Source organism: Variovorax paradoxus, assembly GCA_016806145.1.
Classification (GTDB): domain Bacteria; phylum Pseudomonadota; class Gammaproteobacteria; order Burkholderiales; family Burkholderiaceae_C; genus Variovorax.
In genome coordinates, this window is sequence record CP063166.1 from 55962 (window position 1) to 165901 (window position 109940).

Consider the following 109940-nt stretch of genomic DNA (forward strand, 5'->3'; position numbering starts at 1 on the left):
AGCGCATGGTTGAGCGCCTCGGCCTTCACGCGCTCCTCGGGCACGTTCGGATCGAGCAGGTAGCCGAAGTGGAAGTTGCCGTCGCCCACGTGGCCGACGAGGAAGTAGGGGATGCCGCTGGCATCGGCCTCGGCCACCGAGTCGAGCAGGCAGTCGGCCAGGCGCGAGATCGGCACGCAGGTGTCGGTCGAGATCACGCGGCAGCCCGGGCGCGACTGCACCGCGGCGAAGTAGCTGTTGTGCCGCGCGGTCCACAGGCGCGTGCGTTCTTCCGGCGTGCTGGCCCATTCGAAGGCATTGCCGCCATGGCCGCTCGCGAGTTCCTGCACCGTCTCGGCCTGTTCCTTCACGCCCGCGGGCGAGCCGTGGAACTCCATCAGCAGCATCGGTTCCTCGCGCAGGTTCAGCTTGGCGTAGGCATTCACCATGCGCACCGTGTTCACGTCGATCAGCTCCACGCGCGCGATCGGCACGCCGAGCTGGATGGTCTCGATGGTGGTGCGCACGGCCGCCTCGATGCTCGGGAACGAGCAGATCGCGGCCGACACCGCCTCGGGCAGCGGATAGATGCGCAGCGTGATCTCGGTGACCACGCCCAGCGTGCCTTCGCTGCCCACCATCAGGCGCGTGAGGTCGTAGCCGGCCGAGGACTTCTTCGCGCGCGTGCCGGTGCGGATCGTGTCGCCGGCGGCCGTCACCACCTCGAGCGCCAGCACGTTCTCGCGCATCGTGCCGTAGCGCACCGCGTTCGTGCCGCTCGCGCGCGTGGCCGTCATGCCGCCGATGGAGGCGTCGGCGCCCGGGTCGATCGGGAAGAACAGGCCGGTGCTCTTGATCTCCTCGTTGAGCTGCTTGCGCGTGACACCGGGCTGCACCGTGACCGTGAGGTCGTCGGCATTGACCGACAGCACGCGGTTCATGCGCGACACGTCGATGCTGATGCCGCCCTGCACCGCGAGCAGGTGGCCTTCGAGCGAGGAGCCCACGCCGAAGGGGATGACGGGCACGCTGTGCTCGCTCGCGAGCTTCACGGCATCGGCCACGTCCTGCGTGCTCTCGGCGAACACCACGGCCGAGGGCGGCGGCGCATCGAACGAGGACTCGTCGCGACCGTGCTGCGTGCGCACCGCGAGCGCCGTGGAACAGCGCTCGCCGAAGCGGGCCTTGAGCGCATCGATCAGCACCGGCGGCACCTCGCGCAGATGAAGCTCCGGCAGCAGGTGCGAGGTCGAGGTCGGGGCGTTCATCGGAGGTCTCCTGGCTGTGGAAGAGGGGGAAAGAGGGGCGGGGGCGAACGGACCATTCTACGAAGCGGGACGCGGATCGGCATCGGGCCGATCCCCGTACGGCAGTCGGGCGAGGGGGTTAAGCGGGCGTGACCTGGCGGGCGATGCCGCAGAATCCTCTTTCCGCCTTCTGCGCGGCCCGCGGCTGGATCGAGGCGCGGAGCGCCTCCACCCCTTCGCCACAGGAACGAACACACCATGGGCAACCGACTCTCGCAGATCGCCACGCGCACCGGCGACGACGGCACCACCGGCCTCGGCGACAACACGCGCGTGCCCAAGGACCACCTGCGCGTGCACGCCATGGGCGACGTCGACGAGCTCAACTCGCACATCGGCCTGCTGCTGTGCGAGCCGCTGCCCGAGGCGGTGCGCGAGCTGCTGGTCGACGTGCAGCACCAGCTGTTCAACCTCGGCGGTGAGCTCTCGATGCCCGGCTATGCGCTGCTCAAGCCCGAGGCCCTGCTGCAGCTCGACAACGCGCTGGCCGACCACAACGCCACGCTGCCGCGGCTGGCCGAGTTCATCCTGCCGGCCGGCACCCGCGGCGCCTCGCAGGCCCATGTGTGCCGCACCATCGCGCGCCGCGCGGAACGGGCCGTGGTCGCGCTCGGCGCCACCGCCACGCTCAACGACACGCTGCGCCAGTACCTCAACCGCCTGAGCGACCTGCTGTTCGTGCTCGCGCGCGTGCTCAACCGCGTCGATGGCGGCGACGACGTCTACTGGAAGAGCGAGCGCATGGCGCGCGCCGCCGCAGCGGGCGACGAGCCCGCTGGATCATGAACCCGATGCTTCGAGGAGATCGCCGATGAAACTTCCCTCCCGCCTCCGTCTCGCGGCCGCGTCGTCGCTCGCCGCCTTGCTGCTGCTGCCGGCCGCCGCGGTGCAGGCCCAGAGCGCCGACAACCCGCCGCGCGCGCAGCGCGCCCACACGCTCAAGTCGCCGCCGCGCGACGGCAAGGTGATCGGCGGCGTGCAGCGCGGCACCAATGCCGCGGGCCGTGGCATCGACCGCGCGGACGACGCCACGCGGCGCGGCGTCGACAACGTGTCGCGGCGCGCGAGCCGCCCGGTGCGCAACGTGGGCGAGGCCTTCGGCCGCAAGCTCGCGCCGGGCTCCAGCGGCCGCACCGCGCCGCCGCCGGTCGGCCCGCAGGGCAACGCGCCCTGAGCCCCGGCGCATGGCACGCAACATCGAGATCAAGGCCCGCATCGACAGCGTCGAACGCATCGCGGCCCTGGCCGCGCCGCTGGCCGATTCGGGGCCGGTGGAGATCGCCCAGGACGACACCTTCTTCCGCTGCGCCGAGCCCGGCGACCGCCTCAAGCTGCGCAGCTTCGCGCCCGACCGCGGCGAGCTGATCTTCTACCGCCGCGCCGACGAGGGTGGCCCGAAGGAATCGTTCTACCTGATCACGCCGACCGCCACGCCCGACCTGCTGCGCGAGTCGCTGACCCTGGCCTGGGGGCAGGCCGGCCGCGTGCGCAAGCAGCGCCGGCTCTACCTCGTGGGCCGCACGCGCGTGCACCTCGACCGCGTGGAGGGGCTCGGCGAGTTCCTCGAGCTCGAGGTGGTGCTGCGCGAGCACGAGGCCGCCGAAGCCGGCGTGGCCGAGGCACGGGCGCTGATGGCGCGGCTGGGCATCGAGGCCGCTCAGCTCGAGCGCGGTGCTTACGTCGACCTGCTCGCGGCGCGGCGCTGAGGCGCGCCGTGCAGCGTGGTGTCGCTCAGCGCCAGCCGGCCTTTTGCAACTGCGCTGCGATCTGCTGCGCCACCTTCTCGTAGCCCTGCGCATTCGCATGGATGCGGTCGGAGCGCAGCGCCGGATCGGACAGCACGCTCGCATACACCGCCGGGATCAGCAGCGCCTGCTCGGCCGTCGCGACTTCTTCGTAGAGCGGCGCGTCGCTGAGCGCGCCGATGGTCGCGCGCAGCAGCTCGGGCGCGGGCGTGGCGATCAGCGCCACGCGCGGCGTGTGCGTGCGCGCCTGGCGCACGATCGCCGCGATGTTGTCGCGCGTGGTCTGCAGCGGCACGCCGCGCAGCATGTCGTTGCCGCCGATGCCCACCAGCACCGCGTCGTAGCTGTCGGCCGCGAGCAGCGCGTCGAGCCGCTTCAGGGCGCCGGCCGAGGTGTCGCCGTTGATGCCTTCGTTGACCACCTGCCAGCCCGTGAGCGCCGCAAGCTTCGCGGGCCAGTCCTCGCCGGGCGGCGCGCCGTAGCCGAAGGTCAGGCTGTCGCCCAGCGCGAGCAGCTTGGCATCGGACTTCAACGCCGGCTCCGAGGCCTTGCGCCGGCCGCAGGCCGCGAGCGTGGAGGCGGCGATGCCGCCGGCGAGGAACTGCAGCAGGTGGCGTCGGTTCATGCGTGCGTGGGGTGGGAGTGAAGGCGGGCGCCAGCATAGCGGCGCATTTCGCACGCGCCTGAAAGACCGTACCCGGCCTGGCGGCAAGCGGCAGGGCGGAGGAGGGCGGTCAGCGGCGCAGGTCCACCAGCGCCTCGAGCCGCTTCACTTCCGCCCAGGTCTCGCGCTTGAAGGCCTGGTGATAGCGGTCGATGGCTTCGGTCGATTGCGTCGCGACCTGCCGCGCCTTCTCGTGCGAGGCGGAGCGCATGTAGTAGACGAGGAAGTCGCCTTCGCTGCCGCTGTCGAGGAACACCGATTCGATGGTGACGCCTTCCGCGGCGAGCGTTTGCAGCGCGTCTTCGCGGTGTTCGGCGATATGGCTCGCCCATGCGCGCACGCGCTCGAGCGAGCCCGGGTGCAGGCGCACGCGCGCGCAGACGGCGCTGTCCGCAGGCGGCAGTGCGGCCTCGCTCAATCGTTCGCCTCGTCGCCCGTGCCCACCGCGCGCTCGCGCAGCTGGAACACGTTGCCCTCGGTGTCGTGCCCGTCGCAGTAGCGATGGCCGCCGAAGGCCCATTCGGCCTCGGTCGGCTTCAATGCGCCGCCGTGCTCGGCGGCCGCGCGCCGCGCATCGCCCAGGCTCTCGACCGGAAAGACGAACTTCAGCGCGGTGTTCTCGCGCCGCGCCGGCGGTTGCGATACATGGACCCGGGCCGCGATGTCGCCATGCATCGCGACCACGAACAGCTGCAGCGCGGGCGATTCGAGGGTGTGGAAGCCGCCTTCGGCATGGGCGAGCGACAGGCCGGCGACGCGCGTGTAGAACGTGCTCAGGCGCGTCACGTCCTTGGCATAGACGACGGCTGCCGCGACGGTGTGTTCGGTCATCGGACCCCTCGGTGCTGGTTGCTGCGTTGGGGCGGCATTCTGCCAGCGCTCATGCGCGAGCCTGGTGACCGGAAGTGACGCGCAGGCCCTCAGGCCGCGCGGCCCTCGGCATGCGCGCGGCGCAGTTCCGCCTGCAGCTTCTTCCAGAGCGCGGGCCCGCCCTTCTCGAGCGCGGCGGCGTCGGCCGCGCTGTCCTTCGTGACCGGCGTGTGCCTGCGGCCCCAGATGCCGATCTGTGCCACCACCGGCAGCAGGTCGATGCCCATGGGCGTGAGGCTGTAGAGCGCTTTCTGCCGGTGCGTGGGATCGTCGCTCTTGCGCAGCACGCCCTGCTCGACGAGCTTGCCGAGCCGCTCGGTGAGGATGTTGGTCGAGATGCCCTCGTCGGACTGCAGGAACTCGCGGAAGTGGCGCTTGCCCGCGAACATCATGTCGCGCACGATCAAGAGGCTCCAGCGATCGCCGAAGACCTCCAGCGCGAGGTTGATCGGGCAGGTGGATTTTTCCTGGGATGCCATGGCGCGCGCTCCTACGCTTCTCTTTCGAAACCGCTTGCATTCTTGCACCGGTCGCAAGACACTGCAACCGCGCCGCAAACCGATTGCAATTCACAAGCAGTTGGCGCTTCGATCCCTTGACGACCCACCAGGAGACCGTGCATGAGAAAGCTGATCCTTCAGATGCAGATGTCCGTCGACGGCTACGTGTCGGCGGCCCACGCCGACCTGCGCTGGCAGCTCTGGGGCTGGGGCGATCCCTGGCCCTGGGACGAGCGGCTCAAGCAGGACTTCAACACCGTGTTCGACAGCGTGGGCACCATCCTGCTGAGCCGCAAGATCGCGGAGGAGGGCTACATCGACCACTGGGGCCGCGCCGCGACGCGCTTTCCGGCCGACCGCCACTACGCCTTCGCGCAGAAGATCGTCAATGCCGACAAGGTGGTGCTGTCGAACAAGCTCGAGGCCTCGCGCTGGGAGCGCACCGCGGTGGTCCATGGCGACCTGGCCGAGGCGGTCGAGACGATCAAGCGCCAGGAGGGCGGCGACATCATTTCGGTCGGCGGCGTGGGCTTTGCCTCGGCGCTGGTCGCGGCCGGCGTGGTCGACGAGTTCCAGTTCTTCGTCAACCCGGCCGCCGTGGGCGGCGGCCTCTCGGTGTTCAACGACCGCAGCAAGGGCCACCGGCTCGCTCTGCTGCGCTCCGATGCCTACGAATGCGGCATCGTCGTCAATCGCTACGTGCCCGGCCTGCCCTGAAACGGCACCATAGCGCCGCGCGGCCGTAGGAGCGCAGGAGACGCGGATACCAGCCCTTACCTTCTTTCACTTCGCGCCTACCTGAGCCCTGGCTGACCGACACACGGGCCGCCCACAATGGACTCGTCATCACCAAAAGCGAAGGAGTTCCAGATGTTCATCAACAAGACGAAGGGCATGGCCGTGGCCGCCGCGGCACTCGCCATGTGCATGGCAGCGGGAAGCGCCTTTGCGCAAGGCCGCGGCCATGACGGCCATCGCGACGGCCATCGCGGCGGCCCTCCGGGCCATGAGCGCATGGAGCGCCGCGGCCCGCCGCCCGGCCACTGGGGCAACCAGGATTTCCGCGACGGACGCCAGTTCGATCGCCGCGGCTTCCCGCAGCCGCATGCCGAATGGCGCCGCGGCGGCCGCGTGCCGGTCGAGTACCGTGCGCGCAACTACGTGGTCAACGACTACCGCGCCTATCGCCTGCAGCAGCCGCCGCGCGGCTATCAATGGGTGGGCGTGGGCGGCGACTTCGTGCTGGCCGCGATCGCCACGGGCGTGATCGCGCAGATCATCGCCGGTCAATAACGGCAAGTGCCCACTGCCGCTGGGTTCCGAGAGGAACCCGCGCAAAAGCCGCCGCAGGCTTCACGCCGCGGCGGCTTTTGCATTTGGAGACCTCAGACGAGCGCGGTGGGCGCGAGTTGCGCGCAGACGTTGCGGCCCGTGATCGTGAGCCGCAGCCCGCCGCCGTGCCATTCGAGCCAGTTGAGGTTCACGTAGGCGTCGATGTCGCTGTCGTCGATGCGGTCGGCATGGCGTTGCTGCAGCAGTTCCACCGTGGCGGGCAGCCCTCGTCGCAGGCGTTCGCGCCGTTCGCTGGCTTCGGCGGCCTTGAGGGCCTTGGCCTTCGCTGAGGGGTGCTGCTGCGAAATCGATGCCATTGCTGATCCGTTCCGGAAAGCTGGGATGAATGCGAATGTACGCTCCTTGTGTGAAGCAACTGGCAGCTTTTTCATGCTTTCGTATGGAAGTCGCCCCGCTTTCGTCGACATCGTGGCCAAAGCCGCGCATCCGCCGTGCGAAGTCCACGCGCCAAGCCCTTGTCGGGCCACGCTTTTCAGATTTCGTAGTGCGAAGCGCGGGTCTCGTCGGTCAGTGCCTTTTCCACCACAGCGCGCGTGAGGGTCGGCGCGAAGGACTCGATGAAGGCATAGACGTACTTGCGCAGGTAGTTGCCGCGCCGCACCGCGAGCTTGGTGAGGTTGATGCCGAAGTGGCGTCCGGCGTCGATCGCGCGCAGCTGCGTGTCGCGCTCGGCCTCGTAGGCCACGCCGGCCACGATGCCCACGCCCATGCCGAGCTGCACGTAGGTCTTGATCACGTCGGCGTCCATCGCGGCCAGCACGATGTTGGGCGTGAGACCGCGCTGCGCGAAGGCTTCGTCGATGCGCGAGCGTCCCGTGAAGCCGGTGTCGTAGGTGATCAGCGGATAGCGCGTGAGCGCGTCGAGCGTGAGCGGCGCGTCGAGCAGCGGATGGCCCGGCGGCACGATCACCGAATGGGTCCAGCGGTAGCAGGGCAGGGCGACCAGCTGCGGGTAGTCGCCCAGCGCCTCGGTGGCGATGCCCACGTCGGCCTCGCCGTCGATCAGCATCTGCGCGATCTGCTTGGGCGAGCCCTGGTGCAGGTGCAGCTTCACGTTCGGGAACTGGGCGCGGAATTCCTGCACCGCCACCGGCATCGCATAGCGCGCCTGCGAGTGCGTGGCCGTCACCGACAGCAGGCCGCTCTGCTGCGCGACGAACTCCTGTCCGGCATGCCGCAGGTTGCTGCTCTCGAGCAGCATGCGCTCGATGATCGGCAGCACGTGGCCGCCGGGCTCGGTGAGGCCGGTGAGCCGCTTGCCGGCCCGCACGAAGAGCTCGATGCCGAGCTCCTCCTCGAGTTCGCGGATCTGCCGGCTCACGCCAGGCTGCGAGGTGTGGAGGGTATGGGCGACCTCGGTCAGGTTGAAGCCGCAACGAACGGCCTCGCGTACCGAGCGCAGTTGTTGGAAGTTCATCTGGCGCGGAGGTGTCATGTCCCGGAGCGGGACGGACCGGGAATTCTCTGCACAACGGCTTATGCGGGGAACGATGCGTTTGTTGGTTTCACATGAGCAAATCATCTTTGGAGCTGCTGACAGAGCGGCCTTCGCATTGATTTGCTATTTCGCACGACTGTGCTAAAGTTTGCCGCATGGACGCCAAGACCCAGAAGAGCGAACTGACCCGCACCGCCATCGTCGGCGCGGCGATGGATCTCGCGCTGGCCGAGGGCCTGGAGGCGATCACGCTGCAGGCGATCGCGAGCCGGCTGGCCCTGTCCAAGAGCGGCGTGTTCTCGCGCGTGGGATCGCGCGAGGCGCTGCAGAAGGCCGTCATCGAGGAGTACGGCCGCCGCTTCCTGGCCGACGTGTTCGTGCCCGCGATGCAGAAGCCCAAGGGCCTGGCGCGGCTGACCGACATCGTCGAGCGCTGGATCGCGCGCACGCGCGACGTCGAGAGCGAGACCGGCTGCCTCTACATGGCCGGTGCCTTCGAGTACGACGACCGCGAGGGCGAGCTGCGCGAGCTGCTGCTCGCCGAGATCACCCGCTGGCGTGCCGCGCTGCGCCGCACCGTGCTGCAGGCGGTGGACAGCGGCGAGCTCAAGGCCGGCACCGACGCCGCGCTGCTGGTGAGCGAGCTCAACGGCCTCGTGATGACCCTGCTGCACGACGCGCGCTTCCTGCGCGATCCGCTGGCCGGCGAGCATGCCGCGCGCAGCTGGCGGCGCATCCTTTCCGACTACCGCGCCTGAGGCTGGTCCCCAGCGCACGCCTTTCGTCTTTGCTTATTCAGATTTCGCACAGTCGTGCGATAAAAAGGAGAAACACCATGCTGATCATCGCCCTCTGTCTGGCCGTCTATGCGGTGGCCCTCGGGGTCGAAACCCTGCGCGAAGCCCTGCGTGCGCTGCCCGGCAGCAACCAGGACTGGGTCTGGTACTGAAGGGGCGCACGGCATGACGAGCAGCGCCACGCCTTCGGGCTCCACCCACGCCGCGCGTTCCGGCTACTACGGCGCCAGCCTCCGGCTGCGTGCCGTGCGCTGGACGCTCGGCGCCATCGAGCGCCTCTGGCCCGCGCTCGGCGTGCGCGCGGCCAGCCGCGTGTTCCGCACGCCGCTGCCGCCCAAGTGGCTCTACCGCGGCCAGGGGCCGGGCGCCGAGTGGCGGCGCGAGACCTGGGCCTTCGAACAGGGCAGCCTCGGCCTCTACCACCTCGCGTCGCAGGCGGGCGCGGTGGCCGAGACGCCCGTGGTGCTGCTGATGCATGGCTGGGGCGGCCATGCGGGCCAGATGCTGCCGCTGGCGCAGGCCCTGGCCGCGGCGGGCCTGCGGCCGGTGCTGCTCGAGCTGCCGGCGCATGGGCGCAGCGCGGGCTGGGCCAGCAACCTGCCGCAGTTCGCGCGCGGCATCGAATACGTCGGCGCGCGGCTCGCGGCCGAGGGCCATGCGCTGCGCGCGGCCATCGCGCACTCGATGGGCGCCAACGCGCTGGCCTATGCGGCGGCGCGCGGACTGCCGGCCGATCGGCTGGTGCTGCTGGCACCGCCCGCCTCGCCGCGCGAATACACGCGCTACTTCGCCCACGTGTTCGGCCTGCGCGAGCGCACGCGCGCCGCGATGCAGCGGCGCATCGAATCGCGCGAGGGCATCCTGATGCCGCAGTTCGAGCCGCCCGCCGTGGGCCCACGCATCGCGCGGCCGACCCTGATCGTGCACGACCGCGACGACCGCGTGAACCGCTTCGCCGACAGCGAGGCCTACCGCGATGCGATCGCGGGCGCGCGGCTCGTCGCCACGCAGGGGCTCGGGCACCGCCGCATCCTCAAGGAGGCCGAGGTGATCGAGCGCGTGCTGGGCTTCGTCGCGGGCTAGTTACCAGGCCGGATGCACCGGCACGAACACCGGCCGGAACAGGTGCTGCCGCACGATCTGCCCATAGCCGCGGTAGTAGAAGTGGCCGTTGGCCGCCAGCACCGCCGCGCGGTGGCGCCGGAAGTACACCGGGATCTCGTACCAGGGCATGGTCGGCGCGCGGTGGTGCACGTGGTGCAGGTTGTTGAAGAGGTAGAGCAGGCCGAACACCGCGTTCGATTCGACGATCGCCACGCGCTCGTGCGGCGTGTCGGCCCAGCGGTGCTCGGTGAAGGTGCGCAGCGAGCCCAGCATCATCCCCGGGTAGACGAAGCACAGCAGGTACTCGCCCAGGCTCATGCCGGCCACGCCGAGCACGAAGTACAGCACCGGCGCCGCGCTCAGCGCATGCCAGCCCCAGGTCGGCAGCCGCGAGAAGTCGCCGGCGGCGACCCGGCCGGTCTCGAAGCGCACCAGCTTCCACAGCCGCAGGAAGGGCCCCAGCACGACGCGGAAGGCCACTGTCTGGTTCGCCAGGTAGATCCAGCGCCAGAAGCGTCCGTAGCCGGCCCAGGCCGGTGCCGAGTGATAGGCGCTCTCGGAGTCGCGCTCGGGATGCGTGAGGTGGAAGTTGACGTGGTGCGCGCTGTGGCCGCGGTTGTAGAACGGGTACGGCAGCCACAGGTTGAGCGGCGGCCACACCACGGTCCAGCGCAGCCACTGCGGCAACTGGCGCATCGCGTGGATGCTCTCGTGCTGCAGCGAGAAGTGCAGTTGGGCGAGGTAGCCGCCCGCGACGAACAGCGCCCAGCCCGGCAGCGCCGCATGCCACCAGACCAGCGCGGCCCAGGCCAGGTAGAGCGCGCCCGCGAGCAGCAGGGTGGGCACCTCGTAGTGCCACCACCAGTGGCGGCGGCCGCGCGCGGGGGCCACCGCAACGGCGGGCGTGGGTTGCAGCGGCTGGGTGGAGGTGCGGGCGGCGGTGTTCATGAGGAGGCGGTCCGGCCTGCGATGCTAGGAAGCCTCGGCCGCGCCGCATGCGCCCATTCCGCATAAGCAAGGGTGCGAAACTTCGTTCGCGCCGCCGCCGCCGCGCCCTAGGCTCGCTGGCTTTTTGCGTCGTCCCATGAACACCCTCCCCTCGCGCGGCCTCGCCGCCTTGCTGCTTGCCCTGTCGACCGTGCTGCCGGCCCGGGCCGCCGCGCCCGACGACTATCCGCAGCGCACCGTGCGCGTGGTCGTGCCCTACCCCGCGGGCGGCATCGCCGACAAGATCGGCCGCGAGGTCGCCGAGCAGCTGCAGCAGCGCCTGAAGCAGCCCGTGGTGGTCGAGAACCGCAGCGGCGCTGCCGGCAACATCGGCTTCGACCACGTGGCGCGCCAGCCGGCCGACGGCTACACGCTGCTGCTCGCGCCGGCCTCCAACCTCACGGTGCAGCCCGCGCTGTTCAAGCAGCTGAGCTACGACCTCGCGCGCGACTTCACGCCGGTGTCGCTGCTGGTGCAGACGCCGCAGCTGCTGCTGGTCAATCCCCAGGTGCCGGTCAACAGCCCGCGCGAGCTCATCGACTATTCGAAGAAGAACCCCGGCAAGGTCAACTACGGCATCAGCGTGGGCGCCTATTCGCACCTCGCGGGCGAGCTGCTCAAGTCCCGGACCGGCGCCGACTTCACGCCCATCCCCTACCAGGGCAGCGCGCCCGCCCTCAACGACCTGCTCGCGGGCCAGACCCAGTTCATCTTCAACGAGGTCGTGACCGCGATCCCCTTCGTCAAGGCCGGCACGCTCAAGCCGCTGGCCGTGGCCTACCGCAGCCGCGCGCCCTGGCTGCCCGAGGTGCCCACCGCCGCCGAGGCCGGCCTCGGCGACTTCGAGGTCACCTCGTGGTACGGCGTGGTGGTGCGCAGCGGCACGCCCGCGCCGCTGGTTCAGCGCCTCTCGCGCGAGCTGCGCGAGATCGTGCAGTCGGCCGACTTCCGCAAGCGCTACGACGACATCGGCGCCTTCACCGTCGGCAGCTCGCCCGAGGAGTTCGCGCGCTTCATCCAGACCGAGACCGTCAAGTGGACCGCGGTGGTGAAGCAGGCCGGCATCCAGCCGAACTGAACACATGAGCACGCCCCGCCGCCTCACCCTCGATGCCGCGGCGCTGCATGCGCTGCTGCTGGCCAATGACGGCCCCGAGCTCGCGCTGCTCGACGTGCGCGAGACCCGCCACTACGTCGCGCGGCATCCGAACCTCGCGCGCAATGCGCCGCTGAGCGGCCTCGAGCCGCAGATCGCCACGCTGGTGCCGCGCCGTTCCACGGCGGTCGTGCTCTACGACGACCGCGCGGCGCCCGATGGCCCCGCGCACGAGGCCGCGGCCGTGCTCGAACGGCTGGGCTACACCGATGTGCGCCTGCTGGCCGGCGGCATCGAGGCCTGGGCCGCGCAGGGCCTGCCCGTCATCGACGGCTACGGCACGCTGGTCAAGGCCTTCGGCGACCGCGCGCGGCTGCACTTCGGCACGCCCTCGGTCGGCGTCGAGGCGCTGCGCGAGCGGCTGCGCGACGGCCGACCCACCACGCTGGTCGATGCGCGGCCGCGCGCCGAATTCGAGTTCCTCTCGCTGCCGGGCGCGCGCAATCACCCCGGCACCGAGCTCGCGCTGCGGCGCTTCGATGCGCCCACCGATGCCGACCACCTCTGGGCCGTCAACTGCTTCAGCCGCACGCGCGGCATCGTCGGCGCCACCACCCTGCGGCTGCTGGGCCGCGCGCGCGACGCGGTGTTCGTCGAGGACGGCGTGATGGACTGGGGCCTGCACGGCGGCCCAGTGGTGCAGAACGCCGCGCCGGCCGACCTGCTGCCGGCCGAGTCCCCCGAACGGCTGCGCGAACTGGCCGACGGCCTGATCGCGCGCCACCGCCTGCCGCTGGCCGATGCCGCCCAGCTCGCGCGCTGGCAGGCCGACCCGCGGCGCAGCCTCTACCTGTTCGACGTGCGCCCGCAGCCCGACCCGGCCTTCGCGGGCACGGCCGTGCAGCAGGTGCCGGGCGGGCAGCTCCTGATGCATTTCGAGAACCTCGTGGGCACGCGCGGCGCGCGCATCGTTCTGTTCGATGACCCGGCGCACCGGTTGCGCGCCGCCATCACGAGCTTCTGGCTGACGCAGCTCGGTCAGGCCGAGGTGTTCGTGTTCGACGGCCCGCTGCCCTCCCAAGGCCTGCCGCCGGCCCCGTCCGCCGCGATCGCCGACGCCCCGCCCGCCATCGAGGCCGAGGCGCTCGAAGGCGCCACGGTGGTCGACGTCGGTCCGAGCCTGGACTACGAGCGCGGCCACCTGCCGGGCGCGCTCTACCTGCTGCCGGCCTCGCTGGCGCCGCTCTCTCCATGGATCGTGCCGGGCCGCACGCTGGTCTTCACCTCGCCCGACGGCATCGCGGCGCGCCGCGTGGCACGCGATGCGCAACGCCGCTGGCCCGAGGCCGGCGCGCGCTTCGGCTGGCTCGCGGGCGGCACCCAGGCCTGGAAGGCCTCGGGGCGGCCCTTGTCGACCACGCTCGAGGCGGCGCGCCTCTTGACCCCTTTCGATGACGACTGGGGCTCGGTGATGCGCGTGTTCGGGCCGCAGCGCGACCCGGCCTGGGCCGACTACCTGGCGTGGGAGCGCGCCCTGTCGGCGCGCGTGGTCGCGGACCCGACGGTCCGCTTCCGCTTCTTCGCGCCGGACTGACTCAGCGCGCCGGCGTGGGCGCCGGGTCGGGCAGCTCGATCTTGATGTCGAGCACCTCGAGGTTGTCCTGGGTCTCCAGGTGGACCTTGATGTCCTCGGGATTGATGGCCACGTACTTCGAGATCACCGCCACCAGCTCGCGCTGGAGTTCGGGCAGATAGTCGGGCCGCCTCTTGCCGCTGAGGCTGGAACGCTCGTGGGCGAGGATGATCTGCAGGCGTTCCTTGGCAACGCTGGCAGTCTTCTTCTTTTCGCCAAGGAGGAACGAGAGGAACGACATGCCTTATCTGCCTCCGAAAATCCGCTTGAAGAAGCCCGGCTTCTCGGCCTCGACGAAGCGCATCGGCTTGTCCTCGCCGAGGAAACGCGCGACCACGTCGCTGTAGGCCTGGGCCACGTCCGTGTCCTTGTCGTGGATCGCGGGCACGCCCTGGTTGGAAGCGTGCAGCACGCTCTCCGACTCGGGGATCACGCCGATCAGCGGAATGCGCAGGATGTCCTGGATGTCCTCCAGCGACAGCATCTGGCCGCCCGCCACCCGGTTCGGGTTGTAGCGCGTGATCAGCAGGTGCTCCTTGACCGGGTCGCCGCCGTCCTTGGCGCGCTTGGTCTTGCTGCTGAGCATGCCCAGGATGCGGTCCGAGTCGCGCACCGACGAGACCTCGGGATTGGTCACCACCAGCGCCTCGTCGGCGAAGTGCATGGCCATCATCGCGCCGGTCTCGATGCCCGCGGGCGAGTCGCAGACGATGTAGTCGAAGTCCATCGCCGCCAGGTCGGCCAGCACCTTCTCCACGCCTTCCTGCGTCAGCGCTTCCTTGTCGCGCGTCTGCGAGGCGGCGAGAACGAACAGGTTCTCGCACTGCTTGTCCTTGATCAGGGCCTGGCTCAGGTTGGCCTCGCCCTGGATCACGTTGATCAGGTCGTACACCACGCGGCGTTCGCAACCCATGATCAGGTCGAGGTTGCGCAGGCCCACGTCGAAGTCGATCACGGCCGTCTTCTTGCCCGCGAGCGCGAGGCCCGAGGAGAAGCTGGCGCTCGTGGTCGTCTTGCCGACGCCGCCCTTGCCCGAGGTCACCACCACTATCTTGGCCATGGCCATTCCTTCTTGTTTCGATTCGGTTGTTGCTGGATCGCTGCCGCGTCGTCCCGCCCTGCCGTCAGGCAATGGGCTCGATCACGATTTTCTTGCCGTCGAGCCGGATCTGGGCCGCCTTCGCGAGCACCGTGTCGGGCAGCGGCACTTCCGAGGTCCGGTAGATGCCGGCCACCGCCACCAGCTGGGCTTCGAGGCAGGTCGAGAAGATCCGCGCCTCGGTGTTGCCGCGCGCGCCGGCGATCGCCTTGCCGCGCAGCGGCGCGTACACGTGCACGTTGCCGTCGGCGATGACCTCGGCGCCATGGCTCACCACGGCCGTCACGATCACGTCGCCGCCCCGCGCGTAGACCTGCTGGCCCGAGCGCAGCGGCCGGTCGATCAGCAGCGTGCCGTTGGCCGGCACCGGCACCTCGCGCACGATCTGCGGCGCGGGCGACGGGGTGGCCGGCGGCGGCTCGGCCGGGCGCGGGGCCGGGGCGGCGGGCATGTCGGTCACCACCAGGCCGGCGGCGCGGGCCGCGGCGTGCTGGGCCTCGCTGCCGCCGCGCACCGCGATCGGCTGGGTCTGGTGGCGCGCCAGCAGGCCGCGCAGGGCCTCGAAGTCGAGCGCGTCGCCCGCCCCGCCCTCGGCCGAGGCTTCCGGCAGTTGCGAGAGATCGATGACCACCGGTTCCTGTTCGAAGAAATCGGGGGAATCCGCCAGCTGGGCGTCGAGCGCCTCGGCCAGCACGCCCAGATCGGTCGTCTTGAGGATGACTGCGATCAGCGGCAGCGTGGCGCTCTTGAATTCGAATACCGCCCTGGTGCGCGCGGCGGAAACATCGGCCATTGGAAAACGTCTGGAAAACGTCGGTGCGAAAAGCCTCGGAGTCTAACGGGCGCGGGCCGCGCGGCGGTGAGCCGCCGCGGCCCGGGCCGCCCAGGAAGCACATTTATTGCACGAGGTTTCACTTTGGGGGCTTGTGCGGGCCCCCGGGAGCGCCTCAGTTCTTCGTGCGGCCCAGCAGTGCGTAAAGAATGATGGCCCCGAAGGTCGCGGTGCCGATGCCGCCGAGCGCGAAGTCGCCGAACTTCAGCGTGAAGTCGCCGGTGCCGATGATCAGCGTGATCGCGGCCACGATCAGGTTCTTGTTCTGCGAGAAGTCGACCTTGTTGTCGACCCAGATCTTGGCGCCCGCCACCGCGATCAGGCCGAACACCACGATGCTCACGCCGCCCATCACCGGCAGCGGGATGGCCTGGATCAGCGCGCCGAACTTGGGGCTGAAGCCCAGCACCAGCGCGATCACCGCGGCCACCACGAACACCGCGGTCGAGTAGATGCGGGTGGCGGCCATCACGCCGATGTTCTCGGCATAGGTGGTCACGCCGGTGCCGCCGGCCGCGCCGCTGACCACGGTGGCGATGCCGTCGCCGATGAAGGCGCGGCCCATGTAGCCGTCGAGGTTGCGCCCGGTCATGGCCGTCACCGCCTTCAGGTGGCCCAGGTTCTCGGCCACCAGGATGATCGCCACCGGCGCGATCAGCAGCATCGCGTTGGCCGTGAACACCGGCGCGGTGAAGGCCGGCAGGCCGAACCAGGCCGCGGCGGCGATGCCGCTGAGGTCCACCGGCTTGCCCAGGCCCATGCCGTTGGTCAGCACGGCATAGACGATCGTGGCCAGGATCAGCCCCACCAGGATCAGGAGCCGCTGCACCATGCCGCGCGTGAACACCGCCACCAGGCCCACGCAGAGGAAGGTCAGCGCCTGCATCCAGGCGTCGAAGTTGCCGGCCGCCATGTTCTTGATCGGCACGTTCGCGAGGTTGAGCCCGATCACCGCCACCACCGCGCCGGTCACCACCGGCGGCATGAAGCGCTCGATCCAGCCCGTGCCCACGGCCTGCACGATGGCGCCGATCAGGATGTAGACCACGCCGCAGGCCACGATGCCGCCCAGTGCCACCGCGATGTTGGCGTTGGGCCCCTTGCCGGCGTAGCCGCTGGCCGCGATCACCACGCCGATGAAGGCGAAGCTCGAGCCCAGGTAGCTGGGCACCTTGCCGCCCGTGATCAGGAAGAAGATCAGCGTGCCGATGCCGCTCATCAGGATCGCGATGTTGGGGCTGAAGCCCATCAGGATCGGCGCCAGCACGGTGGCGCCGAACATCGCGATCACGTGCTGCACGCCCATGAATCCGGTCTGGACCCAGGGCAGGCGTTCGTCGGGCGCGACCACGCGCCCCTCGGTGGCGGCGACTTCACGCCAGGTGAATGGACTGCTCATGCTGTGTCTCCTCTTGTCGTGTTCCAGGCTTGTAGGGTGCCGGTCATGCTCAGCCCTTGGGCTGGAGCACCGCCATTGTGATGCGCGAAACGCAGGTCAGCTCGCCCGCCTCGTTGGTCAGGTCGATCTGCCAGACCTGGGTGCTGCGCCCGCGGTGCACCGGGCGGGCGGTGCCGATCACCCAGCCGCTCGAGGCCGAGCGGATGTGGTTGGCGTTGATGTCCAGGCCCACGGCGCGGTCGCCCTCGGGCGCCGAATAGTGGGCGCCGCACGAGCCCAGCGTCTCGGCCAGCACCACCGACACGCCGCCGTGCAGGATGCCGTAGGGCTGGCGCGTGCGGTTGTCAACCGGGCAGCGGGCGCGGATGAAGTCGTCGCCGACCTCGAGGAATTCGATGCCCAGGTGTTCCACGGTGGTGCCGACGTGGCTTTGGGTCAGGGCCTCGACCGAGATGTCTTTCTTCCAGATGCGCATGGCGTGCTCGTCTTTCGTGTTGGTGTGCTTGCAAAAGGGTGGCGGAAACTATAGCGACGGTGGCTGACATCGGCAGTCGCCTAGGCGTGCTACGTTGAGTCCATGAAATCCCCCTCCCGGCGCGTCCGGTTCTGGCTCGCCGGCTCGGCCCTGGTGCTGCTGGCGGGCGCCCTCGCGCTGTGGGGGGCGGCGCGCTGGCTGCTGCCCAGCGACACCGAGGTGTCGCAACGCATCGCCGAGGGCTTCGAGAAGCACTACGGCCTCGGCCTCAGGATCGGCGGCGCCCACTGGTCGCTGCTGCCGATGCCGGTGCTGGTGCTGACCGATGTCGCCACCGACCAGCCGCGCCCGGTCACCGTGCACCGCATCGCGCTGCGGCTGCAGCTCGCGCCGCTGCTGAAGCGCGTGGTCGCGGCCGACACGCTCGAGGTCGAGGGCGCGGTGCTGCCCGGTGAATCGATCCGTGCCTTCCGCGGCCGCGCGCCCGAGACCGTGGAGAAGGGCCGGATCGCCTTGCCCGCGCCCTGGACCCTGGCCGAGACCCCGCTCGAGCGGCTGCGCTGGCGCGACGTGCGCTGGATCGACCGGCGCGACATCGAACTGGCCTACGACGGCCAGATCGACTTCGACCCCGGCTGGCGCCCGCGCCATGCGCTGGCCGAGCGCACGCAGGCCTCGCCGCCGGCCCGGCTGCGGCTGGACCGCGAGGGCAGCAACGACCGCTGGCAGACCCGCATCGACGTGGCGGGCGGCAGCTGGAACGGCGTCAGCCGCTTCGAGACGCTGGACGACGGCCGGCTGCGCGTGTCGGCCGAGCTCGCGCCGCGCGACGTCGACATCGAGGCGCTGGTCCAGACCTTCGGGCGCCGCACCTTCGTCGCCGGCAAGCTCCATGGCCAGACCACGCTGACGGCCGAGGCCGACAAGGTCGGCGCCCTGATGCGCGGCCTGCGCACGCGCACCGTTTTCTCGGTCAGCCCGGCGACCCTGACCAAGCTCGACCTCGCCAAGGCCGTGAGTACCGCCGGCATCAGCCGCGGCGGGCGCACCGCGCTCGACGAGCTCAGCGGCACGCTCGACACCGAGGCCACGCCCGACGGCACCGTACTGCGCTACACCAACCTCAAGGCGCGCTCGGGCGTGCTCACCGCCAGCGGCAACGTGCGGCTGTTCAACCGCCGCATCCAGGGCGATGCCGCGGTCGACCTGATCGACGGCGTGGTCGGCGTGCCGCTGAAGATCGGCGGCACCCTGAGCGATCCCGAGCTCTCGCTGACCGGCGCCGCGCTCGCGGGCGCGGCCGTCGGCAGCGCGGTGCTGCCGGGCGTGGGCACGGCGATCGGCGCGCGCGTGGGACAGCAGGTCGAGCGGCTGTTCGGACTCGACGAGCCGCCCGGCTCGAAGAAGAAGCCCAAGCCCTAGCCGATCGCCTTGAGCACCGCCGGCACCGTCAGCACCGCCGTGTAGTAGCCCATGAACTGCACCCCGGTGTTGAAGCCGATGGCGCGCGACAGCAGCCCGCCGAGCAGCCCCATGGTGAGGATCACGAACAGCCCCAGCAGCTGCCCTTCCCAGACGCTGATCACCACGATCAGGCCGACGAAGGTGGCGATGATCGCCTCGTGGCTGACCTTGCGCGAGACGAACAGCGCCGCGCGGCGCGCGAAGTTCATGGTGAAGGGATAGGCCACCAGCGCCGCGAGGATCACCGCCAGCATGCCGTAGCCCAAAAATTCCCAGTGGCTCAGCAGGTTGTGCAGGTTGTGGGTCTGGCCGGTGGCGGCGTCGATGGTGAACACCGGCGGCGCATTGAACAGCGGCGCGGCCGGGCCCGCGGCCACCGGGCTCAGCGGCAGGCCGATCGCGATCAGCGGGATCAGCGCCTCGGCCACGTAGGTGGCCTCGGTCACGCCGTTGCGCGCGGCCAGCGTGGTGGTGAGCCGGTGGTAGGCATGCTTGATGCGCGAGCCGACCAGCTCGCCGAGCACCACCGTCATCGCGACCGGGCTGAAGACGAAGGTGGCGCTCGAGATGGTGGCGGTGGCCAGCGTCCATTTGACCTGGCCGCGGTCGAGCACCTTGAAGGGGTTCGGGAAGTAGCCGGTCCAGCCCTTCACGTCGGGCGCCAGCGAGAAGGTGCGCACCTTCTCGCGCGCCATGCGCGCCCTCGCCGTCGGCGACAGCACCGAGAACAGGTCGGCCACCAGCGGCCCGATCGCGATGCCGAGGAAGTAGCTGATGCTGAGCTTCACGCCGTACTTGGCGGTCAGCGACTGCAGCGCCACGATCACGATCACGAACGGCACCAGCGTCGCCACCGAGGCCCAGCGCCCGCTCGAGAACCAGGCGATGGCGACGGCCGCCACCACGAAGATCCATGGCGCCGCCTTGGTGATGGCCGCGCCGTAGGGCGCGAGCAGCACCGCGAACAGCACGGCCAGCGGCACCGCGACGAAGGCCGCGATGATCGCGCCCGACACCATCTTGCGCAGCGCGATGTGCGGCACGCCGAGGTTGCGCAGCATGTTGGCGTCCTGCAGCAGCGGCGTGGCCATGGTGTCGCCCGGGATGCCCAGCAGCGCGGTCGGCACCGCGTGCGTCATGTGCTTGGCCACCGCGGCCGCGAGGAAGAAGGTGAACACGCCCGCGGGCGGCACGCCCAGCAGCACCACCAGCAGGGTCAGCGGCGCGAGCGTGGTGGTCTCGTCGGTGCCCGACACGAGGCCGATGGCGGCGAACACCACGGCGCCCACGAGGCCCATGCCGGTGGCGACGAGGATCTGGTTCAGCAGTGCGGCGTCGATCACGAGGCGGCTCCTTCGGCGGCGGCGCGCGTGCGCGGGCGGTGGTTGGCGAACAGGTCGTGCAGGCCCAATTCCTGGAGCTCGCGCAGCGCGGCGGGCGGCAGGTCGCTCATCGCGCCCAGTTCGCCATGCTCGCCGGCCAGTTCGGCCAGCACCTCCTCGCGCCAGCGCGGATCGGCCGCGCCGCCTTCCACCACCTCACGCTTGGGCGCGAACAGCAGCGCGCAGATCAGGCCCGCGATCACGCAGCCCGCGAGGCCCGCTAGCATCGCGTAGGCACGCGCCAGTTCGGGTGAGCGCACGGCGCCCGCGAGCAGGCGGTTCGCCAGCAGGAAGCCGGCCAGGCTCACGGCGATGCCGATCGCGATCGCGCCCGCGAGATGGCGCAGGTCCGCCGTGTCGCCCCAGATTTCCACCAGGCGCCATCGCGCCTGCGTCGTGCCGTTCGGGTTCATTGCTTGTCTCCGTTCTTGCTGGTGTGACGGCACGCGCCCCGCGTGCCGCCGCGGTATCGGCCGCGGTCCGTGGTGCGGGACCTTCCCGCGATCCGTGAGATTCAGTTCCTGGCGCGCAGGGCCTCGAGCAGCGCCACCGCGCGGTCGGTGCGCACGTCGTGCTCGGTGGCCATCTGTTTGGCGACGGCATCGATCTCGTCGCCCGTGGCACCGGCCACCAGCGCGATGTTTCGCGCATGCAGCGCCATATGGCCGCGCTGGATGCCCTCGGTGGCGAGCGCGCGCAGCGCGCCGAGGTTCTGCGCCAGGCCCACGGCCACCGCCACCTCGCCGAGCTCCTGCGCCGACTGCACGCCGAGGATCTTGAGCGCCAGCCGCGCGAGCGGATGGGTCTTGGTGGCGCCGCCGACCAGCCCCACGGGCATCGGCATCTCGATGGTGCCGACCAGCGCGCCGCTGCTGTCCTTCTCCCAGGTGGTGAGCGAGCCGTAGCGGCCGTGGCGGCAGGCATAGGCATGCGCGCCGGCCTCGACCGCGCGCCAGTCGTTGCCGGTGGCGACGATCACCGGGTCGATGCCGTTCATGATCCCCTTGTTGTGGGTGGCCGCGCGGTAGGGGTCGACGGCCGCGAAGGTGTAGGCGTCGAGCACGCCCTCGACGATCTCCTCGCCGCTGCGCTCCGTGGTCTTCAGCACCGCGGGCGTGAGCCGCACGCGGGCGCGCGCCAGCCGCAGATCGGCCAGGTTCGAGAGGATGCGCAGCCGCACCGTGCCGCCCGTGAGCTGCTCGACCAGCGGCGACACCGCCTCGGCCATGGTGTTGACCGTGTTCGCGCCCATCGCGTCGCGCACGTCGACCACCAGGTGCAGCACCACCATCGCGCCGCGCGGCGTGTCCTCGAACACGTGCACCTCGATGTCGCGGCAGCCGCCGCCCAGGCCGATCAGCACCTTGTCGCGGCTGTTCGCCACCTCGAGGATGCGATCGCGCGCGCGCAGCAGCGCCAGCCGCGCGCCGTGCGGATCGCCCAGGCCCAGCAGCTGGACCTGCGCGCGCATCAGCGGCCCGCTGCTCGAGGCCTCGAAGCCGCCGCCCTCGCGCGCCAGCTTGGCCATGAAGGAGGCGGCGGCCACCACCGAGGGCTCCTCCACCGCCATCGGCACCAGGTACTCGCGGCCGTTGACCGTGAAGTTGCCGGCCACGCCCAGCGGCAGCTCGAAGGTGCCGATCACGTTCTCGACCATGCCGTTGGCGCGCTCGACGCCGAGCGCGCCGGGCGCGGCGAGCAGCGCCTTCTCCTCGGGCGTGAGCGCAGCGGCCTGCGCGATGTGATCGAGGCGCTGCGCGGGTGTCAGGGCTCGGAAATTGGGGAGGCGGGCGTCGGCGACCATCGTTCGTGCTTCGGTTCGTGCAAGGGGTGGATTCGGAAGCGTGCGAATCTAGGCCCGCTGTACCAGCCTCGGAAGGCACAGTTTCGCGGGACAGTCGGGACAGTGAGGCGCGTCCAGTGCCCGCCGTGTCACAGTCGCCAGTCATGAGCGCACCCTCCCGAAGCGGCCCGCGCGCCGCCCCCATCGCCGATTCGCTCGCCGAGGCCCTCGCGCGCCAGATCGCCAGCGGCGCCTACAAGGCCGGCGACAAGCTGCCCTCGCTGCGCGAGCTCGCGCAGCTGCACGGCTATGCCAAGAACACCGTGGTGGCGGCCTTCGAGAACCTGGTCTCGCGCGGCCTGGTCGAGCCGCGCCGGGGCTCGGGCTATTTCGTGCGCGCGCAGCCGAAGCCCGCGGGCGCCAGGCCGCCCGAGGACGATGCCGGCAGCCTGGGCCGCGCGATGGACATCGTGTGGCTGATGCGCGAGCAGCTCAAGACCGAGCCCGACGCGGTGGCCGTGGGCGACGGCTTCCCGCCGGTCGAATGGCTGGCCGACGTGCGGCTGGACAAGTACCACCCGAAGGTGGTGCGCACGGGGCTCGGCGCGCTGTTCCGCTACGGCAGCCGCTTCGGCTACGGCCCGCTGCGCGAGCACCTGGTGCGCAAGCTGGCCGACTTCGGCATCGGCGCCGAGCCGCGGCAGATCGTGCTCACGCACGGCGCCAACGAGGCCATGGACATCGTCATCCGCTACTTCGTGCCGCCGGGCGGCAAGGTGCTGGTCGACGATCCCGGCTACTACCCGCTGTTCGGCAAGCTCAAGCTCGCGGGTGCGCAGATGCTCGCGGTGCCGCGGCTGGCCGACGGGCCCGACCTCGAGGTGCTCGAGCAGCTGCTGGTGGCCGAGCGGCCGCGCCTGTTCTTCACGCAATCGCTGGCCCACAACCCCACCGGCTCCGACATCTCGCCGGCCAAGGCCTTTCGCGTGCTGCAACTGGCGCAGAAGCACGACCTGCTGATCGTCGAGAACGACCCGCTGGCCGACTTCAAGCCCACCGCGCTGCCGCGGCTGGCGGCGCTCGACCAGCTCGAGCGCACGATCTACATCGGCAGCTTCTCCAAGTCCTTCTCGGCCGCGCTGCGCGTGGGCTTCGTCGCCTGCGGCGCCGACCTCGCGAGCGATCTCGCCGACCTCAAGGCGCTGATCCACGTGAGCAGCTCGGAGTACGCCGAGCGCACGGTCGACGTGATCCTCAGCGAGGGCCACTACCAGCGCCACCTGAACCGGCTGCAGAACCGCCTGGGCGAGGCCACGCGCGAGGCGCTGCGCTTCTTCGATGCGGTGGGCGCCGAGGTGTTCGCGCGCAGCCCGCAGTCGCTCTACGTCTGGGCCGCGCTGCCGGGCGTGGCCGACTCGCTGGCCTTCGCCAGGGAGCTGCTGCCGCGGCGCATCGTGATGGCGCCGGGCCGCATCTTCAGTGTCGACTCGACCCAGCTGTCGCGCTGGTCGCGCTTCAACGTCGGCGCCATGGCCGACCCGCGCTTCGCGAAGGCGATGCGCGCCACGCTCAAGCGCACGGGCGGCTGAGGGGGCTGAAGAGGCCGAGCAGGCTCAGCGCCCGAACTCGCCGTGCCGGCCCGCGCCGTTTGCGAAGCGCGCGGCGCCCGCCTCGCCCTCGGCCGCGACGATCGGCACGCCGCGCGCGCCCTCGCGGCGCAGCGCCTCGGCCAGCGGCAGGTCCCATTGCTCGAAGGCCGAGCGGCGGTCGGCCAGCATGCATTGCTGCGGAAAGGCGGCGATCTGGCGCGCCAGCTCCCGCGCCGCGGCCAGCGCGCCGCCGGGCGGCACGACGCGGTTCGCGAGGCCCATGGCCAGCGCCTCGGCCGCGCCCACGGGGCGGCCGGTCAGGATCATGTCGAGCGCGCGGCCCATGCCCACCAGCCGCGGCAGCCGCACCGTGCCGCCGTCGATCAGCGGCACGCCCCAGCGGCGGCAGAACACGCCGAACACCGCGTCCTCGTCGGCCACGCGCAGGTCGGCCAGCAGCGCCAGCTCGAGCCCGCCGGCCACCGCGTAGCCGTTGATCGCGGCGATCAGCGGCTTGGACAGCGCCATGCGCGTCGGCCCCATCGGTCCGCTGCCGCCGCCCGCGGGATCGAGTTCGTTGCGCCGCGCGGGGTCGCCGACGGCCGTGAGGTCGGCGCCGGCACAGAAGTGGCCGCCCGCGCCGGTCAGCACCGCCACGCGCAGGGCGTCGTCGGCCTCGAAGCGCTCGAAGGCCGCGCGCAGCCCGGCGGCCACCGCGCCGTCGACCGCGTTGCGCTGAGCAGGCCGGTCGATGGTGATCGTGAAGATGCCGTCGTCGGCCTCGACGCGCACGCCGGGGGTTTGTTCGGATGCCATGGAGGGGCTCCTTCGGACACAAAATTACCGGAGTTGATCGTTCGTGGTCATCGTAGGAAACATTTCTTCATTCCGCAAACATGACCAAGATCTGTCATGTCGAGATCAGCGTGCCGAGCGCGCCCGACCTGATCCTCGACCTGCTGGTGGCCGACGGCGGCACGCTGAGTTCGCAGGCGCTGTGCCGCGCGGGCGCGCTGCTGGGCATCGGCGAGACCACGATGCGCGTGGGCCTCACGCGGCTCGCGGCCGAGGGCAAGATCGCGCGCGGCGAGCGCGGCAACTACCGGCTCGAGCGCGAGGGCCCGGCGCTGTCGCGCGCGGTCGACGGCTGGCTGCACAAGCAGGCGCAGGCCATCGGCTGGCGCGGCGACTGGCTGGCGGTGCACGATGCCGGCGTGGCGCGCGCCGACAAGACCGCCTGGCGCCGCCACGGCCTCGCGCTCTCGCTGCGCGGCTTCGCGCCGCTGCGGCCCGGCCTGCAGATCCGGCCCGACAACCTCGCGGGCGGCCTCGAGGCCGAGCGCCGCAAGCTCAGGGAACTGGGGCTCTCGCCCGATGCGCCGGTGTTCCGGCTCGCCGACCTCGACGAGGCGGCGCAGGCGAGCGCGCGCCGGCTGTGGGACGTGCGCGCGCTGGCCGCGCAATGCCGCCGCCTGCAGGCCGGCCTCGAGCGCAGCGAGCAGCGCCTGCGCACGCGGCCGCTCGAGACGGCCGTGCGCGAATCGCTGCTGCTGGGCCGCGCGGTCATCGCGCACCTGATCCGCGATCCGCTGCTGCCGGCCGAACTGATGCCGCCCGAGCCGCGCGCCGAGCTGCTCGCGGTCACGCGCCGCTACCAGGACACGGCGCGGCAGCTGTGGCGGCAGTGGCTGGCGCTGCCTTCAGCTTGAAAACCCATTCCCGTTCGGGCTGAGCCTGTCGAAGCCTCGCGCAACGCTTCGACAAGCTCAGCGCGAACGGGGTGGGAGACACGACGATTTCTTTCGCGACCTTCGCGAAACCTTCGCGCCCTCTGCGTTCGGCTGTCCGATCCCGTTTCAGCCCAGCCGCACCACCTGCGCATCCTCCGGCGAGCGCGCATGCAGCCGCTGCACGTCGCTCGCGCGCCGCACCAGCACCGCGCGCTGGTTGATGTAGCCCTTGTCGGTGATCTCGCCCGCATCGAGGCTCGGCGGCTCGCTCAGCACCAGCGCGCAGGCCGGGCACTGCGAGGAGCCCGCGCCCTCCGCGCGCAAGGCGCGCAGCACGCCGGCGATGCGCTCGGCCAGCGCCTCGGGCGCGAGCGCCGCGCCCTGCGGGCTCGCGAACACCAGCATGCCGATCTCGTCGCGGTCGTGGCCGGTGAGCACCACGTCCTGCGCATGCGGCGCCAGCAGCGACACCAGCTTCACGCGCAGCGTGCCCACCGACACCCAGGTGCCGGTCGAGAGCTTGAAGTCCTCGGCCACGCGGCCGTTGAAGATCACGCCGCGCACCGGATCGGCGGGGTCGGCCAGGAAGCCCGCGTCGCCGAGCCGGTAGTAGCCCTCTTCGTCGAAGGCCTGCGCGGTCTCGCGCGGCGCGCCGCGATAGCCGGGGAACACCGACACGCCCTTCACGCGCATCTCGAGCTTCTCGCCGTTGGGCACGAACTTCAGTTCCAGCCCCGGCAGCGGCGCGCCGATGCAGCCCGCGCCGTCGAGCTTCCAGTGCGCCGAGGTGATCGCGGGCGAGGTCTCGGTGGCGCCCCAGGAGGTGGTGAGCCACAGCGGCCGGTCGGGCCGCACGCGCCGCGCCACCGCCTCGAGCCGCTGCCAGGTCGAGGGCGCGAGCGCCGCGGCCGCGTAGAAGGCCAGCCGCAGGCGCGAGAACACCTCGGTGGCCAGCGTGTCGTCGGCCTCGAGGAAGGGCAGCAGCATGTCGTAGCCGCGCGGCACGTTGAACAGCAGCGTGGGCTTGACCTCGTGCAGGTTGCGCACCGTCTTCTCGATCAGTCCCGGCGCGGGCCGGCCCTCGTCGATGTAGAGCGCGCCGCCGTTCGCCAGCACCATGTTCAGGTCGTGGTTGGCGCCGAAGGTGTGGCTCCAGGGCAGCCAGTCGACCAGCACCGGCTTCTCGCGCGCGAGGAAGCGCCAGGTCTGGGCCATCATCTGCTGGTTGGCGCACAGCATGCGGTGGGTGTTGATCACCACCTTGGGCTTGCCGGTCGAGCCCGAGGTCAGCAGGTACTTGGCATGGGTGTCGGGCAGCACCGCCTCGAAGGCCTGCATCACGGCGGGCGTCTCGGCGGTGGCGAGCAATTGCGCGAAGGCCAGCGCGCCGGGGTGCGCTTCGGCGTTGCGGCTGAACACCGTGACCGCCTCCACGCCGCTGCCCGCGAGCGCGGCGCCGTAGGCCCTGGCGTCCGAGGCATAGATCAGCCCCGGTCGCAGCGCGCGCAGCATCTCGTGCAGCCGCGAGGGGTCCTTGGCCATGCGCGAATAGGCACTCGACAGCGAGCAGGCCGCACGGCCGATGTGCATCGCGGCCAGCATCAGCACCGCATGGTCGATCGCGTTGTCCGACAGGATCACGACCGGCGCGCCGGCCGGCAGGTCGAGGTCGAGCAGGCCCTGCGCCACAGCGCCGATGGCCTGGCGCAGCGCGCGGTAGTCGAGCCGGCGCCAGTCCGCGCCGCCGTCGTCGCGTTCGGCGAAGGCCAGCGCCCCGGGCGTCTCGCGCGCCCAGCGCTCGATCCATTCGCCGATGCAGCGCGCATAGGGCTTCAGCGCCTGCGGCGAGCGCAGCGCGAAGGAGCCGTCGTCGAAGTCGATGCGCACCGTGCGGGGCGGGGCGATGAGGTTTTCGTCTTGGAGGAAGTCGGTCATCTGGGTGATCTGTTGCGCTGAGGGGCGGCTGCCGAAAGCGGGAGCGGACTTCCGGACGCAGAGGGCGCGAAGGTCTCGCGAAAGACGCAAAAGGAATTCAGAAAAAATCTTTTGGATTTCTCTTTCGCGTTCTTCGCGAGACCTTCGCGACCTCTGCGTCCGGCTGTTGGTGTTCGTTTCAATCCAGTGTGCCGGTGTCGGCCTTGGCGCGAATCAGGTTCAACAGCAGGGTGTCGCGCGCGGCTTCGAGCTCGGCCGAGCGGCGCGTGCCCAGCTCCTGCGCCACGCCTTCGCTCACCTGCGCCTGCAGCGCGGGCGTCATCGAGGGCGCGCCCAGGTCCTTCCACCAGTCCTCGATCGGCCCGCCCAGGTGCGCGAGCACGTGCGCGATGCCGCCCGCGCCGCCCGACAGGTGCAGGTTCATGAACGGTCCCATCACGGCCCAGCGCAGGCCCGGGCCATGCGCGATCGCGGTGTCGATGTCGGCCACCGAGGCCACGCCCTGCTCGACCAGGTGGAAGGCCTCGCGCCACAGCGCGGCCTGCAGCCGGTTCGCGATGTGGCCCTTGACCTCGCGCTTCACGTGGATCGGCCGCTTGCCGATGGCCGCGTAGAAGGCCATGGTGCGCTCGATGGTGTCGGCCGACGTGAGCTCGCCGCCGATCACTTCCACCAGCGGGATCAGGTGCGGCGGGTTGAACGGATGGCCGAGCACCACGCGTTGCGGGTGCACGCAGCCCGACTGCACGCCGCTGATCGCCAGGCCCGAGGAGCTCGAGGCCAGGATCGCGTCGGGCGGCGCGGCGGCGTCCATGCGGCGGAACAGCTCGATCTTGAAGTCCATGCGCTCGGGGCCGTTCTCCTGCACGAAGTCGGCCACCGAGACCGCGTCCTCCAGGCTGTCGTGGAAGCGCAGCCGGTCGACCGACGCGCCCGCGGCCAGCCCGAAGCGCTCGAGCGTGGGCCAGTGCTGCGCCACCGCCTGGCGCAGCCGCTCCTCGGCGCCCGGCGAGGGATCGGTCGCGTTGACGTCGAGGCCCTGCGCGAGGAAGTAGGCGGTCCAGCTCGCGCCGATCACGCCGGTGCCGACCACCGCGACGCGCCGCACGCCGTGCGCCGCGCTCATGACTTCCACCGCGCGCAGCGGCTCTCCGCCCTGGTGGTCCAGGCGGCCTCGCCGCGGATCGCTTCCACCACCTTGTAGTAGTCCCAGGGCTCCTTCGATTCCTCGGGCGACTTCACCTGCATCAGGTGCATGTCGTGCACCATCAGGCCGTCGTCGCGCAGCCAGCCGCCCTTGACGAACATGTCGTCGAACTTCGTCTTGCGCAGCTGCGCCATCACCTTGTCGGCATCGTCGCTGCCCGCGGCCTTCACGGCCTGCAGGTACTGCAGCGCGGCCGAGTAGTCGCCGGCATGGAAGGAGGAGGGCATGCGTTTGTGCTTGTCGAAGAAGCGCCGCGCCCAGGCGCGCGCCTCGGGGCTCTGGTTCCAGTACCAGCTGTCGGTCAGGTACATGCCCTGCGAGGCCTTGAGGCCCAGCGCATGCACGTCGTTGATGGTGATGATCATGCCGGCCAGCTTCATGTTCTTGCCGATGCCGAACTCGGCCGCCGACTTGATCGCGTTGACCGTGTCGCCGCCCGCGTTGGCCAGCGCCAGCACCTGCGCCTTCGAGCTCTGCGCCTGCAGCATGAACGACGAGAAGTCGCTCGCGCCCAGCGGATGCTTGACCGAGCCCGCCACGGTGCCGCCGTTCGCCAGCACCGTCTTGGTCGCGTCGTTCTGCAGCGCGGCGCCGAAGGCATAGTCGGCCGTCACGAAGTACCAGCTCTTGCCGCCGGCCTTGACCACCGCGCTCGCGGTGCCGCGCGCCATCGCCACCGTGTCGTAGGCGTAGTGCACCGTGTAGGGCGAGCAGTACTCGTTGGTGAGGCTCGACGCGCCCGAGCCCACCACGAAGTAGGGCTTCTTCTTGTCCGCCGCCACGCCGGCCATGGCGATGGCCGCGCCCGAGTTGACGCCGCCGATCAGCATGTCGACCTTCTGCACGTCGAACCACTCGCGCGCCTTGGCGGCGGCGATGTCGGGCTTGTTCTGGTGGTCGGCCGTGACCAGCTCGATCTTCTTGCCGCCGATGGCGCCGCCCATGTCGGCGATCGCCATGCGGATGGCCTCGGCGCCGGCCGGGCCGTCGTAGTCGCGATACAGGCCCGACATGTCGCTGATGAAGCCGATGCGGATCACGTCGTCGGACACCTGGGCCGATGCGCTTGCGGAAAAGGCGGTGCCGAGCGCGAGGGCCAGGGCGGTGCGGGAAAGGTTCATTCGATCTGTCTCCGTTCGTTGTTCTGGCGGGTGCCGGTTCAGCCGAGCGCGAACTCGGGCCGCGGCGTGCCCACGCGCGGCAGGCCCATGAGCTGGCGTGCCTCGGCGGGCGTCGCCACTTCCATGTCGAGCTCGCGGATCACGCGCACGATGCGCTCGGTGAGCTGCACGTTGGTGGCCAGCTCGCCCTGGCGGAAGTAGAGGTTGTCCTCGAGGCCGACGCGCGCATGGCCGCCCAGCAGCAGTGCCGCCACGTTGGCCTCGAGCTGCGAGGTGCCGATGCCGCTGACGCCGAAGATGCTGCCCTTGGGCAGCGTGTCGACCATCATCTGCAGGAAGCGCGGCGAGTAGGGCATCGCATTCTGGAAGTTGCGGTGCACGTTCATCACCAGGTTGATGAAGTAGGGCTCGTCGTCGTGGCCCTCGCCGATCAGCGTCGTCGCGTCCTGCAGGATGTGGGTGGGGCTGAACACCTCCCACTCGGGCTTGATGCCGCGCGCCTTCATGCCGGCGGCGAGTTCGCGCCCGCGCGTGATCGGCGTGTCCATCAGGATCTGCTTGCCCTCGAAGCTGAGGTTCAGCGTGGTGGCGTCGAGCGTGCACATCTCGGCGCCCGCGTCCATGCCCTTGATGCGTTCCTCCCACGCGATCTCCCAGCGGTCGCCGGCCAGCGGCTTGACCATGTCGCCGTGCACGCCGCCGCCGGTGGAGTTGTTGAGCACGATGTCGCAGCCGCCCGCGCGGATGCGGCTGTTGATCTCGCGGTAGACCTCGGCGTCGCAGGTCGCGCCGTCGTCGGGGCGGCGCGCATGGATCGCCGCCACGCTGGCACCGGCATTCCAGCAGCGCAAGACATCGGCCGCGATCTCGGCGGGCTGGGTGGGGAGGTGGGGGTTCTGGGACTTGTGCGCCATGCCGCCGGTGGGGGCGATGGTCACGATCACTTTGCGCTTCGACATGGCGGGGTTCCTGGAGTCCTTCGTGGAGCGCGCCATTATTTTTGGCGCGGGCAGCGCACTCAGTCATCGCGACGACATTCGGGGGCAGGGTTTACGCGGCGTGCAGGGGCTACAGTCGCCCCTGTCGTCCGCATTCATCCACAACAAGGAGCGCTCATGAAACTGTCATCGCTGGTCCTCGCGGCCGCCGCCGTCCTCGCATCGGGCCAGGCCTTCGCGCAGCGCGGTCCCGAGGCGGGCTGCGCCGCCAAGCGCGAGGCCATCTCGCGCGACATCGAAGCGGCCAAGGCCGAGGGCCAGGACCACCGCGTGCGCGGACTCGAACGCGCGCTGGCCGAGGTGCGGCGCAACTGCAGCGATGCCAAATTGGCCGCGCGCCACCAGGAGCGCATCCGCGGCGAGGAGCGCAAGGTCGCGCAGCGCGAACGCGAGCTGGCCGAGGCGCGCCGCAAGGGCGATCGCGACAAGATCGCGCGCCGCGAGGACAAGCTGCGCGAAGCCCAGGCCGAGCTGCAGCGCGTCAAGGACCTGCCCTGAGCCTCGAGAGACGATGCCCGCTGTCCGGCCCGTTCCACCTCCCGCCTCGCTGAGCCTGCCGCAACTGCTGCAGGGCTCGGCCTGGTTCCCGCAGCTCGGCGTGGCCGCCGGCGAGCGCGTGCTCGAGGAGATGCGCGAGGTCGAGGTGGCGACCGGCGCCGCGCTGTGCCGCTGCGGCGACACCCCGCTGCACTGGTACGGCACCATCGACGGCCTGCTCAAGTGGTGCGTGAGCTCGCCCGACGGGCGCTCGGTCACCCTGGGCGGCCTGTCGACCGGCAGCTGGTTCGGCGAAGGCACGCTGCTGCGCGGCGTGCCGCGCACCGCGGACATCATCGCGCTGCGCCCCAGCCGGGTGGCGCTGATGCCGCTCGAGACCTTCGACTGGCTGCGCGCCACGCACCGCAGCTTCGACGACTTCCTGCTGCGCCAGATCAACGAGCGCATGCACTGGTTCCTCGGCAACTTCGCCGCGCACCACCTGCTGGACACCGACAGCCAGGTCGCGCGCGCGCTCGTCGGCCTGTTCCACGAGTGGCTGCATCCGGGCAGCGATCCGCACCTGGAGGTGTCCCAGGAGGAGATCGCCAACCTCTCGGGCCTGTCGCGCCAGCGCTGCAACGCGGCGTTGCGGCGGCTGGCATCGGCCGGCCTGCTGCGCATCGAGTACGGCGGCATCACCGTGACCGATCTCGACGGCCTGCGCCGCCGCATCGACGGCTGAGCGCCGCGTGCCTCAGCGCCGGTGGTGCGAGGGCGCGAGCTCGTACACCGGCGTGTCGAGCCCTTCGGCGCGCGCCTTGAGCTGCAGCGCGAGGAACTGCGAGTAGTGGCGCGACTGGTGCAGGTTGCCGCCGTGGATCCAGAGGTTGGGCACCTGCGTCGGCTTCCACATGTTGCGCAGCTCGCCTTCCCACGGACCCGGATCCTTCGGCGTGTCGGAGCCCAGGCCCCAGCACTTGCCGACCCGGTCGGCGACCTCGGGCGAGATCAGGTCGGCCAGCCAGCCGTTCATCGAGCCGTAGCCGGTGGCATAGACCAGCAGGTCGGCCGGCAGCTCGCTGCCGTCGGTCAGCGTCACCGAGCGTTCGTTCACGCGCTCGATGTTCACGCCGCTCCTGAGCTTCACGCTGCCGTTGGCCACCAGCTCCGAGGCGCCCACGTCGATGTAGTAGCCCGAGCCGCGCCGCAGGTACTTCATGAACAGGCCCGAGCCGTCGGCGCCGAAGTCGAGCAGGAAGCCCGCCTTCTCCAGCCGCGCATAGAGGTCGGCATCGCGCTTCTTCATCTCGTCGTAGACCGGGATGTGGAAGGTGTGCATCACCTGGTAGGGCACCGAGGCGAAGATCAGGTCGGCCTTGTGGTGGTCGATGCCGCTCTTCACCGCCTGCTCGGAGTACAGGCCGCCGAGCGCCAGTTCCATCAGCGAGTCGGAGGGCGCGATGTGGGTCGACGAGCGCTGGATCATCGTCACGTCGGCGCCGTGCTCCCACAGCGCCGCGCAGATGTCGTGCGCCGAGTTGTTCGAGCCCAGCACCACGCACTTCTTGCCCGCGTAGGCCTCGGGCCCGGGGTGCTTGCTCGAATGGTGCTGGTCGCCCTGGAAGTTCTCGGCGCCCGCGAGCACGGGCACGTTCGGGTAGCCCGACACGCCGAGCGCGAACACCAACTGCTTCGGCCGCAGAACCACCTCCTTGCCCTCGCGTTCCACGCGCACTTCCCAGCGCTGCGTGGCCTCGTCGAAGCGCGCCTTCTTCGCCGTGGTCGAGCTCCAGTAGTTGAGCTCCATCACCTTGGTGTACATCTCGAGCCAGTCGCCGACCTTGTCCTTGGGCGCGAACACCGGCCAGTCGTCGGGGAAGGGCATGTAGGGCAGGTGGTCGTACCAGACCGGGTCGTGCAGGCACAGCGACTTGTAGCGGTTGCGCCAGGAGTCGCCCGCGCGCGCGTTGCGCTCGATGATGATCGTGGGCACGCCGAGCCGGCGCAGCCGCGCGCCGAGCGCGATCCCGCCCTGGCCGCCGCCCACGATCACCACCTCGGGCTGCTCGGTGTAGCCCAGCGTGCGGGCCTCCTCCTCGCGCTTCTCGAGCCAGCTCTGGCGCCCCTTCTGCACGCCGTGCTCCGCGCCCTTGATGCGGTTCGCGCCGGTCTTCTCCTCGAAGCCCTTGAGCTCGGTCATGGTGGTCAGCAGCGTCCAGGCCTTGCCGCCGCGCAGCCGCAGGTGGCCGCGGCCGCGCGCCACACGGGTCTCGAAGGTGAACCAGGCCTCGGTCACGCCATCGGCCTCGCTGGCCTCGCCCTCGAGCGCGAAGTTCGAGGGCTGCGTGTCGGCCAGCCGCGCCGCCAGCATCGCGCGGATCGCGCCCGCGCCTTCCTGCGTGCGGATGTTCCAGGTGAAGGCCACGAGGTCGCGCCAGAAGCCCTCGGCCTCGAACAGCGCGACCGTGGCCTCGACGTCGTTGCGCGCGAGCGCGGCGCCGAAGTCGGCCAGCCAGGTGGCGGCAGCCCGCGTGGGGGCGGCGGTGGATGCGGTCATCGAATGTCTCCGTGTATGAATGGATGAGAACGAACGCTGCGCCGCGGACGGCGCGGGTTGCGTTGCGCAGCTTTCGTGCCGCGCGGCGGCGCACGGTGGATCAAGGACTTGGCGGGGGTTTTGTCGCGGGTGGGCTGCGTTGTCGCGCTCCCGGTGCGACGCGGATGAGACGGCGAGACGGCCCCGCCGCCTTTGCGAAGTCCCTTCAATCACCCATTGGGAGGAGCGTTGCCGCAGGGCGACGACCACGTCTCATGGTGATGCGAAAGTATTCCGTCGCGGATAGATTTGGCCGCCGTCTGCCGACGAGGTCGGCGGGGCAACGCGTCAATCCAACAGAAAGAGATGAGGAAATGAGGAGCACGACAACAATGGCCCTGTGCGCCACGGCACTGGCGGCGGTCATCGCGGGATGCGGTGGCGGTGGCGGTGGGGGAGGAGGCGGTGGCGGGCTGCCGTTCGCCGTGGTGCCGCAGACGCCCGCCGAGTCGGAAGCCAAGCTGTCCGTCGAGGTCGACGGCAGCGCCGCGAGTCCCGACGGCGCGGGCAAGTACCAGGTGGCGCCGGGCCAGCTCGTGACGGTCAAGTCCAGCGATGGCAGCGAGATCACCTGGACCGCGGACAGCCGCGATGGCGCGGCCCAGCGCGTCGAGGTCGATACCTCCGGCTCGCAATGGCTGTCGCGTTTCAAGAACCCCAAAGCGACGGGCAGCGTCGAGTTCAAGCTGACGGCCAGCGCATCGGGCAACCGCCGCAAGGAACTGAGCTTCTCGGTCGGTAACGGCGACTATCGCAACGGCCGCTACACCGTGTACGCGGCCAACGGCTCGCGCCAGGTGCTTGCCATCGATTTCGACAAGGCCACCTACACCCTGACCGACACGGCGGGCGATGCGAGCTCGGGCACCCTGACCGCGGGCGCGTCGCGCGACGGCGACTGGAAGGTGCAGAGCAGCCGCAGCAAGAGCGACGTGCTCGCGCTGCGCGGCCTCGGCGACAACATCGTCGGCGCGCTGCCGTTCGCGGTGGGCTACAAGTCGCCGACCACCTACGAACCGTTCCCCTTCATCGCGTCGCGCGCGCTGGTCCTGCAGCAGGGCAAGCTCGACGGCACCTACGACCGCGGCCGCATCGACTTCTCGCCCGCGGGCGGGCAATCGGCCATCGCGCAGATCCAGATCTCGGGTGGCGGCAAGGTGATGAAGCAGTGCCTCAACCTCACCATCTACAAGATCGAACAGTGCCCGAGCGCCGACGTGTCTGTCAGCAACGTCGAGCCCGATCCGCAGCAGCCCGGGCTGTGGACGATGAAGAGCGCCGTCGACGGCACCCTGTTCGGTCGCTTCGCGCTCGCCGACTTCGGCGGCGAGAAGGTGTACCTGAGCGCGGGTCCGTCGCCCACGACCAACAGCCAGGTGCTGGCGGTGGGCGTGCCGGCCGCATCGGGCTACGCGGACTTCAGCAGCAAGGGCTGGTCGACGGGCGGCACGGCCGATGTCGTGGTGGCCGCCGGCTCGACGTACTCGCTGACCGGCACGTACGGCGCGGCGACCGCGCAGGTCGATCTCGCGCTGGCGGTCCAGCCATCGTTCGGGCCGACGGGCATGCGCACGGCGACGAAGGGCAGCTCGGTCTACTTCGCGATGCGCTCTAAGCAGCTCGAGCTGCTGATCGGCGCGCGCACCCCGTCGCTGAACGCAGGCTTCCTGCACCTGGGCTTGGTCGACTGATCGCGTCCATTCCGCGACAAGCCCGTGCCCGCCAGGGTGCGGGCTTTTTTCATGGGCGGGCCGCCGGCTTGCCCTTGCCCGGCGCCAGCACGTCGTCGAAAGCCTGCAACTGCCACACCGCGCGCGGCGTGCGCACCGTGTAGCGCTCGCGGTACTCCGACGGGCTCATGCCGGCGATGCGCTTGAAGGTGCGCCGGAAGGTCGAGACGTCCGCGTAGCCCGAGGCATCGGCGATCTCGTGCATCGAGCGCCAGGTGGCCTCGAGCCACATGCGCGCGCGCTTCACGCGCAGCTCGTGCAGGAACTGGATCGGCGAGCGCTCGATGTGGCGCGCGAACAGCCGCACCAGCGTGCGTTCGCTGACCGCCGCGGCCGAGGCCATCTCGGCCACCGTCAGCGGCCGGCCCGCGTTGGCCTCGATGAAGGCGATGGCGCGGTGCAGCGGCGCATCGCGCGAGGTGCCCACCACCTGCTCGGGGATGTCGAGCACCAGGTGCTGGCGTTCGGGGTTGGCGAGGAACTTGTCGCGGCAGGCCGCGGCGAGGTCCGACAGGCCCACGCCGTCGAGCAGCTTGAGCACCATCGCATGCATCAGGTCGGGCGTGGCCGCCAGCACCATGTGCGGGCCGAGCGTCAGCGGGGTCTCGCTGTGGATCGGGGTGTCGGGGAAGTCGTGCGCGAAGCCGGACTGGTAGAGCCACGACAGCGGCACCGGCTGGTGCGCGAGCAGCCCCGCGCGCCCGGCCAGCCACAGGCCGGTGCCGCAGGCACCGATCCAGTCGCCGGCCGCGTGGCGACTCGCGAGCTGCGCGCAGAGCGCGGCGTTCTGCGCCACCAGCCGGCGCAGGCCGGGAATGGTCACCATCATCAGCGGCGGCACCACCGCGAGCGCGGTGGCGGGCGCGCGGCGCGCACGCTTCGCCTCCTCGTCCGACTGGAACGCAAGGCGCCGCATCGCATGCGGTCCGCCGTCGGGCCCGAGCAGCCGCCAGGCCACCGGCGCGTCGATGCGCCGCCCCGCGCGCGCACGCGCCAGCGAGTTCGCCTCGCGCAGGATGTCGATGGCACCGAAGACGCTGCCGGGCAGGCCGCCATGCGGCAGGTAGAGGTCGAAGCGGATCATGGGCTTGGCGGATTGTGTACCCCGAGTGGCTGAAAAGATCCTGTGCCGCGTGGGACCGCGTTTGTAGCATCCGCTCCCACGTCAACCACAGCCGGAGTTCGAGATGAGCCTCACATGGATCGCGCGCCGCCTGGCCATCGGCCTCGCGGTGCTTCCCCTGGTCGCGGGTGCGCAGGCCTGGCCTGCCAGGCCGGTCAACTGGGTCGTGCCCTATCCCGCGGGCGGGCCGGCCGACGTGATCGCCCGCGCCATCGCGCCGCGCATGGCCCGCGAGCTGGGCCAGCCGGTGCTGGTGGAGAACCTCGGCGGCGTGGGCGGCGCGCTGGCCGCGCAGAAGGTGCTGAACGCGCCGGCCGACGGCTACACGGTGCTGCAGGGCTCGCCCAATGAAGTCATCCTCGCGCCGCTCGCGCGCGCCGCGGTGAAGCTCAAGCTCGAGGACTTCGTGCTGGTCTCGCCGGCCACCAACAACCCGCTGGTGCTGGTGACGCGCAAGGCGCTCGCGGCCGACGACCTCGATGCCTTCGCGGCGCTCGCGCGCTCTTCCGCCGCGCAGCCGCTGACCTACGGCAGCGTGGGCGTGGGCTCGATGTTCCACCTCGCGGCCGAGGACCTGGCCGCGCGCATGGATGCCAGGGTCATGCACGTGCCCTACAGCGGGGGCGCGCCGCTGATCCAGGACCTGGGCGGCGCCAACCTCGACTTCGCGCTGATGCCCTTCACCACCGGCTACCTGGGGCTGGCCGAGACCGGCCGGCTCAAGATCCTCGCCGTCGCCTCGAAGCAGCGCCTCGCGCAGATGAAGAACGTGCAGACCTTCGCGGAAAGCCGCGTCGCCGCCGACTACGAGGCCGGCGCCTGGGCCGGGCCGATGGTGCGCAAGGGCACGCCCGAGGCCGTGGTCGAGCGCCTGCACAAGGCGCTGCAGGCGAGCCTGGCCGACCCGCAGGTGCGCACGACCCTCGAGGCCTCGGGCTCGCAGGTGTCCGAGCGCATGAGCCTGGCCGAGGCCGCGCGCTTCCTGGCCGCCGAGGCCGAGCGCTATCGCACGCTCGCGCGCCGCATCGGCGTGCGGCCCGAATGAGCGCCGCGCGAGGAGCATCGGCATGAGCTTTGTGCATTCCGGCGGCGTCGACATCTACTACGAGCGCACGGGCCAGGGGCCGGCGCTGCTGTTCTGCCACGGCGCGGGATCGAATGCCGCGACCTGGTGGCAGCAGATCCCCGCGTTCTCGCAGCGCTTCACCTGCATCGCGTTCGACGCGCGCTGCTTCGGCCGTTCGGTCGCGCCGCTCGAGGCCTTCGGGCATGAGGCCCTGGTGGCCGATGCACTCGCGGTGCTCGATGCCGAGGGCATCGACAGCGCCGCGCTGGTGTGCCAGTCGCTCGGCGGCATGACCGGCGCGCGGCTCGCGCTGCGCCATCCCGAGCGGGTGTGGGCCTTCGCCTGCTGCGACTCGCCGCTGGCGATCGACCATCCGCGGATGCTGGCCAATGTCGCGGCCTTTCTCGGCGAGGTGGCGGCGACCGAGCTCGAGGACCGCGCGCTGAGCCCGGCCTTCGTGCGCGAGCGGCCCGCGATGGCCTGGCTGTACCGGCAGATCAACCAGTTCAATCCCGCGGTGCACGGCGCCGTGGCCGGCCGCGGCGGCCCGGGATGGGGCGAGCGCCTCGCAGCGCTGTTCGCGCCGGAGCAGCTGCTCGCGCTCGACGACCTGCAACGCCTGCGCTGCCCGACGCTGTTCGTGGTCGGTGCCGAGGACCGCGTGGTCACGCCCGCGGTGGTGCGCGACATCGCGCGCCAGGTCGAGGGCAGCCGCGTGGCGGAGATCGCGGCCGCGGGGCATTCGCCGTACTTCGAACAGGCGCAGAACTTCAATGCCGCGGTGCTGGCCTTTCTCGTCGATGCCTGGGCCGGCGCGCGCCATGGTTTTCCAACTGCAGGAGCTTGAGATGCAAGTCGACAACGTTTCCTTCCTCGGGCGTCGCGCGATGCTTGCCATGGGCCTGTCGGCCGTGGGCGGCGTCAGCGCGGCCGATGTGCCCGCACCCGCACCGGCCGTGGGCCGCATCGACGGCGAACCGCCCTCGGTCGGCGACCTGCGCGCGATGGCGCTCGCCAACTACGGGCACTTCAGCACCATGCGCATCCGCCGGCGCAGCGTGCAGGGGCTGGACTTCCAGCTGGCCCGGCTGGACCGCAGCACGCGGCTCCTGTTCGGCAGCGAGCTCGAGGGCGAGCGGGTGCGCCGGCTGGTGCGCGAGGCCGTGCCCGACGACGACCGGACCTGGCTGGTGCGAATCAACGTCTTCCCGCGCGTGGCGGGCTTCGCCGACCTCACCAAGCCGATGCCCGCCGGCGTGTTCGTCACCCAGTCGCCGCTCGCGGCCGAGGCGCCGCCGCCGCGCGCCGTGCGCTCGGTGCAGCACGAGCGCGTGCTGCCCGAGGTCAAGCATGTCGGCACTTTCGGCCTGTTCCACCACCGCAAGCTCGCGCAGGCGGCGGGTTTCGACGACGCGCTGTTCCTCGACGCGCGGCGCAGCATCTCGGAGGGAAGCACGTGGAACATCGGCTTCTACGACGGGCGCCGCGTGGTGCTGCCGACCGCGCCCGCGCTGCCCGGCGGTGCCATCCACCTGCTGCGGCTGGGCATGCGCTCGCATGGCATTCCCTTCGTCGAGCGCGACATCCGCATCGACGAGATCAAGGATTTCGAGCTGGCTTTCTGGACCAACGTGCCCGACACGGTGCGGCCGCTGCGGCGCATCGATGCGACCGAGTTCTCGGTGACTCATCCGCTGCACGAGCGCCTGAAGGCCTGCTACGAATCGAACGAGTGGACCGCGCTGTAGCGGTGTGCGATCAGCCGCGCCGGGGCGCGACGATGCCGAGCCGCTTCATGTGCCGGTACACGGTGGCCCGGCTCAGGCCCAGCGCATCGGCCGCCTGCGCGACGCGCCAGCGGTGCTGGCGCAGCGCCGCGAGCAGCCGCTCCGATTCGGCGGCCGTGTCCTCGGCCCCATCGACCATTGCGGGCATCGTCGTCGCGACGCGCTCCGGCAACCGCAGGTCCTCCACCACGACTTCGCGCCCCGTGCACAACGCCAGCGCGAGCCGCAGCACGTTGCGCAGCTCGCGCAGGTTGCCGGGCCAGCGGTGCGCCATCAGCGCCTCGATCGCCTCGGCCGAGAGCCGTGCATTCGAATCCATCGCCGCGGCTTCCTCGGCGAACAGGCGGTCGATCAGGTGGCGCCGGTCGCGGCGCTCGCGCAGCGGCGGCAGCTTCAGCACGGCGCCGCACAGTCGGTAGTAGAGGTCCTCGCGGAAGCGGCCCGCGGCCACGAGTTCGCTCAGGCCCCGGTGCGTGGCGGCCACCACCGCGAGGTCGACGCGCTGCGGCGCGTCGCCGCCCAGCGGCAGCACCTCGCCTTCGGACAGCACGCGCAGCAGCCGCGTCTGCAGCGCCATCGGCATGTCGCCGATCTCGTCGAGGAACAGCGTGCCGCGGTCGGCCTGCGCGATCAGGCCCTTCATGCCCTTGCTGCGGCCGCCGGTGAAGGTGCCGGGCAGGTAGCCGAACAGCTCGCTCTCGATCAGCGAATCGGGAATGGCCGCGCAGTTCACGGCCACGAAGGGCAGGGCCGCGCGGCGGCTCGCGCCGTGCAGCGCGCGCGCCAGCACCTCCTTGCCGCTGCCGGTCTCGCCCTCGATCAGCACGTGGATGCCGCGGTCGACCAGCCGGCGCGCCTGCGCGAGCAGCGACTGCATCGCGGGATCGTCGCCCGCGATGCCCTCGAGCGGCGGCAGCCGGTCGGCGCCCGGCACGGCGGTCTTGCGTTCGGTCGCGGGCGCGCGGCGCGCCACGCGCGGCGCGAGCAGCGAGGCGTGGTACTCGCCGCCGTCCGGCAGCAGCACGGTGTGGGCGAAGGGCATGGCCGATGCGCTCGCGCCCAGGCGCCAGATCGCATCGAGCGGCATGCGCAGCAGCTCGGCCACGCAGGTGCCGACCGGATGGGTCGCGAACAGCCGCCGCGCGCTGCTGTTCGCGCCGACCACCGTGCCCGCCTCGTCGAGCGCGAGCATCAGTTCGCCGGCGACGTCGACCAGACCGAAGGCGCTGCCCAGCCGCAGCACCCAGTGGCCGCGGAAGTGGCGCAGGAAATCGGCGTCCTCGATCATGCGCGCGTAGATCGCGACCAGGTGCCGCACCAGGTGCTGGCTCTCCTTGGCCTCGGGCGAATGCAGCGCCGACACGTCGAGCACCGCCGTGAGCCGCCCGCCATGGTCGAACAGCGGCGCGGTGGTGCAGGTCAGCGCGATGTGGGTGGCGTCGAAGTGCTCGGTCTGGTGGCAGGTCATCGGTGCCTGCTCGACCAGGCAGGTGCCCACGCCGCAGGTGCCCGCATGGGCCTCGTTCCAGTCGGCGCCGAGGTAGAGGCCGGCCTTGCGCAGCTGGTCGTCCCAGGCCGGGTTGCCGATGTAGTCGACCGTGATGCCCTCGGCATCGGTCAGCAGCACCATGTAGCCGAGGTCGGCCACGCGGCGGTAGATGTCCTCCATGCCCGCGCGCGCGGTGCACAGGAAGTGCTCGAGCTGCTGCTGGTGCGCGCGCACCTCGTGCGCCGGCAGGATGCGCGCGGGCGTGGGCCGCGAGGGATCGAGGCCATGGTCGCGCACGCAGCGCGCCCACGACTTGTGGACCAGGCTGGTCGCCGGATCGGCCAGCGCGGTGCCGGTGGCGATCGAATAGACGTTGTCGATGTGGCGCGATTGCAGGGAAGGCATGCTCGACCTCGCGATGGCACGCGGCCGCCGGGGGATCGGAGGGCTGCCGTGCAGCCGGACATCATTCGGCTGTCGCGCTGTCGCAGCACAGAGGTGAAACCCGGTGCGCCACCGGACTTTCACCGGGACGCGCTACGCTGGGTCTCCACCGGAGACCGATGCATGCACACCTTCCAGCTCTTCGCCGACTACTTTCAGTTCTACATCCAGGACGAATCCGCCGAAGGCGATCTTTCCGATGCATGGAGCGACGAGGCCGTGGAACGCATGCTCGCGACCGCGCCCGGCGTGGTCGGCATCGGCACGGCGCGCAACATGAACGTGCCGGTCACGCTCGAGATCCTCGAGGCCGCGCCGTCGCTCGATGCCGATGCCTGGGAGCACATCGTCGAATGCACGCTCGCGACGGCGAGCGGGCGCCTCGCGATCGCGGGTTGCACCGACTACTTTCCGGATGCGGCGCGCATGGCGATCGCGCCGGGCACCTACCGCGTGCGCGCCTGCTACGCGGGGCTCGCGACGCTGTCCGAGGACGGGCTCGAGGGCGAGGACCGCTACCACCTCGCGCTGTGGCCGGCGCCGGCCATCGAGCCCACGGTCGTCAAGCAGCGCGCGGCCTGAGCGGCCCTCAGACCCCGAGCAAGGCCTCCAGCGCCTGCGGCTGCGCGAGCAGCGCGCCCGAGGCGCCCTGGCGCACGATCTGGCCCTTCTCCATCACCACCGCGAGCTCGGTGTGGGCCAGCACCTTGCGGTAGTCGCGGTCCACGATCAGGGTGGCGATGCCGGTCTGGCGGATCTGCTCGATCACGCGCCAGATCTCGGCCACGATCAGCGGCGCGAGGCCTTCGGTCGCCTCGTCGAGGATCAGCAGGCGCGGGTTGGTCATCAGCGCGCGGCCGATCGACAGCATCTGCTGCTCGCCGCCCGAGAGCTGCTGGCCGCCGTGCGACAGCCGCTCGGCCAGCCGCGGGAAGGTGGCCATCACGCGCTCGAAGGTCCAGGCGCGCTGGCCGTCGATGCCCGCGCGCTCGCTCATCACGAGGTTCTCGCGCACCGAGAGGTTGGGGAAGATGCCGCGGCCCTCGGGCACGTAGCCGATGCCCAGCCGCGCCATCTTCTCGGGCGGCAGGCCGGTGACCGTGCGGCCGTCGACCTGCACCTCGCCCGAGGCGGGGCGCACGTAGCCCATGATCGTGCGGATCAGCGTGGTCTTGCCCATGCCGTTGCGGCCCAGCAGGCCGACCGAGGTCGCGGCCGGGATCTCGGCATGCACGCCGCGCAGGATGTGGCTGTTGCCGTAGTAGGTGTTGAGGTCCTTGACGTTGAGCATCAGAGGCCTCCCGCCGGGCCGCCCCAAGGCAGGCCTGAGCCTCCCCGGTGGGCAGCGATGACACGAAGTGCAGAGCGTGGGGGCATCAGTGTTCCTCGCCGAGGTAGGCGGTGCGGACTTCGGGGTTCTCGCGGATCGCGTCGGGGCTACCGGTGGCGATGACCGTGCCGTTGACCATCACCGTGATGCGGTCGGCCACGCGGAACACCGCGTCCATGTCGTGCTCCACCAGCAGGATGGCGTGCGTGGCCTTGAGCTGCGCGAGCAGGTTCAGCATGCGGTCGGTCTCCTCCGCGCCCATGCCGGCCAGCGGCTCGTCGAGCAGCAGCACGCGCGGATGCGTGGCCAGGCACATCGCCACCTCGAGCTGGCGCTGCGCGCCGTGGCTCAGCGTGCCGGCGATGCGGTGCGCCTCGGCGGCGAGGCCCGCGGCTTCGAGCGCCGCGTCGGCCGAGGCCGAGCTCGCGGCGCAGCCGCGCGACGGCTGCCAGATCGCCCAGGGCCGCGGCGTGGCCGCCTGCGCCGCGAGGCGGCAGTTCTCGTGCACGCTGAACTCCGGAAAGATGGTGGTGCGCTGATAGCTGCGGCCCACGCCCGCGAGCGCGCGGCGGAACTGCGCGCGCGTCGTGATGTCCTCGCCGTCGAGGCGGATGCGGCCGGCCGAGGCCTCGATCTCGCCCGAGAGCATGTTGATCAGCGTCGACTTGCCCGCGCCGTTGGTGCCGATCACCGCATGCACCTCGCCCACGTGCAGGTCGAGCGTGACCGCGTTGACCGCGACCAGGCCGCCGAAGCGGCGGGTCAGTCCCTCGACGGACAGCAGCACCGAATCGTTGATGCGTGCGTTCATGCCCCGCTCCTCGGCGACAGCCGCTGCACCAGCCCGATCAGGCCCTTGGGCAGCAGCGCCACGAACACGATGATGGTCAGCCCCAGCGTGAGCTGCCAGTGGTCGGCCAGCGGCCCGAGCAGCGCGTGGGTCGAGAAGATCTCCTTGAGCAGCGTGAAGGCCATGGCGCCGATCACCGCGCCGCGCAGGTGGCCCAGGCCGCCGAGGATCACCATCAGCAGCACCTCGCCCGAGTTGTGCCAGGCCATCAGCTCGGGATTGACCACGCCGTCGCGCGAGGCCAGCAGGAAGCCCGCGAGGCCGGCGAGCGCACCGGCCAGCACGAAGGCCGCGAGCTTGTAGGCGTAGGTGGGGAAGCCCGCCGCGCGCATGCGTTGCTCGTTGACGCGGATGCCCGCGAGCGCCGCGCCGAAGCGCGAGCGGCGCAGCAGCGCGAGCAGCGCGTAGGTGAACACCAGCGCCGCCAGCACCACGTAGAACAGCACCGTGCGGTTCTCGAGGTCGAGCGCGCCGAGGGCCGGGCGCACGTAGAGGTAGATGCCGTCGCTGCCGCCGCCGACCTTGGTGTCGTGGAACACGAAGAAGGCCATCTGCGCGAAGGCCAGCGTCACCATGATGAAGTAGACGCCGCGCGTGCGCAGGCTCAGCGCGCCGACGAACAGGGCATAGAGCCCGGCCGCGCCCATGGCCGCGGGCAGCAGCAGCGCGAAGTTGCCGCCCTCGGCGCCCGAGGCCAGCACCGTGACGTAGGCGCCGATGCCGTAGAAGGCCGCGTGGCCCAGGCTCACGAGGCCGGTCATGCCGACCAGCAGCTCGAGGCTCAGCGCGAAGATCGACAGGATCATCACCTTGACGATGAAGTCCGAGGCGTAGTTGCCCAGCAGCGGGCCGGCGATGCCGATGGCCAGCGCGCAGGCCAGCGGCAGCGCGAAGCCGCCGAAAGAGCCGGCGCGGGCAGGGGAAGGCGTGGAGGCAATCATGCGCGTGGAGGTCCTGGGGATCGAACTCATGGACGCCGTCCCATCAGCCCCTCGGGCTTCCAGATCAGCACGATCGCCATCAGCAGGTAGATGCCGATGCCGCTCAGGTCGGCGAAGAACACCTTGCCGAAGGTGTCGACGAAGCCCACCAGCAGCGAGGCGACGAGCGCGCCGGTGATCGAGCCGATGCCGCCGATCACGACCAGCACGAAGCAGATGATCAGCACGCTCGCGCCCATGTTGGGATAGACCGAGGACATCGGCGCGGCGATCATGCCGGCCAGCGCCGCGAGCGCCACGCCGGCCGCGAAGACGATGCGGTAGAGCCGCTTCACGTCGATGCCCAGGCCGCGCACCATGTCGCGGTTGCTCGCGCCGGCGCGGATCATCATGCCCAGTCGCGTGCGGTTGACCACCCAGTACAGCGCCAGCGCCAGCACGATGCAGGCGGCCGAGGCGAACAGGCGATACCAGGGATAGCTCATCACGCTGCCCAGCGCGAAGCTGCCGTCGAGCCAGGCCGGCACCTTCACGCCGTGCACGTCGTTGCCCACCAGGATCGAGCGCAGTTCCTCGAACACCAGGATCAGGCCGTAGGTCATGAGCACCTGCTGCAGGTGGTCGCGCTGGTAGAGATAGCTGAAGAAGGCCCACTCGAGCAGGTAGCCGAAGATGGCGGCGAGCACCACGCCGGCCACCAGCATCAGCAGGAACTGGTCGCCGAACAGCGGCGCCAGCGAGAACGCCATGTAGGCGCCGATCATGTAGAAGCTGCCGTGCGCGAGGTTGATCACGCCCATGATCCCGAAGATCAGCGTCAGGCCCGAGGCCACGAGAAAGAGCAGCAGTCCGTACTGAACCGAGTTCAGGCACTGGACGAGGAAGGTGCCGAAGTCCACGGGTGGGGTCTCACTGAAGAGGCTGGCAAGAATCGGAGCCGGATGCCGCTCCAGCCGTTCGGCCTGAGCCTGTCGAAGGCGGGGCGCGCAGCTTGCGCGGCGGCTTCGACAGGCTCAGCCCGAACGGGCAGGGGCGGGCCGGGACGAAATACGAAAGCGAAGAGAAGAAGATCGAGCCGATTAGCGGAAGGCCGAGGCCTTACATGCGGCAACCGCGGGCAGGGTCGGCCAAGCCCTTGATCGCCGTGCTCACCAGCTTGTTCTCCTTGCCTTCCACCTTGCGCAGATAGATGTCCTGCACCGGGTTGTGCGACTTGCTGACCGTGAAGGTGCCGCGCGGGCTGTCGATCTTGGCCTTCTCGACCGCGGCCGCGAAGTCGGCCTTCTTCGTGATGTCGCCCTTGGTGGCGGCGAGGCCCACGCCCAGCATCTGCGCGGCGTCGTAGCCCTGCACCGCGTACACGTCGGGCTGCAGCTTGAAGGTCTTGGCGTAGGCGGTGCGGAAGGCGGTGTCGCGCGGCGTGTTCAGGCCGTCGGCGTAGTGCAGCGTGGTGAGCATGCCCTGCGCCGATTCGCCCTGCGCCTCGAGCGTGCCGTCGGTCAGGAAGCCCGGGCCGTACAGCGGGATGGTCTTGTTCAGGCCCGCGGCCTGGTAGTCCTTGACGAACTTGACCGCGCCACCGCCCGCGAAGAAGGCGTACACGGCATCGGGCTTGGCCGCCGCGATCTCGGTCAGCAGGGCCTGGAACTCCACGTTCGGGAACGGCAGCGTGAGCTGCTTGTCGACCTTGCCGCCGGCCTTCTCGAAGCCTTCCTTGAAGCCGTTGACCGACTCCTCGCCGGCCGCGTACTTCCAGGTGATGGTCATGACCTTCTTCTTGCCCTGCTGCTTGGCCGCCACTTCACCCATGGCGTAGGCCGGCTGCCAGTTGCTGAACGAGCTGCGGAAGATGTTGGGCGCGCACATCGGGCCGGTGACGGCGTCGGCGCCGGCATTGGGCACGATCAGCACGGTGCCGCTCTCCTTGGCGGCCTTGGCCATGGCCATGGCCACGCCCGAGTGCACGGTGCCCACGATCACGTCGACGTTGTCGCGCTTGATCAGCTTGTTGACGTTGTCGGTGGCCTTGGCGGGATCGGACTCGTCGTCGACCTTGAAGTATTCGATCTCGCGGCCCGCGAGCTTGCCGCCCTGCTCGTCGACGTAGAGCTTGAAGCCGTTCTCGATCGCCACGCCGAGCGCGGTGAAGGTGCCGCTGTAGGGCAGCATCAGGCCGACCTTGAGCTTGCCCGTGCCCTGGGCCGAGGCGGCCGTGCACAGCGCGGCGAAGGACAGCGCGGTCAGCGCGAGGCGGGTGGTGTGGCGAATGGTCATGAACTCTGTCTCCTGTTTTTGGTGATGAACGAAGTGGCCGCGACGATGACACGATCCGGCTGATCGCGATGCGGGGAATGCCCGCATTCGGGGATCTCGAGCAGCTCGCAGCCGGGCACGCGCGCGGCGATGCCGCGGATCTGCGCGAGGCTGCCGTACTCGTCGCCGAGGCCCTGCACGGCGAGCACGGGGCAGCGGATCGCGTCGAGCTCGGCCTCGATGTTCCAGTCGCGGAATGGCGGATGCAGCCAGATGCGGTTCCAGCCCCAGAAGGCCGAATCGGCGCTGTCGTGGTAGCGGCCGAGTTTCTGCGGCAGGTCGGTGCCGAGGTAGGCGGTGCGCGCGAACTCGATGTTCGCCACCGTCACGTCTTCCACGAAGATGTGCGGCGCCAGCACGATCAGGCCCGCGACGCGATCGGGAAAGCGCGCGGCATACAGCAGCGAGATCGAGCCGCCATCGCTGTGGCCGAACAGCCAGGGCTTTTCGCCGTCGAGCGCGAGCGCCGCGAACAGCGCGGGCAGCACCTCGTGCGCCTGGCGGTGCATGAAGTCCACGTCCCAGATCTCGTCCTCGGCGCGCGGCGTGGAGCGGCCGTAGCCGGGGCGCGAGAACACCAGGCCGCGCACGCCGGCGGCTTCGCACAGGCGCGCGGGAAAGTCCTTCCACATCGAGACCGAGCCCAGGCCCTCGTGCAGGAACACGACGAGCGGCGCGTCGGCGCGCTCGGGCGCGATCCACTGGCACTCGATGCGCACCGCGCGGCCGCGCCAGTCGATGGTGGCGAAGTCCGGAAGGCTCATGCCTGCTTCTCGCGCTCGCGCAGCCGGAAGCGCTGGATCTTGCCGGTCGCCGTCTTCGGCAGCTCGGCCACGAACTCGAGGAAGCGCGGGTACTTGTAGGGCGCGAGGCGCTCCTTCACGAAGGCCTTGAGCTCGTCCTCGGTGGTGGTGCCGCCGTCCTTGAGCACCACGAAGGCCTTGGTCTTCGTGAGGCCCTCGCCGTCCTCCTTGCCGATCACCGCGGCCTCGAGCACGGCCGGATGCTGCATCAGCGTGGCCTCGACCTCGAAGGGCGAGACGTAGATGCCGCTGACCTTGAGCATGTCGTCGCTGCGGCCCGCATAGGTGAAGTAGCCGTCGGCGTCGCGCGTGTACTTGTCGCCGCTCTTGGTCCAGCCGCCCTGGAAGGTCTCGCGCGACTTCTCGCGGTTGGTCCAGTACATCAGCGCCGAACTCGGGCCGCGGATGTAGAGGTCGCCGACCTCGCCGTCGGGCACGGCGCGGCCGTCCTCGCCGCGCAGCTCGACCTCGTAGCCCTCGACCGGCTTGCCCGTGGTGCCGTAGCGCACGTCGTCGGGCCGGTTCGAGATGAAGATGTGCAGCATCTCGGTGGAGCCGATGCCGTCGATGATGTCGCAACCGAAGTGCGTCTTGAAGCGCTGCGCGATCTCGCCGGGCAGGGCCTCGCCGGCCGACGAGCACATGCGCAGCGCCACCGCCTCGCGCGCCGGCAGCTTCGGCGAGGCGAGCATGCCCGCGAAGCCGGTGGGCGCGCCGAAGAAGACCGTGGGCTTGTGCTCCACCCAGCGGCGGAACGTTGCATCGGGCGTGGGGCGCTCGGCCATCAGCACCACGGTGGCACCGACCGACAGCGGGAAGGTCAGCGCATTGCCCAGGCCGTAGGCGAAGTACATCTTGGCGGCCGAGAAGCAGACGTCGTTCTCGGTCAGGCCCAGCACCGGCTTGCCGTAGAGCTCGGCGGTCCACCAGAGGTTGGCCTGCGTGTGGACCGTGCCCTTGGGCTTGCCGGTGGAACCCGACGAGTAGAGCCAGAAGCCGGGATCGTCGGAGGCCGTGAGCGCGGGCGCGGCCAGCGGCTCGGCGGCGGCGAGCGCGGCCTCGAAATCCCGCGCGCCCTCGGGCAGCGCGCCCGCGGGTTGCGACACCAGCAGCGTGTGCAGCTCGTGGCCGCCGCGCGCCATCGCTTCCTGCAGCACCGGCAGCAGCGCACCCGACACCAGCGCGGCCTGCGCGCGGCTGTGGTCGAGCATGTAGGCGTAGTCCTCGGGCGTGAGCAGCGTGTTGACGGCCACCGGCACGATGCCGGCATAGAGGCAGCCGAGGAAGCTCACGGGCCAGTCGTTGCCGTCGAGCATCAAGAGCAGCACCCGTTCCTCGCGGCGCAGGCCCGCGGCCTTGAGCGCCGCGGCCAGGCGGCGCGAGCGTTTCTCGAGCTGGCCGTAGCTCAGCGTGCCGCGGTCGTCGACGTAGGCGGTGCGCGCGGCGCGCTCGCGGTTGAGCGCGAACAGGTGCTCGGCGAAATTGAAGCGGGGTGGCAGGCTCATCGTGTGTCTCCTTGGGGCCTCTCTCCGGGGGGCTGCGGCGGTATCTATATAGAAGGGCGGCTACAGCCCCAGGGCGGCGAGCACGCCGTTGCCCGCCTGCACCGCGCTGCGGCGGTGGTAGAAGTCCAGCGCGCGCAGGCCGCCGAGTTCGGCGCCGCCGCCCGCGCGGCCCGGGCCGCCGTGCAGCGACATCGGCATCACGTTGCCGTGGCCGGTCTGGGCCTGCGCCACCTCGGGCGTGATCACGTGCACGCGGCCATGGCTGGCCGCGAGTTCGACCGCCGCCTGCGCGAGCGCCGTTTCGTCGGCGCCGTAGAGCGAGGTCACGAGCGAGCCCTGGCCGCGGTGGGCGAGGGCGAAGGCATGGGCCGTGTCGCGGTAGGGCAGCAGCGTGGCGACCGGGCCGAAGACCTCGATGTCGTGCACCTGCCGCGCCGCGTCGGCGTCGCGCGCACCCAGCAGCACCGGGCCGATGCAGGCGGCCACGGCCGGGTCGGCATCGACCAGCGGGCGGTCGCGGCCGTCGTGCAGCACCTGGGTCTGCGCGGCGAGCGCATCGAGGCCCTCGCGCACCGCGGCCAGCTGCGCACGGCTCACCAGCGAGCCCATGCGCACGCCCTCGTTGCGCGGGTTGCCCACGCTCACGCCCGCGAGCTTGGCGCCGATCGCTTCGGCGGCGGCGTCGTAGAACTCGGCCGGCACGAGGATGCGGCGGATCGCGGTGCACTTCTGGCCCGCCTTCACCGTCATCTCGCGCACCACCTCGCGCACCAGCAGGTTGAAGGCCTCGCTGCCGGGCGCGGCGCCGGGCAGCAGCAGCGCGCTGTTGAGGCTGTCGGCCTCGATGTTCACGCGCACCGAGCGCCGCGCCACGGCGTCGTGCGAGCGGATCAGCGCGGCGGTGTCGGCCGAGCCGGTGAACGAGACCACGTCGAAGGGCTGGAGCTGGTCCATCAGGCCGGCCGAGCTGCCGCAGATCACCGACAGCGCGCCCGCGGGCAGCACGCCCGCGTCGACCACGTCCTTGACCATGCGCTGCGTGAGCCAGGCGGTGGCGGTGGCCGGCTTCACGATCACCGGCACGCCCGAGAGCAGCGCGGGCGCGGCCTTCTCCCACAGGCCCCACGAGGGGAAGTTGAAGGCGTTGATGAACAGCGCCACGCCATGCGTGGGCACCTGCAGATGCTGCGACTGGAACAGCGGCTCCTTGCCGAGCCTGGCGGCCTCGCCGTCGCGCAGCGCGCGCACGTCGCCGAGCGCATCGCCCCACTTGGCGTACTGACCCAGCGTGAAGATCGCGCCGTCGATGTCGACGGCCGAGTCGTTCTTCACCGTGCCCGAGTTCGCGGTGGCGATCTCGTAATACGCATCGCGGTTGGCCTGCAGCACCTTGACGACGGCCGCCAGCAGGCCGGCGCGCTGGCGGTAGGTGAGGGCGCGCAGCGCCTGGCCGCCCTGTTCGCGGGCGAACGCGAAGGCCCCGGGCAGGTCGAGCCCGGTGGCGTCGACGCGCACGAGCTCGGTGCCGAGCACCGGGTCGAAGAGGGGCGTGCCGGCGCCCGAGCCGCTTTGCCAGCGGCCGGCGACGTGATTGGGAAGAAGCTCGGTCATACGGTGAATTTGATCTGCCCTTCGGGCAGCAGATAGAGAACGAGCGCGCGGCCTTGCGCGACGGTCGGGCGGTGCGCGCTGCCGGGGCTGTAGACGCACCAGCCCGCGGGCCGGCCGTCGAAGCTGGCGGCGGGGCTGTCGTCCAGCGGCATGATCAGGTCGATCTCGCCCTGGGGATGGGTGTGGTGCGGGCCGGCAATGTCCTGCATGTCGACCACGTCGACCGAGAAGCGGTGCAGCGCGTCCTCGGCCTTGAAGACGCGGCCGTACCTGATGCCGCCGCCTTCGCGCTCGCACAGCCAGCCTTCGGCCACGCCCTGGCGGCAGGCGGCGCCGAGCCGCGCGAAGGTGGGGCTGCCGGCGCCGTGGTTCGCGTTGAGCCAGCGGTCGAGCTCGGCGTCGAGCGGCCGGCCGGCGATCTCGGCGGTCAGGCCGGCGATCAGTTGGTGGAAGGCTTCCTTGCCGCCGGGGCTGGCGGAGTGGCTGCTGTCGGACATCGTGGGCCTCGAACTTTGGTATTGCCTTGCAGGAATGCTGCACGTGCAGTATCTTGCGTGTGGCCGAACAATAAGCATCGAGACAATCAGTGTCAAGCAATATAGTGCATCTATGGTGTTTACCCTGAGCGCGCACAATGCCGGCGAAACAAGAGGAATGGCATGAATGAGCATGTAGACGCGGTGCTGGCCACCGCGCCGGAAGGCGCCGCCCCCGCCGCGCCCGGGGAGGTGAAGAACCCGCTGCTGGTCGCGCTCGGCGAGCGCGTGCGCAACCTGCGCGCGCAGCGCGGGCTCACGCGCAAGGCGGTGGCGATCGCGGCCGAGGTGTCGGAGCGCCATCTCGCCAACCTCGAGTACGGCATCGGCAACGCCTCGATCCTGGTGCTGCAGCAGGTGGCGGGCGCGCTGCATTGCTCGCTGGCCGAGCTGGTCGGCGACGTGACCACCAGCTCGCCCGAGTGGCTCCTGATCCGCGAGCTGCTCGAGCACCGCAGCGAGGCCGACCTGCGCCGCGTGCGCGTGGCGCTCGGCGAGCTGCTGGGCACGGCCTCGGTCGACCCGGCGCGGCACCGGCGCATCGCGCTCGTGGGCCTGCGCGGCGCGGGCAAGTCCACGCTGGGCCAGATGCTGGCCGACGACCTCGAGGTGCCCTTCGTCGAGCTGAGCCGCGAGATCGAGAAGCTCGCCGGCTGCAGCGTGCGCGAGATCCACGACCTCTACGGCACCAACGCCTACCGCCGCTACGAGCGCCGCGCGCTCGAGGAGGCGATCCAGATCTACAGCGAGGTGGTGATCGCCACGCCCGGCGGCATCGTGTCCGACCCCGCCACCTTCAACGAGCTGCTCGCGCACTGCACCACCGTCTGGCTGCAGGCCGCGCCCGAGGAGCACATGGGCCGCGTGGCCGCCCAGGGCGACACCCGCCCGATGGCCGCCAGCCGCGAGGCCATGGACGACCTGCGCCGCATCCTCAACGGCCGCGCCGCCTTCTATTCGAAGGCCGATCTCACGGTCGACACCAGCCGCCAGACCCTGCCGCAGAGCTTCCAGAACCTGCGCGCCGCGGCCCGCCAGGCGATGGGCCTGAAGGCCTGACCCGCCCGGCGCCGCCGCGCACCGGACCGGGCTTCGGTCACGTCCCCGAAAAAAAGTGCATCAGGCATTGACGTGCCCGTAAACATGCAGCATGATGCATGTCATCGCCGCAGGAAAGTGCATTATTATTCGTGCATCGACCTTGTCCCGCGGCCTTTCACGCCCACGGAAGACCCAGGAGACCCCACCATGACCGACACCACCGCATCCACCGCCGCCCCGCGCGTCGACTACCGCATCGAGCCTTCCCAGTACCGCCACTGGTCGATCGGCTTCGACGGCGAGATCGCGCGCCTCACGCTCGACATCGCCGAGGACGGCGGCATCCGCCCGGGCTACAAGCTCAAGCTCAACAGCTACGACCTCGGCGTCGACATCGAGCTCAACGACGCGCTCAACCGCATCCGCTTCGAGCACCCCGAGGTGCGCAGCGTGATCGTGACCAGCGGCAAGGACCGCATCTTCTGTTCGGGCGCCAACATCTTCATGCTGGGCGTCTCGAGCCACGCCTGGAAGGTGAACTTCTGCAAGTTCACCAACGAGACCCGCAACGGCATGGAAGACACGTCGAAGCATTCGGGCCTGAAGTTCCTCGCGGCCGTGAACGGCGCCTGCGCCGGCGGCGGCTACGAACTGGCGCTGGCCTGCGACGAGATCCTGCTGGTCGACGACCGCTCCTCCTCCGTCTCGCTGCCCGAAGTGCCGCTGCTCGGCGTGCTGCCCGGCACCGGCGGCCTGACCCGCGTGACCGACAAGCGCCACGTGCGCCACGATCTGGCCGACATCTTCTGCACCAGCGTCGAAGGCGTACGCGGCCAGCGTGCCGTCGAATGGCGCCTGGTCGACGCGGTCGCCAAGCCCGCGCAGTTCGCCGCCGCCGTGCAGGAACGCGCCTCGCAGCTCGCGGCTGGCAGCGACCGTCCCGCCGGCGCCAAGGGCGTGGCCCTCACGCGCCTCGAGCGCACCGACAGCGCCGACGGCATCGCCTATTCGCACGTGAACGTGCAGATCGACCGCAGCAAGCGCACCGCCGCGATCACCGTCAAGGCGCCGAGCGGCGCGCAGCCGGCCGACATCGCCGCCATCGAGGCCGCGGGCGCCGCCTGGTGGCCGCTGGCCGTGTGCCGCGAGCTCGACGACGCGATCCTCAACCTGCGCACCAACGAACTCGACATCGGCACCTGGCTGCTGAAGACCGAGGGCGACGCCCAGGCCGTGCTGGCCTCGGACGCCGTGATGCTCGCGAACAAGGACCACTGGCTGGTGCGCGAAACGCTGGGCGCGCTGCGCCGCACGCTGGCGCGCCTCGACGTCTCCTCGCGCAGCCTGTTCGCGCTGGTCGAGGCCGGTTCCTGCTTCGCCGGCACGCTGGCCGAGCTGGCCTTCGCGGCCGACCGCAGCTACATGCTCGCGCTGCCCGACGATGCCGAGCGCGCGCCCAAGCTGGTGCTCAACGAGTTCAACTTCGGCTTCTTCCCGATGGTCAACGACCAGAGCCGCCTGCAGCGCCGCTTCTACGAGGAAGCCGCGCCGCTCGAGGCCGCGCGCGGCGCCGCCGGCAAGCCGCTCGATGCCGACGAGGCCCTGAAGCTCGGCCTGGTCACGGCCGCGCCCGACGACATCGACTGGGACGACGAGATCCGCATCGCGATCGAGGAGCGTGCCGCCATGTCGCCCGACTCGCTGACCGGCCTCGAGGCCAACCTGCGCTTCTCGAGCAAGGAGAACATGATCACCCGCGTCTTCGGCCGCCTCTCGGCCTGGCAGAACTGGATCTTCAACCGCCCCAACGCCGTCGGCGAGAAGGGTGCGCTCAAGGTCTACGGCACCGGCGAGAAGGCCGGCTTCGATCTCAACCGCGTCTGAACCTGCAGCCCGTACAACCCAAGGAACAACGATGAGCACGATCAACTACAGCGAGAAGATCCCCAACAACGTCAACCTCGGCGAAGACCGCACGCTGCAGCGCGCGCTCGAAGGCTGGCAGCCCAACTTCATCAACTGGTGGGACGACGTCGGCCCCGAGGGCTCGACCAACCACGAGGTCTATCTGCGCACCGCCGTGAGCGTCGACCCGCAGGGCTGGGCCCAATTTGGCCACGTGAAGATGCGCGACTACCGCTGGGGCATCTTCCTGAACCCGGGCGACGCCAACCGCGAGATCCACTTCGGCGACCACAAGGGCGAGAAGGCCTGGCAGGACGTGCCCGGCGAGCACCGCGCCAACCTGCGCCGCATCATCGTCACGCAGGGCGACACCGAGCCCGCCTCGGTCGAGCAACAGCGCCACCTGGGCCTGACCGCGCCCTCGATGTACGACCTGCGCAACCTGTTCCAGATCAACGTCGAGGAAGGCCGCCACCTGTGGGCGATGGTCTACCTGCTGCAGAAGCACTTCGGCCGCGACGGCCGCGAAGAGGCCGATGCACTGCTGCAGCGCACCTCGGGCGACGAGAACAACCCGCGCATCCTCGGTGCCTTCAACGAACGCACGCCCGACTGGCTCGCGTTCTTCATGTTCACCTACTTCACCGACCGCGACGGCAAGTTCCAGCTCTCCGCGCTGGCCGAGAGTGCCTTCGATCCGCTGGCGCGCACCACCAAGTTCATGCTGACCGAGGAAGCCCACCACATGTTCGTGGGCGAGAGCGGCGTGTCGCGCGTGATCGCGCGCACCGCGCAGGTCATGAACGAACTGAAGACCGACGACGCGCAGAAGGTGCGCGCGGCCGGTGCCATCGACCTCGGCACCATCCAGCGCTACCTGAACTTCCACTACAGCGTGACCATCGACCTGTTCGGCGCCGACCAGTCGAGCAACGCCGCCATCTTCTACAGCTCGGGCCTCAAGGGCCGCTATGAAGAAGGCAAGCGCACCGACGATCACGTGCTCAAGGGCCAGACCTACAAGGTGCTCGAGGTGAAGGACGGCCAGCTCGTCGAGAAGGACGTGCCGATGCTCAACGCGCTCAACGAAGTGCTGCGCGACGACTTCATCAAGGACTCGGTGGCTGGCGTCGGCCGCTGGAACAAGGTGCTCGAGAAGGCCGGCATTCCGACCCGCCTGGTCGTGCCGCACAAGGCCTTCAACCGCCAGATCGGCGCGCTCGCCGGCATCAAGATGTCGCCCGAGGGCCGCGTGGTGAACGACATGGAATGGGCCGCCAAGCGCGACGAATGGCTGCCGAGCACCGAAGACTTCGCTTTCGTGGCATCGTTGATGGGCCGCGTCATCGAGCCGGGCAAGTTCGCGGGCTGGATCGCGCCGCCGGTGATGGGTATCAACCGCCAGCCGGTCGATTTCGAATACGTGCGTTTCGGCTGATTGGTATCACTCCCTCTCCCCTTGGGGAGAGGGCAGGGGTGAGGGTAGGCGGCGTCCCCACGACAAGCCGTTGCCCCCTCACCCTGACCCTCTCCCCAAGGGGCGAGGGAAAGGAGAAAAAGACATGGACATGGCCGTTGAAGCCGGGGTCATCAAGCAGCACCTGATCGACCCCGAGATCTGCATCCGCTGCAATACCTGCGAGGCCACCTGCCCCGTCAACGCGATCACGCACGACGACAACAACTACGTCGTGCGCGCGGACGTGTGCAACGGCTGCATGGCCTGCATCTCGCCGTGCCCCACGGGCTCGATCGACAACTGGCGGACCATGCCCGTGGTGCGTGCCTATTCGATCGAGGAACAGCTCGGCTGGGAATCGCTGCCGGCCGAACTCTCGCCCGAGGAGCTCGAGGCCGCGGGCGTGACGGCCGACGCGGCCGATGCCGTCGAGGTGGCCGAAGCGGCACCGGCGCAGGCCGCGAGCACCGAAGCGGCCGAGCCGGTCTTCCACTCGGCCCAGTACGGCGCCACCGTGCCGCCCTGGTCGGCCGCGCATGCCTACACCAACCTGTTCCCGCCGAAGACCCCGACCACCGCCACCGTGGTGGGCAACTTCAACTGCACCGAGGCCGGCTTCGACAGCGAGACCCACCACATCGTGCTGGACTTCGGCGCCATCCCGTTCCCGGTGCTCGAAGGCCAGTCGATCGGCATCGTGCCGCCCGGCGTCGACGCCATCGGCAAGCGCCACCATGCGCGCCAGTACTCGGTGGCCAGCCCGCGCAACGGCGAGCGGCCCGGCTACAACAACGTCTCGCTCACCGTGAAGCGCGTGACCGAGGACCACCAGGGCAACCCGGTGCGCGGCCTCGCGTCGAACTACGTCTGCGACCTCAAGGTCGGCGACACCGTGCAGGTGGTCGGCCCCTTCGGCGCCTCGTTCCTGATGCCGAACCATCCGAAGTCGCACATCGTGATGATCTGCACCGGCACCGGCAGCGCGCCGATGCGCGCCATGACCGAGTGGCGCCGCCGGCTGCGCAAGAGCGGCAAGTTCGAGGGCGGCAAGCTCATGCTGTTCTTCGGCGCGCGCACGCAGCAGGAGCTGCCGTACTTCGGCCCGCTGCAGTCGCTGCCCAAGGATTTCATCGACATCAACCTCGCGTTCTCGCGCACGCCGGGAAGCCCCAAGCGCTACGTGCAGGACCTGATGCGCGAGCGCGCGGCCGACCTCGCCGCGCTGCTGAAGGACGGCGCCAGCCACTTCTACGTCTGCGGCCTCAAGAGCATGGAGGAGGGCGTGGTGCTCGCGCTGCGCGACGTGGCCAAGGACGCGGGCCTGGACTGGGACACCGTGGGCGCCGCGCTCAAGCGCGAAGGCCGGCTGCACCTCGAAACCTACTGATCCTCATCCTGGAGCCGGGTACGCTGCGCCGATGAAGTTCGCCGATTTCCACGCCGGCCAGGTCATCGAGGCCGGCCCCTACCTGCTCAGCGAGGAGGAGCTGGTCGGCTTCGCCCGCAGCTACGACCCGCAGTGGTTCCACACCGATGCCGAGGCCTCGCGCGAGAGCCCCTTCGGCGGCCTGATCGCGAGCGGCTGGCACACCTGCGCCATCGCGATGCGTCTGGTGGTCGAGGCCGCGCTCGCGGGCTCCGAATCGTTTGCCTCGCCGGGCCTCGAGCACCTGCGCTGGCCGAACCCCGTGCGCCCCGGCGACGCGCTGCGCCTTGTGGCCGACGTGATCGAGGTGCGCCGTTCCGAGAGCAAGCCCACGCTGGGCATCCTGCGCTGGCGCTGGCGGTTGTTCAACCAGCGGGAGTTGATGGTGCTCGATGTGGAAGTGACGAGCCTGTTCAGGCTGCGCGACGACACGTCGAACTGAGCGCGCACGAAAAAGGCCCGTGGCCTCGAAAGGGCCACGGGCCTTGTCGCACCGGAGGGCGTGCTTACTTGCCCAGCTTCACACCACCGCTGCCACCGGCCTGACCGGCCGCGCCGGCCCCGGTGCCGATCGGCTTCAGCGCGCCGCCCGCGGAACCGGCTGCACCGGTCACGCCGTTCACCGCGCCGCCGACGGTGTTGGTCGCACCGCCGAGCGCACCGGTCGCGCCATTGGCCGTGCCCGCTACGCCGCCGACCGCATTGGTGGCGCCGTTCACCGCCCCCGTGGCGCCGCCGACCGTGTTGCCGACATTGCCCACCGCGCCGGTCGCGCCGCCGAGCACGCCGCCCACGGCATTGCCGAGGCCGCCGCCGTTCGCGTTGCCCGAGGCATTGCCGCCCGCGCCGGCGTTGCCGCCAGCGCTCGCGCCACGGCCGTTCGCCTGGCCTGCAGCGGCAGCACCCCCGCCGGCGTTGGTTCCGGCATTGACGCCGGTGCCGCCGGCATTGGCGCGCGTCTGCGCCGCGGCATCGCCACGCGCGCCAGCCTGTGCGCCGCCTGCATTGCCGCCCGCATTACCGCCGCCGGATGCGCCCACGCCGGCGTTCACGCCCACGCCGACGCCCACGTTCGGGGTCGATACCTGTGCGCCGGCCTGAATGCCCGCGGTGGCCAGCAGGCCGGCGAGCAGGGCGCCGAAGACGATGCGATGGTGTTGTTGTTTCATGGCTGGGATTCCTTCCTTTTCGAGTGATACGGGGATCGCTGAAAACACAGAGCCGGCAGGGTGCCGGCTCGGAATGAAACATAGGGAAGGGCGCGGTGGGGGCCGTGAGCGCCGGGGCCGCGCCTGGTTGTGGGAGCCGTCCGTCGGCGGAATGGGCGGCTCATGCGTTGGCCCGCACTGCAGGTAAAGCCAGGTAACAAAAAGCGAAAAATAGCGGCAGAAAGCGGCCGTCGCATGGCGCCTCGCTGCGAAGACCATGTCCGAAAGACCCCGGCGGACAATGCCGCATGCGCCTCGCTTCCCTCGTTTCCGACCTGCTGCCCTCGAGCATCGCCGTTTTCCGCCTCGACCTGGACCTCGACACCGAACCCACCGCGATGCGTGCATCGCTGACGGCCGAGGAGGACGCACGCATGCAGCGTTTCGCGCGGCGTGCCGACCGCGTGCGTTTCGCCGCGGCGCGGGTGGCGCTGCGCTCGCTGCTGGCCGAGCGCATGGGGTGCGATCCGCTCGCGTTGGTCTTTGCAGCCGGACCGCAGGGCAAGCCCTTCGTTCAGGGCCGCGATGCGCCGCGCTTCAACGTCGCGCACTCGGGCGCGCATGCACTCGTCGCCATCGCGGACGCAGCGGCGGGAATCGAGGTCGGCGTGGACATCGAGGGCTGCGCGCGCGACGTGGAGGTCGATGCGCTCGGCGCGATGGTCTTCACGCCCGATGAGCGCGAGGCGGTGCGCGAGGCGGCGGATCCGCTTGCGGCTTTCTATCTGCGCTGGACCGGCAAGGAGGCGGTGCTCAAGGCGGTCGGCGTGGGCATCACCGAGCACCTGCAGTCGGTCTCGATCGCACAGGGCGCGGGCGATGCGATCGCCCTCGCCACGCGCGTGCCCGCATGGCGCGAACTGCGCGCGATCCGGCTCGCGGCGCCGGCGGGCTACGCGGCGGCGCTGGCCTGGTATCGGTCGACGCCAGGCTGAGAGCTCCCGGCCGGCGTCGCGCGACCGTACGGCCCGCAGGGTCATGCATCGCCATGGTCGCCGCGCTTCAACATATGCAACTCATAATGTTGCATGAAACGAGACAGCAAGCTTTCCGCCATCCTGCACGTGCTGCTGCACATGGCCGAGATGGACGAACCCGCGACCTCCGAGTCGCTCGCGCAGGCGATGCACACCAACCCGGTGGTGGTGCGCCGCCTCATGGCCGGGCTGCGGCAGGCCGGCTTCGTGAGCTCGGCCAAGGGCCATGGCGGCGGCTGGGTGCTGTCGTGCCCGCTGTCGAAGGTGACGCTGGCCGACATCCACGCGGCCGTGGGCGCGCCCGCGCTGCTGGCCTTCGGCAACCGCACCGAGAGCCCGGGCTGCATCGTCGAGCAGGCGGTCAACACCGCCCTCGACGGCGCCTGCCGCGAGGCCGAGGCGCTGCTGCTCGCGCGCCTGGGCCGCATCACGCTGGCCGATCTCTCGAAGGATTTCCACCGCCGCATGCACGAAGGCGGCTTCACTGCCAAGGACATTGCCCATGCCTGATTCCACGAGTTCTTCCCTCCCCTACGACGCGCTGATCGTCGGCGGCAGCTTCGCGGGCCTGTCGGCCGCGATGCAGCTCGCGCGCGCACGCCGGCGCATCTGCGTGGTCGACGCGGGCCAGCCGCGCAACCGCTTCGCCGAGGCCTCGCACGGCTTCTTCGGCCACGACGGCGCGGCGCCGCTGGCATTGCGCGACCACGCGCGCGCGCAACTGCTGGCATATCCATCGGTCGATTTCGTCGCGGACGCGGCAGAGACAGCGTGCGCGCTGCCGGCCGAAGAGGGCGACACCCGGTTCGCCGTCACGCTGGCTTCGGGCCAGACGCTCGTGACGCGCCGGCTGCTATTGGCCACGGGCGTGCACGACCTGCTGCCCGAGAGCATCGAGGGCCTCGCGCCGCGCTGGGGTTCCAGCGTGCTGCACTGCCCCTACTGCCATGGCTACGAGTTCATCGACCGCCGCCTCGGCGTTCTCGGCAGCGGCGAGCTGTCGGTGCACCAGGCGATGCTGGTGGCCGACTGGGGCCCGCTGACGCTGTTCACGCACGGCCTGCCGCCGCTCGACGCGAAGACGCGCGCGCAGCTCGATGCGCGCGGCATCACGCTCGACCCGGGCCGCGTGGTCGCGCTCGAAGGCCCGGCGAGCGCGCTCGAGGCGGTGCGCTTCGACGATGGGCGCCGGCTGCCGCTCGACGCGCTGTTCGTGGCGCCGGCCCAGCGCCAGGGCAGCACGCTGGCCGCGCAACTCGGTTGCGCCTTCGACGAGGGCCCGCTGGGCCTCGTGGTGCGCACCGATCCGATGATGAAGACCAGCTCGGTGCCCGGCGTGTTCGCGGCCGGCGACGCGGCGCTCGCGATGCAGAACGCCACACTGGCGTCGGCCGATGGCGTGCGGGCCGGAGCCTCGCTGCACCGCTCACTGATCTTCGTCGACTGAGGAAGGAAGAAGCTTCGCGGTTCTGGCCGACGCACGCGCCGTGCGTCGATCCGGTGCGAGGAATGCACGCTTCGAGCCGGCCGTCGAGCGTGCGCGGGTCGCTACCGGTGGCACCGTCGCGGCCCGCTCGGGCGCCGGGCTCGCGTGCGAAATGGCTTGCCATATCGACACGTGAATCGCCGCGGCGTGATCGTTCTCTTGCGGCAACGGCATGGATCGTTCCCCGCTTCAGCCGCGCGCCGGCAGCACCGTGCCGCGGCTCTCGCCGAAGCCGATGCGCGCCTGGCCGGGCTTCTCGCACCAGCCGCGCAGCAGCACGGCGTCGCCGTCCTCGATGAAGCTGCGCTGCTCGCCGCCGTCGCCCAGCGCCACGGGCGCCTGGCCGCCGCGCGCGAGCTCGATGATGGCGCCGGCCTCGCCCTCGCCGGGGCCCGAGATGGTGCCGCTGCCGAACAGGTCGCCGGGGTTGAGCTGGCAGCCGCCCACCGTGTGGTGCGCCACCATCTGCGCCACGCTCCAGTACTGGTGGCGAAAGCTCGTGGACGACAGGCGCGAAGGTCCGCGCTTCTCGGCGCGCGCCTTCTCGCTCTCGAGCCAGACCTCGAGCCGGATGTCGATCGCGCCGGCCTCGCGGTTGGCCGGGTCCTCGAGATAGGCCAGCGGCTGCGGATCGGCGGCCGCGCGCGTCCAGGGCTGGCGGTAGGGCGCGAGCGCTTCCATGGTCACGATCCACGGCGAGATCGTGGTCGCGAAGTTCTTCGCGAGGAAGGGGCCGAGCGGCGCCATCTCCCAGAACTGGATGTCGCGCGCCGACCAGTCGTTGAGCAGGCAGATGCCGAAGACGTGTTGCTCCGCGTCCGCGAGCGCAATGGCCTCGCCGTGCGCATTGCCGGTGCCGATCCAGACGCCGAGCTCGAGCTCGTAGTCAAGCCGCGCGCAGGCCTGGTAGGTGGGCGCGGTCGCACCCGGCGCCATCGCCTGGCCCATGGGCCGGCGGAACTGCTGGCCGCTCACGCCGATGGTCGACACGCGCCCGTGGTAGGCGATCGGGATCCAGCGGAAGTTCGAGGTCACGTCGCCGCCGGGGTTGAACAGGCGCGTGATGTTGAGCGCGTGGTCGATCGAGGTGTAGAAGTCGGTGTAGTCGCCGATGCGCGCGGGGATCGCGTACTCGGCCTCGGCCTGCGGCACCAGGCAGGCGCGCACGGCCTGCACCGCGGCCACCGGCGAATCGTTCTTCAGCAGCGCGAACAGCGCATGGCGCAGCGCCTGCCAGGCCGCGGGGCCGAGCGCGAAGAAGTCGTTGAGCGCGGGCTGCGCGGCGGCCGTGGCCGCCTCGAGCGCGAGGCCGTCGAGCTGCTGCGCCTGGACCAGCGCGGCCAGGTCGAGCACCTGGTCGCCGATTGCGACGCCGCCGCGAAAGGCCTCGCCGCCGCCGGCGCGGCGGAACACCGCATGCGGCAGGTTCTGGATCGGGAAGTCGCTGCTGTCGGTGGCCGTGGGGTTGGCCGATTCGACCCAGCTGCGGGCGTGGACGTCGTGCGTGTGGTTGAGCGTGTGCATGAAAGAGGATTCCTTAGACCGAGGCCATCAGCGCGTCGTCGAAGATCGCGACCGCGCGCGTCCAGCCGGCCGAGGCGCCGCGGATCTTGTGCGGAAAGCAGCTGATGAAGAAGCCCGTGGGCGGCAGCACTTCGAGGTTGTGCAGCTTCTCGATGTGGCAATAGCCGATGTCGCGGCCGGCCTTGTGGCCTTCCCAGATCAGCGAGGCGTCGTGCGTCTCGCCGTACTTCTTGGCCGTGTGGACGAAGGGCGCGTCCCAGCTCCAGGCATCGGTGCCCGTGAGGCGCACGCCGCGCTCGAGCAGGTACATGGTCGCCTCGTAGCCCATGCCGGCACCGGCCGACACGTAGTCGGGGTTGCCGTAGCGCGAGCCGGCGCGCGTGTTGATCACCACGATCTCGAGCGGCTTGAGCGTGTGGCCGATGCGCTTGAGCTCGGCCTCGACATCGGCCGCGCGCACCACGTAGCCGTCGGCGAAGTGGCGGAAGTCGAGCTTCACGCCGGGCTGGAAGCACCAGTCGAGCGGCACGTCGTGGATCGCGATCGCGGGCTTCTTCTCGCCGAGCGCCTTGTCCATGGTCGAGTGGAAGTGGTAGGGCGCGTCGAGGTGGGTGCCGTTGTGCGTGGACAACTGCACCAGCTCGACCGCCCAGCCCTCGCCGTCGGGCAGGTCCTCCTTCTTGAGGCCGGGGAAGAAGGGCTCGATCTGCTCGTAGGTGTTCTCGTGCGTGAAGTACTGGATCTTCGGGCCGAAGGCCGGCGGGTCGGAGAGCACGTCGTTCTCCAGGAAGATCGAGAGGTCGACCAGTTTGCGTGGCATGGGTGGGCTCCTTGTGGGGTGTTCGTTCGAGCGGAGGGAAGAGAAGGGAACGGAAATCAGGGGTGCTGCCAGCGCAGCAGGCGCCGCTCGGCCAGGGCCAGCAGCGCATTGCTCGCGAAGCCGATGAGCCCGAGCAGCACGATGCCGGCGAACAGCTCGCTGGCGCGGAAGGCGCGCGCGGCCAGCAGGATGGCCTGGCCCAGGCCGCTTTGCGAGGCGATCATCTCGCCCACCACCGCGACGATCAGCGCGATGGTCAGCGCGAGCCGCATGCCGGCCAGGATGTCGGGCATCGCATTGGGCAGGCCCATCTTCCAGACATAGGCCGCGCGCGACATCTGCAGGCAGCGCGCCACCTCGGCCAGGCGCGGCTCCACGGCCGCGAAGCCATGCACCGTGGCCAGCAGCACCGGCCACATCGCGCCGAAGGCGACCACGAACAGCACCATGCCGGGGTTGAGCCCGAAGATCGAGATCGCCAGCGGCAGCAGCGCCGAGGCCGGCAGCGGGCGCACGAACTCCAGCGTGGGCTGGACCCAGGCACGCACCACGGGCGAGACGCCGATGGCCGCGCCCAGCAGCACGCCGGCCAGCGACGCCAGCAGCCAGCCCTGGACCATGCGGCCCACGGTGGCGCCGGTGAACGCGAGCAGCTCGCCGCCGCCTTCGCCCGAGAGGTTCAGTCCTTCGAGCAGGCTCGCGAAGGTGGCTTGCGGCGTCGGCAGGAACACGCGGCTGACCCAGCCTGCGTTGCTCGCGATCCACCACAGCGCGACCAGCGCCAGCAGCACGCCCAGCGCGCCGAATTGCTCCAGGCCCTTGCGTTCGGCGTGGCCGTTCATGACACGACTCCCATGCGGCGCGACACACCGCGCTGCAGCCGCAGCATGGCCGCGTTGATCGCGAAGCCCACCACGCCGATCCAGCCCAGCCAGGCCAGCATCAGCGCGGGGTCGAAGCTCTGCTGCGCGATCATCATCGCGTAGCCCATGCCGTTGGGATTGGCCGCGATCTCCACCGTCACGGCCACCACCAGCGCCACCGCCACGCCGAGCCGCAGCGCGACGAACAGGCGCGGCACGATGGCCGGCAGCACGATCTTGAAGGCACGCTCGCGCGCCGACAGGCCCAGCACGCGGCTGACCTCGAGCAACCGCGGCTCGACCTGCTGCACCGCCGCCTGCACCAGCACCAGCAGCGGCCAGAAGGTGGCGAAGGCGACGATCGCCAGCTCCATGCGCACGCCGAAGCCGAAGCCCAGCATCGCGAGGGGGATCAGCGCGACCGAGGGCACGGGGCGCAGCACCTCGATGGTGACCGAGCCGAGCCGGGCCGCGCGGCGCGACAGCCCGAGCACCAGCCCGAGCGCGATGCCGAGCACCGCGCCCAGCAGCAGGCCCAGCGCGGCGGTGCCGAGCGTGAAGCCGGTGGCCTGCCACAGCGAGCCGTCGAGCGCGGCGCCGGCGAAGGCCCTGGCCGCGGCGCTCGGCGGCGCCAGCGCATCGCTGCCCAAGGCAGCCGCGCGGCGCGCATACCACTCGAAGGCGCCGATCAGCAGCGCCGGAAACACCCAGGGCCGCAGCCCGCGCACGAGCCGGTTCTCAGTCATGGCCGTGCTCGATGAAGGCGAACAGCTCGCGCCGCAGCCGCAGGTAGTCGGGATGCTCCTTGGTCGTGAGCTGGTCGCGCGGGCGCGGGATCTTCACGTCGATCATGCGCGCGAGGCTGGGCCGTCCGGGACCGGGGTTGGCCTGCAGCGCGATCACGCGGTCGCCGAGGTAGATCGCCTCCTCGAGGTCGTGCGTGACGAACAGCACCGTGAGGCCGTCCTCGCGCACCAGCCGCGCGAGCTCGTCCTGCAGGCTCTGCCGCGTCAACGCGTCGAGCGCGCCGAAGGGCTCGTCCATCATCATCAGTTCGGGCTTCTGCGCGAGGCAGCGCGCGATCTGCGCGCGCTGCTGCATGCCGCCCGAGAGCTGCACCGGGAACTTGTGGGCGTGCTTCGCGAGCCCGACCTTGGCGAGCACGTCGGCGATGCGCGGCGCGCGCTCGGCCGCGGGCACGCCGCCGGCCTCGAGCGCGAGGCTCACGTTGCCCTCGACCGTGCGCCAGGGCAGCAGCGCGCGGCCGTAGTCCTGGAACACGAAGGCGACCTCGCGCGAGGGCTCGAGCATCTTCACGCCGTTGCGCCGCACCTCGCCCGCGCTCGCGGTGACCAGCCCGCTGGCCGCGCGCAGCAACGTCGTCTTGCCGCAGCCGCTGGGGCCGACGATGCAGACGAACTCGCCGCGCGCCACGTCGAAGGAGGTGGGCGAGAGGATCTCGCGGCCGCCGAGGCGGATGGTCACGCCGTCGAAGCGCAGGAAGGGCGCGGCATGGCGCGCGGGGCCGCTGCCGGGCAAGGCGGCGCCCGCGGGCAGCGCGCTGCGCGCCAGGTTGGGAACGTGCGCCGCGATCATTGGGCCACCAGCTTCGCGACGTCGATGTCGGTGCGCAGCATGCCCTGCTCCTTCATCAGGCCGGTCCAGTAGGCGAGCTGCTTCCCGCTCACCACCGGGCCCGGCGGCGAGATCTGGATCTTCGCGAGCACGTCGGCCGGCAGCCGGGTGTACTTGCCGATCGAAGCGCGCACCCTGGCATCGTTCCTCGGCTGCTGCATGAAGGCCGCGGCCTCGACCAGCGCTTCGCGGAAGGCGCGCGCCGCGCCCGGATTCTTCGCCACCCACTCGCGCTTGGCGGCATGCACGATGGTCTGGTTGTTGTCGGGCAGGAAGGTCGAGTAGTACGAAGCCACGTAGCCCGCGCCGCTCTCGGTGATGCGGGTCATGAACGGGTCGGTCGATACCACCGCATCGACCGAGCCGCCGCGCAGCAGGTCGGCATGCTGCGGGAAGGCGGCCTCGACGAAATTGACCTTGCGGTGGTCGACGCCGCTGTCCTTGAGCCAGGCGCGGAAGGTCACGTGCAGGAACGCGCCCAGGCCCGGCACGCCGATCTTCTTGCCGACGCAGTCCTGCGCGCTCTTGATGCCGCTGCCCGCGCGCGCCACCAGGCCCGCGCCCGTGAGGGTCTTCGAGGTGAGGCCGCCACCGGCCACCACCACCAGGTCGAGGCCGCCGTCGACGGCCTGCAGGAACACCGAGGGCGTGGGGCCGCCGAGCTGCAGCGAGTCGGACTGCAGCGCCGCGGGAATGGTGGAGTTGAGCGGGATGAACTTGAGTTCGACCTCGAGGCTGCGCTTCCTGAAATAGCCTTCGTCGGCCGCCACGAACACCGAGCCGAAGTCGGTCACTGCCGTGTAGCCGAAGACGATCTTCGTCAGGGGCTGGGCGCGCGCGGGCAGTGCCGCGGCCGCCGATGCCGCGGCCAATGCCGACAGCAGGGTGCGTCTCTTGATCATGGTTTTTCTCTCCTGAGGGGTGCTTTCTTCTGGGGTGACCTGGCGCTCTTCGGCCGCGGCAGCGCATGGCGCAGGCCGCCGACGATGAAGTTCACGAGCATCGGCGCCGCGGCCGGATCGCCGGGCGTGTTCTGGCCGCGCGACAGGCGCGCGATGCGGCTGCTGTTCAGGTGGTTCATCAGCGCGCCGAGCGCGAACTGGTAGCCCCAGGCGACCTCGCCGCGCGTGGCATGCGGCAGCACGACCTGCAGCGCGTCGATGAAGGCCTCGGCCAGCGGATCGAAATAGGCGCGCAGCACGCGGTCGGCCTCTTCGGTGGTGTTGGCGAGTTCGCGCGCCACCAGCAGCGCGTAGTACTCGCCCTCGGGGCTCGCGCGCAGCGCCAGCACCGGCGTGGTGAAGGCCTCGATGATGCGCGGCAGCGTGCGCGCGTCGTCGGGGTCGAGCTTCACCGCGGCCAGGCCGGCGAGCCGCGCCTGGATCGAGGGCGCCCAGTGCTCGAAGATGGCGTGGAACAGCTCGTGTTTCTGGCCGTGGTAATAGCCCACCAGCGCCAGCGGCACGCCGGCCTCCTCGGCGATCTGGCGGATCGTCACCGCGTGGTAGCCGTGCTGCGCGAACAGCTTCTCGGCCGCCAGCAGAATCGCCTGCTTGCGGTCGGGCCGCGCGGTCTCGGCGGCGACAGCGGCGGCGGACGATGCGCTCGGACGCGCGGCGCGGCGCTTGGCGGTGGGTGTGCGGGTGCTCATGGAGGCGTATTGAACGCTTGTACAAAAATGTTGAACACACGTACAAACCCTGAGGTCAACCCCCATTGAGCGCACTCCGTCACGGCGCTACGCTCGGTCCATGCCCGCTCCCAACATTCCCCAGATCCGCCTCTATCAAGACTGGCTGCGCGAGACGCGCGGCCTCGCTTTCGACCACTACGACGCCCTGTGGCGCTGGTCCGTCACCGAGCTCGATGCCTTCTGGCAGAGCATCTGGGACTACGCCCGCATCGCGTCGCCCACGCCGCACACGGCCGTGCTCGCCGAGTCGCGCATGCCGGGCGCGCGCTGGTTCCCCGGGGCCCAGGTCAACTATGCGCGCGAGGTGTTGCGCCATGCCGACGCGGCCCATGCGGCCGGCATGCCCGCGATCGTCAGCGACAACGAACGCGGCGAGGTGCGCGAGCTGTCGTGGCCCGAGCTGCGGCGCCAGGTCGCGTCGGTCGCGCTCATGCTGAAGTCGCTCGGCGTGAAGCGCGGCGACCGCGTCGCGGCCTACATGCCCAACGTGCCCGAGACCATGGTGGCCTTCCTCGCCTGCTCGAGCATCGGCGCGATCTGGAGCGTGTGCGCGCCCGACATGGGCACGGCCGCCGTGGCCGACCGCTTCCGCCAGATCGAGCCCAGCCTGCTGATCGCGGTCGACGGCGTGCACTACGGCGGCAAGCCGCTCGACCGCAGCGCCGTGCTGCGGGAACTGCGCGACCAGCTGCCGAGCGTGCGCCGGCTGCTGCTCGTGCCCTCGCCGCATGCCGCGGGCGAGGTGGCGCACGACGTCGACTGGGCCCGCGCCGCCGCGCGCGACGATGCCGAGGTCGCCGCCTTCGAGCCCGAGTGGCTGCCCTTCGACCATCCGATCTGGATCGTCTACTCGAGCGGCACCACCGGCCTGCCCAAGCCCATCGTGCACGGCCAGGGCGGGATCATCCTCACCATGCACGCCTGCGGCCTGCACAACGACGTGGGCGCGAGCTATGGCGCCAACAACTTCGGCGAGCGCTACCACTGGTACAGCTCCACGGGCTGGGTGATGTGGAACTCGCAGCTGTCGGGCCTGGCCTTCGGCGCCACCATCTGCATCTACGACGGCAACCCGGCCGGCAGCAAGGAGAAGCCCGACTGGGGCGTGCTGTGGCGCTTCGTCGCACGGCACGAGGTCACCTTCTTCGGCGCGGGCGCGGCCTACTTCACCAACTGCATGAAGGCCGGGCTGGTCGCGAAGGACTGCGGCGACCTGTCGCGCGTGCGCGCGCTCGGCAGCACCGGCTCGCCGCTGCCCGAGGAGGTGCAGCGCTGGGGCACGCAGCAGCTGCTCGACGCGGGCTCGAAGGACGTGTGGTGGTGCAACATCTCGGGCGGCACCGATTTCTGCGGCGCCTTCGTCGGCGGCCACCGCGAACTGCCCGAGGTGCCGGGCCAGATGCAGTGCCGCGAGCTCGGCCATGCGGTCGAGGCCTGGAACGAGCAGGGCCAGCCGGTGATCGGCGAGGTCGGCGAGCTGGTCTGCACCCAGCCGATCCCGTCGATGCCGCTCTACTTCTGGGGCGACGAGGGCAATGCGCGCTACGTCTCGAGCTACTTCGACACCTACCCCGGCGTCTGGCGCCACGGCGACTGGATCCGGATCGGCAACGACGGCGGCTGCATCATCTACGGCCGCAGCGACGCCACCATCAACCGCCAGGGCCTGCGCATGGGCACCAGCGAGATCTACAGCGCGGTCGAGGGCCTGCCCGAGGTGCTCGACTCGATGGTGGTCGACCTCGAGTACCTGGGCCGCGAGAGCTACATGCCGCTGTTCGTGGTGCTGCGCCCGGGCGTCGCGCTCGACGATGCGGTGCGCGCGCGGCTCAATCATGCGATCAAGACCTCGCTGTCGCCGCGCTTCGTGCCCAACGACATCTTCCAGGTGGCCGAGATCCCGCGCACCCTCTCGGGCAAGAAGCAGGAGCTGCCGATCAAGAAGCTGCTGCTGGGCCAGCCGATCGAGAAGGTGGTGAACCGCGAGGCGATGGCCAACCCCGGCAGCCTCGACTGGTACGTGGCCTTCGCGGCGCAACGCGCGTCCGTATGATGGCGCGATGCTTTCCAGACGCAACGTAGTCCTTCTCGCGATCGCCACCGGCGCGGCCGCCGCCGCGCTCCTGAGCGCCTGCGCCACCTCCTCCTCCCCGGCGCCCGCGGCCGCGGGCGCGCCGCTCGTCGTGAGCGGCACCGTGAGCTACCGCGAGCGCATCGCGCTCGATCCCGCGGCCGAGGTGCGCGTGCAGCTGCTCGACGTCTCGCGCATGGACGCGCCCTCGGTCGTGCTGGCCGAGCAGCGCATCCGCGCCGACGGCCGCCAGCCGCCGTTCGCCTACACGCTGCAGGTCGACGCGGCGCGCATCGATCCGCGCATGCGCTACGCCGTGGCCGCGCGCATCGTGCGCGGCGAGCAGCTGCTGTTCATCAACGACACGCAGTACAGCGTGCTCACGCAGGGCCAGGGCACGCGCGCCGACCTGGTGCTGGTGCGCGTCACGCCCGCGCCGCCGCGCTGATCTTCAATGTAGAAGTTCGTAGAGCACCATCTTCGTCTGCCGGCCGCGCAATTCCACCTGCTCCTCGACGCGGCGCGTCGCCAGCCGGCCCTTGATCCCGGCATGGGTCACCTCCGACACCAGCAGCTGCGTGCCGAGCTGCTTGTTGATGCCCTCGATGCGGCTCGCCACGTTGATCACGTCGCCGAAGGCCGTGTACGACAGCCGGTCGTTCGAGCCCAGCACGCCCGCGATCACCATGCCCGTGTGGATGCCCACGCGGGTGCGGAACTCGGGCAGCGCCTGGCTCAGCCACTGCCGGTTGAGCGCGTGCATCTCGGCCTGCAGCTCGAGCGCCGCGAGGCAGGCCTTGTACTCGGCATCGGGCAGGTCGGCGGGCGCGCCCCACAGCACCATGATCCCGTCGCCGATGAACTTGTCGATCACCCCGCCATGGCGCGCGAACACGCGCGCCGCGAGGTTGAAGTAGTCGGTGAGCTGGCCCACCAGCACCGCGGGCGGCATCGACTCGGAGATGCTCGTGAAGCCCTCCACGTCGGTGAACATCACCGTCACGCGGCGCGGCGAGCCGTTGGGCGCGAGCGCATGGCCCTGCGCGATCAGCTGGTTGATCACGTCCACCGGCACGAACTTGCTGAAGGCCTTGAGGCTGCGCGCCGATTCGTCGAGCGCCTGGTCCAGGTGCTGGATCTCGAGCACCCGGCTCGGCTCGCGCGGCAGGCTGTCGAGTTCGAGCATGCCGATGCGGCGCGCGATGCGCGACAGGTTCTCGACCGGCGCCGTTACCAGCTTCGACAGCCGCAGAGAAATTGCGAGCGCCACCGCGAGGAAGCCCAGCACCAGCAGCATCGACCACAGCACTGCGCGGCGCAGGTCGCCGAGCAGCGCGTCCTCGGGCACCCAGCTCACCAGTTCCCAGCCGGTGGCCGCGATGCGCGAGGTCTGGGCCAGGTAGCGCTTTCCTTCGTGGCCGAACGAGAACGCGGTGTCGGCCGTGTGGCCCGTGGTGCCGTCGGCCACCATGTGCTGGTGCAGCTCGCCGAGAACGCCCGAGGGCGCCTCGAGCTGGTGCTGCACGCCCGGCAGGTCGCTGCGCGCGAGCACGCGGTGGTCGGCCGAGAGCAGCGCGCTGCCGCCGAAGCCGCTGCTGCTGAACTGGCGCACGAAGTCCGAGAGCCGGCCCAGCGACACGTCGCCGGCCACCACCAGCGCCTGCGGATTGCCGTCGGCGTAGCGGCGCCGGCTCGGCAGCGCGTAGGTCACGCCCAGTTCCTGCGCGGCCGCGAAGACGTAGGGCTGCGTCCACACCGCGCCCCTGGCCGCGCGGGCCCCGAGGTACCAGGCGCGCGTGCGCGGGTCGTAGTCGCTCTGGAAGGCCTCGAGCCGGATCGTCTGGTAGCGCTGTTGCGGTTCGGCCTCGATCCCGACCTCGAGCGGGCGCTTGTACTGCCAGGTCTCGGTGGTGATGCCGCGCTCGGGCGCGATGTGGCGGATCGCCGGCGCGGGATAGCGCAGCGCCATCAGCATCTGGCCCTCGTCGTTCGCGACGTAGAGGCTGTCGAGCTCGGGCGACTGCTGCAGCATGGTCCAGAGCATCTCGGCCGTCCATTCGCCCTGTTCGCCCACGGGCCGCAGGCTCGGCGTGCCGGCGACCGCGCCGACCACCGACTCGGCCTTCGCGAGGAAGGCGTTCACCTTGTCCTCGGTGCGGTCGTGGTTCGACTTGTGGGCCGACACCCCGATGCGCGAGACCAGCCGCTGCGATCCCCAGTAGCCGAGCGAGACCAGCAGCAGCGACTGCGTGAGCGCGACCACGCTCACGATGGTGCCCACGTCGACCCGGAAGTGACGCGTGCGGCGCCGCGAAGGCGCCGGGTTCGAGGCAAAGCCGAAATCCCACGACCGTGTGACAGACGCGGCCGCTTCGGATGACGGCCGCGCGGCCGGGTCCGGCGTGCCGGACGGATATCTGTTCATACTGCTCCCTGTCCTGCTGAGCGCATCCGCGGCCGGAGGGCCACGGACCGGCAGCCGGCGGTCTCGCTGTCCGATCAGTGCGTCGGAAATGCTGGCGAGTGCCGGATGCGGGGCGGATTCTCGCTCCACTGCCTCGAAGTGGGCGAAAGCTGTGCCGGGACAGTCGGAGATTCGGCGGCGCCGCGCGCCTACTGGGCGTCGTGGAAGATCAGCCCCAGCGTCTGGCGCCGGCCCGAGCGCACGCGGCTCACGCCATGGCGCATCGTCACGCGGTAGCTGCCGCGCGTGCCCGTCACCGGCCGCTGGTTGACCGCGAAGATCACGGCCTCGCCCTGCGCCAGCGGCACCACCTCGGCGCGCGACTGCATGCGCGGGCGCTGCTCGGTCAGCACGAACTCGCCGCCCGTGAAGTCCTCGCCGGGCCGGCTCAGCAGCACCGTGAGCTGCAGCGGGAACTGCAGTTCGCCGTACAGGTCCTGGTGCAGGCAGTTGTAGTCGTTCTCGTCATAGCGCAGCAGCAGCGGCGTCGGCCGTTGCTGGCCGGCCGCGTGGCAGCGCGCGAGGTAGTCCGCGTGCGCCGCGGGATAGTCCGCCGGCAGGCCCATCTCCTGCGCCCAGACATTGGCCAGCGGCGCGAGCCGCTGGTAGAGCGTGGCGCGCCAGGCCGCGACCGGCTCGGGCAGCGGATAGGCGAGGTACTGGTATTCGCCCTGGCCGAAGCCATGGCGCTGCATCACCACGCGGCTGCGGAAATGACGCGGTTCGTCGTACATCGCGGCCAGCGCCGCGCACTGGCGCGGACCGAGCAGGCGGCCGGTGGTGGCGCAGCCGCGCGCGGCGAGGTCGGCTTCGATGCGGGGCCAGTCGAGCGCATCGATCACGGAAGCGGGGGAGGGCATGGGGCGAGTGTGGCGCGGCCGGCGGGCGTGGGCTGGCCGTTTCCGGACGCGGGTTTTTGGCACGGTCTTGCCTTCCCTTTTCGGCGGGCATCCGGCCTTTTGAGCGATCATCCGGCCATGGCGCGCGAAAAACCCATTCCACACGAGAACCCGGCCGGGCACTTGGTGCAGGGACGTTCCGTTGCCGCGCTGGGACGCGGCATGGCATTGGTCAAGGTCGGCAAGTCGCCGCGTCCGGCCGTTCGTCCCGAAGACAAGACCACGGTGCTGTTGAAGAAGGCGGCTCGCGCACTGGGCAAGCCCGGCATCGATCGGTCGGAAGTCTTTCGCGGGCCGAACGCGGCCAAGGTCTACGCCTACTCCGCCTACCCCCAGGACCTGAGCAAGGTCGTGCGCGAGGCGGCCGATGGCACCAAGGTCATCGGCCGCATGGTCGACGGCAGGTTCCGCGCCAGCAAGGCGTGAGTCGACGCCTACCCCCACCCCGGCTCGAGAAGCTGCTGGCGCAGACGCAGGGACCGCGTCCGGTGGCGTTCGTGCTGGCCGGCCACAACGGGTCCGGCAAATCCACGCTCTGGTACTCGCGCCTCGCTGAATCGCTGCGCATGCCGCTGGTCAACGCCGACCGCATGATGATGTCCATCCTGCCGGATGCCGACCCGCTCACCGGGCGCATCCCGACCTGGGCCGAACGCCTGCGCGACGATGACGAGCGATGGCAGGCGCTGTCGCAGAAAGGCGTGCGCGCCTTCAAGAGCCTGGTGATGGACCAGCGCATGCCCTTCGCATTCGAGACGGTCTTCTCCCACTGGAAGCCGCTGCCCGGCGGCGGTCATGCGTCGAAGGCGGACGACATCCGTGCGATGCAGGAGGCGGGCTATTTCGTCGTGCTGCTCTTCGTCGGACTGATCTCGGTCGACATGTCCGTCTTTCGCGTGAGCACGCGCAAGCAGCAAGGCGGCCACGATGTGGAGCGCAAGAAGTTGATCGAGCGTTTTCCGCGCACGCAGGCGGCGGTCGGGCACGCGACGCAGATCGCGAACATGACGCTGATGTTCGACAACAGCCGCTCGGAAAAGAACGCCTTCGCGCTGGTGCGAGCGCAGGCCAAGAAAACGGTGTTGTTCGATGCGCGCGATCCCCAGTTCGACGTGGACCCCGAACTGCGAGCGGTTTGCGATGCGTGGCTCGAAAAAGTGGCCGGGCCGTTCAAGCCGCCCCGCACCCGGCGACCGAAGACGCCAGCGCGTTGATTCCGGATCGGCAATGCCTCACAGCGGCGCGATCGGAATGCAGATGTCGCACTCGAAGGCGTGTGTGTTGTCGTCGTAGGCGTAGCTCGCCGCGTAGTGCTCGAAGGCCGGCCGGTTGTCGAACTGGAAGCCGCTGCCCGGCAGCCAGTCGCGCAAGAGGTGGGTCCAGGCCATGTTGATCTCGGCCGGCAGGCCGTGGAAGCGCAGCGCCGCGTAGCGCCCGCCCGCCAGCTGCTGGGCGCGCTGCCGAAGCGCGCACGGAAGGCGCGCGAGAAGGCCTCGCCCGAGCCGAAGCCGACCGACACCACGGCCTCGAGCACCGACAGCCACGGCTGCGTCGCGAGCCGCAGCGCGGCATCGTCTTCAACCCTGGCGGGCCTGTTCGAGCAGCCAGTCGCTGAAGAACTTCAGCAGCGGCCGCTGGTCCGCGCGCTCGGGCGTCACGAGGTAGTAGGCGCGCTCGCCCGCCAGCGGCCGCGGGCAGGCCACCACCAGCTCGCCGCGCGCGAGTTCGTCGGCCACCAGCATGGTCGGCATCAGCGCCACGCCCAGGCCCTGCGAGGCGGCCGCGGCCAATATCGAGAACAGCTCGTAGCGCGGGCCGCCGCGCGCATTGGGCGCGTCGACCTGCTGCGCATCGAACCACTGGCGCCAGCCATCGGGCCGCGTGCTCTGCTGCAGCAGCGGCATGTGCGCGATGGCCGTGGGCGAGACCGGCTTGCCGCGCGGCAGCAGCGCGGGGCTGCAGACCGGCACCACGTCCTCCTGCATCAGCGGCAGCGCATGCGTGCCGGCCCAGTTCTGCACCTGCGCCACCGTGCCCGCGTAGAGCGCGGCGTCGAACTCCGCGTCGGCGAACAGGAAGGGCCGGGTGCGCGTCTCGATGTGCACCACCACGTCGGGCTGCAGCGTCGCGAAGCCCTTGAGCCGCGGCATCAGCCAGCGCGTGGCGAAGGTGGGCACGGCCGCCAGCGACAGCGAGCCGCCCTCGCCCTGGTGCGCCATCGCATCGAGCGTGTCGCGCTCCATCGCCTCGAGCCGCTTGGCGGTCTGCCGCGCATAGGCCGCGCCGCTCGCGGTCAGCGCCACGCCGTGGCGCGTGCGGCGGAACAGCGCCACGCCGAGGAAGGCCTCGAGCGTGCCGATCTGGCGCGACACCGCGCTCTGGGTGAGCGCGAGTTCCTGCGCGGCGCGCGTGTAGCTCTCGTGGCGCGCGGCCGCGTCGAAGCACACGAGGGTCTGCAGGGGCGGGATCTTGCGGCGCATGTATGCCGCGAGTGTATGACTGGCGAAGGGCTTTCATCAATGAAAGCACGGTTCCGGCAAGGCCCAAGACATTCTGGATCCGCATATCTGGGTGAGGATTCATCGTTTGCGCCGCGCCCCATGCCTCGCTAGGATCGCCCGATCCCCCCTCTTTTCCCCTTTTCCGGAGACAGCCGCATGGCCGCCAAAGCTTCCTTCCACTGGGACGACCCCTTCCTGCTCGACCAGCAGCTCACCGACGACGAGCGCATGATCCGCGACGCGGCCAATGCCTACTGCCAGGAGCGCCTGGCACCGCGCGTGCTCGAGGGCTTCCGCACCGGCGAGACCGACCCGGCGATCTTCCGCGAGATGGGTTCGCTGGGCCTGCTGGGCCCGACGATCCCCGAGCAGTACGGCGGCCCCGGCCTCAACTACGTGGCCTACGGCCTGATCGCGCGCGAGGTCGAGCGCGTCGATTCGGGCTACCGCTCGATGGCCAGCGTGCAGAGCTCGCTCGTGATGGTGCCGATCTTCGAATTCGGCACCGAAGGCCAGAAGCAGAAGTTCCTGCCCAAGCTCGCCACCGGCGAATGGATCGGCTGCTTCGGCCTGACCGAGCCCGACCACGGTTCCGACCCCGGCAGCATGGCCACGCGCGCCAAGAAGGTGCCCGGCGGCTACGCGCTCACCGGCAGCAAGATGTGGATCAGCAACTCGCCGATCGCCGACGTGTTCGTGGTCTGGGCCAAGGAAGTCAGCGAGAGCGGCGCCGTCGGTCCGATCCGCGGCTTCGTGCTCGAGAAGGGCATGAAGGGCCTGAGCGCCCCGGCGATCCACGGCAAGGTCGGCCTGCGCGCCAGCATCACCGGCGAGATCGTGATGGACAACGTGTTCTGCCCCGAAGAGAACGCCTTCCCCGAGGTGCAAGGCCTCAAGGGTCCGTTCACCTGCCTCAACAGCGCCCGCTACGGCATCTCGTGGGGCGCGCTCGGCGCCGCCGAGGACTGCTGGCACCGTGCGCGCCAGTACACGCTGGACCGCAAGCAGTTCGGCCGCCCGCTGGCCGCCAACCAGCTGATCCAGAAGAAGCTGGCCGACATGCAGACCGAGATCTCGCTGGGCCTGCTGGGCAGCCTGCGCCTGGGCCGCATGAAGGACGAAGGCACGGCCGCGGTCGAGATCACCTCGATCATGAAGCGCAACAACTGCGGCAAGGCCCTCGACATCGCCCGCCTGGCGCGCGACATGATGGGCGGCAACGGCATCAGCGACGAGTTCGGCGTGGCGCGCCACCTCGTGAACCTCGAGGTCGTGAACACCTACGAAGGCACGCACGACATCCATGCGCTGATCCTCGGTCGCGCGATCACGGGCATCGCCGCGTTCGCGAACTGAAGCCAGACACGGACTTCCGGACGCAGAGGACGCGAAGGATTCGCGAAAGACGCGAAGGGAAGTCCATCTTCCTTGAAATGAATCTTTTGCGCCCTTCGCGGAACCTTCGCGTTCTTCGCGTCCGGGCAGTCCGAATTCCAACCGCATCGCCATGACCCAAGCAGCCCTCGACGGCATCAAGGTTCTCGATCTGTCCCGCGTGCTCGCGGGCCCGTGGTGCACGCAGATCCTCGCGGACCTGGGCGCCGATGTCGTCAAGATCGAGCGTCCCGGCGTCGGCGACGACACCCGCACCTGGGGCCCGCCCTTCGTGAAGGACGCGAACGGCAACGACAGCGACCAGGCCAGCTACTTCACCGCCTGCAACCGCAACAAGCGCTCGGTCACCATCGACATGGCCACGCCCGACGGCCAGGCGCTGCTCAGGCAGATGGCGGCGCAGGCCGACGTGGTGGTGGAGAACTTCAAGACCGGGGGCCTCAAACAGTACGGCCTCGACCAGGAGACGCTGCGCCGCGCCAACCCGCGGCTCATCTACTGCAGCGTCACCGGCTTCGGCAACGACGGCCCCTATGCCGAGCGCGCGGGCTACGACCTGATGATCCAGGCCATGACCGGCATGATGAGCATCACCGGCCGCCCCGACGGCGAGCCCGGCGGCGGCCCGCTGCGCGTGGGCGTCGCGCTCACCGACATCTTCACCGGCGTCTACGCGAGCACCGCGATCCTCGCCGCGCTGCAGGTGCGGCACCGCACCGGCGAAGGCCAGCACATCGACATGGCGCTGCTCGACGTGGGCATGGCGATCCTCGCCAACCAGGCCAGCGCCTTCCTCAACACCGGCAAGGCGCCGGCGCGCCAGGGCAACACCCATCCGAGCCTCGCGCCCTACCAGGACTTCCCGACGCTGGACGGCGCGATGCTGCTGGCGATCGGCAACAACGGCCAGTTCGCGCGCTTCTGCGAGGCCGCGGGTCAGCCCGGCTGGGCCAGCGACGCGCGCTTCGCGACCAACACCCTGCGCGTGAAGCACCGCGGCGTGCTGATCCCGATGATGGAAGAGCTCACGCGCACGCGCACCACGGCCGACTGGGTCGCGCTGCTCGAGGACAAGGCCGTGCCCTGCGGCCCGATCAACGACATCGCGCAGGCCTTCGACGATGCGCAGGTCAAGGCGCGCGGCCTCGCGGTCACGCTGCCGCGCGACGCGGGCGACGGCATCGCCGCCATCACCGGCGTGGCGAGCCCGCTGCGCCTGTCGGCCACGCCGCCGGTGCTGCGCCGCGCGCCGCCCGCGCTGGGCCAGCACACGCGCGAGGTGCTCGCCGAGATGGGCATCGACGCGGCGCGTTTCGAGGCATTGCGCGCCTCGGGCGTGGTCTGACACACTGGCGGGCATGACCCGCCCGCACGATGATCCTTCCGATGCCGCGCCGTTCGCGCTGCGGCGCATCGATCACATCGTGCTGCGCGTGCGCGATGCCGAGCGCGCCATCGCCTTCTACGTCGGCGTGCTCGGCTGCACGGTCGACAAGCGGCGCGACGACCTCGGCCTGGTGCACCTGCGCGCGGGCGAGAGCCTGATCGACCTCGTCGCGCACGACGGCAAGCTGGGCCGCGCGGGTGGCGCGCTGGCCGGCCGCGAGGGCCGCAACCTCGACCACCTGTGCCTGCGCATCGAGCCCTTCGACGAGCCCGCGATCCGCGAGCGCATGGCGCGCCATGGCGTCGAGGTCGACGGCGAGGTGCAGAACAACCACGGTGCCGAAGGCACGGGGCCCTCGATCTATCTGCGCGATCCCGACGGCAACGGCGTCGAGCTCAAGGGGCCAGCAGCGGCCTAGCCGCGCCCCAGCACCGCCACCGCGAACACCGCCACGCCCAGCACCAGGTTCAGGCTCACGAGCTTGCGCACCAGGTCGAGCCGGCCGGCGGCCACCGGCCAGGCACCGTCGTCGACCGCGCGCCGCATTGCGCGGAACACCGAGGCGCGGATGTAGACGTAGATCGCGGCCATCAGGATCGCGATGCCCATCATCGCCTCGACGCGCCAGTGCACGCCGCGGAAGCCGCCGGTGGCCAGGATCATCGCCACGCCCGTCACGAACAACAGCGTGACCGAGGCATCGACCCCGACGAAGAAGCGCCGCAGGGTCGCGGCCATCATGCGCAGGCGCAGCGGCGGCTCGAGCGTGGCGACGGCGGCCGGGCGCACCGCGAAGTGCATGAGGGCCATGCCGCCGACCCAGAAGGCGGCGCACAGCAGGTGGACGAAGAGCGGGAGCAGGTAGGACATGGGGGGCGATCAGACCACCGATGCCCGCCGCGCGCAACGATCTCCCCGCGCCGTCCTCAAGCGGCGGCCGCGCGCGTGCGCGGCGCCGGCTGGCGCGTTTTGGGCGCCTTGGCCGGCCCGGTGTCCGCGTAGCGCTTCATGTCGCGCACCACGCAGCGCAGCAGCTCGGCCGCGGCCGGCGACAGCAGGCGCCCGTGGCGCGACACGATGTGCGAGCGGCCCTGCGACAGCAGCGGGTTCTTCATCGGCAGCTCGATCAGCTCGGGATGGTCGGAATTCGGCGTCAGCGAGATCCGCGTGCCCAGCGTGTAGCCCAGCCCGGCCGAGACGAAATGGCCGAGCGCGCCGAACGAGGTGGTGGTCAGCAGCGAGGGCAGCCGCACGCCCTCGCTGATCTCGGCCGCCTCGATGTGCTGGCGCACGCCGAAGTTGCGGTGCAGCGTGGCGCCCGGATAGGGCAGCAGGTCGGCGAGCTTGAGCGGGCGGCCCAGTTGCGCGAGCGGGTGCGAGCGCAGCACCAGCGCCTGGATCGGCTGCGGATGCGACTGGTGCGAGGTCAGCCGCTCGTCGCGCGGCGGCTGGAACAGCATGCCGATGTGGGCGCGCTCCTCGACCACGCGGCGCACGATCTCGTCGGTGCTGGCCACGTCGAGGTCGACGGTGATCTTCGGATGCGTGGTCATGAACTCGCGCAGGCTGTGGCGCATCAGCCAGTCCACGTAGCCCTCGCCCACCACGATGTCGATGTGGCCGCGCTCGATCTTGCGGATGCTGTCCATCTGCGCCATCAGGTGCTGCTTCTGGCTGTTCTGCCGGCGCACGTAGCCGGCCAACATCTCGCCCGCGTCGGTGGGCACCACGCCGCGGCCATGGCGCTCGAGCAGCGGCACGCCGCACTCCTGCTCGAGGATGCCGATCGCGCGGCTGACGGCCGAGGGGTCCATGTCGAGCACGTCGGCCGCGCCGCGCACCGAGCCGCTGTCGAGCACCTGCATGAAGTAACGCACGCGGCGCGTGTCGAGCCTGTCGTCCATGCCCGGTCTCCTGAGTGTTGCATTCAATGCATCGAATATCCCGATTTGCGGTCATTGATGCAATAGGCCTGCATGGAGAAACTCGCCGCCATCCGCCAGCAAAGGCTCACCCACGGCTCCAGACCGACGCCCCACCCATGACCTCCGCCGCCTCCGTTCCCATCACGGCCGCGCCCTCCGGCGCTTCCGGAAAACTCAAGCTCGCGGCCGTCACGCTGGCCATCGTGGCCGCGGCCGAGCTGGTCGGCCCGGTGCAGTTCAGCGTCGGCCCGGGCAAGGTGGCGCTGCTGCCGATGCTGTGGGCGCTGCTGATCGCGGCGGTCTGGGGCATCGCGCACCGCCGCGTGCCGGGCGTGGCGCGCGTCGCCACCGCCGAGCAGTCCTTCGCGGGCGGCCTGCTCAACGCGGGCCTGCTGCTGTTCGTGGTGAAGCTGGGCCTCACGGTCGGCGCCGCGCTACCGCAGGTCAAGCAGGCCGGCTGGGCGCTGCTGTTCCAGGAGTTCGGCCATGCGCTCGGCACCCTGGCGCTGGGCCTGCCGCTGGCGCTGCTGCTGGGCATCAAGCGCGAGGCCGTGGGCGCCACCTTCTCGGTGGGGCGCGAGGGCAACCTCGTGATCATCGGCGAGAAGTACGGCATGGCCTCGCCCGAGGGTCGCGGCGTGCTGGCCGAATACATCACCGGCACCGTGCTGGGCGCGCTGTTCATCGCGGTGCTGGCGGGCTTCATCGCCAGCCTGCACGTCTTCGATCCGCGCTCGCTGGCCATGGGCGCCGGCGTGGGCTCGGGCAGCCTGATGGCGGCCGCGCTGGGCGCCATCGCCGCGCAGCAGCCGGCCGAGATGCTGCCGCAGCTCACGGCCATCGCGGCCGCCTCGAACCTGCTGACCACGGTCGCGGGCTTCTACTTCACGCTGTTCCTCTCGCTGCCGCTGTGCTCGTGGCTGTACGGCAAGCTCGAGCCGGTGCTGGGCCGCTTCTCGAAGCGCGGCGCGACCGATGCGGGCACCGGCGCCATGTCGCAGGTCAGCGTGGCGCACGGCGGCGCACTGCCGCTGCGCGACACGCTGATCGCCTGGGCCGTGGTGGGCGGCGGCGTGCTGATCGGCAATTCGCTGACCTACAAGGTGCCGCCGCTGGTCTCGCTCGAGGGCATGCTGGCCGTGGTGGCGATCGCGCTCGCCGTCGAGGGCCTCAAGCGCCTGGTGCCGCGCCTGCCGATGGTGCTGGTGCTGTCGGTGGTGGCCACGGTGGTGGGCATCCCGGGCCTGCTGCCGTTCTCCGACGCGCTGATCGCGCTCACCGCCAAGCTCAACTTCCTGGCCTTCACCACGCCGGTGCTGGCGCTGGCCGGCTTCTCGGTCGCGAAGGACCTACCGGTGTTCCGCCAGCTCGGCTGGCGCATCGTGGTGGTGTCGCTGACCGCCACCGCGGGCACCTTCCTCGGCGCCACGCTGATCGCCGAATTCTTCCACTGACCCCACGAGAGAACCCCACCATGTACCGCGACCCCGAAATCGCCGAAGACACCCGCGCGCGCATGCAGGCCTGGCGCCGCGACATCCATGCCAATCCCGAGACCGCGTTCGAGGAGCACCGCACCGCCAACGTGGTCGCCAACGCGCTGATGCTGATGGGCCTGCCGGTGCACCGCGGCCTGGCCGGCACCGGCGTGGTCGGCACGCTTTCGAATGGCGAGGGCCCGAGCATCGCGCTGCGCGCCGACCTCGACGCGCTCAACATGCAGGAGCTGGGCACGCAGGCCCATGCCTCGAAGTGCGTGGGCAAGATGCACGCCTGCGGCCACGACGGCCACACCGCGATGCTGCTGGGCGCGGCCGAGCACCTGTCGCGCCACAAGCCCTTCAAGGGCACGGTGCACTTCGTGTTCCAGCCGGCCGAGGAGAACGAGGGCGGCGGCCGCGTGATGGTCGAGGAAGGCCTGTTCGACCGGTTCCCCGCCGATGCCGTCTACGGCATGCACAACTTCCCGAGCCTGCCGCGCGGCCGCTTCGCGATCCGCAAGGGCACGATGACGGCCTACCTCGACACCTTCGAGATCGTGGTCACCGGCAAGGGCAGCCATGGCGCCATGCCCGAGACCGGCATCGACTCGGTGGTGGTCGCCGCGCAGCTCATCAATGCGCTGCAGACCATCGTGAGCCGCCGCACCGGCGCCACCGACTCGGCCGTGGTCAGCGTCACGCAGATCCACGGCGGCGACACCTGGAACGTGATCCCCGAGACCGTGGTGCTGCGCGGCACCGTGCGCACGCTCGACGCCGCGATCCAGGACAAGACCCAGGCCGCGATGCAGCAGATCTGCGAGGGCGTGGCCGCCACCCACGGCGCGAAGGTCGCGCTCGACTATCGCCGCGGCTATCCGGGCGTGGTCAACACGCCGGCCGAGACCGATGCGGCGATCGCCGCGGCCGCCAGCCTGGTCGAGCGCGAACAGGTGCTGACCGACATCCCGCCGGCCATGGGCTCGGAGGACTTCGCCTTCATGCTGCAGAAGCGTCCGGGTGCCTACATCGGCATCGGCGCGGGCGAAGGCCCGAACGATCCGAACGTGCACAACCCCTACTACGACTTCAACGACAACATCCTGCCGCTGGGCGCGGCCTACTGGGTGGCACTGGTCAAGCAGCAGCTTCCGGCCGCATGATGCGCTGATGCTGTCCGCCTTCGACATCTTCAAGATCGGCATCGGGCCTTCGAGTTCGCACACCGTGGGCCCGATGCGCGCGGCGCTGCTGTTCGCGCGCTCGCTCGAACGGCAAGGCCTGCTCGAGCGCATCGCGCGATTGCGCGTCGACCTGTTCGGCTCGCTCGGCGCCACCGGCCATGGGCATGCGACCGACCAGGGCGTGATCCTCGGCCTGTTCGGCGACGCGCCCGACACGGTGCGGCCCGAGACCGTGCAGCCGCGGCTCGAGGCGCTGCGCCGCGGCGGCACGCTGATGCTGCTGGGCAGCACGCCGATCGCCTTCGACCGCGTGCGCGACATCGCGTTTCGCGGCGAGGAGTCGCTGCCCGAGCATCCCAACGCGATGCGCTTCACCGCCTTCGCGGCCGACGACGCGGTGCTCGCCGAGGGCAGCTATTTCTCGGTCGGCGGCGGCTTCGTCGTCGAGGGCGGCCAGGCCGTGGCGCAGACCGCGGCGGTGGCGGTGCCGCATCCGTTCTCGACCGGCGACGAGCTGATGGCGCAATGCGAGGCCAACGGCCTCTCGGTGGCCGCGCTGGTGCTGCGCAACGAATGCGCCTGGCGTCCAGAGGCCGAGGTGCGCGCGGGCCTGCTGCGCATCTGGGACGTGATGCAGCAGTGCGTGCAGCGCGGCTTCGGCATCGACAACCCGCTGGCCGCGCAATCGCTGCCCGGCCCGCTGCGCATGCGCCGGCGCGCGGGCGAGCTGCACCGCGAGCTGCTGGCGCAGGCCGGCGCGGCCGATCCGCTCGCGGCCATGGACTGGGTCAATGCCTTCGCGATGGCCGTGAACGAGGAGAACGCGGCCGGCGGTCGCGTGGTGACCGCACCCACCAACGGCGCGGCCGGCGTGGTGCCGGCCGTGATGCATTACTACCAGCGCTTCGTGCCGAGCGCGAGCGACGAGGGCATCGTCGACTTCCTGCTCACGGCCGCGGCGATCGGCATGCTCTACAAGACCAACGCCTCGATCTCGGGCGCCGAGGTCGGCTGCCAGGGCGAGGTCGGCGTGGCCTGCTCGATGGCGGCCGGCGCGCTGGCCGCGGTGCTCGGCGGCACGCCGGCGCAGGTCGAGAACGCGGCCGAGATCGGCATGGAGCACAACCTCGGCCTGACCTGCGACCCGGTCGGCGGTATGGTGCAGATCCCCTGCGTGGAACGCAATGCCATGGGCGCGGTGAAGGCCATCAACGCGGCGCGCATGGCGCTGCGCGGCGACGGCAGCCACTACGTCTCGCTCGATGCCGTGATCCGCACCATGAAGCAGACCGGCGAGGACATGAAGTCGACTTACAAGGAGACCTCGCTCGGCGGGCTCGCGGTCAACGTGGTGGAGTGCTGAGCCTGCTTCAAGGCACGAACATGTCCCACGGCCCCTTGCCCGCCGGCAGGCCGGGCCGCGCGGTCAGCGAGGCCAGCGGCTCGCCGGCCTCGAAGCGCGCGGCCAGGTCCACGGGGTCGAACACCACGCCCATGAAGTTCTCGGCATAGGCACCGCCGGCAAAGAAGGCGTCGACCTCGGCGGCGGTCTCGAACACGTCGTGCTGCAGCTCGAGCCGGTGGCCGTCGGGGTCGCGGTAGTACATCGAGATCGTCGGCCCGTGGTTGATGCACCAGTAGGGCACGATGCCGAGCGCGGCCAGCCGCCGGTGGTTGGCGAGCAGCGCGGCCAGCGAGCCGTAGGTGAAGGCGATGTGCTCGAGCCCGGTGTTCGCATCGGCCTCGCGGCCCAGGTCGGGGCGCGCGATCAGGCCGATGCGGTGGTGCTCGTCGTCGTAGCTCAGGAAGCACAGCATCTCGTTCTCGAAGGCCACGCGCGCCTGCAGCACCGCGAGGTACCAGGCGCGCGAACGCGCGAGTTCGGCCACGCGCAGCACCACGTGGGCGAGCTTGACGGGCCGTAACTCGGAAGCGGCGAGGTCGGGCAGGGCGCGTTGGGGTTCGTTCATCGGGCGGTCTCCAGGGGTTCTTCCACCACGCGGTTCTCGATGTGGCCGATGCCCTCGATCTCCACGCGCACCACGTCGCCCGCCACCAGGTAGCGCGGCGGGTCCATCAGGCCGCCGACGCCCGCGGGGCTGCCGGTGCTCAGCACGTCGCCGGGCTCGAGCGTGAAGGCGGTGCTCAGTTCGACCAGCATGGCCTCGATGCGATGGATCATCTGGGCGGTGTTGCCGTCCTGGCGCAGCTCGCCGTTGACCCAGGTGCGCAGCCGCAGCGCATGCGGGTCGGCGATCTCGTCGCGCGTCACCAGCCAGGGGCCGAAGGGGCCGTGGGTGTCGAAGGACTTGCCCAGGGTGTGCGTGGGCGCGCGCAGCTGCCAGTCGCGCACGCTCATGTCGTTGATCACGACGTAGCCCGCGACCATGGCCATCGCCTCCTCGGCGCGCACATGGCGGCAGCGCCGGCCGATGACCACGCCGAGCTCGCCCTCGTAGTCGAACTGCGCCGACACGCGCGGCCGGTGCACCTCGTCGAAGGGGCCGGCCACGCACGACACCTGCTTGTTGAACCACACCTGTCCCGGCGGCCGCACGAGGCCCAGCCTCGCGGCCTCCTCGAGGTGCGAGGCGTAGTTGCCGCCGAGGCCGAGGAACTTGCGCGGCGCGGGCACCGGCGCCGCGAGCTTCACGTCGGCCAGCGGCAGCCGCGGTGCCGTCTCGATGGCCGCGCGCAGCCAGGCCAGGCCCTCGTCGTCGCGCGCCAGCAGTTCGCGCACGCCGGCCGGCGCCCCGGGCAGGGCGCTGGCGTCGAGCACGTCGTCGTTTCGGACCACGCCGAAGCGAAGGGCACCGCGGTGATGGAAGCTGGCGATTTTCATGGGCGTGGACATTGACCGATACGAAGCGATCGATGATGCTGATGGAACGAAAAGACAACAATCCGCCGAAAAAGAACGGATCGTTCTGCCAGCGGAACAGGAGACATGGACGACTTCAACGACCTCGCGCTGTTCGCGCACGTGGTGCAGCAGCAGGGCTTCAGCGCCGCGAGCCGGCACCTGGGCATTCCCAAGTCGCGCCTGAGCCGCCGCGTCGCGCAGCTCGAGGAACGGCTGGGCGTGCGGCTGTTGCAGCGCAGCTCGCGCCGGCTGCTGCTGACCCATGTCGGCGAGCAGTTCTACGAGCGCTGCCAGGCCACGGTGGCCGCGGGCGAGGAAGCCTTCGACGTGGTGCGCCAGGCCGTCGCGCGGCCGCAGGGGCCGCTGCGCGTGAGCGCGCCCTTCACGCTCGCGCAGTTCTGGCTCACGCCGCTGATCCCCGATTTCATGCGCGCCTTTCCCGAGGTGCGGCTCTCGCTGGAAGTGAGCCACCGGCGCGTCGATCCGCTGCAGGAGAACGTCGACGTGGTGCTGCGCGTGCGGCGCCCGCCGTTCGAGGATTCGAGCCTGGTCGCGCGGCCGCTGGGCCGCACGGTCGACGTGCTGCTCGCGAGCCCGGCATTGCTCGAGCGCCTGGGCACGCCCGCGAGCCTCGACGACCTGGCCGCCTGGCCGATGCTCTCGCTGCCCGACACCGGCGAGCGCCACCTGTGGCGGCTGGAGCGCGGCAAGCAGGTGCACGAACTGGGTTTCGTGCCGCGCCTGGTCGCCGACGACATGTTCGCGCTCCGGCACGTGGCGCTGCAGGGCCTGGGCGTGGCGCTGCTGCCCGAGATCCTGTGCCGCGACGAGTTGCGCGAGGGCCGCCTGGTGCGCCTGTTTCCCGACTGGGCCTGCACCGCGAGCGAGATCCAGGCGGCCTTCGCCTCGCGCCGCGGCATGCTGCCGGCGGTGCGCGCCTTCATCGACCACCTGCTGGCCCATCCGCCCGGCGCGCCGCAGTCGGGCGCTGGCTTATCCTGAACGGCTTCGCGCCCTTCGCTCCTGCATCGAATTTCATCGAAAGAAGGAAGAGATTCCCATGACCCCCACGAACCCCACCGTCGCCGAGAAACGCGCGGCCTTCCGCGCGCTGCATGCCCAGGGCTGCTTCGTCATCCCCAACCCCTGGGACACCGGCAGCGCGCGCTACCTCGAAGGCCTGGGCTACAAGGCGCTCGCCACCACCAGCTCGGGCTTCGCCTGGTCGCACGGCCAGGCCGATGGCGCCATCGCGCGCGACGCGGTGCTCGCGCACCTGCGCGAACTGGTGGCGGCCACCTCGCTGCCGGTCAATGCCGACTTCGAGAACGGCTTCGGTGCCGATCCGCGGGCCGTGGCCCAGAGCGTGCGGCTCGCGGTCGAGACCGGCGTGGCCGGCCTGTCGATCGAGGACTCGACCGGCCATGCCGACGCGCCGCTGTTCCCCATCGAGGTCGCGGTCGAGCGCATGCGCGCCGCGCGCGGCGCCATCGATGCGGCGGGTGGCGACACGCTGCTGATCGGCCGCGCCGAGAACTTCTTCGCCGGCCGGCCCGATCTCGACGATGCGATCGCGCGCCTGAAGGCCTATGCCGAAGCCGGCGCCGACTGCCTCTACGCGCCCGGCATCAAGACGCGCGAGCAGATCGCGGCCGTGGTCGCGGCGGTCGCGCCCAAGCCGGTGAACCTGCTGGTCGGCGCGACCAGCGAACTCACGATGAAGGACATCGAGGCGCTCGGCGTGCGCCGCGTGAGCGTGGGTGGCGGTATGGCGCGCGCGGCCTGGGGCGGCTTCATCCGCGCCGCGCGCACGCTGGCCGACGAGGGGCGCTTCGACGGCTTCGCCGACGCCGCGCCCGGGGCCGAGCTCAACGCCTTCTTCAAGCCCTTCGGTCGCTGAGGCGCGTGCAGCCGCTGCTCGCCGAGATCCGCGCCTGCCGCGTCTGCGAGGCGCAGCTGCCGCTGGGCCCGCGCCCGGTGGTGCAGGCCGGCGCGGATGCGCGGCTCCTGATCGTCGGCCAGGCACCGAGCCTGACGGTGCACCGCACGGGCGTGCCCTGGGACGACCGCAGCGGCGACCAACTGCGGCGCTGGCTCGGCGTGGAGCGCGAGCTGTTCTACGACGCCTCGCGCATCGCGCTCGTGCCCATGGGCTTCTGCTACCCGGGCCGCGGCACCAGCGGCGACCTGCCGCCGCGCAAGGAGTGCGCGCCGCTGTGGCACGAGCGGCTGCTGGCGCAGATGCCGCGCGTCGAGCTCACGCTGCTGATCGGCCAGTACGCGCAGCGCCGCCACCTGGGCAGCCGCGCGCGCGACGGCGTGACCGAGACCGTGCGCGCCTTCGCGGAATTCGCGCCGCGCGTCATCCCGCTGCCGCATCCCTCGCCGCGCAACACCGGCTGGCAGCAGCGCCATCCGTGGTTCGAGAGCGAGGTGCTGCCGGTGCTGCGCGAGCGCGTGCGGCTGGCATTGGGCATGGGCACCGGCGGCTGAACGCTTCGTCGCGGGACGAAGCGTGCGGGGGACGAAAGCCGCACCATCGCGGCCATCGTCATCCACCGCAACAGAGAACACGCCCATGCCTGCGCGCGAAGTCATCCGTGTCGAACCCCTCTCCACCTGGCTCGATCGCTGGAAGGCACCGGCCTCCATCGTCACGCGCCACGGCGACACCGTCTACGTCTCGGGCCTGCCGCCCTTCGATCCCGAGACCGGGCAGGTGGCGGTCGGCGCCTCGGTCGAGCGGCAGGCCGAGCTGGTGCTCGAGCAGCTGAAGCTGTGCCTGGAGACCGCGGGCTCGTCGCTCGCGAATGCGCTCAAGTGCAACGTGTACTGCACCTCGGTGGAGAAGTTCGCCGCGGTCAACGCGGTCTATGCGCGCTACTTTCCCGAGTCGCCGCCCGCGCGCATCTTCGTCTGCGTGCCGGCCTGGTTCGGGCCGTTCGACATCGAGATCGACTGCATCGCGGCGCGCGGCTGAGATTCCTCCAACCGTTCGAGATTTCTCCAACCGTTCGGGCTGAGCTTGTCGAAGCCTCGCGCAGCGCTTCGACAAGCTCAGCGTGAACGGTTGGGTGGTGTGTTCGTCCGGGTTTTTCGGGGCGGCTATGTCTTCCTCCTCGGCCGCGCCGCCGGCCGCCGAGGCGGCTTCGCCTCGAGCACCAGCTCGGCCGGCAGGCCGTCGTTCCACGACTCGGCGAAGTAGGCGCGGTCGCTGGGCACCAGCTGCGGCAGCGCCTCGCGCAGCGTGACCAGCGAGCGTTCGGCCGCCTTCAGGTCGCCCGCATGGGCCGCGTACCACGCATGCTCGAACAGCAGGCTGCAATGCTGCAGGCCCGGGTAGCGGCGGCGGCCGGCCTGGTGGTCGGCCAGCCGCGCCTGCGCCACCTCGACCCAGCGCGCGGGCCAGTGCGTGGCGTCGAAGGCATCGGCGAGCGGACCGGCCAGCGCCGAGATCGCGGCCGGGTCGAGCGGCGCCTGGGCGCGGAACTGCGCGAGCGTGGGCCGGGGCTCGGCGCCGCAATGGCCGCGCGCGATGCGCATCAGGTAGATCGCGTTCCAGGCCGAGCGACCCTGGCCGTCGGCCTGGCCGCAAAGCCATTCGCTGAAGGCGATCCACTGCACGGCATGGCGCGTGGTGTCGTTGGCGGCCGCTGCATCGCCGCGCCGCTTCGGGCCGCCCGCCGGCGCCGAGGGGAGCGCGGGCAGCGCGAGGCCCACGCGGTCGAACAGCCACACCGCCATGCCGAGGTTGGCCGCCACGTGCTGGGCGGCGTCGAAGGAGTGCGACTCGAAGGCCGCGGTCAGCGCATCGCCGAAGCGGCGCAGCGATTCCTCGGCGAGCAGGCGGGCGGCCGGCGCATCCTCGGCCGCGAGCGCCAGCGCGCGCGAGCGGCAACCGAGCGCCCACAGGTTGCACCACTCGAATCGCACGTCGGGATGGTGGCGCAGCACCACGCTGCGCGCCGGGTCGTCGGCCATGCCGCCGAGCAGCGACTGCGCCAGCGGCAGGTCGCGCGCGGTGTAGGCGCACCAGGCCGAGACGATGCATTCCATCGCGCCGAGGTAGTCGTTGCCCGCCACGTGGTGCGCCAGGCGCTGCTTCTTGAGCACCTCGAGCTGGCGGCGCGCCTGTTCGTTGTCGCCGAGGCGGCGCCACAGCATGGCCTCGTTGAGCGTGACCAGCGCGCGCTGGAAGCCGCTGGCCGCGAGCGTGCCGGCGAGCCGTATCGATTCGAGCGCGCTCGGCTGGCCCGCGCCGTCGCCGGCACCGGCGGCCACAGGCGTCATCAGCCGGCCCTGGCGCGCGGCCCGCTGCGCGGACACGAGCTGCTTCCAGAAGGCCGCGTCCTGCAGGTGCACCGCCTCGGGCGGCGCCGAGGCGCCGGCCGCCGCGCCCGTGCGCGCGCGCAGGCCGAGGAACGAGGCGATCTCGGCCGCGCTGGCGACGCGTCCCTCGACCTCGCAGCGCACGCGCCGCGCCTCGGCCGGCGGCAGCCAGAACGGGCCCTGGCTGCGCCGCTCGGCATTGAGAAAGCGCGGCTCGCGCGTGCTGTCCTCGCCCCAGCCGACCTCGATGCCCCAGGCCTTGAAATCGCGGAAGGCGCGGCTCACGACCATGCGCAGCGTGCTCGCGTCCGACACCTCGCCGCGCAGGTCGGCCAGCCGCACCATCGGGGTCTGGCTGTCGTGCGCATGGCGCATGCGCACCAAAAGCCACAGCGACTGGAAGGCCGCGCGCCGGCCGTCGACCGACTGCGGGGAAGTGAGCTCGACGACGAGCGGGGGAGAAGCGGAAGCGGGACTTGGCACGCCCCGCATTGGAACTCAAATCGGGGCCGCGGCAAGGGCCGGGCGCGCTTCCTTCAGCGCGAGCGGCGGCCGTGCTCGCAGTGCGAGGGCGCGGGCTGCATCAGCCCCGGCAGCTCGCTGCGGCCGACGCCGAGGTCGCGCAGATCGTGCTCGCTCATGCCGGCGAGCTGGCGCGCATCGGCACGGGCCCGGCGGCGATTTGCCGCGTGCCGGCGCCAGCCGCGCAGGGCATGCAGAAGGCGTTGGCGAAAGCTCGGGGACGATGCGGTCTTCACGATGGGCTCCTGGGGTCTGGGTGTCGGTGCACTCATCTTCCGTGTCGCCGTGCTATTGTGGAAGTTGAGATTTCTGAGCCTTCTCATCAGCTTTCCTGATCCGACGCCCATGCGCCACCTCAACCTCGACCAGCTGCGCACCCTGATCGCGATCGCCGACCTCGGCAGCTTCTCGGCCGCGGCGCAGGCGCTGCACCTCGCGCAGCCCACGGTCAGCCTGCATGTCTCCGAACTCGAGTCGCGGCTCGATGCCAAGCTGGTGGTGCGCGGCGCGCGCGGCATCACGCCCACGGCGGCCGGCGCGGCGCTGGTGGAGCGCGGGCGCAAGCTGCTGCGCGACACCGACGATGCGCTCGACGCGGTCAAGCGACAGGCCGAGGGCCGCAGCGGCCGCGTGCGGCTGGGCACGTCGACCGGCGTGGTGGTCGACCTGCTGCCGCAGGTGCTCGAGGCGCTGGGCGCGCGGGACGCGGGCATCGACGTCGAGGTGGCGATCCTCGGCTCGGGCGAGGCGCTGGCGCGGCTGGCCGCGGGCACGCTCGACATCGGCCTGGTGGCGCTGCCGCAGCCGCCGCTGCGCGACCTGGTGTTCACGCCCTGGCGCACGCAGCCGATGATGGCCTTCGTGCCGCAGCGCACGAAGGCGCCCAGGCGCGTCACGCCGGCCTGGCTGGCCGAGCAGCCGTTGATCTTCAACGACGCGACCACCCACATGTACCGGCTCACGATGGAGTGGTTCGCGGCCGCGGGCTTCGCGCCGCGCGCGCGCATCGAGCTCAACTACGACGCGGCCATCCGCAGCCTGGTGGCGGCCGGCTATGGCGCCGCGCTGCTGCCGCTGCAGCCGACGACCGACGCGGCGCTCGGCGAGCGCCTGCAGATCCTGCCGATCGTGCCGAAGCTCACGCGCCGCCTGTGCATCGCGCACCGGCCGCGCGCGCTGCTCGACGGCGCCACGCTGCGGGTGCTCGAGGTGCTGGCGGGGTTCCGCCAGGCCTGAACCGTCTCAGGACGCGTCGGGCTTGCGCGCGCCGAGCGAGAGGATCTCGTTGGCGTTGACGATGGCGGCCGCGATCTCTTCCATGGTGGTACGTTTGCTCATCGCCTGCTCGCGGATCAGGTCGTAGGCCTGGCCCTCCGACACGCCATGCGTCTTCATGAGAATCGCCTTGGCCTCCGCGAGTTGGCGCACGCCCAGCAGCTTGGCCTCGGTCTTGCGCAGGCGCCGCGCGAGCGAGCGGTTCTGCTTGTGCGCCTCGCGCGCCACCACCAGCGCCGACAACAATCCGAATGAGCGCACCGGCGAGGGCAGCACGGCCTTGGCGCCGATCTCGAGCACGGCCTCGACGATGGTCGGGTTCTCGTAGGTCACGACGGCGATGATGGCCGGCGCGTCCTCGCTCTTGGTCCACTCGAAGCGCAGGTTGATGAAGTCGGGCTGCACCGCCATGAAAGCCACGTCGATGCCCTCGGGCAGCGCCTGCACCGGCGGCCAGAAGGCCTGTACCTGGCAGCCGATGCGCTGCAGTTGCTGGGTAAGCTGGCGGCCGTCGCTGTCGTCGGGGTGGATGACTGCGATCTTCAGCAGGCGCAGTTCTTTCAACTGCGGTGGCGTCACTCGCAGGGTGTGTCTCTTGGGGGGGCTTTCCACCTTCAGGCCTCTTGTTTTTGTTGGTTCTGGTTTTGAGGCTGTTGTTCGGGGCGCGTGCACAGGACAGCGGGTACTTCCCTCCGCGAATGTCCCCCGCCCTTCGGGCTCCTCCTTAATTTCGCTGCGGGAAGCACCCACTGCCCTGTGCACGAGGGCGCAGTCGTTGTGCAGCCGGTTCCACGGCCGCGTCCAGGCTCACGTCGATGGGGTACTCCCCGCAGCGAAATAAAGGAGGAGGCCGCAGGCCGGGGGACATTCGCGGAGGGGAGTACCCCGTCGGCGTGAGCCCCCCCACAACGGTAGAAAGCACGTTCCACCCTAAACCTCCAGCGTATCGAGCCGCGCAGTCCAATCCCCGAGCGAATGCGTCACCAGATAAGGATCGGGATACACAGCACGCGTAGCCTGCCGAACGATGGTGAACTGCCCCTGTGCATCCACGCGCCCGATGCGCGGATAGAGACAGGTGTGGTGGTTCGTGGGATCGATCTTCACCCGCCCCTGCGGCGCATCGAACTCGGCCCCCAGGATGTGCGGCAGGATCTCCGCGATCCCGTCGCTGCCCGCCTGCGCGAAGGCATTGGCGTAGATGTGCATCTGGAAGTAGGCCGCTTCCCAGCACAGGTTGGGTACGCAGCCGTCGCCGAAGCGGGCGCGCAGTTGCGCCAGGCAGCGCTGGTTGGCCGGCGAGTCGATCGACTGGAAGTAGGGCGCCGCCGTGAAGTGCCCCGTCGCCACCCCGCGCCCCATCTGCGAGATCTCGGCCTCCGAGGTCGTGAGGCTCGCGATCGGCATGCGCTTCGGGTCGAAGCCCGCCTCGGCATAGGCGCGGTACAGGCTCGCGGTGGAGTCGCCCACCACCGTCGAGAAGATGAAGTCGGGCTGCTTGTCGCGGATGTCGGCCATGATGGCCCGGTAGTCCTTCTCGGTCGCGTCGAGCGCCGCGTAATGCTCGCCGAGCTTTTCGCTGCCGGGGCGCTGCATCACCAACTCGCCCATGATCCGGTTCGACTCGTAGGGGTAGATGTAGTCGGAGCCGATCAGGTAGACCCGCGCGCCGAAGTTCGTCGTCATGAACTCGGCCAGTTGCACGCTGTTCTGGTTGGGCGCCGCGCCCGTGTAGATCACGTTGCCCGAGTACTCGAAGCCTTCGTAGAGCGTCGGGTAGAACAGCAGCTTGTTCCACTTCTCGATCACCGGGATCACCGCCTTGCGGCTGCTCGACATGTAGCAGCCGAAGATCACGTTGACCCGGTCCTGCACGATCAGCTTCTCGGCCAGTTGCGCATAGCGCGCCGGGTTCGACTGCGGGTCGTGGCGCACGGCCACCAGCTCGCGGCCGTCGATGCCGCCGGCCGCGTTGATCTCCTCGATGCCGAGCAGCGCGCCCTGCAGCTGCGACAGGCCGATGGTCGAGGTGACGCCGGTTTCCGAATAGAGGATGCCGACGCGGATGGGATCCTTGTCAGCCATGGGCGGTCGTCCGTGAGGGGTGAGGGGCCGTCATGTCTTTTCTGTCTCGTGTGGGATTCGTTCGGGGCTCCACCCTATCGCAGTTCGATGCTTTCGTCAGTGGGCCGCGGCCAGCCGCGCGCTCATGCGCGCGAGCCGCGCGGGCAGGCTGCGCGCATCGTCGGCGATGCAATAGTTGCGCCAGCCGAAGATGCGCCGCACATAGGAATCGGCCGCGACATCGACCGCGATGCAGGCGGTGCGCACGCCCGCGCCGCGTGCTTCGGCCACCGCTTCGCGCGCATCCTCGACGAGGTACTTCGGATCGTGCACGTCGATGTCGGCCGGCGCGCCGTCGGTCACCAGCAGGATCGCGCGCTGGCCCGCGGGCTCGTCCGCGAGCAGCGCCGCCGCATGCCGCAGTGCCGCGCCCATGCGCGTCGAGTAGCGGCCGCGCACCGCGCCGATCGTCGCGCGCGCCGGCGGCGAGAGCGGCTGGCCGAACTCGAGCAGCCGGTAGTAGTAGACCTCGGCGCGCGTGTTCGACGAGAAGCCGTGCACCGCGAGCCGGTCCGCGCCGCGCAGCCGCGCGGCGGCGAGCATCAGCGCGGCCTGCTTCTCGATCTCGAGCAGCGACAGGCCGTGCGGGCCCGCATCGTTGGCCGAGGCCGACAGGTCGAGCAGCACCAGCACGCTCGACGGCCGCGGCGCCTTGCCGGGCCGCATGAACAAGCGCGCATCGGGACGCAGCCGCTGGCGCCGGTCGACCAGCACCTCGATCGCCGCATTGAGGTCGATGTCGTCGCCCTCCCATTGCCGCCGCAGCCGGTGCCGGCGGTCGAGGTGGAGCGCGCGCGGCAGCGCCAGCGGCGGCAGGCTCTCGGCGCGCAGGGCCGCTTGCGCCTGGCTTGGCAGCAGGCCCTGCCACCCGGGAAGCTTCTCGATCACCGTGCACCAGTCGGGCCGCAGGCGCTCGAGGCGGCGGTCCCATTCGGGATAGGTGTAGCGGCCCAGCTCCATGTCACCGAACTCGGGCGGTGCTTCGGCGGCCGCATCGCCCGCGTCGGAGGGCGGCGGCATGCGCGCGCCCGACTGCTGCAGCGCGATCGCCTCGTCGGGCGGTGGCGGCGTCGCATCGGCGCCGAAGTCCCAGAGCCAGCTGTTGTCGTCGCGCCAAGGCGCGGGCACCGCGTAGCCCTGGGGCTCGAAACGCACGCGCATCTGGCCCAGGTCGTTGGCCAGGATCGAGGCGATCGCGCGGAAGGCCTCGTAGTCCGCCAGGCCCGCGTGCGCCGCGGTGTCCTCAAACAGCCGGCGCGCCTTCTCGACCCAGTGGCTGCCGTCGTGCAGCTCGGGCCGCAGCAGCAGCCGGTCCATGCGCAGCAGCAGCGCCTCGAAACGCAGGTCGAGCGGATCGGGCGCGGGCGGCAGCGCGTCGGCGAACCAGCCATGCAGGCCGGGGAAGTCGCGCACCAGCAGCCGCTCGACGCGCGCGTCCTCGATCGCCGACACCAGCGCGATGCCCATCGGCCGCAGCGTGTTCGCGCGGCGCGCGGGCGTCGAATGCCGCAGGTGCGCCACCGCATGCGCGACCATCGCGCGGCGCAGCGCCGGCGGGCTGTCCTCGGGAACCAGCAGCCGCCCGGCCGCGAGCACCGCGCGCGTGCCCGGCTTCGCGCCGGCCACCAGCGGCTGCACCTCGAGCGCCATGCCGGCCAGCCCGCGCGCGAGCAGCCCCAGCGCGGCGAAGCTGCCCGTGTCGCGCATCATCCGAACTGGGCCTCGACGAAGCCCTGCAGCGCGCTCGCCATGTCGGGGTCGTCGGTCAGCGCGCGCGTCATCGTCATCTCGCAGCTCTCGCGCGGCGTCACGCCGTCGCGGATCAGCACGCCCGCGTAGATCAGCATGCGCGTCGACACGCCCTCGTCGAGCCCGCGGTGCTTGAGTTCGCGCGAACAGTGCGCGACGGCCACCAGCTTCGCGGCCAGCGCGGTGTCGATGCCGGCCTCGTGCGCCACGATCTCGGCCTCGAGCGCGCCATCGGGATAGTCGAACTCCAGCGCCGCGAAGCGCTGGCGCGTCGAGGGCTTGAGGTCCTTGGCGCTGCTCTGGTAGCCGGGGTTGTACGACACCACGAGCTGGAAGTCGGGATGCGCGCGCACCAGCTCGCCCTTCTTGTCGAGCGGCAGGATGCGGCGCGCGTCGGTCAGCGGATGGATCACCACCGTCGTGTCCTGCCGCGCCTCCACCACCTCGTCGAGGTAGCAGATGCCGCCGTGGCGCACCGCCAGCGTCAGCGGCCCGTCGTGCCAGGCCGTGCCGTCGGCGTCGAGCAGGTAGCGCCCGACCAGGTCGGAGGCCGTCATGTCCTCGTTGCAGGCCAGCGTCACCAGCGGCCGGCCCAGCGACCACGCCATGTGCTCGACGAAGCGCGTCTTGCCGCAGCCGGTCGGCCCCTTGAGGATCAGCGGCATGCGGTGGCGCCAGGCCTGCCGGTACAGCGCCACCTCGTTGCCGGCGGGCCGGTAGAAGGGCTCGGACTCGATGCGCCAGGCCGCGAGCGGATCGTGCACGGGTGCGTTCATGGCGTGTCGTGGCCCTCGCTCAACGGTGCTTGGCCGGCTCGTTCGGAATCCCCTCGATCGGGCATTCGGGCGTGCCCACGGTGCTGCGCGTGAACGACTCCACCCTCTCGCGTGTGCCCTCGGGGTCGTTGATCCACTGCGTGTAGAAGTTGTAGGGGCAGGCCGCCACGCCCTTGTCGCCGTCGCCCGAGTTGATGGTGCCGGTGTAGCCGCGGTGCACCAGCTTGAACAGGTGGTTCTGCGACTGGCCGTTGCGCCGCGCGTCGCGGATCAGGCCCATCGAGAGTTCGGCGTAGTTGATGCCCATCTCCTCCTCGCCGCATTCGCCGAGCGTGCGGCCGTCGAAGCCGATCAGCGCCGAGTGGCCGAAGTACGAGTACACGCCGTCGAAGCCGGCCGCGTTGGCCACCGCCACATAGGTGTTGTTCATGAAGGCCATCGCCTTCGACACCAGGATCTGCTGCTCCTTGGCCGGGTACATGTAGCCCTGGCAGCGGATGATGAGCTCGGCACCACGCATCGCGCAGTCGCGCCAGATCTCGGGGTAGTTGCCGTCGTCGCAGATGATCAAGCTCATCTTCATGCCCTTCGGGCCTTCGCTCACGTACGTGCAGTCGCCCGGGTACCAGCCCTCGATCGGCACCCACGGCATGATCTTCCTGTACTTCTGGACGATCTCGCCCTGGTTGTTCATGAGGATCAGCGTGTTGTAGGGCGCCTTGTTCGGATGCTCCTCGTGGCGCTCGCCGGTCAGCGAGAACACGCCCCAGACGTTGGCGCGCCGGCAGGCGTCGGCGAAGATCGCGGTCTCCTCGCCGGGCACCGAGGCCGCGGTGTCGTACATCTCCTTGGCGTCGTACATGATCCCGTGCGTGGAGTACTCGGGAAAGATCACCAGGTCCATGCCCGGCAGGCCTTTCTTCATGCCGACCAGCATCTCGCCGATCTTGCGCGCGTTGTCGAGCACCTCGGCCTTGGTGTGAAGGCGGGGCATCTTGTAGTTGACGACCGCGACGCCGACGCAATCGTTGCTGCTCGAAATATCACCATGTCTCATGACGCTGCTCCTGAAGGGGTGGTTGGGAAGGGAAGGGGTTCAGACAGTGAGGAAAGAGCGGACCTTGTCCTGGTCGAGCGTGGCGCGCGCCTCGTCGTGCACCAGGCGGCCGCGGTCGATCACGAGGAAGCGGTCGGCCAGCGCGAGCGCGAAGCTCAGCACCTGCTCCGAGACCACGATCGCGAAGCCGCGCTCGGCGCGCAGCACGTTCAGCGTCTGCGCGATCTCCTTGATGATCGAAGGCTGGATGCCCTCGGTGGGCTCGTCGAGGATCAGCACCCTGGGCTCGGAGATCAGCGCGCGCGCGATCGCCAGCATCTGCTGCTGGCCGCCCGAGAGGTTGCCGGCCTTGCGCTGCTTCATGTCCTGCAGCACCGGGAAGAAGCGGTAGAGGTAGTCGGGCACCGTGCGGTGGCCCGAGCGCGCGGCGCCCGAGAGGATGTTCTGCTCCACCGTGAGGTGCGGGAACACCATGCGGCCCTGCGGCACGAAGGCCAGCCCGTGCGCCACGCGCTGGTGGCTCGGCAGCCGGGTGAGCTCGGTGCCGTTCAGGCGGATGCTGCCGCCGCGCGCGGGCAAGAGGCCGATCAGCGACTTCAGCAGCGTGGTCTTGCCCATGCCGTTGCGGCCCATGACGGCGACCGCCTCGTCGGGCGCGACGCGCAGCGAGACATCGTGGATCACGTGCGACTCGCCGTAGGCGACATCGAGTGCGGAGACTTCGAGCATGCGTTGGACTCCTTCAATGGCCGAGGTAGACGTCGATCACGCGCGGGTCGGCCTGCACCTCGGCGGCCGTGCCCTCGCTGAGCAGCCGGCCCTGGTGCAGCACGGTCACGCGGTGCGCGATGCGCTTGACGAAATCCATGTCGTGCTCGATCACCACCACCGACTTGCCCACCGAGATGCGGCGCAGCAGGTCGCCGGTCTGCTCGCGCTCGCGCGGGCTCATGCCGGCCACGGGCTCGTCGAGCAGCAGCAGCTCGGGCTCCTGCATCAGCAGCATCCCGATCTCGAGCCACTGCTTCTGGCCGTGGCTCAGCTGGCCCGCGCGGCGGTCGAGGCGCTCGACCAGGAACACCTCGGTGGCCATCGCCTCGATGCGCTCGCGCAGCGCGCGGGTGCGGCGAAAGCTCAGCGACTGCCACAGGCCGTGCATGCGCGGCAGCGAAATCTCGAAGTTCTCGAGCACCGTGAGGTCCTCGTAGACCGAGGGCGTCTGGAACTTGCGGCCCACGCCGGCGCGCACGATCTCGTGCTCGTTCATGCGGCCCAGGTCCTGGCCGTTGAACAGCACCCGGCCCGCGCTGGGCCGGGTCTTGCCGCAGACCATGTCGAGCAGCGTGGTCTTGCCCGCGCCGTTCGGGCCGATGATCACGCGCAGCTCGTTGCGCTCGACCGAGAGGCTCAGGCCGTCGACCGCCTTGAAGCCGTCGAAGGAGACCGTGAGGTCCTCGACGCGCAGGATCTGCTCGTTCGAGGGCGGCACGGCCGAGGCCGCCTGCGGCAGGCCGCCGTTGGGCATCGCCAGCGTCGCGTTCATGGCGCGGCCTCCGCGCCGCGGCGGCGCAGCAGCTTCTCGCCCAGGCCCGCCAGGCCGTTCGGCATCGCCCACACCACGAGGATGAAGACCGCGCCGAGGAAGTAGAGCCAGCCCTCGGGGAAGGTCTCCGACAGGTAGGACTTGAGGAAGCCGATCAGCAGCGCGCCGATCACCGCGCCGGGAATCGAGAGCCGCCCGCCCACCGCCGCGTAGATCACCATCTCGACCGAGGCCACCACGCCGATCACGCCGGGCGCGATCAGCCCCACCTGCAGGCTGTAGAAGGCGCCGCCGATGGCCGACAGCAGGGCCGCCACCGCGAACACGAAGGCCTTCATGTGCGCCGTGTTGTAGCCGCTGAAGCGCACGCGGTCCTCGCGGTCGCGGATGGCGATCAGGATCTTGCCGAAGCGGCTGCGCACGATCAGCAGCGCGCCCATCATCGCGAGCGCGACGGCCGCCACCTCGATGAAGTACATGGTCCGCTTGGCCGCGTCGCCCGCGATGTCCCACCCCAGCAGCGTGCGGAAGTCGGTGATGCCGTTGGCGCCGCCGGTGTCGCCCTGCTGGCCGATCACCACCACGGTGAGCGTGAGCGCCAGCGACAGCGTGACGATCGCGAAGTACACGCCGCTCACGCGCCGCTTGAAGATCGCGTACGAGAACACGTAGGCGAGCAGGGCGGGGATCGCGAGGATGCCGACCAGGGTCCAGCCCAGCGAGTGGAAGGGGATCCACCACGAGGGCAACTGCTCGACGCTGCTCCAGACCATGAAGTCCGGCAGCTCGGGCGCCGAGGCCTCGAGCTTGAGGAACATCGCCATCATGTAGCCGCCGAGGCCGAAGAACAGGCCCTGGCCCAGGCTCAGCACGCCGCCGTAGCCCCAGGTCAGCACCACGCCGATCGCGACGAAGGCGAAGGCCAGGTACTTGCTCACGAGGTTGAGGCGGAACGGATCGAGCGTGGCCGGCAGCACCACGGCCAGCAGCAGCAGCACGGCCGCCAGCCCGACGAGGTCGCCGCGGCGTTGGGGAGAAAGCTTCATGCTCATTCGCTCAGCTCCTCGACCGGGTCGCGAACAGCCCGTTGGGCCGCACGTAGAGCACCGCGATCACCAGCAGCAGGATCGTGGCCTTGGCCATCGAGCCGCTCATCAGGTACTCGAGCCAGGTCTGCGACTGCGCGATGGCGAAGCCCGAGAGCGCGGTGCCGATCAGGCTCTGCACGCCGCCGAACACCACCACGATGAAGGAGTCGACGATGTAGAGCTGGCCGGTGCCGGGGTTGGTCGAGCCGATCATCGTGAACACCGCGCCCGCGATGCCCGCCAGGCCCGAGCCCAGCGCGAAGGTCAGCGCATCGACGCGCTGCGTGTCGATGCCGACCGCGCCCGCGATCGCGCGGTTCTGCGTCACCGCGCGCACCTTCAGCCCCCAGGAGGTGCGGTAGAGCAGCAGGTAGACGCCGATGGCGACGATGGCCGTGAGCCCGATGATGAACAGGCGCGTGAGCGGCAGCTGGATGCCCGGCGTCGGTTCCCACGCCCCGGCGAGCCAGGAGGCCAGCGGCACGCTGACTTCCTGCGCGCCGAACAGCGAGCGGTAGGCCTGCTGCAGCATGAGGCTCAGGCCCCAGGTCGCGAGCAGGGTGTCGAGCGGCCGGTCGTAGAAGAAGCGGATGAAGCCGCGCTCCAGCACATAGCCGAACGCGAAGGTCACGGCGAACGCGAACGGGATCGCGGCGAACAGGTAGAGGTCCATGAAGCCCGGCGCGTAGTGCTCGAAGAAGCGCGACGCCAGGTAGGTCATGTAGGCACCGAGCGCCATCAGCTCGCCGTGCGCCATGTTGATGACGCCCATCAGGCCGAACACGATGGCCAGCCCGATCGCCATCAGAAGCAGGATGGTGAACAGGCTCACGCCGTTGAACACCTGCATCACCGCGATGTCGAAGTTCATCGCGCTCAGACCTTCGGGAACGGGTTGGGCTCGACCAGCTGCGGCGATTCCCAGACGATGTCGAACTGCCCGTCGGGCCGCGCGCGGCCCACGCGCACCTTCTTCCACACGTGGTGGTTGGTGGCGTGCACGCGCACCGTGCCCTCGGGCGCCTCGATCTCCACGCCCGCGGCGGCGGCCGTGACCTTGTCGACCTCGAAGGACTTGGCCTTCTCCACCGCCAGCTTCCAGAGGTAGACGCTGTTGTAGGCCACCTCCATCGGGTCGCCGATCACGCGGTCCTGCCCGTACTTGGCCTTGAAGGCCTTCACGAACTTCTCGTTGGCCGGCGACTTGATGCTCTGGAAGTAGCCCATGCAGGCGTAGTAGCCGGCGGCGTTGTCCTTGCCGATGCCTTCGATCTCGTTCTCCGACACCACGGTCGACAGCAGCACCTGCTTCGTGCCGTCGAGCCCGGCCGCGCGCAGCTGCTTGTAGAAGGCCACGTTCGAGCCGCCGACCACCGTGCTGTAGATGCAGTCGGGCTTGGCGGCCTTGATCTTGTTGATGATCGAGGAGAACTCGGTGTGGCCCAGCGGCGCGTATTCCTCGCCGAGCACCTTGCCGCCGGCCTTGCCGATCGCGGGCTTGGCGATCTTGTTGCAGGTGCGCGGATAGATGTAGTCCGAGCCCACGAGGAAGAAGTTCTTGCCCTTCTCGCGCGCCATCCATTCGACCGCCGCGATCACCGACTGCGTGGCTTCCTGCGAGGGATAGAACACGCGCTTGTCCTGCTCCTGGCCCTCGTAGTAGGTGGGATAGAACAGCAGGCCCTTGGCCTGGGCGAGCACCGGCAGCAGCGCCTTGCGCGAGGCCGAGGTGTAGCAGCCGATGATGGCCGCCACCTTGTCGCGCTCGAGCAGCTTGCGCGCCTTCTCGGCGAACACCGGGTTCTCGCTCGCGCCGTCTTCCACCACGGCCTCGATCTTCTTGCCGAGCACGCCGCCGGCGGCGTTGATCTCCTCGATCGCGAGCTTCTCGGCGTCGACCAGCGACGCCTCGGCGATCGCGATCGTGCCCGAGAGCGAATGCAGCAGCCCGAGCTTCACCGTGCCGCCGTCCTGCGCGAAGGCCAGCGGCGCCACGCCGCCCGCGGCGCCCAGCACGATCATCGAGCCGCCGGTCTTCACGATCTGGCGGCGGTTGAAAGCGTTCGTCATGTCAAATTCCTTTGTGGTTGTGCGAGTCGTCAGGAAGATCCGACCTTCGGAACCGCGCTTTGGGTGTCTCCTCCCGCCACGCGGCCCTGCAAACGGGCGCTTCGTCGCCAGTGCCTTTGCTTCGGGCAAAGCTCCGCCAGCGGATGCATGCATCCGTTTCGACGAAAGCCCTGTTGCGACCGAAAAAACAAAAAGGCCCGAACCGGTGTTCAAACCGATTCGGGCCTTGTTGCCCGACACCTCGCTGGCAGCATTGGCAGCGGGCGTCGCATGACTGGTAACGATTGCTCGTTGCGGCGGATTCTTCTCAACCCGCGCCGGTCTGCAAATACGTTGTTGTGCGGATTGGCGGGCCGGCGGGGACTGTGCTATTTGCGCGCACAGGCGCGCCTGGGGCCGCTTTGCGCGGGGTCAGCGCGGCCGCGCGAAGTCCGCGTCGATCCAGGCCGAGGCGCTGGTGGCGCTGAGCTTGAACGAGGCCGGCACGTTCACGCGCGCGAGCTCGCTGTCGTCGGCGTCGTCGAAGGCGCTCAGCGTGGCCGAGGGGTTGTCCTCGTCGGGCACGATGGCCAGCGTGACGCGGATGCGCCGGTCGCCGGCGCTCACCGTCACGCTGCGGTTGAGCGTGGCGTGCAGCTGCTGCTCGTGGCGGCGGATCACCTCGGCCGCGGTCTTCACCAGCGTGGAGAAGGCGGGGCCGTCGAGCGGCTTCGGGTTCTTCTTGTCGCGGCCCATGGTCCAGGGGCCGACCAGCGCGGGCTCGGGGTCGCCATGGCGCGTCATCTCGACGGCCCAGCCGTCGTCTTCCTCGTTCTTGATGATGCGGGCGGTCCAGCGCTCGTCGCGCCAGAGGCGGTCCTGTTGCAGCGGGAGGATGTCGTCGGATTCGGTGGTCGGGGTCGTGTCGGTCATTCGGAGGCGGAGGTTCTTGCGCGTGCCATTGTCCCCTGGCCGGCGATGTAGGCCTGCAGCCCCTCGGCCAGCGCGTCGAAGGTGACGCGGCAGCGCGGGCTCGCGCGCAGGTCCTCGTGCATCGTGACCCAGGTCTCGAGCTTCAGCGACAGCGCGCGCGGCAGCAGCCGCACCAGCGCCGGGCCGCGCCGCGCCAGCGCGACCTGGCACACGCCGATGCCGGCGCCGGCGCGGATCAGCGCCAACTGCGCGAGGTCGCTGTCGGCGCGCAGCGAGAAGGCGTCGCGCGTGAAGCCCTTGAAGGACTTGATCGCGTCGCGCACGAAGGCCGTGGGCTGGTCGTAGCCGATCAGCGTGTGGCGCATCAGCTCCTCGGCCGTGCGCGGCGTGCCGTGGCGCGCGAGGTAGTCGGGATGGGCATGGAAGCCCAGCTCGATGTCGCCGATGCGGCGCGCCACCAATTGCTCCTGGCGCGGGCGCACCATGCGCACCGCGATGTCGGCCTCGCGCCGCAGCAGGTCCTGCACGCGGTTGGTCGACACCAGCTCGACCTTGAGCGCCGGATGGGCTTCGCGCAGCTTCGCCACGATCGGCGGCAGCACCTCCACCGCGACCACCTCGCTGGTCGACACCCGCACCACGCCGCGCACGCCTTCGCCCTGGCCGCTGGCCGCGCGCTGCAGCGAGGCGGCCGTGCTCTCCATGGCCTCGGCATGCGTGCGCAGCGCCAGCGCCACCTCGGTGGGCAGCAGCCCGACCTGCGAGCGCGTGAAGAGCACCACCTCGAGCGCTTCCTCGAGCGCCGCGACGTGGCGCCCGACGGTGGGTTGCGTGATGCCGAGCGCGCGCGCCGCGCCCGAGAGGGAGCCCTCGCGCAGCACGCCGAGGAAGGAGCGGTAGAGCTCCCAGCTGATGGTCCAGGTCATGCATAAATGTATGGCGGATGGCTCATGTTCGGCAATTCCATTTGAACCCCGGCCTGCCCAGAATTCATCCATCGATCACTGTTTTGGAGATGTTTCATGGCAAGCAACGACACGGTTCTGGTTCTGGGCGCGACGGGCGGCATCGGCGGCGAAGCGGCGCGCCAGCTGCGCGACGCGGGGTGGCGGGTGCGCGCGATGAAGCGCGGCGCAGAGGCGCAGCGGCGCGACGGCATCGACTGGGTGGGCGGCGACGCGATGGAGGCACGCGACGTGCGCGAGGCCGCGCGCGGCTGCGCGGTCATCGTGCATGCGGTCAATCCGCCCGGCTACCGCCGCTGGTCGCAGCTGGTGCTGCCGATGCTCGACCACACGATCGCGGCCGCCAGGGCCGAGGGCGCGACCATCGTGCTGCCCGGCAGCGTCTACAACTACGGCGCCGATGCCTTCCCGCTGCTGGCCGAGGATGCGCCCCAGCATCCGGCCACGCGCAAGGGCGCGATCCGGGTCGAGATGGAGCGCCGCCTCGAGCGCGCGAGCCGCGAGGGCGCGCGCGTGCTGATCGTGCGCGCCGGCGACTTCTTCGGCCCCAAGGCCGGCAACAACTGGTTCTCGCAGGGCCTGGTGAAGGCGGGGCAACCGGTCGGGGGCGTGAGCTATCCCGGCGATGCCGGTGTCGGCCACCTGTGGTCGTACCTGCCCGACGTGGCCCGCACCATGGTCGAGCTGCTGGCGCGGCGCGACCGGCTCGAGCCCTTCGCCCGCTTCCACATGGCCGGCCACTGGGATGCCGACGGCACGCGCATGGCCGATGCCATCCGGCGCGTGGTGGCGCGCCGCACCGGCACGCAGGCGCGCGTGTCGGCCTTCCCGTGGTGGCCGCTGCTGCTGGCCTCGCCCTTCGTCGCCACCTTCCGCGAGCTGCGCGAGATGCGCTACCTGTGGCGCACGCCCGTGGCCATGGACAACGCGAAGCTGGTGGCGCTGCTCGGCCGCGAGCCGCACACGCCGCTCGACGAGGCGGTCGAGGCCGCGCTCGAAGGCATGGGCTGCCTGCAGGCGGCGCCGCGCTCGGCGCTGGCCTGAGCGCTGCGCGAGGGCGTCGTTGTCTCGACGATCGGGCCGGGATGCTGATAGCCTGAGGTGCCGCGCCCGCCATCGCAACCCAGCCCTTCTCGCCATGCCCGACTTCCGTTCGCCCGACTTCCTGATCGGCCACGTGCAGCACACGCTCGCGTTCTACGACGGCCGCAGCCTCGATCCGCACGGCGGCTTCTTCCACTTCTTCAAGGACGACGGCACGGTCTACGACCGCCGCACGCGCCACCTGGTGAGCAGCACGCGCTTCGTCTTCAACAACGCCACCGCCTGGCGCCGCTTCGGCCGGCCCGAGCACCTGGCGGCGACGCGCCACGGCCTCGCGTTCCTGCACCGCGCCCATGCGCATCCGCAGGGCGGTTACCTGTGGGAGCTCGACTGGCACGAGGGCCGCGCGCAGGTGCGCGACGACACCCACTACTGCTATGGCCTGGCCTTCGTGCTGCTCGCGCATGCGCATGCGGCGATGGCCGGCGTGGACGAGGCGCGCGCGGGCATCGAGAGCACCTGGCAGCTGCTCGAGCGGCATTTCTGGGAGCCGCGCCATCAGCTCTACGCGAACGAAGCCACTGCCGACTGGACCGTGTCTCCCTACCGCGGCCAGAACGCCAACATGCATGCCTGCGAGGCGATGATGGCGGCCTTCGAGGCCACGGGCGACGCGAAGTACCTGGAGCGCGCGGCGACGCTGGCGCAGGCGATCGCGCTGCGCCAGGCCGACCTGACCGGGGGCAGGGTCTGGGAGCACTTCCGCGAGGACTGGACGGTCGATGCCGAGCACAACCGCGGCAACCGCGCCGACATCTTCAAGCCCTGGGGTTTCCAGACCGGCCACCTGACCGAGTGGACCAAGCTGCTGCTGCAGCTCGAGGGCCTGCTCGCCGGCCGGGGCGTGGCGACGGACTGGATGCTGCCGCGCGCGCAGTCGCTGTTCGAGGCAGCGATGCGCCACGGCTGGGATGCCGATTTCGGCGGCCTGGTCTACGGCTTCGATCCCGCGGGCGCGCTCTACGACGGCGACAAGTACTTCTGGGTGCAGGCCGAGAGCTTCGCGGCCGCCGCGCTGCTCGCGGTGCGCACCGGCGAGTCGCGCTACTGGGACTGGTACGACCGGATCTGGGACTACGCCTGGCGGCACATGGTCGATCACGAGCATGGCGCCTGGTTTCGCATCCTGTCGCGCGACAACCGCAAGCTGGGCGACGAGAAGAGCCCGGCCGGCAAGACCGACTACCACACGATGGGCGCCTGCCACGACGTGCTGCGCGCCCTCGGCGCTTGAAGCAACTCAGTCATCCATGGCGCTGCGCGCCACCCGCATCTCATGAAACGGCCGGTGGGATCAAAGACGGAAGCGGACTTCCGGACGCAGAGGACGCGAAGGTTGCGCGAAGGACGCGAAAGGAAGGCAAGAAAAATTTTGAATTTCTCTTTTGCGTTCTTCGCGAAATCTTCGCGTCCTCTGCGTCCGGCTGTTGGCGTTTCATTTCAGAACACCGACAGCCCCGTGCGCGCCACGAACATCTCGAGCGCCTTCATGCCCAGCAGCGAGTTGCCGGTGGCATCGAGCGCGGGCGACCACACGCTGAGCGTGAGCCGGTCGGGCACCACGGCCACGATGCCGCCGCCCACGCCGCTCTTGCAGGGCAGGCCGATCGAGAAGGCCACGTCGCCCGCGGCGTCGTAGGTGCCGCAGGTGAGCATCAGCGCGTTGATGCGCCGGGTCTGGCGCTCGCTGGTGATCGCGGCCTCGCCGTCGATCGGGTGCGCGCCGTCGCGGCACAGGTAGCCGGCGGCGTGCGCGAGCTGGCGGCAGCTCATGCGCAGCGCGCACTGGTGGAAGTAGGTGTCGAGCACCTCGGCCACGTCGTTGTCGAGCTTGCCGAAGCTCTTCATGAAGTTGGCCAGCGCCACGTTGCGAAAGCCGGTCTCGGCCTCCGAGCGCGCGACCTCCTCGTCGAAGCCCACGGGCTCGCCCGCCAGGCTGGCCATGAGCGCGAGGATGCGCGCCTTGGCGCTGCCGCCCTCGGCGCGCGCATGGCTCACGAGCCGGTCGGCGACCGCGATCGCGCCGGCATTGATGAAGGGATTGCGCGGCTTGCCCTGCTCGTTCTCGAGCTGCACCAGCGAGTTGAACGGATTGCCCGAGGGCTCGCGGCCGATGCGCTCCCACAGCGCGTCGCCCACGGCCTGCATGGCGAGCGTGAGCGTGAACAGCTTGGACACGCTCTGGATCGAGAACGGCGTGTCGGCATCGCCGGCCGCGGCCTCCTCGCCGTCGCAGGTGCGCAGCGCGATGCCGAACTGCCGCGCGTCGACGCGCGCGAGCGCGGGGATGTAGCTGGCCACCGTGCCGGCCTGGCCCAGCAGCGGTTGCATCGCGGCCGCGATCTCGTCGAGCACGGGCTGGAATCGGGTGGATGTCGCCATGTCGCTCGTTCCTTCAGGCGCGGCGCGCGCCGCCGCGGTTGACCAGCACGATGCCCACCGCCACGCCGGCCAGCGCCACCACCAGCTGCGGCGTGAGCGGCTCGGACAGCAGCAGCACGCCGAACACCAGCGCGAACAGCGGCGTGAGGAAGGTGAAGGAGGACATCTGCGTGGCCGGGTAGTGGCGCAGCATCCACATCCACGCGAGGTAGCTCGCGAAGGCGCCGATCACGGTCTGCAGCGCGATCGAGGTCCAGGCCCAGGTCGAGTAGTGCGTGCCCCAGGTCTCGCCGAGCAAGAGCGAGATCACGGGGCAGACCGCGGCCGTCACCGCGACTTGGTAGAACAGCGTCTTCTCGGCGCTCGCAGTGGCGAGTTTGGTGGCACGCAGGGTCAGCGTGGTCAGGCCCCACAGCATGCCGGCGGCGAGCGCCAGCGCGTCGCCACGCAGTTGCGACGAGGAGGTATGGCCGAAGCCTTCGCTGAAGGCCAGCACCACGGCCGCGAAGGCGATCGCGAGCCCGGCCCACTGCAGCCCGCGCAGCCGCTCGGCCGGCACCCAGCGCGGCAGGAACAGCGAGACCCAGAACGGCGCTGTGTAGAGGAACACCGTGAGCCGCGAGGCGCTGGTGAGCTGCAGCCCCAGGTAGATGCCCGCGAACTCGCCCGCGAACAGCAGCCCCGCGAGCAGGCCGCCGGGCAGCGTGCCGTCGCGCTCGAACAGCGGCACCTTGCGCCAGGCGCACCACAGCCCCAGCAGCACCACCGCGCCGGCCATGCGCATCGAGGCCTGCCACATCGGCGGCACCTCGGCCACGGTGGTCTTGATGAGGATCTGCTGCAGGCCCCAGAAGGCGCAGCAGACGACGAGCATGCCGATGGCGAGCGCGTCGAGGTGGGTTTTTCTCTGGGTCATCTGTTGTTCGTTCTTCGCAAGGCGGCCCGCCCGCATCGCGCGGCGGCGCCGACGATCCTAGCGCGCGGGCGCTTCCCCGCTACCATCCGGGTTTCGTTCCCGGGTACCGCCCCTCCCGTTCCTGGTTCCGCATCCGGTATAGATGCGGGGCCCGGGAGGCATGCATGGGCATGCGGAATTTCTCGTGGCTGCTGCTCGCGGCCAGCATCGCGGCGGAGGTCGTCGGAACCCTCGCGCTGCGCCACGCCGACGGTTTCACGCGCGCACTGCCCTCGGCCGTGGTGGCGGCGGCCTATGCGCTCGCGATCTGGCTCATGGCGCTGGCGGTGCGGCAGCTCGAGGTCGGCCTGGCCTACGCGGTCTGGGCCGGCGCCGGCACCGCGCTGATCGCCGTCTGCGGCGTCTTGCTGTTCGGCGAAGCGGTCACGCTCGCGCGCTGCCTCGGCGTGGCGATGATCGTGCTCGGCGTGGTCGTGCTCCACCTCGACCCGCGCTGAGGCGACCCGCGCCGAGGCTTCAGCGCCCCGCGACCGGGTACGGCGGCTTGCCGCGCGTGCCCACCATCAGGTCGGGCACCACCGCCTCGACGTCGGGCAGCGCGCGCGCCGCGCGTTCGAGTTGGCGTGCCAGCGCGGGCGAGGGCACGCAGCCCTGCAGGTAGACCCAGCGCCGCTGCACCATGACCCACACGCTGCCCCGGCGCAGGCCTGGCACCGCCTCGAGCGCGGCGCGCACCTTGGGCGCGAGCGGCTTGTCGTAGCGGTAGGCGTTGCTGTCGCTGCATTTGCCCGCGAGCCAGCAGCTGGTGCCGCGCTCCAGCCGCGAATGGATCTGGATGCGGCGCTCCTCGGCCGTGTAGAACGGGCCTTCGGGTTCGGGGCAGCCCGGCAGTCCGGCCGAGACGCGGAAGAAGGGATCGTCGAACCAGTTCTGCTTGAGTGGCGCGGCGGCGTCCTGCGCGCTCGCCGCATGCGGCGCGGCAACGGCGCACAGCAGGGCGAGCACCGGCGCCGCGTACTTCACAAGGGATGTTCCGTGTAGAAGCGGCCGCCGTGGAACAACAGCGGCGAGGCGCCGGCGTCGTGGCTGCAGCGCTCCACCTCGCCGACGAAGATCACGTGGTCGCCCTCGTCGTAGCGGCTGCGGTTGAAGCACTCGAAGCTCGCCGCGGCGCCCGCGAGCACCGGCGCGCCGCCCAGGCCCTCGGTGAAGTCCACGTCGGCCCAGCGGTCGATGTCCTTGGTGGCGAAGCGCTCGGCCAGCGTCTTCTGGCTGGCCGCGAGGATGTTCACCGTGTAGTGCGAACCGGCCCGCAGCGCGGCCATCGAGGCGGCGCTGCGCGACAGGCTCCACAGCACCAGCGGCGGCGACAGCGAGACCGAATTGAAGGAGTTGGCGGTGAGCCCGACCAGCGCGCCGTTGGCCGCGCGCGCAGTGACGATGGTCACGCCGGTGGCGAACATGCCGAGCGCCGCGCGGAATTCAGCGGACGAGAAGGTGGGCGGCTGGGCGCGGCGCAAGGTGGTCACGAAGGAGCGGGAACGGTGGAGGGCAGGGGGCTATTCTGGCGCACCCGTCCTTCCCGCCCCCGGCGCGGCCGACATCACCTCGGTCACGAAGCGGGTGTAGGCCGCCGCGGCCGGCGAGGGCGTGCGGCCCGCGAGCGTGACCAGGCCGTAGTGGGTGCGCATGCCTTCGAGGCCCGCGATGGGCAACGGCACCAGCGGCTGGGTCTCGTGGCGGAAGGCCGGCGCATCGGGCGCGAGCACCACGGCGCGCGCCGTGAGCGCGAGGTGGCGCAGGGTGCCGGTGTCGTCGCAGACCAGGTTG

114 protein-coding genes (2 of these 114 cut by a window edge) are annotated in these 109940 nt (G+C 70.5%); 46 read left to right on the plus strand and 68 right to left on the minus strand.

What is annotated here, in order from left to right; all coding sequences use genetic code 11:
- On the minus strand, positions 1 to 1247 hold the 5' portion of the coding sequence (locus INQ48_00275) for an FAD-binding protein (protein ID QRF57738.1). 178 nt of this gene lie to the left of the window's left edge; only the first 1247 of its 1425 coding nucleotides appear in the window; the start codon lies at positions 1245 to 1247; its stop codon lies beyond the left edge, outside the window.
- A 237-nt stretch (positions 1248 to 1484) separates the two neighbouring features.
- Between INQ48_00275 and INQ48_00280 the strand changes: the two genes are divergently transcribed.
- Genes INQ48_00280 through INQ48_00290 form a run of 3 tightly spaced genes read left to right on the plus strand, consistent with a single transcriptional unit; the run spans position 1485 to position 2992 of the window.
- Positions 1485 to 2072 carry a cob(I)yrinic acid a,c-diamide adenosyltransferase gene (locus INQ48_00280; GenBank protein QRF57739.1) on the plus strand — a complete coding sequence of 196 codons (588 nt, stop codon included), beginning with the start codon at positions 1485 to 1487 and terminating at the stop codon, positions 2070 to 2072.
- 25 nt (positions 2073 to 2097) lie between these two features.
- Positions 2098 to 2460, plus strand: a complete 363-nt coding sequence (locus INQ48_00285; protein ID QRF57740.1) for a hypothetical protein — start codon at positions 2098 to 2100, stop codon at positions 2458 to 2460.
- Positions 2461 to 2470: 10 nt separating this feature from the next.
- On the plus strand, positions 2471 to 2992 hold the full coding sequence (locus tag INQ48_00290) for a class IV adenylate cyclase (GenBank protein QRF57741.1): 522 nt from the start codon (positions 2471 to 2473) through the stop codon (positions 2990 to 2992).
- Between the two features lie 25 nt (positions 2993 to 3017).
- On the opposite strand, the gene INQ48_00295 is transcribed toward INQ48_00290, so the two are convergent.
- The 4 genes from INQ48_00295 to INQ48_00310 form a co-directional block, all read right to left on the minus strand.
- Entirely contained in the window at positions 3018 to 3656 is a 639-nt protein-coding gene (locus tag INQ48_00295; GenBank protein QRF57742.1) for a GDSL family lipase, read from the minus strand.
- 109 nt (positions 3657 to 3765) lie between these two features.
- Positions 3766 to 4098 (minus strand): hypothetical protein, encoded by a 333-nt coding sequence (locus INQ48_00300; GenBank protein ID QRF60556.1) that lies wholly within the window; start codon positions 4096 to 4098, stop codon positions 3766 to 3768.
- An 11-nt stretch (positions 4099 to 4109) separates the two neighbouring features.
- Positions 4110 to 4526, minus strand: a complete 417-nt coding sequence (locus tag INQ48_00305; GenBank protein ID QRF57743.1) for a hypothetical protein — start codon at positions 4524 to 4526, stop codon at positions 4110 to 4112.
- Positions 4527 to 4615: 89 nt separating this feature from the next.
- Positions 4616 to 5044, minus strand: a complete 429-nt coding sequence (locus INQ48_00310; protein QRF57744.1) for a helix-turn-helix transcriptional regulator — start codon at positions 5042 to 5044, stop codon at positions 4616 to 4618.
- A 141-nt stretch (positions 5045 to 5185) separates the two neighbouring features.
- Here INQ48_00310 and INQ48_00315 point away from each other — a divergent pair, with 141 nt between their 5' ends.
- Both INQ48_00315 and INQ48_00320 read left to right on the plus strand, forming a co-directional pair.
- A complete protein-coding gene (locus tag INQ48_00315; GenBank protein ID QRF57745.1) occupies positions 5186 to 5782 on the plus strand; it encodes a dihydrofolate reductase family protein in 597 nt (198 codons plus the stop codon).
- A 153-nt stretch (positions 5783 to 5935) separates the two neighbouring features.
- Positions 5936 to 6358, plus strand: a complete 423-nt coding sequence (locus INQ48_00320) for an RcnB family protein (protein QRF57746.1) — start codon at positions 5936 to 5938, stop codon at positions 6356 to 6358.
- Between the two features lie 92 nt (positions 6359 to 6450).
- On the opposite strand, the gene INQ48_00325 is transcribed toward INQ48_00320, so the two are convergent.
- Both INQ48_00325 and INQ48_00330 read right to left on the minus strand, forming a co-directional pair.
- On the minus strand, positions 6451 to 6714 hold the full coding sequence (locus INQ48_00325) for a hypothetical protein (GenBank protein QRF57747.1): 264 nt from the start codon (positions 6712 to 6714) through the stop codon (positions 6451 to 6453).
- A 176-nt stretch (positions 6715 to 6890) separates the two neighbouring features.
- Positions 6891 to 7835, minus strand: a complete 945-nt coding sequence (locus tag INQ48_00330; GenBank protein ID QRF57748.1) for a CysB family HTH-type transcriptional regulator — start codon at positions 7833 to 7835, stop codon at positions 6891 to 6893.
- A gap of 176 nt (positions 7836 to 8011) precedes the next feature.
- Here INQ48_00330 and INQ48_00335 point away from each other — a divergent pair, with 176 nt between their 5' ends.
- The gene (locus INQ48_00335) at positions 8012 to 8614 is read left to right on the plus strand and encodes a TetR/AcrR family transcriptional regulator (GenBank protein ID QRF57749.1); all 603 of its coding nucleotides are present in this window, start codon (positions 8012 to 8014) and stop codon (positions 8612 to 8614) included.
- A gap of 204 nt (positions 8615 to 8818) precedes the next feature.
- Positions 8819 to 9736, plus strand: coding sequence for an alpha/beta hydrolase (locus INQ48_00340; GenBank protein ID QRF57750.1), 918 nt, complete (start codon positions 8819 to 8821; stop codon positions 9734 to 9736).
- Here INQ48_00340 and INQ48_00345 read toward each other — a convergent pair whose 3' ends face one another.
- Positions 9737 to 10705 carry a fatty acid desaturase gene (locus INQ48_00345; protein QRF57751.1) on the minus strand — a complete coding sequence of 323 codons (969 nt, stop codon included), beginning with the start codon at positions 10703 to 10705 and terminating at the stop codon, positions 9737 to 9739.
- A 136-nt stretch (positions 10706 to 10841) separates the two neighbouring features.
- Between INQ48_00345 and INQ48_00350 the strand changes: the two genes are divergently transcribed.
- Positions 10842 to 11822, plus strand: coding sequence for a tripartite tricarboxylate transporter substrate binding protein (locus tag INQ48_00350; protein ID QRF57752.1), 981 nt, complete (start codon positions 10842 to 10844; stop codon positions 11820 to 11822).
- 4 nt (positions 11823 to 11826) lie between these two features.
- A complete protein-coding gene (locus tag INQ48_00355) occupies positions 11827 to 13434 on the plus strand; it encodes a rhodanese (GenBank protein QRF57753.1) in 1608 nt (535 codons plus the stop codon).
- Between the two features lies 1 nt (position 13435).
- On the opposite strand, the gene minE is transcribed toward INQ48_00355, so the two are convergent.
- The 5 genes from minE to INQ48_00380 form a co-directional block, all read right to left on the minus strand.
- Complete coding sequence (gene minE, locus INQ48_00360) at positions 13436 to 13714, minus strand: cell division topological specificity factor MinE (protein ID QRF57754.1); 279 nt, start codon at positions 13712 to 13714, stop codon at positions 13436 to 13438.
- 3 nt (positions 13715 to 13717) lie between these two features.
- Positions 13718 to 14533 (minus strand): septum site-determining protein MinD, encoded by an 816-nt coding sequence (gene minD / locus INQ48_00365; protein ID QRF57755.1) that lies wholly within the window; start codon positions 14531 to 14533, stop codon positions 13718 to 13720.
- Between the two features lie 64 nt (positions 14534 to 14597).
- Entirely contained in the window at positions 14598 to 15365 is a 768-nt protein-coding gene (gene minC, locus INQ48_00370; GenBank protein ID QRF57756.1) for a septum site-determining protein MinC, read from the minus strand.
- 154 nt (positions 15366 to 15519) lie between these two features.
- Positions 15520 to 16803: a pyrimidine utilization transport protein G gene (locus INQ48_00375; GenBank protein QRF57757.1), complete on the minus strand. Its 1284-nt coding sequence runs from the start codon at positions 16801 to 16803 to the stop codon at positions 15520 to 15522.
- Positions 16804 to 16852: 49 nt separating this feature from the next.
- Positions 16853 to 17278: a hotdog fold thioesterase gene (locus INQ48_00380; protein QRF57758.1), complete on the minus strand. Its 426-nt coding sequence runs from the start codon at positions 17276 to 17278 to the stop codon at positions 16853 to 16855.
- Between the two features lie 102 nt (positions 17279 to 17380).
- On the opposite strand from INQ48_00380, the gene INQ48_00385 reads away from it, so the two are divergent.
- Positions 17381 to 18700, plus strand: coding sequence for a hypothetical protein (locus tag INQ48_00385; protein ID QRF57759.1), 1320 nt, complete (start codon positions 17381 to 17383; stop codon positions 18698 to 18700).
- On the opposite strand, the gene INQ48_00390 is transcribed toward INQ48_00385, so the two are convergent.
- From INQ48_00390 to INQ48_00400, 3 genes are all read right to left on the minus strand, one after another.
- Positions 18697 to 20040: a tripartite tricarboxylate transporter permease gene (locus INQ48_00390; GenBank protein ID QRF60557.1), complete on the minus strand. Its 1344-nt coding sequence runs from the start codon at positions 20038 to 20040 to the stop codon at positions 18697 to 18699. The two genes, INQ48_00385 and INQ48_00390, sit on opposite strands and share 4 nt — an antisense overlap.
- Before the next feature lie 41 nt (positions 20041 to 20081).
- On the minus strand, positions 20082 to 20537 hold the full coding sequence (locus INQ48_00395) for a hypothetical protein (protein ID QRF57760.1): 456 nt from the start codon (positions 20535 to 20537) through the stop codon (positions 20082 to 20084).
- Positions 20538 to 20638: 101 nt separating this feature from the next.
- The gene (locus INQ48_00400; GenBank protein ID QRF57761.1) at positions 20639 to 21928 is read right to left on the minus strand and encodes a hydroxymethylglutaryl-CoA reductase, degradative; all 1290 of its coding nucleotides are present in this window, start codon (positions 21926 to 21928) and stop codon (positions 20639 to 20641) included.
- 143 nt (positions 21929 to 22071) lie between these two features.
- Here INQ48_00400 and INQ48_00405 point away from each other — a divergent pair, with 143 nt between their 5' ends.
- Positions 22072 to 23496 carry a PLP-dependent aminotransferase family protein gene (locus INQ48_00405; protein ID QRF57762.1) on the plus strand — a complete coding sequence of 475 codons (1425 nt, stop codon included), beginning with the start codon at positions 22072 to 22074 and terminating at the stop codon, positions 23494 to 23496.
- A gap of 24 nt (positions 23497 to 23520) precedes the next feature.
- Here the strand turns inward: INQ48_00405 and INQ48_00410 are convergent, their stop codons facing one another.
- Complete coding sequence (locus INQ48_00410; GenBank protein QRF57763.1) at positions 23521 to 24312, minus strand: crotonase/enoyl-CoA hydratase family protein; 792 nt, start codon at positions 24310 to 24312, stop codon at positions 23521 to 23523.
- Positions 24313 to 24392: 80 nt separating this feature from the next.
- On the opposite strand from INQ48_00410, the gene INQ48_00415 reads away from it, so the two are divergent.
- Entirely contained in the window at positions 24393 to 25205 is an 813-nt protein-coding gene (locus tag INQ48_00415; GenBank protein QRF57764.1) for a PaaX family transcriptional regulator, read from the plus strand.
- A gap of 147 nt (positions 25206 to 25352) precedes the next feature.
- On the opposite strand, the gene INQ48_00420 is transcribed toward INQ48_00415, so the two are convergent.
- The 4 genes from INQ48_00420 to INQ48_00435 form a co-directional block, all read right to left on the minus strand.
- Positions 25353 to 27161, minus strand: coding sequence for a feruloyl-CoA synthase (locus INQ48_00420; protein QRF57765.1), 1809 nt, complete (start codon positions 27159 to 27161; stop codon positions 25353 to 25355).
- Positions 27162 to 27339: 178 nt separating this feature from the next.
- Positions 27340 to 28287, minus strand: a complete 948-nt coding sequence (locus INQ48_00425; protein ID QRF57766.1) for a 3-hydroxyacyl-CoA dehydrogenase — start codon at positions 28285 to 28287, stop codon at positions 27340 to 27342.
- Positions 28284 to 29489 carry an ABC transporter substrate-binding protein gene (locus tag INQ48_00430; GenBank protein ID QRF57767.1) on the minus strand — a complete coding sequence of 402 codons (1206 nt, stop codon included), beginning with the start codon at positions 29487 to 29489 and terminating at the stop codon, positions 28284 to 28286. The genes INQ48_00425 and INQ48_00430 overlap by 4 nt, the downstream gene beginning before the upstream one ends.
- 38 nt (positions 29490 to 29527) lie before the next feature.
- Complete coding sequence (locus tag INQ48_00435) at positions 29528 to 30448, minus strand: 3-keto-5-aminohexanoate cleavage protein (protein QRF57768.1); 921 nt, start codon at positions 30446 to 30448, stop codon at positions 29528 to 29530.
- On the opposite strand from INQ48_00435, the gene INQ48_00440 reads away from it, so the two are divergent.
- Genes INQ48_00440 through INQ48_00450 form a run of 3 tightly spaced genes read left to right on the plus strand, consistent with a single transcriptional unit; the run spans position 30420 to position 31709 of the window.
- Positions 30420 to 30608: a hypothetical protein gene (locus INQ48_00440; GenBank protein ID QRF57769.1), complete on the plus strand. Its 189-nt coding sequence runs from the start codon at positions 30420 to 30422 to the stop codon at positions 30606 to 30608. The genes INQ48_00435 and INQ48_00440 overlap by 29 nt on opposite strands.
- Complete coding sequence (locus INQ48_00445) at positions 30605 to 30985, plus strand: DUF1090 domain-containing protein (protein ID QRF57770.1); 381 nt, start codon at positions 30605 to 30607, stop codon at positions 30983 to 30985. Before INQ48_00440 ends, INQ48_00445 begins: the two co-directional genes overlap by 4 nt.
- A 13-nt stretch (positions 30986 to 30998) precedes the next feature.
- The gene (locus INQ48_00450) at positions 30999 to 31709 is read left to right on the plus strand and encodes a Crp/Fnr family transcriptional regulator (protein ID QRF57771.1); all 711 of its coding nucleotides are present in this window, start codon (positions 30999 to 31001) and stop codon (positions 31707 to 31709) included.
- 12 nt (positions 31710 to 31721) lie between these two features.
- Here the strand turns inward: INQ48_00450 and INQ48_00455 are convergent, their stop codons facing one another.
- The gene (locus INQ48_00455; GenBank protein ID QRF57772.1) at positions 31722 to 33524 is read right to left on the minus strand and encodes an NAD(P)/FAD-dependent oxidoreductase; all 1803 of its coding nucleotides are present in this window, start codon (positions 33522 to 33524) and stop codon (positions 31722 to 31724) included.
- Positions 33525 to 33895: 371 nt separating this feature from the next.
- Between INQ48_00455 and INQ48_00460 the strand changes: the two genes are divergently transcribed.
- On the plus strand, positions 33896 to 35254 hold the full coding sequence (locus tag INQ48_00460; GenBank protein QRF57773.1) for a hypothetical protein: 1359 nt from the start codon (positions 33896 to 33898) through the stop codon (positions 35252 to 35254).
- A gap of 49 nt (positions 35255 to 35303) precedes the next feature.
- Here INQ48_00460 and INQ48_00465 read toward each other — a convergent pair whose 3' ends face one another.
- Positions 35304 to 36377, minus strand: coding sequence for a helix-turn-helix domain-containing protein (locus INQ48_00465; GenBank protein ID QRF57774.1), 1074 nt, complete (start codon positions 36375 to 36377; stop codon positions 35304 to 35306).
- 103 nt (positions 36378 to 36480) lie between these two features.
- On the opposite strand from INQ48_00465, the gene INQ48_00470 reads away from it, so the two are divergent.
- From INQ48_00470 to INQ48_00480, 3 genes are read left to right on the plus strand one after another with little or no spacing between them, the layout of a single operon-like run.
- Positions 36481 to 37461: a tripartite tricarboxylate transporter substrate binding protein gene (locus tag INQ48_00470; GenBank protein ID QRF57775.1), complete on the plus strand. Its 981-nt coding sequence runs from the start codon at positions 36481 to 36483 to the stop codon at positions 37459 to 37461.
- A gap of 22 nt (positions 37462 to 37483) precedes the next feature.
- Positions 37484 to 38329: an alpha/beta fold hydrolase gene (locus INQ48_00475; GenBank protein QRF57776.1), complete on the plus strand. Its 846-nt coding sequence runs from the start codon at positions 37484 to 37486 to the stop codon at positions 38327 to 38329.
- Between the two features lies 1 nt (position 38330).
- Entirely contained in the window at positions 38331 to 39230 is a 900-nt protein-coding gene (locus INQ48_00480; protein QRF57777.1) for an aminotransferase class IV, read from the plus strand.
- 10 nt (positions 39231 to 39240) lie between these two features.
- On the opposite strand, the gene INQ48_00485 is transcribed toward INQ48_00480, so the two are convergent.
- Positions 39241 to 41163 (minus strand): sigma-54-dependent Fis family transcriptional regulator, encoded by a 1923-nt coding sequence (locus INQ48_00485; protein ID QRF57778.1) that lies wholly within the window; start codon positions 41161 to 41163, stop codon positions 39241 to 39243.
- A 162-nt stretch (positions 41164 to 41325) separates the two neighbouring features.
- On the opposite strand from INQ48_00485, the gene INQ48_00490 reads away from it, so the two are divergent.
- Positions 41326 to 41784, plus strand: coding sequence for a hypothetical protein (locus tag INQ48_00490; protein ID QRF57779.1), 459 nt, complete (start codon positions 41326 to 41328; stop codon positions 41782 to 41784).
- 7 nt (positions 41785 to 41791) lie between these two features.
- Here INQ48_00490 and INQ48_00495 read toward each other — a convergent pair whose 3' ends face one another.
- From INQ48_00495 to INQ48_00535, 9 genes are all read right to left on the minus strand, one after another.
- Positions 41792 to 42493: an ABC transporter ATP-binding protein gene (locus INQ48_00495; GenBank protein QRF57780.1), complete on the minus strand. Its 702-nt coding sequence runs from the start codon at positions 42491 to 42493 to the stop codon at positions 41792 to 41794.
- 85 nt (positions 42494 to 42578) lie between these two features.
- Positions 42579 to 43343 (minus strand): ABC transporter ATP-binding protein, encoded by a 765-nt coding sequence (locus INQ48_00500; GenBank protein ID QRF57781.1) that lies wholly within the window; start codon positions 43341 to 43343, stop codon positions 42579 to 42581.
- Entirely contained in the window at positions 43340 to 44323 is a 984-nt protein-coding gene (locus INQ48_00505; protein QRF60558.1) for a branched-chain amino acid ABC transporter permease, read from the minus strand. The genes INQ48_00500 and INQ48_00505 overlap by 4 nt, the downstream gene beginning before the upstream one ends.
- Before the next feature lie 26 nt (positions 44324 to 44349).
- Positions 44350 to 45222, minus strand: coding sequence for a branched-chain amino acid ABC transporter permease (locus tag INQ48_00510; GenBank protein ID QRF57782.1), 873 nt, complete (start codon positions 45220 to 45222; stop codon positions 44350 to 44352).
- A gap of 199 nt (positions 45223 to 45421) precedes the next feature.
- Positions 45422 to 46597, minus strand: coding sequence for an ABC transporter substrate-binding protein (locus INQ48_00515; GenBank protein QRF57783.1), 1176 nt, complete (start codon positions 46595 to 46597; stop codon positions 45422 to 45424).
- Positions 46594 to 47400, minus strand: a complete 807-nt coding sequence (locus tag INQ48_00520; GenBank protein ID QRF57784.1) for an alpha/beta hydrolase — start codon at positions 47398 to 47400, stop codon at positions 46594 to 46596. The genes INQ48_00515 and INQ48_00520 overlap by 4 nt, the downstream gene beginning before the upstream one ends.
- The gene (locus tag INQ48_00525; GenBank protein QRF57785.1) at positions 47397 to 48944 is read right to left on the minus strand and encodes a benzoate-CoA ligase family protein; all 1548 of its coding nucleotides are present in this window, start codon (positions 48942 to 48944) and stop codon (positions 47397 to 47399) included. Before INQ48_00525 ends, INQ48_00520 begins: the two co-directional genes overlap by 4 nt.
- A gap of 60 nt (positions 48945 to 49004) precedes the next feature.
- Positions 49005 to 50555, minus strand: a complete 1551-nt coding sequence (locus INQ48_00530) for a 3,4-dehydroadipyl-CoA semialdehyde dehydrogenase (GenBank protein QRF57786.1) — start codon at positions 50553 to 50555, stop codon at positions 49005 to 49007.
- On the minus strand, positions 50552 to 51052 hold the full coding sequence (locus INQ48_00535) for a DUF4863 family protein (protein ID QRF57787.1): 501 nt from the start codon (positions 51050 to 51052) through the stop codon (positions 50552 to 50554). Before INQ48_00535 ends, INQ48_00530 begins: the two co-directional genes overlap by 4 nt.
- Positions 51053 to 51214: 162 nt before the next feature.
- Here INQ48_00535 and INQ48_00540 point away from each other — a divergent pair, with 162 nt between their 5' ends.
- From INQ48_00540 to INQ48_00560, 5 genes are all read left to right on the plus strand, one after another.
- Positions 51215 to 52150: a helix-turn-helix transcriptional regulator gene (locus INQ48_00540; protein ID QRF57788.1), complete on the plus strand. Its 936-nt coding sequence runs from the start codon at positions 51215 to 51217 to the stop codon at positions 52148 to 52150.
- 189 nt (positions 52151 to 52339) lie between these two features.
- Positions 52340 to 54016 carry a benzoyl-CoA-dihydrodiol lyase gene (locus INQ48_00545; GenBank protein ID QRF57789.1) on the plus strand — a complete coding sequence of 559 codons (1677 nt, stop codon included), beginning with the start codon at positions 52340 to 52342 and terminating at the stop codon, positions 54014 to 54016.
- Positions 54017 to 54047: 31 nt separating this feature from the next.
- A complete protein-coding gene (boxB, locus tag INQ48_00550; protein QRF57790.1) occupies positions 54048 to 55475 on the plus strand; it encodes a benzoyl-CoA 2,3-epoxidase subunit BoxB in 1428 nt (475 codons plus the stop codon).
- A gap of 124 nt (positions 55476 to 55599) precedes the next feature.
- On the plus strand, positions 55600 to 56883 hold the full coding sequence (boxA, locus tag INQ48_00555) for a benzoyl-CoA 2,3-epoxidase subunit BoxA (GenBank protein ID QRF57791.1): 1284 nt from the start codon (positions 55600 to 55602) through the stop codon (positions 56881 to 56883).
- Positions 56884 to 56914: 31 nt separating this feature from the next.
- Entirely contained in the window at positions 56915 to 57364 is a 450-nt protein-coding gene (locus tag INQ48_00560) for a MaoC family dehydratase (GenBank protein ID QRF57792.1), read from the plus strand.
- 64 nt (positions 57365 to 57428) lie between these two features.
- Here INQ48_00560 and INQ48_00565 read toward each other — a convergent pair whose 3' ends face one another.
- Positions 57429 to 58091: a hypothetical protein gene (locus INQ48_00565; protein QRF57793.1), complete on the minus strand. Its 663-nt coding sequence runs from the start codon at positions 58089 to 58091 to the stop codon at positions 57429 to 57431.
- 287 nt (positions 58092 to 58378) lie between these two features.
- Between INQ48_00565 and INQ48_00570 the strand changes: the two genes are divergently transcribed.
- From INQ48_00570 to INQ48_00580, 3 genes are all read left to right on the plus strand, one after another.
- Positions 58379 to 59065, plus strand: coding sequence for a 4'-phosphopantetheinyl transferase superfamily protein (locus tag INQ48_00570; protein QRF57794.1), 687 nt, complete (start codon positions 58379 to 58381; stop codon positions 59063 to 59065).
- Between the two features lie 93 nt (positions 59066 to 59158).
- Positions 59159 to 59617 carry an Rrf2 family transcriptional regulator gene (locus INQ48_00575; GenBank protein QRF57795.1) on the plus strand — a complete coding sequence of 153 codons (459 nt, stop codon included), beginning with the start codon at positions 59159 to 59161 and terminating at the stop codon, positions 59615 to 59617.
- Entirely contained in the window at positions 59610 to 60554 is a 945-nt protein-coding gene (locus tag INQ48_00580) for an NAD(P)/FAD-dependent oxidoreductase (GenBank protein QRF57796.1), read from the plus strand. Before INQ48_00575 ends, INQ48_00580 begins: the two co-directional genes overlap by 8 nt.
- Before the next feature lie 228 nt (positions 60555 to 60782).
- Here INQ48_00580 and fahA read toward each other — a convergent pair whose 3' ends face one another.
- The 7 genes from fahA to INQ48_00615 are packed head-to-tail and all read right to left on the minus strand — an operon-like array spanning position 60783 to position 67086.
- Complete coding sequence (gene fahA / locus INQ48_00585) at positions 60783 to 62117, minus strand: fumarylacetoacetase (GenBank protein QRF57797.1); 1335 nt, start codon at positions 62115 to 62117, stop codon at positions 60783 to 60785.
- Between the two features lie 13 nt (positions 62118 to 62130).
- Entirely contained in the window at positions 62131 to 62937 is an 807-nt protein-coding gene (locus INQ48_00590; protein ID QRF57798.1) for a cyclase family protein, read from the minus strand.
- 56 nt (positions 62938 to 62993) lie between these two features.
- Positions 62994 to 63779 (minus strand): ABC transporter permease, encoded by a 786-nt coding sequence (locus INQ48_00595; GenBank protein QRF57799.1) that lies wholly within the window; start codon positions 63777 to 63779, stop codon positions 62994 to 62996.
- A complete protein-coding gene (locus INQ48_00600; GenBank protein QRF57800.1) occupies positions 63776 to 64546 on the minus strand; it encodes an ABC transporter permease subunit in 771 nt (256 codons plus the stop codon). Before INQ48_00600 ends, INQ48_00595 begins: the two co-directional genes overlap by 4 nt.
- On the minus strand, positions 64539 to 65339 hold the full coding sequence (locus INQ48_00605) for an ABC transporter ATP-binding protein (protein QRF60559.1): 801 nt from the start codon (positions 65337 to 65339) through the stop codon (positions 64539 to 64541). Before INQ48_00605 ends, INQ48_00600 begins: the two co-directional genes overlap by 8 nt.
- 53 nt (positions 65340 to 65392) lie before the next feature.
- Positions 65393 to 66337 carry an ABC transporter substrate-binding protein gene (locus tag INQ48_00610; GenBank protein ID QRF57801.1) on the minus strand — a complete coding sequence of 315 codons (945 nt, stop codon included), beginning with the start codon at positions 66335 to 66337 and terminating at the stop codon, positions 65393 to 65395.
- Positions 66334 to 67086, minus strand: coding sequence for a TetR family transcriptional regulator (locus INQ48_00615; GenBank protein QRF57802.1), 753 nt, complete (start codon positions 67084 to 67086; stop codon positions 66334 to 66336). Before INQ48_00615 ends, INQ48_00610 begins: the two co-directional genes overlap by 4 nt.
- Before the next feature lie 100 nt (positions 67087 to 67186).
- Between INQ48_00615 and INQ48_00620 the strand changes: the two genes are divergently transcribed.
- Entirely contained in the window at positions 67187 to 69181 is a 1995-nt protein-coding gene (locus tag INQ48_00620) for an acetoacetate--CoA ligase (GenBank protein QRF57803.1), read from the plus strand.
- A 7-nt stretch (positions 69182 to 69188) separates the two neighbouring features.
- The gene (locus tag INQ48_00625; GenBank protein QRF57804.1) at positions 69189 to 69647 is read left to right on the plus strand and encodes a YbaY family lipoprotein; all 459 of its coding nucleotides are present in this window, start codon (positions 69189 to 69191) and stop codon (positions 69645 to 69647) included.
- A gap of 3 nt (positions 69648 to 69650) precedes the next feature.
- Here INQ48_00625 and INQ48_00630 read toward each other — a convergent pair whose 3' ends face one another.
- Positions 69651 to 71624: an adenylate/guanylate cyclase domain-containing protein gene (locus INQ48_00630; GenBank protein ID QRF57805.1), complete on the minus strand. Its 1974-nt coding sequence runs from the start codon at positions 71622 to 71624 to the stop codon at positions 69651 to 69653.
- A gap of 188 nt (positions 71625 to 71812) precedes the next feature.
- Positions 71813 to 72523: a 2OG-Fe(II) oxygenase gene (locus tag INQ48_00635; GenBank protein ID QRF57806.1), complete on the minus strand. Its 711-nt coding sequence runs from the start codon at positions 72521 to 72523 to the stop codon at positions 71813 to 71815.
- Positions 72524 to 72688: 165 nt separating this feature from the next.
- Here INQ48_00635 and INQ48_00640 point away from each other — a divergent pair, with 165 nt between their 5' ends.
- The gene (locus INQ48_00640; protein ID QRF60560.1) at positions 72689 to 72988 is read left to right on the plus strand and encodes a hypothetical protein; all 300 of its coding nucleotides are present in this window, start codon (positions 72689 to 72691) and stop codon (positions 72986 to 72988) included.
- Complete coding sequence (locus tag INQ48_00645; protein ID QRF57807.1) at positions 72985 to 73776, plus strand: zeta toxin family protein; 792 nt, start codon at positions 72985 to 72987, stop codon at positions 73774 to 73776. Before INQ48_00640 ends, INQ48_00645 begins: the two co-directional genes overlap by 4 nt.
- Before the next feature lie 18 nt (positions 73777 to 73794).
- Here INQ48_00645 and INQ48_00650 read toward each other — a convergent pair whose 3' ends face one another.
- Both INQ48_00650 and INQ48_00655 read right to left on the minus strand, forming a co-directional pair.
- Positions 73795 to 74106 carry a GyrI-like domain-containing protein gene (locus INQ48_00650; protein ID QRF57808.1) on the minus strand — a complete coding sequence of 104 codons (312 nt, stop codon included), beginning with the start codon at positions 74104 to 74106 and terminating at the stop codon, positions 73795 to 73797.
- 33 nt (positions 74107 to 74139) lie between these two features.
- A complete protein-coding gene (locus INQ48_00655; GenBank protein QRF57809.1) occupies positions 74140 to 75042 on the minus strand; it encodes a LysR family transcriptional regulator in 903 nt (300 codons plus the stop codon).
- Between the two features lie 177 nt (positions 75043 to 75219).
- Here INQ48_00655 and INQ48_00660 point away from each other — a divergent pair, with 177 nt between their 5' ends.
- From INQ48_00660 to INQ48_00670, 3 genes are all read left to right on the plus strand, one after another.
- Positions 75220 to 76419 (plus strand): acyl-CoA dehydrogenase, encoded by a 1200-nt coding sequence (locus tag INQ48_00660; protein ID QRF57810.1) that lies wholly within the window; start codon positions 75220 to 75222, stop codon positions 76417 to 76419.
- A gap of 151 nt (positions 76420 to 76570) precedes the next feature.
- Positions 76571 to 77803 carry a CoA transferase gene (locus INQ48_00665; GenBank protein QRF57811.1) on the plus strand — a complete coding sequence of 411 codons (1233 nt, stop codon included), beginning with the start codon at positions 76571 to 76573 and terminating at the stop codon, positions 77801 to 77803.
- A gap of 13 nt (positions 77804 to 77816) precedes the next feature.
- Positions 77817 to 78263: a VOC family protein gene (locus INQ48_00670; GenBank protein QRF57812.1), complete on the plus strand. Its 447-nt coding sequence runs from the start codon at positions 77817 to 77819 to the stop codon at positions 78261 to 78263.
- Here INQ48_00670 and INQ48_00675 read toward each other — a convergent pair.
- Positions 78260 to 78715, minus strand: a complete 456-nt coding sequence (locus INQ48_00675; GenBank protein ID QRF57813.1) for a hypothetical protein — start codon at positions 78713 to 78715, stop codon at positions 78260 to 78262. The two genes, INQ48_00670 and INQ48_00675, sit on opposite strands and share 4 nt — an antisense overlap.
- A 56-nt stretch (positions 78716 to 78771) precedes the next feature.
- Positions 78772 to 79749: a LysR family transcriptional regulator gene (locus tag INQ48_00680; protein QRF57814.1), complete on the minus strand. Its 978-nt coding sequence runs from the start codon at positions 79747 to 79749 to the stop codon at positions 78772 to 78774.
- A gap of 137 nt (positions 79750 to 79886) precedes the next feature.
- Here INQ48_00680 and INQ48_00685 point away from each other — a divergent pair, with 137 nt between their 5' ends.
- From INQ48_00685 to INQ48_00695, 3 genes are read left to right on the plus strand one after another with little or no spacing between them, the layout of a single operon-like run.
- Positions 79887 to 81224 carry a DUF3100 domain-containing protein gene (locus tag INQ48_00685; GenBank protein QRF57815.1) on the plus strand — a complete coding sequence of 446 codons (1338 nt, stop codon included), beginning with the start codon at positions 79887 to 79889 and terminating at the stop codon, positions 81222 to 81224.
- A gap of 20 nt (positions 81225 to 81244) precedes the next feature.
- Positions 81245 to 82414 (plus strand): amidohydrolase, encoded by a 1170-nt coding sequence (locus INQ48_00690; protein ID QRF57816.1) that lies wholly within the window; start codon positions 81245 to 81247, stop codon positions 82412 to 82414.
- Between the two features lie 4 nt (positions 82415 to 82418).
- The gene (locus INQ48_00695) at positions 82419 to 83798 is read left to right on the plus strand and encodes an L-serine ammonia-lyase (GenBank protein QRF60561.1); all 1380 of its coding nucleotides are present in this window, start codon (positions 82419 to 82421) and stop codon (positions 83796 to 83798) included.
- A gap of 7 nt (positions 83799 to 83805) precedes the next feature.
- Here INQ48_00695 and INQ48_00700 read toward each other — a convergent pair whose 3' ends face one another.
- On the minus strand, positions 83806 to 84405 hold the full coding sequence (locus INQ48_00700; GenBank protein QRF57817.1) for a VOC family protein: 600 nt from the start codon (positions 84403 to 84405) through the stop codon (positions 83806 to 83808).
- Complete coding sequence (locus INQ48_00705; GenBank protein ID QRF57818.1) at positions 84402 to 85277, minus strand: fumarylacetoacetate hydrolase family protein; 876 nt, start codon at positions 85275 to 85277, stop codon at positions 84402 to 84404. The genes INQ48_00700 and INQ48_00705 overlap by 4 nt, the downstream gene beginning before the upstream one ends.
- A gap of 105 nt (positions 85278 to 85382) precedes the next feature.
- On the opposite strand from INQ48_00705, the gene INQ48_00710 reads away from it, so the two are divergent.
- The 4 genes from INQ48_00710 (at position 85383) to INQ48_00725 (ending at position 88278) form a co-directional block, all read left to right on the plus strand.
- Entirely contained in the window at positions 85383 to 86300 is a 918-nt protein-coding gene (locus tag INQ48_00710; protein QRF57819.1) for a LysR family transcriptional regulator, read from the plus strand.
- Between the two features lie 58 nt (positions 86301 to 86358).
- Positions 86359 to 87198 carry an isocitrate lyase/phosphoenolpyruvate mutase family protein gene (locus INQ48_00715; protein QRF57820.1) on the plus strand — a complete coding sequence of 280 codons (840 nt, stop codon included), beginning with the start codon at positions 86359 to 86361 and terminating at the stop codon, positions 87196 to 87198.
- A gap of 5 nt (positions 87199 to 87203) precedes the next feature.
- Positions 87204 to 87791 carry a uracil-DNA glycosylase family protein gene (locus INQ48_00720; GenBank protein QRF57821.1) on the plus strand — a complete coding sequence of 196 codons (588 nt, stop codon included), beginning with the start codon at positions 87204 to 87206 and terminating at the stop codon, positions 87789 to 87791.
- Positions 87792 to 87876: 85 nt separating this feature from the next.
- On the plus strand, positions 87877 to 88278 hold the full coding sequence (locus INQ48_00725) for a RidA family protein (GenBank protein QRF57822.1): 402 nt from the start codon (positions 87877 to 87879) through the stop codon (positions 88276 to 88278).
- A gap of 125 nt (positions 88279 to 88403) precedes the next feature.
- Here INQ48_00725 and INQ48_00730 read toward each other — a convergent pair whose 3' ends face one another.
- The gene (locus INQ48_00730; protein QRF57823.1) at positions 88404 to 90119 is read right to left on the minus strand and encodes a hypothetical protein; all 1716 of its coding nucleotides are present in this window, start codon (positions 90117 to 90119) and stop codon (positions 88404 to 88406) included.
- Between the two features lie 44 nt (positions 90120 to 90163).
- Positions 90164 to 90421, minus strand: a complete 258-nt coding sequence (locus INQ48_00735) for a DUF1127 domain-containing protein (GenBank protein QRF57824.1) — start codon at positions 90419 to 90421, stop codon at positions 90164 to 90166.
- Positions 90422 to 90494: 73 nt separating this feature from the next.
- On the opposite strand from INQ48_00735, the gene INQ48_00740 reads away from it, so the two are divergent.
- Positions 90495 to 91385 carry a LysR family transcriptional regulator gene (locus INQ48_00740; GenBank protein QRF57825.1) on the plus strand — a complete coding sequence of 297 codons (891 nt, stop codon included), beginning with the start codon at positions 90495 to 90497 and terminating at the stop codon, positions 91383 to 91385.
- Between the two features lie 6 nt (positions 91386 to 91391).
- Here INQ48_00740 and INQ48_00745 read toward each other — a convergent pair whose 3' ends face one another.
- The 12 genes from INQ48_00745 to INQ48_00800 form a co-directional block, all read right to left on the minus strand.
- The gene (locus INQ48_00745; GenBank protein QRF57826.1) at positions 91392 to 92036 is read right to left on the minus strand and encodes an ANTAR domain-containing protein; all 645 of its coding nucleotides are present in this window, start codon (positions 92034 to 92036) and stop codon (positions 91392 to 91394) included.
- A 318-nt stretch (positions 92037 to 92354) separates the two neighbouring features.
- Entirely contained in the window at positions 92355 to 93509 is a 1155-nt protein-coding gene (locus INQ48_00750; protein QRF57827.1) for an ABC transporter substrate-binding protein, read from the minus strand.
- A 96-nt stretch (positions 93510 to 93605) separates the two neighbouring features.
- Positions 93606 to 95258, minus strand: a complete 1653-nt coding sequence (locus INQ48_00755; protein QRF57828.1) for a VWA domain-containing protein — start codon at positions 95256 to 95258, stop codon at positions 93606 to 93608.
- Positions 95255 to 96073 (minus strand): CbbQ/NirQ/NorQ/GpvN family protein, encoded by an 819-nt coding sequence (locus INQ48_00760; GenBank protein QRF57829.1) that lies wholly within the window; start codon positions 96071 to 96073, stop codon positions 95255 to 95257. The genes INQ48_00755 and INQ48_00760 overlap by 4 nt, the downstream gene beginning before the upstream one ends.
- A gap of 19 nt (positions 96074 to 96092) precedes the next feature.
- Entirely contained in the window at positions 96093 to 97130 is a 1038-nt protein-coding gene (locus tag INQ48_00765; protein QRF57830.1) for an aliphatic amidase, read from the minus strand.
- Between the two features lie 39 nt (positions 97131 to 97169).
- Entirely contained in the window at positions 97170 to 97859 is a 690-nt protein-coding gene (urtE, locus tag INQ48_00770; protein ID QRF57831.1) for an urea ABC transporter ATP-binding subunit UrtE, read from the minus strand.
- Between the two features lie 13 nt (positions 97860 to 97872).
- On the minus strand, positions 97873 to 98673 hold the full coding sequence (gene urtD, locus INQ48_00775; protein QRF57832.1) for an urea ABC transporter ATP-binding protein UrtD: 801 nt from the start codon (positions 98671 to 98673) through the stop codon (positions 97873 to 97875).
- On the minus strand, positions 98670 to 99719 hold the full coding sequence (gene urtC / locus INQ48_00780) for an urea ABC transporter permease subunit UrtC (GenBank protein QRF57833.1): 1050 nt from the start codon (positions 99717 to 99719) through the stop codon (positions 98670 to 98672). The genes urtD and urtC overlap by 4 nt, the downstream gene beginning before the upstream one ends.
- Before the next feature lie 10 nt (positions 99720 to 99729).
- Positions 99730 to 100632 (minus strand): urea ABC transporter permease subunit UrtB, encoded by a 903-nt coding sequence (gene urtB / locus INQ48_00785; protein QRF57834.1) that lies wholly within the window; start codon positions 100630 to 100632, stop codon positions 99730 to 99732.
- Between the two features lie 5 nt (positions 100633 to 100637).
- Positions 100638 to 101831 (minus strand): urea ABC transporter substrate-binding protein, encoded by a 1194-nt coding sequence (gene urtA / locus INQ48_00790; protein QRF57835.1) that lies wholly within the window; start codon positions 101829 to 101831, stop codon positions 100638 to 100640.
- A gap of 411 nt (positions 101832 to 102242) precedes the next feature.
- Complete coding sequence (locus tag INQ48_00795) at positions 102243 to 102743, minus strand: hypothetical protein (protein ID QRF57836.1); 501 nt, start codon at positions 102741 to 102743, stop codon at positions 102243 to 102245.
- Positions 102740 to 103669, minus strand: coding sequence for a LysR family transcriptional regulator (locus INQ48_00800; GenBank protein QRF57837.1), 930 nt, complete (start codon positions 103667 to 103669; stop codon positions 102740 to 102742). Before INQ48_00800 ends, INQ48_00795 begins: the two co-directional genes overlap by 4 nt.
- A gap of 96 nt (positions 103670 to 103765) precedes the next feature.
- Between INQ48_00800 and INQ48_00805 the strand changes: the two genes are divergently transcribed.
- Positions 103766 to 104752, plus strand: a complete 987-nt coding sequence (locus tag INQ48_00805; protein QRF57838.1) for an NAD(P)H-binding protein — start codon at positions 103766 to 103768, stop codon at positions 104750 to 104752.
- Positions 104753 to 104846: 94 nt separating this feature from the next.
- On the plus strand, positions 104847 to 106046 hold the full coding sequence (locus INQ48_00810; protein ID QRF57839.1) for an AGE family epimerase/isomerase: 1200 nt from the start codon (positions 104847 to 104849) through the stop codon (positions 106044 to 106046).
- A 206-nt stretch (positions 106047 to 106252) separates the two neighbouring features.
- Here the strand turns inward: INQ48_00810 and INQ48_00815 are convergent, their stop codons facing one another.
- Together INQ48_00815 and INQ48_00820 are read right to left on the minus strand one after the other, a co-directional pair.
- Positions 106253 to 107194: a glutaminase gene (locus tag INQ48_00815; protein QRF57840.1), complete on the minus strand. Its 942-nt coding sequence runs from the start codon at positions 107192 to 107194 to the stop codon at positions 106253 to 106255.
- 13 nt (positions 107195 to 107207) lie between these two features.
- Complete coding sequence (locus INQ48_00820; protein QRF57841.1) at positions 107208 to 108110, minus strand: DMT family transporter; 903 nt, start codon at positions 108108 to 108110, stop codon at positions 107208 to 107210.
- A gap of 164 nt (positions 108111 to 108274) precedes the next feature.
- On the opposite strand from INQ48_00820, the gene INQ48_00825 reads away from it, so the two are divergent.
- The gene (locus tag INQ48_00825) at positions 108275 to 108607 is read left to right on the plus strand and encodes a multidrug efflux SMR transporter (protein ID QRF57842.1); all 333 of its coding nucleotides are present in this window, start codon (positions 108275 to 108277) and stop codon (positions 108605 to 108607) included.
- A 19-nt stretch (positions 108608 to 108626) separates the two neighbouring features.
- Here the strand turns inward: INQ48_00825 and INQ48_00830 are convergent, their stop codons facing one another.
- The 3 genes in view from INQ48_00830 to INQ48_00840 are tightly spaced (at most 30 nt apart) and all read right to left on the minus strand, a layout consistent with a single transcriptional unit that may run on beyond the window.
- The gene (locus tag INQ48_00830) at positions 108627 to 109133 is read right to left on the minus strand and encodes a BON domain-containing protein (GenBank protein ID QRF57843.1); all 507 of its coding nucleotides are present in this window, start codon (positions 109131 to 109133) and stop codon (positions 108627 to 108629) included.
- Positions 109130 to 109639 carry a flavin reductase family protein gene (locus tag INQ48_00835; GenBank protein ID QRF57844.1) on the minus strand — a complete coding sequence of 170 codons (510 nt, stop codon included), beginning with the start codon at positions 109637 to 109639 and terminating at the stop codon, positions 109130 to 109132. Before INQ48_00835 ends, INQ48_00830 begins: the two co-directional genes overlap by 4 nt.
- A 30-nt stretch (positions 109640 to 109669) precedes the next feature.
- Positions 109670 to 109940, minus strand: partial view of a LysR family transcriptional regulator gene (locus INQ48_00840; GenBank protein QRF57845.1) — the 3' end only. It continues 653 nt past the right edge of the window; the window shows 271 of its 924 coding nt (coding positions 654-924); its start codon lies off the right edge, out of view; its stop codon occupies positions 109670 to 109672.

Bases quoted from the DNA above. Each gene is read 5' to 3' on its own strand.
- INQ48_00295 (QRF57742.1), bottom strand. From the start codon at position 3,656: ATGAACCGACGCCACCTGCTGCAGTTCCTCGCCGGCGGCATCGCCGCC.
- INQ48_00395 (QRF57760.1), bottom strand. From the start codon at position 20,537: ATGAACCCGAACGGCACGACGCAGGCGCGATGGCGCCTGGTGGAAATC.
- INQ48_00385 (QRF57759.1), top strand. From the start codon at position 17,381: ATGAAATCCCCCTCCCGGCGCGTCCGGTTCTGGCTCGCCGGCTCGGCC.
- INQ48_00515 (QRF57783.1), bottom strand. From the start codon at position 46,597: ATGACCATTCGCCACACCACCCGCCTCGCGCTGACCGCGCTGTCCTTC.
- INQ48_00450 (QRF57771.1), top strand. From the start codon at position 30,999: ATGCCCGCTGTCCGGCCCGTTCCACCTCCCGCCTCGCTGAGCCTGCCG.
- INQ48_00445 (QRF57770.1), top strand. From the start codon at position 30,605: ATGAAACTGTCATCGCTGGTCCTCGCGGCCGCCGCCGTCCTCGCATCG.
- INQ48_00435 (QRF57768.1), bottom strand. From the start codon at position 30,448: ATGTCGAAGCGCAAAGTGATCGTGACCATCGCCCCCACCGGCGGCATG.
- INQ48_00670 (QRF57812.1), top strand. From the start codon at position 77,817: ATGACCCGCCCGCACGATGATCCTTCCGATGCCGCGCCGTTCGCGCTG.
- INQ48_00805 (QRF57838.1), top strand. From the start codon at position 103,766: ATGGCAAGCAACGACACGGTTCTGGTTCTGGGCGCGACGGGCGGCATC.
- INQ48_00565 (QRF57793.1), bottom strand. From the start codon at position 58,091: ATGAAACAACAACACCATCGCATCGTCTTCGGCGCCCTGCTCGCCGGC.
- INQ48_00290 (QRF57741.1), top strand. From the start codon at position 2,471: ATGGCACGCAACATCGAGATCAAGGCCCGCATCGACAGCGTCGAACGC.
- INQ48_00535 (QRF57787.1), bottom strand. From the start codon at position 51,052: ATGTCCGACAGCAGCCACTCCGCCAGCCCCGGCGGCAAGGAAGCCTTC.
- INQ48_00815 (QRF57840.1), bottom strand. From the start codon at position 107,194: ATGGCGACATCCACCCGATTCCAGCCCGTGCTCGACGAGATCGCGGCC.
- urtC (QRF57833.1), bottom strand. From the start codon at position 99,719: ATGAAGCTTTCTCCCCAACGCCGCGGCGACCTCGTCGGGCTGGCGGCC.
- INQ48_00630 (QRF57805.1), bottom strand. From the start codon at position 71,624: ATGAACAGATATCCGTCCGGCACGCCGGACCCGGCCGCGCGGCCGTCA.
- INQ48_00315 (QRF57745.1), top strand. From the start codon at position 5,186: ATGAGAAAGCTGATCCTTCAGATGCAGATGTCCGTCGACGGCTACGTG.
- INQ48_00345 (QRF57751.1), bottom strand. From the start codon at position 10,705: ATGAACACCGCCGCCCGCACCTCCACCCAGCCGCTGCAACCCACGCCC.
- INQ48_00575 (QRF57795.1), top strand. From the start codon at position 59,159: ATGAAACGAGACAGCAAGCTTTCCGCCATCCTGCACGTGCTGCTGCAC.
- INQ48_00760 (QRF57829.1), bottom strand. From the start codon at position 96,073: ATGAACGCACCCGTGCACGATCCGCTCGCGGCCTGGCGCATCGAGTCC.
- fahA (QRF57797.1), bottom strand. From the start codon at position 62,117: ATGCACACGCTCAACCACACGCACGACGTCCACGCCCGCAGCTGGGTC.
- INQ48_00485 (QRF57778.1), bottom strand. From the start codon at position 41,163: ATGCCTTCCCTGCAATCGCGCCACATCGACAACGTCTATTCGATCGCC.
- INQ48_00530 (QRF57786.1), bottom strand. From the start codon at position 50,555: ATGACCGAGCTTCTTCCCAATCACGTCGCCGGCCGCTGGCAAAGCGGC.
- INQ48_00340 (QRF57750.1), top strand. From the start codon at position 8,819: ATGACGAGCAGCGCCACGCCTTCGGGCTCCACCCACGCCGCGCGTTCC.
- INQ48_00580 (QRF57796.1), top strand. From the start codon at position 59,610: ATGCCTGATTCCACGAGTTCTTCCCTCCCCTACGACGCGCTGATCGTC.
- INQ48_00330 (QRF57748.1), bottom strand. From the start codon at position 7,835: ATGAACTTCCAACAACTGCGCTCGGTACGCGAGGCCGTTCGTTGCGGC.
- INQ48_00665 (QRF57811.1), top strand. From the start codon at position 76,571: ATGACCCAAGCAGCCCTCGACGGCATCAAGGTTCTCGATCTGTCCCGC.
- INQ48_00740 (QRF57825.1), top strand. From the start codon at position 90,495: ATGCGCCACCTCAACCTCGACCAGCTGCGCACCCTGATCGCGATCGCC.
- INQ48_00755 (QRF57828.1), bottom strand. From the start codon at position 95,258: ATGATGCGCGACACGGGCAGCTTCGCCGCGCTGGGGCTGCTCGCGCGC.
- INQ48_00425 (QRF57766.1), bottom strand. From the start codon at position 28,287: ATGAGCGCGGCGCACGGCGTGCGGCGCGTCGCGGTGGTCGGCACCGGC.
- urtA (QRF57835.1), bottom strand. From the start codon at position 101,831: ATGACGAACGCTTTCAACCGCCGCCAGATCGTGAAGACCGGCGGCTCG.
- INQ48_00705 (QRF57818.1), bottom strand. From the start codon at position 85,277: ATGAAAATCGCCAGCTTCCATCACCGCGGTGCCCTTCGCTTCGGCGTG.
- INQ48_00620 (QRF57803.1), top strand. From the start codon at position 67,187: ATGCCCGCTCCCAACATTCCCCAGATCCGCCTCTATCAAGACTGGCTG.
- boxA (QRF57791.1), top strand. From the start codon at position 55,600: ATGGACATGGCCGTTGAAGCCGGGGTCATCAAGCAGCACCTGATCGAC.
- INQ48_00735 (QRF57824.1), bottom strand. From the start codon at position 90,421: ATGAGTGCACCGACACCCAGACCCCAGGAGCCCATCGTGAAGACCGCA.
- INQ48_00525 (QRF57785.1), bottom strand. From the start codon at position 48,944: ATGAGCCTGCCACCCCGCTTCAATTTCGCCGAGCACCTGTTCGCGCTC.
- INQ48_00335 (QRF57749.1), top strand. From the start codon at position 8,012: ATGGACGCCAAGACCCAGAAGAGCGAACTGACCCGCACCGCCATCGTC.
- INQ48_00420 (QRF57765.1), bottom strand. From the start codon at position 27,161: ATGACCGACTTCCTCCAAGACGAAAACCTCATCGCCCCGCCCCGCACG.
- INQ48_00675 (QRF57813.1), bottom strand. From the start codon at position 78,715: ATGTCCTACCTGCTCCCGCTCTTCGTCCACCTGCTGTGCGCCGCCTTC.
- INQ48_00795 (QRF57836.1), bottom strand. From the start codon at position 102,743: ATGACCGACACGACCCCGACCACCGAATCCGACGACATCCTCCCGCTG.
- INQ48_00480 (QRF57777.1), top strand. From the start codon at position 38,331: ATGCAAGTCGACAACGTTTCCTTCCTCGGGCGTCGCGCGATGCTTGCC.
- INQ48_00490 (QRF57779.1), top strand. From the start codon at position 41,326: ATGCACACCTTCCAGCTCTTCGCCGACTACTTTCAGTTCTACATCCAG.
- boxB (QRF57790.1), top strand. From the start codon at position 54,048: ATGAGCACGATCAACTACAGCGAGAAGATCCCCAACAACGTCAACCTC.
- minD (QRF57755.1), bottom strand. From the start codon at position 14,533: ATGGCCAAGATAGTGGTGGTGACCTCGGGCAAGGGCGGCGTCGGCAAG.
- INQ48_00540 (QRF57788.1), top strand. From the start codon at position 51,215: ATGAATGAGCATGTAGACGCGGTGCTGGCCACCGCGCCGGAAGGCGCC.
- INQ48_00355 (QRF57753.1), top strand. From the start codon at position 11,827: ATGAGCACGCCCCGCCGCCTCACCCTCGATGCCGCGGCGCTGCATGCG.
- urtB (QRF57834.1), bottom strand. From the start codon at position 100,632: ATGAACTTCGACATCGCGGTGATGCAGGTGTTCAACGGCGTGAGCCTG.
- INQ48_00375 (QRF57757.1), bottom strand. From the start codon at position 16,803: ATGAGCAGTCCATTCACCTGGCGTGAAGTCGCCGCCACCGAGGGGCGC.
- INQ48_00350 (QRF57752.1), top strand. From the start codon at position 10,842: ATGAACACCCTCCCCTCGCGCGGCCTCGCCGCCTTGCTGCTTGCCCTG.
- INQ48_00410 (QRF57763.1), bottom strand. From the start codon at position 24,312: ATGGCATCCGAACAAACCCCCGGCGTGCGCGTCGAGGCCGACGACGGC.
- INQ48_00690 (QRF57816.1), top strand. From the start codon at position 81,245: ATGTACCGCGACCCCGAAATCGCCGAAGACACCCGCGCGCGCATGCAG.
- INQ48_00545 (QRF57789.1), top strand. From the start codon at position 52,340: ATGACCGACACCACCGCATCCACCGCCGCCCCGCGCGTCGACTACCGC.
- INQ48_00325 (QRF57747.1), bottom strand. From the start codon at position 6,714: ATGGCATCGATTTCGCAGCAGCACCCCTCAGCGAAGGCCAAGGCCCTC.
- INQ48_00495 (QRF57780.1), bottom strand. From the start codon at position 42,493: ATGCTCAACGTCAAGGACCTCAACACCTACTACGGCAACAGCCACATC.
- INQ48_00825 (QRF57842.1), top strand. From the start codon at position 108,275: ATGGGCATGCGGAATTTCTCGTGGCTGCTGCTCGCGGCCAGCATCGCG.
- INQ48_00320 (QRF57746.1), top strand. From the start codon at position 5,936: ATGTTCATCAACAAGACGAAGGGCATGGCCGTGGCCGCCGCGGCACTC.
- INQ48_00500 (QRF57781.1), bottom strand. From the start codon at position 43,343: ATGAACGCACGCATCAACGATTCGGTGCTGCTGTCCGTCGAGGGACTG.
- INQ48_00730 (QRF57823.1), bottom strand. From the start codon at position 90,119: ATGCGGGGCGTGCCAAGTCCCGCTTCCGCTTCTCCCCCGCTCGTCGTC.
- INQ48_00520 (QRF57784.1), bottom strand. From the start codon at position 47,400: ATGAGCCTTCCGGACTTCGCCACCATCGACTGGCGCGGCCGCGCGGTG.
- INQ48_00820 (QRF57841.1), bottom strand. From the start codon at position 108,110: ATGACCCAGAGAAAAACCCACCTCGACGCGCTCGCCATCGGCATGCTC.
- INQ48_00280 (QRF57739.1), top strand. From the start codon at position 1,485: ATGGGCAACCGACTCTCGCAGATCGCCACGCGCACCGGCGACGACGGC.
- INQ48_00725 (QRF57822.1), top strand. From the start codon at position 87,877: ATGCCTGCGCGCGAAGTCATCCGTGTCGAACCCCTCTCCACCTGGCTC.
- INQ48_00680 (QRF57814.1), bottom strand. From the start codon at position 79,749: ATGGACGACAGGCTCGACACGCGCCGCGTGCGTTACTTCATGCAGGTG.
- INQ48_00440 (QRF57769.1), top strand. From the start codon at position 30,420: ATGGTCACGATCACTTTGCGCTTCGACATGGCGGGGTTCCTGGAGTCC.
- INQ48_00715 (QRF57820.1), top strand. From the start codon at position 86,359: ATGACCCCCACGAACCCCACCGTCGCCGAGAAACGCGCGGCCTTCCGC.
- INQ48_00470 (QRF57775.1), top strand. From the start codon at position 36,481: ATGAGCCTCACATGGATCGCGCGCCGCCTGGCCATCGGCCTCGCGGTG.
- INQ48_00660 (QRF57810.1), top strand. From the start codon at position 75,220: ATGGCCGCCAAAGCTTCCTTCCACTGGGACGACCCCTTCCTGCTCGAC.
- urtD (QRF57832.1), bottom strand. From the start codon at position 98,673: ATGAACGCGACGCTGGCGATGCCCAACGGCGGCCTGCCGCAGGCGGCC.
- INQ48_00430 (QRF57767.1), bottom strand. From the start codon at position 29,489: ATGAACCTTTCCCGCACCGCCCTGGCCCTCGCGCTCGGCACCGCCTTT.
- INQ48_00415 (QRF57764.1), top strand. From the start codon at position 24,393: ATGACCAAGATCTGTCATGTCGAGATCAGCGTGCCGAGCGCGCCCGAC.
- INQ48_00655 (QRF57809.1), bottom strand. From the start codon at position 75,042: ATGCGCCGCAAGATCCCGCCCCTGCAGACCCTCGTGTGCTTCGACGCG.
- INQ48_00455 (QRF57772.1), bottom strand. From the start codon at position 33,524: ATGACCGCATCCACCGCCGCCCCCACGCGGGCTGCCGCCACCTGGCTG.
- INQ48_00610 (QRF57801.1), bottom strand. From the start codon at position 66,337: ATGATCAAGAGACGCACCCTGCTGTCGGCATTGGCCGCGGCATCGGCG.
- INQ48_00305 (QRF57743.1), bottom strand. From the start codon at position 4,526: ATGACCGAACACACCGTCGCGGCAGCCGTCGTCTATGCCAAGGACGTG.
- INQ48_00600 (QRF57800.1), bottom strand. From the start codon at position 64,546: ATGACTGAGAACCGGCTCGTGCGCGGGCTGCGGCCCTGGGTGTTTCCG.
- INQ48_00765 (QRF57830.1), bottom strand. From the start codon at position 97,130: ATGAGACATGGTGATATTTCGAGCAGCAACGATTGCGTCGGCGTCGCG.
- INQ48_00595 (QRF57799.1), bottom strand. From the start codon at position 63,779: ATGAACGGCCACGCCGAACGCAAGGGCCTGGAGCAATTCGGCGCGCTG.
- INQ48_00625 (QRF57804.1), top strand. From the start codon at position 69,189: ATGCTTTCCAGACGCAACGTAGTCCTTCTCGCGATCGCCACCGGCGCG.
- INQ48_00635 (QRF57806.1), bottom strand. From the start codon at position 72,523: ATGCCCTCCCCCGCTTCCGTGATCGATGCGCTCGACTGGCCCCGCATC.
- INQ48_00750 (QRF57827.1), bottom strand. From the start codon at position 93,509: ATGGCTGACAAGGATCCCATCCGCGTCGGCATCCTCTATTCGGAAACC.
- urtE (QRF57831.1), bottom strand. From the start codon at position 97,859: ATGCTCGAAGTCTCCGCACTCGATGTCGCCTACGGCGAGTCGCACGTG.
- INQ48_00400 (QRF57761.1), bottom strand. From the start codon at position 21,928: ATGGTCGCCGACGCCCGCCTCCCCAATTTCCGAGCCCTGACACCCGCG.
- INQ48_00460 (QRF57773.1), top strand. From the start codon at position 33,896: ATGGCCCTGTGCGCCACGGCACTGGCGGCGGTCATCGCGGGATGCGGT.
- INQ48_00285 (QRF57740.1), top strand. From the start codon at position 2,098: ATGAAACTTCCCTCCCGCCTCCGTCTCGCGGCCGCGTCGTCGCTCGCC.
- INQ48_00685 (QRF57815.1), top strand. From the start codon at position 79,887: ATGACCTCCGCCGCCTCCGTTCCCATCACGGCCGCGCCCTCCGGCGCT.
- INQ48_00380 (QRF57758.1), bottom strand. From the start codon at position 17,278: ATGCGCATCTGGAAGAAAGACATCTCGGTCGAGGCCCTGACCCAAAGC.
- INQ48_00800 (QRF57837.1), bottom strand. From the start codon at position 103,669: ATGACCTGGACCATCAGCTGGGAGCTCTACCGCTCCTTCCTCGGCGTG.
- INQ48_00700 (QRF57817.1), bottom strand. From the start codon at position 84,405: ATGAACGAACCCCAACGCGCCCTGCCCGACCTCGCCGCTTCCGAGTTA.
- INQ48_00405 (QRF57762.1), top strand. From the start codon at position 22,072: ATGAGCGCACCCTCCCGAAGCGGCCCGCGCGCCGCCCCCATCGCCGAT.
- INQ48_00505 (QRF60558.1), bottom strand. From the start codon at position 44,323: ATGATTGCCTCCACGCCTTCCCCTGCCCGCGCCGGCTCTTTCGGCGGC.
- INQ48_00475 (QRF57776.1), top strand. From the start codon at position 37,484: ATGAGCTTTGTGCATTCCGGCGGCGTCGACATCTACTACGAGCGCACG.
- minC (QRF57756.1), bottom strand. From the start codon at position 15,365: ATGGCCGATGTTTCCGCCGCGCGCACCAGGGCGGTATTCGAATTCAAG.
- INQ48_00560 (QRF57792.1), top strand. From the start codon at position 56,915: ATGAAGTTCGCCGATTTCCACGCCGGCCAGGTCATCGAGGCCGGCCCC.
- INQ48_00570 (QRF57794.1), top strand. From the start codon at position 58,379: ATGCGCCTCGCTTCCCTCGTTTCCGACCTGCTGCCCTCGAGCATCGCC.
- INQ48_00810 (QRF57839.1), top strand. From the start codon at position 104,847: ATGCCCGACTTCCGTTCGCCCGACTTCCTGATCGGCCACGTGCAGCAC.
- INQ48_00615 (QRF57802.1), bottom strand. From the start codon at position 67,086: ATGAGCACCCGCACACCCACCGCCAAGCGCCGCGCCGCGCGTCCGAGC.
- INQ48_00465 (QRF57774.1), bottom strand. From the start codon at position 36,377: ATGATCCGCTTCGACCTCTACCTGCCGCATGGCGGCCTGCCCGGCAGC.
- minE (QRF57754.1), bottom strand. From the start codon at position 13,714: ATGTCGTTCCTCTCGTTCCTCCTTGGCGAAAAGAAGAAGACTGCCAGC.
- INQ48_00310 (QRF57744.1), bottom strand. From the start codon at position 5,044: ATGGCATCCCAGGAAAAATCCACCTGCCCGATCAACCTCGCGCTGGAG.
- INQ48_00710 (QRF57819.1), top strand. From the start codon at position 85,383: ATGGACGACTTCAACGACCTCGCGCTGTTCGCGCACGTGGTGCAGCAG.
- INQ48_00590 (QRF57798.1), bottom strand. From the start codon at position 62,937: ATGCCACGCAAACTGGTCGACCTCTCGATCTTCCTGGAGAACGACGTG.
- INQ48_00390 (QRF60557.1), bottom strand. From the start codon at position 20,040: ATGGGCCTCGTGGGCGCCGTGGTGTTCGCCGCCATCGGCCTCGTGTCG.